Origin of the sequence: Planococcus halocryophilus, assembly GCF_022489025.1 — a bacterium.
Classification (GTDB): domain Bacteria; phylum Bacillota; class Bacilli; order Bacillales_A; family Planococcaceae; genus Planococcus; species Planococcus halocryophilus_A.
In genome coordinates this window covers 115,144-230,486 of sequence record NZ_JAKVTG010000006.1, presented here as the reverse complement: position 1 = coordinate 230,486, position 115,343 = coordinate 115,144, and the positions used below count along the sequence as shown (strand labels likewise).

General features: G+C 40.1%; 118 protein-coding genes, 1 pseudogene and 1 other annotated feature (1 of these 120 running past the window's edge). Of the genes and pseudogenes, 28 read left to right on the top strand and 91 right to left on the bottom strand.

The features are described from left to right. The 14 genes from MLE13_RS09790 to acpS form a co-directional block, all read right to left on the bottom strand. A protein-coding gene (locus MLE13_RS09790; RefSeq protein WP_240749524.1) for a SprT family protein crosses the window boundary here: on the bottom strand, window positions 1-238 show its 5' portion. It extends 215 nt beyond the left edge of the window; 238 of the gene's 453 nt are visible here — the first part of the coding sequence; its start codon is at window positions 236-238; the stop codon falls past the left edge of the window. Window positions 239-260: 22 nt separating this feature from the next. Further along, window positions 261-2,426, bottom strand: coding sequence for a Tex family protein (locus MLE13_RS09785; RefSeq protein WP_276323885.1), 2,166 nt, complete (start codon window positions 2,424-2,426; stop codon window positions 261-263). Window positions 2,427-2,480: 54 nt separating this feature from the next. Continuing rightward, window positions 2,481-3,080: a PP2C family serine/threonine-protein phosphatase gene (locus MLE13_RS09780; protein ID WP_240749523.1), complete on the bottom strand. Its 600-nt coding sequence runs from the start codon at window positions 3,078-3,080 to the stop codon at window positions 2,481-2,483. Beyond that, window positions 3,080-3,862, bottom strand: coding sequence for an RNA polymerase sigma factor SigB (sigB, locus tag MLE13_RS09775; protein ID WP_240749522.1), 783 nt, complete (start codon window positions 3,860-3,862; stop codon window positions 3,080-3,082). The genes MLE13_RS09780 and sigB overlap by 1 nt, the downstream gene beginning before the upstream one ends. After that, complete coding sequence (gene rsbW, locus MLE13_RS09770) at window positions 3,840-4,310, bottom strand: anti-sigma B factor RsbW (protein ID WP_008498830.1); 471 nt, start codon at window positions 4,308-4,310, stop codon at window positions 3,840-3,842. Before rsbW ends, sigB begins: the two co-directional genes overlap by 23 nt. Before the next feature lies 1 nt (window position 4,311). Beyond that, a complete protein-coding gene (locus tag MLE13_RS09765) occupies window positions 4,312-4,641 on the bottom strand; it encodes an anti-sigma factor antagonist (protein WP_065527260.1) in 330 nt (109 codons plus the stop codon). 97 nt (window positions 4,642-4,738) lie between these two features. Beyond that, on the bottom strand, window positions 4,739-5,740 hold the full coding sequence (locus tag MLE13_RS09760; RefSeq protein WP_240749521.1) for a PP2C family protein-serine/threonine phosphatase: 1,002 nt from the start codon (window positions 5,738-5,740) through the stop codon (window positions 4,739-4,741). A gap of 12 nt (window positions 5,741-5,752) precedes the next feature. Next, on the bottom strand, window positions 5,753-6,154 hold the full coding sequence (locus tag MLE13_RS09755; protein ID WP_008432420.1) for an anti-sigma regulatory factor: 402 nt from the start codon (window positions 6,152-6,154) through the stop codon (window positions 5,753-5,755). 2 nt (window positions 6,155-6,156) lie between these two features. Further along, on the bottom strand, window positions 6,157-6,519 hold the full coding sequence (locus MLE13_RS09750) for an STAS domain-containing protein (protein WP_008432419.1): 363 nt from the start codon (window positions 6,517-6,519) through the stop codon (window positions 6,157-6,159). Continuing rightward, entirely contained in the window at window positions 6,519-7,346 is an 828-nt protein-coding gene (locus MLE13_RS09745) for an RsbT co-antagonist protein RsbRA (RefSeq protein ID WP_240749520.1), read from the bottom strand. The genes MLE13_RS09750 and MLE13_RS09745 overlap by 1 nt, the downstream gene beginning before the upstream one ends. A 163-nt stretch (window positions 7,347-7,509) precedes the next feature. Then, window positions 7,510-7,860: a type II toxin-antitoxin system PemK/MazF family toxin gene (locus MLE13_RS09740; RefSeq protein WP_008432415.1), complete on the bottom strand. Its 351-nt coding sequence runs from the start codon at window positions 7,858-7,860 to the stop codon at window positions 7,510-7,512. A gap of 4 nt (window positions 7,861-7,864) precedes the next feature. Next, window positions 7,865-8,149 (bottom strand): hypothetical protein, encoded by a 285-nt coding sequence (locus MLE13_RS09735; protein WP_008432414.1) that lies wholly within the window; start codon window positions 8,147-8,149, stop codon window positions 7,865-7,867. A 43-nt stretch (window positions 8,150-8,192) separates the two neighbouring features. Continuing rightward, window positions 8,193-9,350 carry an alanine racemase gene (gene alr / locus MLE13_RS09730; protein WP_240749519.1) on the bottom strand — a complete coding sequence of 386 codons (1,158 nt, stop codon included), beginning with the start codon at window positions 9,348-9,350 and terminating at the stop codon, window positions 8,193-8,195. 15 nt (window positions 9,351-9,365) lie between these two features. Then, window positions 9,366-9,719 (bottom strand): holo-ACP synthase, encoded by a 354-nt coding sequence (gene acpS / locus MLE13_RS09725; RefSeq protein ID WP_240749518.1) that lies wholly within the window; start codon window positions 9,717-9,719, stop codon window positions 9,366-9,368. Between the two features lie 68 nt (window positions 9,720-9,787). Between acpS and MLE13_RS09720 the strand changes: the two genes are divergently transcribed. Next, the gene (locus tag MLE13_RS09720) at window positions 9,788-10,396 is read left to right on the top strand and encodes a rhomboid family intramembrane serine protease (RefSeq protein ID WP_240749517.1); all 609 of its coding nucleotides are present in this window, start codon (window positions 9,788-9,790) and stop codon (window positions 10,394-10,396) included. A gap of 47 nt (window positions 10,397-10,443) precedes the next feature. Here the strand turns inward: MLE13_RS09720 and MLE13_RS09715 are convergent, their stop codons facing one another. The 9 genes from MLE13_RS09715 to MLE13_RS09675 all read right to left on the bottom strand — a co-directional run bounded on the left by MLE13_RS09715 (window position 10,444) and on the right by MLE13_RS09675 (window position 19,211). Then, entirely contained in the window at window positions 10,444-11,955 is a 1,512-nt protein-coding gene (locus MLE13_RS09715) for a PH domain-containing protein (RefSeq protein ID WP_240749533.1), read from the bottom strand. Next, on the bottom strand, window positions 11,948-12,427 hold the full coding sequence (locus tag MLE13_RS09710; RefSeq protein WP_008498821.1) for a PH domain-containing protein: 480 nt from the start codon (window positions 12,425-12,427) through the stop codon (window positions 11,948-11,950). Before MLE13_RS09710 ends, MLE13_RS09715 begins: the two co-directional genes overlap by 8 nt. Window positions 12,428-12,572: 145 nt before the next feature. Then, a complete protein-coding gene (locus tag MLE13_RS09705; RefSeq protein WP_240749516.1) occupies window positions 12,573-14,099 on the bottom strand; it encodes a DEAD/DEAH box helicase in 1,527 nt (508 codons plus the stop codon). 334 nt (window positions 14,100-14,433) lie between these two features. Continuing rightward, window positions 14,434-15,132, bottom strand: coding sequence for an alpha/beta hydrolase (locus MLE13_RS09700; RefSeq protein WP_240749515.1), 699 nt, complete (start codon window positions 15,130-15,132; stop codon window positions 14,434-14,436). Window positions 15,133-15,173: 41 nt separating this feature from the next. Next, a complete protein-coding gene (locus MLE13_RS09695; RefSeq protein ID WP_240749514.1) occupies window positions 15,174-16,532 on the bottom strand; it encodes a UDP-N-acetylmuramoyl-tripeptide--D-alanyl-D-alanine ligase in 1,359 nt (452 codons plus the stop codon). A gap of 13 nt (window positions 16,533-16,545) precedes the next feature. Beyond that, window positions 16,546-17,616, bottom strand: a complete 1,071-nt coding sequence (locus tag MLE13_RS09690) for a D-alanine--D-alanine ligase (protein WP_240749513.1) — start codon at window positions 17,614-17,616, stop codon at window positions 16,546-16,548. Between the two features lie 73 nt (window positions 17,617-17,689). Further along, the gene (locus MLE13_RS09685) at window positions 17,690-18,007 is read right to left on the bottom strand and encodes a DMT family transporter (RefSeq protein WP_240749532.1); all 318 of its coding nucleotides are present in this window, start codon (window positions 18,005-18,007) and stop codon (window positions 17,690-17,692) included. Beyond that, entirely contained in the window at window positions 18,007-18,354 is a 348-nt protein-coding gene (gene sugE, locus MLE13_RS09680; RefSeq protein ID WP_240749512.1) for a quaternary ammonium compound efflux SMR transporter SugE, read from the bottom strand. The genes MLE13_RS09685 and sugE overlap by 1 nt, the downstream gene beginning before the upstream one ends. An 86-nt stretch (window positions 18,355-18,440) precedes the next feature. Further along, on the bottom strand, window positions 18,441-19,211 hold the full coding sequence (locus MLE13_RS09675) for a hypothetical protein (protein ID WP_240749511.1): 771 nt from the start codon (window positions 19,209-19,211) through the stop codon (window positions 18,441-18,443). Between the two features lie 159 nt (window positions 19,212-19,370). Between MLE13_RS09675 and MLE13_RS09670 the strand changes: the two genes are divergently transcribed. Continuing rightward, window positions 19,371-20,552 carry an FtsW/RodA/SpoVE family cell cycle protein gene (locus MLE13_RS09670; RefSeq protein WP_240749510.1) on the top strand — a complete coding sequence of 394 codons (1,182 nt, stop codon included), beginning with the start codon at window positions 19,371-19,373 and terminating at the stop codon, window positions 20,550-20,552. A gap of 27 nt (window positions 20,553-20,579) precedes the next feature. Here MLE13_RS09670 and MLE13_RS09665 read toward each other — a convergent pair whose 3' ends face one another. Beyond that, complete coding sequence (locus tag MLE13_RS09665) at window positions 20,580-20,720, bottom strand: Lmo0850 family protein (RefSeq protein ID WP_008498815.1); 141 nt, start codon at window positions 20,718-20,720, stop codon at window positions 20,580-20,582. Window positions 20,721-20,952: 232 nt separating this feature from the next. On the opposite strand from MLE13_RS09665, the gene MLE13_RS09660 reads away from it, so the two are divergent. The 4 genes from MLE13_RS09660 (at window position 20,953) to MLE13_RS09645 (ending at window position 25,798) form a co-directional block, all read left to right on the top strand. Then, the gene (locus MLE13_RS09660; RefSeq protein ID WP_240749509.1) at window positions 20,953-21,276 is read left to right on the top strand and encodes a metal-sensitive transcriptional regulator; all 324 of its coding nucleotides are present in this window, start codon (window positions 20,953-20,955) and stop codon (window positions 21,274-21,276) included. 16 nt (window positions 21,277-21,292) lie between these two features. Then, complete coding sequence (copZ, locus tag MLE13_RS09655; protein WP_240749508.1) at window positions 21,293-21,514, top strand: copper chaperone CopZ; 222 nt, start codon at window positions 21,293-21,295, stop codon at window positions 21,512-21,514. 78 nt (window positions 21,515-21,592) lie between these two features. Continuing rightward, window positions 21,593-23,980, top strand: a complete 2,388-nt coding sequence (locus MLE13_RS09650) for a heavy metal translocating P-type ATPase (RefSeq protein ID WP_240749507.1) — start codon at window positions 21,593-21,595, stop codon at window positions 23,978-23,980. 636 nt (window positions 23,981-24,616) lie between these two features. After that, window positions 24,617-25,798, top strand: a complete 1,182-nt coding sequence (locus tag MLE13_RS09645) for an MFS transporter (protein WP_240749506.1) — start codon at window positions 24,617-24,619, stop codon at window positions 25,796-25,798. Window positions 25,799-25,854: 56 nt separating this feature from the next. On the opposite strand, the gene MLE13_RS09640 is transcribed toward MLE13_RS09645, so the two are convergent. Beyond that, on the bottom strand, window positions 25,855-26,184 hold the full coding sequence (locus MLE13_RS09640) for a DUF5658 family protein (protein WP_240749505.1): 330 nt from the start codon (window positions 26,182-26,184) through the stop codon (window positions 25,855-25,857). A gap of 186 nt (window positions 26,185-26,370) precedes the next feature. Continuing rightward, on the bottom strand, window positions 26,371-27,639 hold the full coding sequence (locus MLE13_RS09635; protein WP_240749504.1) for an MFS transporter: 1,269 nt from the start codon (window positions 27,637-27,639) through the stop codon (window positions 26,371-26,373). Window positions 27,640-27,754: 115 nt separating this feature from the next. Here MLE13_RS09635 and MLE13_RS09630 point away from each other — a divergent pair, with 115 nt between their 5' ends. Further along, complete coding sequence (locus MLE13_RS09630; RefSeq protein ID WP_240749503.1) at window positions 27,755-28,978, top strand: helix-turn-helix transcriptional regulator; 1,224 nt, start codon at window positions 27,755-27,757, stop codon at window positions 28,976-28,978. 10 nt (window positions 28,979-28,988) lie between these two features. On the opposite strand, the gene MLE13_RS09625 is transcribed toward MLE13_RS09630, so the two are convergent. Both MLE13_RS09625 and MLE13_RS09620 read right to left on the bottom strand, forming a co-directional pair. Next, window positions 28,989-30,545, bottom strand: a complete 1,557-nt coding sequence (locus tag MLE13_RS09625) for a GNAT family N-acetyltransferase (protein ID WP_240749502.1) — start codon at window positions 30,543-30,545, stop codon at window positions 28,989-28,991. Between the two features lie 17 nt (window positions 30,546-30,562). After that, complete coding sequence (locus MLE13_RS09620; protein ID WP_240749501.1) at window positions 30,563-31,678, bottom strand: NAD(P)/FAD-dependent oxidoreductase; 1,116 nt, start codon at window positions 31,676-31,678, stop codon at window positions 30,563-30,565. Window positions 31,679-31,939: 261 nt separating this feature from the next. Here MLE13_RS09620 and MLE13_RS09615 point away from each other — a divergent pair, with 261 nt between their 5' ends. From MLE13_RS09615 to cls, 4 genes are all read left to right on the top strand, one after another. Continuing rightward, window positions 31,940-33,202, top strand: coding sequence for a glycosyltransferase (locus tag MLE13_RS09615; protein ID WP_240749500.1), 1,263 nt, complete (start codon window positions 31,940-31,942; stop codon window positions 33,200-33,202). Continuing rightward, complete coding sequence (locus MLE13_RS09610; RefSeq protein ID WP_240749499.1) at window positions 33,147-33,866, top strand: HAD-IIB family hydrolase; 720 nt, start codon at window positions 33,147-33,149, stop codon at window positions 33,864-33,866. The genes MLE13_RS09615 and MLE13_RS09610 overlap by 56 nt, the downstream gene beginning before the upstream one ends. A gap of 171 nt (window positions 33,867-34,037) precedes the next feature. Continuing rightward, window positions 34,038-34,868 (top strand): squalene/phytoene synthase family protein, encoded by an 831-nt coding sequence (locus MLE13_RS09605; protein ID WP_240749498.1) that lies wholly within the window; start codon window positions 34,038-34,040, stop codon window positions 34,866-34,868. Window positions 34,869-35,030: 162 nt separating this feature from the next. Next, a complete protein-coding gene (cls, locus tag MLE13_RS09600; RefSeq protein ID WP_240749497.1) occupies window positions 35,031-36,485 on the top strand; it encodes a cardiolipin synthase in 1,455 nt (484 codons plus the stop codon). A gap of 52 nt (window positions 36,486-36,537) precedes the next feature. Here the strand turns inward: cls and MLE13_RS09595 are convergent, their stop codons facing one another. The 5 genes from MLE13_RS09595 to MLE13_RS09575 form a co-directional block, all read right to left on the bottom strand. Next, a complete protein-coding gene (locus tag MLE13_RS09595) occupies window positions 36,538-37,374 on the bottom strand; it encodes a M15 family metallopeptidase (RefSeq protein ID WP_240749531.1) in 837 nt (278 codons plus the stop codon). A gap of 399 nt (window positions 37,375-37,773) precedes the next feature. Further along, a complete protein-coding gene (locus MLE13_RS09590; protein ID WP_240749496.1) occupies window positions 37,774-38,019 on the bottom strand; it encodes a hypothetical protein in 246 nt (81 codons plus the stop codon). Between the two features lie 49 nt (window positions 38,020-38,068). Further along, window positions 38,069-38,851 (bottom strand): membrane protein insertase YidC, encoded by a 783-nt coding sequence (gene yidC / locus MLE13_RS09585; protein WP_240749495.1) that lies wholly within the window; start codon window positions 38,849-38,851, stop codon window positions 38,069-38,071. Between the two features lie 171 nt (window positions 38,852-39,022). Continuing rightward, on the bottom strand, window positions 39,023-39,808 hold the full coding sequence (locus tag MLE13_RS09580) for an AraC family transcriptional regulator (RefSeq protein WP_240749494.1): 786 nt from the start codon (window positions 39,806-39,808) through the stop codon (window positions 39,023-39,025). Window positions 39,809-40,128: 320 nt separating this feature from the next. After that, on the bottom strand, window positions 40,129-41,025 hold the full coding sequence (locus MLE13_RS09575) for a diacylglycerol/lipid kinase family protein (protein WP_240749493.1): 897 nt from the start codon (window positions 41,023-41,025) through the stop codon (window positions 40,129-40,131). A 108-nt stretch (window positions 41,026-41,133) separates the two neighbouring features. Between MLE13_RS09575 and MLE13_RS09570 the strand changes: the two genes are divergently transcribed. Then, window positions 41,134-42,264 (top strand): MFS transporter, encoded by a 1,131-nt coding sequence (locus MLE13_RS09570; RefSeq protein ID WP_240749492.1) that lies wholly within the window; start codon window positions 41,134-41,136, stop codon window positions 42,262-42,264. Window positions 42,265-42,299: 35 nt separating this feature from the next. On the opposite strand, the gene MLE13_RS09565 is transcribed toward MLE13_RS09570, so the two are convergent. Then, window positions 42,300-42,668 carry a hypothetical protein gene (locus tag MLE13_RS09565; RefSeq protein WP_240749491.1) on the bottom strand — a complete coding sequence of 123 codons (369 nt, stop codon included), beginning with the start codon at window positions 42,666-42,668 and terminating at the stop codon, window positions 42,300-42,302. Window positions 42,669-42,794: 126 nt separating this feature from the next. Beyond that, window positions 42,795-43,241, bottom strand: a complete 447-nt coding sequence (locus MLE13_RS09560) for a GNAT family N-acetyltransferase (protein WP_240749490.1) — start codon at window positions 43,239-43,241, stop codon at window positions 42,795-42,797. A 94-nt stretch (window positions 43,242-43,335) separates the two neighbouring features. Here MLE13_RS09560 and MLE13_RS09555 point away from each other — a divergent pair, with 94 nt between their 5' ends. Next, window positions 43,336-43,827, top strand: coding sequence for a GNAT family N-acetyltransferase (locus tag MLE13_RS09555; RefSeq protein WP_240749489.1), 492 nt, complete (start codon window positions 43,336-43,338; stop codon window positions 43,825-43,827). A 301-nt stretch (window positions 43,828-44,128) separates the two neighbouring features. On the opposite strand, the gene MLE13_RS09550 is transcribed toward MLE13_RS09555, so the two are convergent. The 6 genes from MLE13_RS09550 to mntR form a co-directional block, all read right to left on the bottom strand. After that, the gene (locus MLE13_RS09550) at window positions 44,129-44,683 is read right to left on the bottom strand and encodes a DUF4064 domain-containing protein (protein WP_240749488.1); all 555 of its coding nucleotides are present in this window, start codon (window positions 44,681-44,683) and stop codon (window positions 44,129-44,131) included. Between the two features lie 344 nt (window positions 44,684-45,027). Further along, entirely contained in the window at window positions 45,028-45,309 is a 282-nt protein-coding gene (locus tag MLE13_RS09545) for a GNAT family N-acetyltransferase (RefSeq protein WP_240749487.1), read from the bottom strand. Window positions 45,310-45,327: 18 nt separating this feature from the next. Next, complete coding sequence (locus MLE13_RS09540; protein ID WP_240749486.1) at window positions 45,328-46,293, bottom strand: ring-cleaving dioxygenase; 966 nt, start codon at window positions 46,291-46,293, stop codon at window positions 45,328-45,330. Window positions 46,294-46,422: 129 nt separating this feature from the next. Next, entirely contained in the window at window positions 46,423-47,310 is an 888-nt protein-coding gene (locus MLE13_RS09535; protein WP_240749485.1) for a DUF1002 domain-containing protein, read from the bottom strand. Window positions 47,311-47,363: 53 nt separating this feature from the next. Next, entirely contained in the window at window positions 47,364-48,224 is an 861-nt protein-coding gene (locus tag MLE13_RS09530) for a CvfB family protein (RefSeq protein WP_240749484.1), read from the bottom strand. A 21-nt stretch (window positions 48,225-48,245) separates the two neighbouring features. Then, entirely contained in the window at window positions 48,246-48,668 is a 423-nt protein-coding gene (gene mntR / locus MLE13_RS09525) for a transcriptional regulator MntR (protein ID WP_240749483.1), read from the bottom strand. Between the two features lie 176 nt (window positions 48,669-48,844). Here mntR and MLE13_RS09520 point away from each other — a divergent pair, with 176 nt between their 5' ends. Continuing rightward, on the top strand, window positions 48,845-49,000 hold the full coding sequence (locus tag MLE13_RS09520; protein ID WP_008498786.1) for a lmo0937 family membrane protein: 156 nt from the start codon (window positions 48,845-48,847) through the stop codon (window positions 48,998-49,000). Between the two features lie 82 nt (window positions 49,001-49,082). Here MLE13_RS09520 and MLE13_RS09515 read toward each other — a convergent pair whose 3' ends face one another. From MLE13_RS09515 to MLE13_RS09505, 3 genes are read right to left on the bottom strand one after another with little or no spacing between them, the layout of a single operon-like run. Beyond that, window positions 49,083-50,204 carry a GNAT family N-acetyltransferase gene (locus MLE13_RS09515; protein WP_240749482.1) on the bottom strand — a complete coding sequence of 374 codons (1,122 nt, stop codon included), beginning with the start codon at window positions 50,202-50,204 and terminating at the stop codon, window positions 49,083-49,085. 21 nt (window positions 50,205-50,225) lie between these two features. Next, window positions 50,226-52,295, bottom strand: a complete 2,070-nt coding sequence (locus MLE13_RS09510; protein WP_240749481.1) for a heavy metal translocating P-type ATPase — start codon at window positions 52,293-52,295, stop codon at window positions 50,226-50,228. Then, window positions 52,288-52,644: an ArsR/SmtB family transcription factor gene (locus MLE13_RS09505; protein ID WP_240749480.1), complete on the bottom strand. Its 357-nt coding sequence runs from the start codon at window positions 52,642-52,644 to the stop codon at window positions 52,288-52,290. The genes MLE13_RS09510 and MLE13_RS09505 overlap by 8 nt, the downstream gene beginning before the upstream one ends. Window positions 52,645-52,886: 242 nt before the next feature. On the opposite strand from MLE13_RS09505, the gene MLE13_RS09500 reads away from it, so the two are divergent. Beyond that, window positions 52,887-54,353 carry a SulP family inorganic anion transporter gene (locus tag MLE13_RS09500; RefSeq protein WP_240749479.1) on the top strand — a complete coding sequence of 489 codons (1,467 nt, stop codon included), beginning with the start codon at window positions 52,887-52,889 and terminating at the stop codon, window positions 54,351-54,353. Between the two features lie 12 nt (window positions 54,354-54,365). Further along, entirely contained in the window at window positions 54,366-54,785 is a 420-nt protein-coding gene (locus MLE13_RS09495; RefSeq protein WP_008498782.1) for a universal stress protein, read from the top strand. Between the two features lie 176 nt (window positions 54,786-54,961). Here MLE13_RS09495 and MLE13_RS09490 read toward each other — a convergent pair whose 3' ends face one another. From MLE13_RS09490 to murB, 4 genes are all read right to left on the bottom strand, one after another. Then, window positions 54,962-55,294 carry a fluoride efflux transporter FluC gene (locus MLE13_RS09490; RefSeq protein ID WP_240749478.1) on the bottom strand — a complete coding sequence of 111 codons (333 nt, stop codon included), beginning with the start codon at window positions 55,292-55,294 and terminating at the stop codon, window positions 54,962-54,964. After that, window positions 55,291-55,644, bottom strand: a complete 354-nt coding sequence (locus MLE13_RS09485; protein WP_240749477.1) for a fluoride efflux transporter FluC — start codon at window positions 55,642-55,644, stop codon at window positions 55,291-55,293. Before MLE13_RS09485 ends, MLE13_RS09490 begins: the two co-directional genes overlap by 4 nt. Window positions 55,645-55,680: 36 nt before the next feature. Next, the gene (locus tag MLE13_RS09480) at window positions 55,681-58,047 is read right to left on the bottom strand and encodes a penicillin acylase family protein (RefSeq protein WP_240749476.1); all 2,367 of its coding nucleotides are present in this window, start codon (window positions 58,045-58,047) and stop codon (window positions 55,681-55,683) included. Between the two features lie 104 nt (window positions 58,048-58,151). Further along, window positions 58,152-59,063, bottom strand: a complete 912-nt coding sequence (gene murB / locus MLE13_RS09475) for a UDP-N-acetylmuramate dehydrogenase (RefSeq protein ID WP_240749475.1) — start codon at window positions 59,061-59,063, stop codon at window positions 58,152-58,154. Window positions 59,064-59,263: 200 nt separating this feature from the next. Here murB and MLE13_RS09470 point away from each other — a divergent pair, with 200 nt between their 5' ends. After that, a complete protein-coding gene (locus MLE13_RS09470; protein WP_240749474.1) occupies window positions 59,264-59,788 on the top strand; it encodes a YceI family protein in 525 nt (174 codons plus the stop codon). Between the two features lie 45 nt (window positions 59,789-59,833). Here MLE13_RS09470 and MLE13_RS09465 read toward each other — a convergent pair whose 3' ends face one another. From MLE13_RS09465 to MLE13_RS09450, 4 genes are all read right to left on the bottom strand, one after another. Next, window positions 59,834-61,381, bottom strand: a complete 1,548-nt coding sequence (locus tag MLE13_RS09465) for an FAD-dependent oxidoreductase (RefSeq protein WP_240749473.1) — start codon at window positions 61,379-61,381, stop codon at window positions 59,834-59,836. A gap of 421 nt (window positions 61,382-61,802) precedes the next feature. Beyond that, window positions 61,803-62,441, bottom strand: coding sequence for an FMN-dependent NADH-azoreductase (locus tag MLE13_RS09460; RefSeq protein WP_240749472.1), 639 nt, complete (start codon window positions 62,439-62,441; stop codon window positions 61,803-61,805). Window positions 62,442-62,551: 110 nt separating this feature from the next. Further along, window positions 62,552-63,259 carry a DsbA family oxidoreductase gene (locus MLE13_RS09455; RefSeq protein ID WP_240749471.1) on the bottom strand — a complete coding sequence of 236 codons (708 nt, stop codon included), beginning with the start codon at window positions 63,257-63,259 and terminating at the stop codon, window positions 62,552-62,554. 178 nt (window positions 63,260-63,437) lie between these two features. Then, entirely contained in the window at window positions 63,438-64,364 is a 927-nt protein-coding gene (locus MLE13_RS09450; RefSeq protein WP_240749470.1) for a manganese-dependent inorganic pyrophosphatase, read from the bottom strand. A 208-nt stretch (window positions 64,365-64,572) separates the two neighbouring features. Between MLE13_RS09450 and MLE13_RS09445 the strand changes: the two genes are divergently transcribed. Next, window positions 64,573-65,382 carry a GNAT family N-acetyltransferase gene (locus tag MLE13_RS09445; RefSeq protein ID WP_240749469.1) on the top strand — a complete coding sequence of 270 codons (810 nt, stop codon included), beginning with the start codon at window positions 64,573-64,575 and terminating at the stop codon, window positions 65,380-65,382. A 41-nt stretch (window positions 65,383-65,423) separates the two neighbouring features. Here MLE13_RS09445 and MLE13_RS09440 read toward each other — a convergent pair whose 3' ends face one another. The 18 genes and pseudogenes from MLE13_RS09440 to MLE13_RS09355 form a co-directional block, all read right to left on the bottom strand. Further along, window positions 65,424-66,719, bottom strand: a complete 1,296-nt coding sequence (locus MLE13_RS09440; RefSeq protein WP_240749468.1) for an arsenic transporter — start codon at window positions 66,717-66,719, stop codon at window positions 65,424-65,426. A gap of 247 nt (window positions 66,720-66,966) precedes the next feature. Further along, entirely contained in the window at window positions 66,967-67,491 is a 525-nt protein-coding gene (locus tag MLE13_RS09435; RefSeq protein ID WP_346429158.1) for a type 1 glutamine amidotransferase domain-containing protein, read from the bottom strand. 69 nt (window positions 67,492-67,560) lie between these two features. Beyond that, the gene (locus MLE13_RS09430; protein WP_240749467.1) at window positions 67,561-68,151 is read right to left on the bottom strand and encodes a DNA-3-methyladenine glycosylase; all 591 of its coding nucleotides are present in this window, start codon (window positions 68,149-68,151) and stop codon (window positions 67,561-67,563) included. 29 nt (window positions 68,152-68,180) lie between these two features. After that, the gene (gene trpA, locus MLE13_RS09425; protein WP_240749466.1) at window positions 68,181-68,942 is read right to left on the bottom strand and encodes a tryptophan synthase subunit alpha; all 762 of its coding nucleotides are present in this window, start codon (window positions 68,940-68,942) and stop codon (window positions 68,181-68,183) included. Continuing rightward, the gene (gene trpB / locus MLE13_RS09420) at window positions 68,939-70,735 is read right to left on the bottom strand and encodes a tryptophan synthase subunit beta (RefSeq protein WP_240749465.1); all 1,797 of its coding nucleotides are present in this window, start codon (window positions 70,733-70,735) and stop codon (window positions 68,939-68,941) included. Before trpB ends, trpA begins: the two co-directional genes overlap by 4 nt. After that, on the bottom strand, window positions 70,732-71,505 hold the full coding sequence (trpC, locus tag MLE13_RS09415; protein ID WP_240749464.1) for an indole-3-glycerol phosphate synthase TrpC: 774 nt from the start codon (window positions 71,503-71,505) through the stop codon (window positions 70,732-70,734). Before trpC ends, trpB begins: the two co-directional genes overlap by 4 nt. Beyond that, a complete protein-coding gene (trpD, locus tag MLE13_RS09410; RefSeq protein ID WP_346429159.1) occupies window positions 71,502-72,524 on the bottom strand; it encodes an anthranilate phosphoribosyltransferase in 1,023 nt (340 codons plus the stop codon). Before trpD ends, trpC begins: the two co-directional genes overlap by 4 nt. A gap of 34 nt (window positions 72,525-72,558) precedes the next feature. After that, window positions 72,559-72,794 (bottom strand) — a binding site (T-box leader). A gap of 356 nt (window positions 72,795-73,150) precedes the next feature. Continuing rightward, window positions 73,151-74,299, bottom strand: coding sequence for an acyl-CoA dehydrogenase family protein (locus MLE13_RS09405; protein WP_240749529.1), 1,149 nt, complete (start codon window positions 74,297-74,299; stop codon window positions 73,151-73,153). Between the two features lie 14 nt (window positions 74,300-74,313). After that, window positions 74,314-75,084, bottom strand: coding sequence for a 3-hydroxyacyl-CoA dehydrogenase (locus tag MLE13_RS09400; protein ID WP_240749462.1), 771 nt, complete (start codon window positions 75,082-75,084; stop codon window positions 74,314-74,316). A 25-nt stretch (window positions 75,085-75,109) separates the two neighbouring features. Next, window positions 75,110-76,266, bottom strand: a pseudogene (locus tag MLE13_RS09395) (thiolase family protein). A 184-nt stretch (window positions 76,267-76,450) separates the two neighbouring features. Next, window positions 76,451-77,353, bottom strand: coding sequence for a glycine betaine ABC transporter substrate-binding protein (locus MLE13_RS09390; RefSeq protein WP_240749461.1), 903 nt, complete (start codon window positions 77,351-77,353; stop codon window positions 76,451-76,453). A gap of 11 nt (window positions 77,354-77,364) precedes the next feature. Then, window positions 77,365-78,003, bottom strand: coding sequence for an ABC transporter permease (locus MLE13_RS09385; RefSeq protein WP_040851110.1), 639 nt, complete (start codon window positions 78,001-78,003; stop codon window positions 77,365-77,367). Beyond that, window positions 78,000-78,968, bottom strand: coding sequence for an ABC transporter ATP-binding protein (locus MLE13_RS09380; protein WP_240749460.1), 969 nt, complete (start codon window positions 78,966-78,968; stop codon window positions 78,000-78,002). The genes MLE13_RS09385 and MLE13_RS09380 overlap by 4 nt, the downstream gene beginning before the upstream one ends. 87 nt (window positions 78,969-79,055) lie before the next feature. Beyond that, window positions 79,056-79,940 carry a GNAT family N-acetyltransferase gene (locus MLE13_RS09375; RefSeq protein WP_240749459.1) on the bottom strand — a complete coding sequence of 295 codons (885 nt, stop codon included), beginning with the start codon at window positions 79,938-79,940 and terminating at the stop codon, window positions 79,056-79,058. Between the two features lie 97 nt (window positions 79,941-80,037). Further along, entirely contained in the window at window positions 80,038-81,255 is a 1,218-nt protein-coding gene (locus MLE13_RS09370; RefSeq protein WP_240749458.1) for an MFS transporter, read from the bottom strand. A 143-nt stretch (window positions 81,256-81,398) separates the two neighbouring features. After that, window positions 81,399-82,346 carry a DUF4003 family protein gene (locus tag MLE13_RS09365; RefSeq protein ID WP_240749457.1) on the bottom strand — a complete coding sequence of 316 codons (948 nt, stop codon included), beginning with the start codon at window positions 82,344-82,346 and terminating at the stop codon, window positions 81,399-81,401. A gap of 55 nt (window positions 82,347-82,401) precedes the next feature. Beyond that, window positions 82,402-83,211 (bottom strand): zinc transporter ZupT, encoded by an 810-nt coding sequence (gene zupT, locus MLE13_RS09360; RefSeq protein WP_240749456.1) that lies wholly within the window; start codon window positions 83,209-83,211, stop codon window positions 82,402-82,404. 90 nt (window positions 83,212-83,301) lie between these two features. Beyond that, complete coding sequence (locus MLE13_RS09355) at window positions 83,302-83,946, bottom strand: uracil-DNA glycosylase (protein WP_240749455.1); 645 nt, start codon at window positions 83,944-83,946, stop codon at window positions 83,302-83,304. A gap of 120 nt (window positions 83,947-84,066) precedes the next feature. Here MLE13_RS09355 and MLE13_RS09350 point away from each other — a divergent pair, with 120 nt between their 5' ends. Next, a complete protein-coding gene (locus MLE13_RS09350; RefSeq protein ID WP_008432301.1) occupies window positions 84,067-84,408 on the top strand; it encodes a P-II family nitrogen regulator in 342 nt (113 codons plus the stop codon). Between the two features lie 12 nt (window positions 84,409-84,420). Beyond that, window positions 84,421-85,716: an ammonium transporter gene (locus MLE13_RS09345; RefSeq protein ID WP_240749454.1), complete on the top strand. Its 1,296-nt coding sequence runs from the start codon at window positions 84,421-84,423 to the stop codon at window positions 85,714-85,716. A 54-nt stretch (window positions 85,717-85,770) separates the two neighbouring features. Here MLE13_RS09345 and MLE13_RS09340 read toward each other — a convergent pair whose 3' ends face one another. The 5 genes from MLE13_RS09340 to MLE13_RS09320 all read right to left on the bottom strand — a co-directional run bounded on the left by MLE13_RS09340 (window position 85,771) and on the right by MLE13_RS09320 (window position 90,528). Beyond that, a complete protein-coding gene (locus MLE13_RS09340) occupies window positions 85,771-86,721 on the bottom strand; it encodes a siderophore ABC transporter substrate-binding protein (protein ID WP_240749453.1) in 951 nt (316 codons plus the stop codon). A gap of 21 nt (window positions 86,722-86,742) precedes the next feature. Further along, window positions 86,743-87,504, bottom strand: coding sequence for an iron ABC transporter ATP-binding protein (locus tag MLE13_RS09335; protein WP_008498749.1), 762 nt, complete (start codon window positions 87,502-87,504; stop codon window positions 86,743-86,745). Continuing rightward, window positions 87,501-88,451, bottom strand: a complete 951-nt coding sequence (locus tag MLE13_RS09330) for an iron chelate uptake ABC transporter family permease subunit (protein ID WP_240749452.1) — start codon at window positions 88,449-88,451, stop codon at window positions 87,501-87,503. The genes MLE13_RS09335 and MLE13_RS09330 overlap by 4 nt, the downstream gene beginning before the upstream one ends. Then, window positions 88,444-89,394, bottom strand: coding sequence for an ABC transporter permease (locus tag MLE13_RS09325; protein ID WP_240749451.1), 951 nt, complete (start codon window positions 89,392-89,394; stop codon window positions 88,444-88,446). The genes MLE13_RS09330 and MLE13_RS09325 overlap by 8 nt, the downstream gene beginning before the upstream one ends. Before the next feature lie 270 nt (window positions 89,395-89,664). Next, window positions 89,665-90,528, bottom strand: coding sequence for a DUF6612 family protein (locus tag MLE13_RS09320; protein ID WP_240749450.1), 864 nt, complete (start codon window positions 90,526-90,528; stop codon window positions 89,665-89,667). Between the two features lie 169 nt (window positions 90,529-90,697). Between MLE13_RS09320 and MLE13_RS09315 the strand changes: the two genes are divergently transcribed. Beyond that, window positions 90,698-92,416, top strand: a complete 1,719-nt coding sequence (locus MLE13_RS09315; RefSeq protein WP_240749449.1) for an ABC transporter ATP-binding protein — start codon at window positions 90,698-90,700, stop codon at window positions 92,414-92,416. Between the two features lie 44 nt (window positions 92,417-92,460). Here MLE13_RS09315 and hflX read toward each other — a convergent pair whose 3' ends face one another. Then, window positions 92,461-93,732, bottom strand: a complete 1,272-nt coding sequence (gene hflX, locus MLE13_RS09310; RefSeq protein WP_240749448.1) for a GTPase HflX — start codon at window positions 93,730-93,732, stop codon at window positions 92,461-92,463. A gap of 63 nt (window positions 93,733-93,795) precedes the next feature. After that, entirely contained in the window at window positions 93,796-94,524 is a 729-nt protein-coding gene (locus MLE13_RS09305) for a VOC family protein (protein WP_240749447.1), read from the bottom strand. A gap of 305 nt (window positions 94,525-94,829) precedes the next feature. Here MLE13_RS09305 and MLE13_RS09300 point away from each other — a divergent pair, with 305 nt between their 5' ends. Next, window positions 94,830-96,380: a BCCT family transporter gene (locus MLE13_RS09300; RefSeq protein ID WP_240749446.1), complete on the top strand. Its 1,551-nt coding sequence runs from the start codon at window positions 94,830-94,832 to the stop codon at window positions 96,378-96,380. Window positions 96,381-96,440: 60 nt separating this feature from the next. On the opposite strand, the gene putP is transcribed toward MLE13_RS09300, so the two are convergent. Beyond that, on the bottom strand, window positions 96,441-97,961 hold the full coding sequence (gene putP, locus MLE13_RS09295; RefSeq protein WP_240749445.1) for a sodium/proline symporter PutP: 1,521 nt from the start codon (window positions 97,959-97,961) through the stop codon (window positions 96,441-96,443). A gap of 113 nt (window positions 97,962-98,074) precedes the next feature. Between putP and MLE13_RS09290 the strand changes: the two genes are divergently transcribed. After that, entirely contained in the window at window positions 98,075-98,437 is a 363-nt protein-coding gene (locus MLE13_RS09290; RefSeq protein WP_240749444.1) for a DUF2188 domain-containing protein, read from the top strand. 42 nt (window positions 98,438-98,479) lie between these two features. Here the strand turns inward: MLE13_RS09290 and MLE13_RS09285 are convergent, their stop codons facing one another. The 3 genes from MLE13_RS09285 to MLE13_RS09275 form a co-directional block, all read right to left on the bottom strand. Then, on the bottom strand, window positions 98,480-99,079 hold the full coding sequence (locus MLE13_RS09285; RefSeq protein WP_240749443.1) for a response regulator transcription factor: 600 nt from the start codon (window positions 99,077-99,079) through the stop codon (window positions 98,480-98,482). Next, on the bottom strand, window positions 99,076-100,212 hold the full coding sequence (locus tag MLE13_RS09280) for a sensor histidine kinase (protein WP_240749442.1): 1,137 nt from the start codon (window positions 100,210-100,212) through the stop codon (window positions 99,076-99,078). The genes MLE13_RS09285 and MLE13_RS09280 overlap by 4 nt, the downstream gene beginning before the upstream one ends. Window positions 100,213-100,302: 90 nt before the next feature. After that, window positions 100,303-101,322: a fatty acid desaturase gene (locus MLE13_RS09275; RefSeq protein ID WP_240749441.1), complete on the bottom strand. Its 1,020-nt coding sequence runs from the start codon at window positions 101,320-101,322 to the stop codon at window positions 100,303-100,305. 206 nt (window positions 101,323-101,528) lie between these two features. Here MLE13_RS09275 and MLE13_RS09270 point away from each other — a divergent pair, with 206 nt between their 5' ends. After that, window positions 101,529-101,765 (top strand): hypothetical protein, encoded by a 237-nt coding sequence (locus MLE13_RS09270; protein ID WP_240749440.1) that lies wholly within the window; start codon window positions 101,529-101,531, stop codon window positions 101,763-101,765. 305 nt (window positions 101,766-102,070) lie between these two features. Here the strand turns inward: MLE13_RS09270 and cydC are convergent, their stop codons facing one another. The 5 genes from cydC to MLE13_RS09245 form a co-directional block, all read right to left on the bottom strand. Further along, a complete protein-coding gene (cydC, locus tag MLE13_RS09265) occupies window positions 102,071-103,777 on the bottom strand; it encodes a thiol reductant ABC exporter subunit CydC (protein ID WP_240749439.1) in 1,707 nt (568 codons plus the stop codon). Then, window positions 103,774-105,498: a thiol reductant ABC exporter subunit CydD gene (gene cydD / locus MLE13_RS09260; protein ID WP_240749438.1), complete on the bottom strand. Its 1,725-nt coding sequence runs from the start codon at window positions 105,496-105,498 to the stop codon at window positions 103,774-103,776. The genes cydC and cydD overlap by 4 nt, the downstream gene beginning before the upstream one ends. A 177-nt stretch (window positions 105,499-105,675) precedes the next feature. Beyond that, window positions 105,676-105,846, bottom strand: a complete 171-nt coding sequence (locus MLE13_RS09255) for a hypothetical protein (protein WP_240749437.1) — start codon at window positions 105,844-105,846, stop codon at window positions 105,676-105,678. A gap of 109 nt (window positions 105,847-105,955) precedes the next feature. Further along, entirely contained in the window at window positions 105,956-106,687 is a 732-nt protein-coding gene (locus MLE13_RS09250; protein WP_240749436.1) for a hypothetical protein, read from the bottom strand. Window positions 106,688-106,836: 149 nt separating this feature from the next. Then, on the bottom strand, window positions 106,837-108,480 hold the full coding sequence (locus tag MLE13_RS09245; RefSeq protein WP_240749435.1) for an AMP-binding protein: 1,644 nt from the start codon (window positions 108,478-108,480) through the stop codon (window positions 106,837-106,839). Between the two features lie 160 nt (window positions 108,481-108,640). Between MLE13_RS09245 and MLE13_RS09240 the strand changes: the two genes are divergently transcribed. Beyond that, on the top strand, window positions 108,641-109,798 hold the full coding sequence (locus tag MLE13_RS09240; protein ID WP_240749434.1) for a class I SAM-dependent methyltransferase: 1,158 nt from the start codon (window positions 108,641-108,643) through the stop codon (window positions 109,796-109,798). Further along, window positions 109,795-110,049 carry a hypothetical protein gene (locus MLE13_RS09235; RefSeq protein ID WP_008428155.1) on the top strand — a complete coding sequence of 85 codons (255 nt, stop codon included), beginning with the start codon at window positions 109,795-109,797 and terminating at the stop codon, window positions 110,047-110,049. The genes MLE13_RS09240 and MLE13_RS09235 overlap by 4 nt, the downstream gene beginning before the upstream one ends. Before the next feature lie 29 nt (window positions 110,050-110,078). Here MLE13_RS09235 and MLE13_RS09230 read toward each other — a convergent pair whose 3' ends face one another. Genes MLE13_RS09230 through nfsA form a run of 3 tightly spaced genes read right to left on the bottom strand, consistent with a single transcriptional unit; the run spans window position 110,079 to window position 112,208 of the window. Then, on the bottom strand, window positions 110,079-110,801 hold the full coding sequence (locus MLE13_RS09230; RefSeq protein WP_240749433.1) for an alpha/beta hydrolase: 723 nt from the start codon (window positions 110,799-110,801) through the stop codon (window positions 110,079-110,081). Between the two features lie 24 nt (window positions 110,802-110,825). Beyond that, entirely contained in the window at window positions 110,826-111,440 is a 615-nt protein-coding gene (locus tag MLE13_RS09225) for an NAD(P)-dependent oxidoreductase (protein WP_240749432.1), read from the bottom strand. Between the two features lie 36 nt (window positions 111,441-111,476). Beyond that, entirely contained in the window at window positions 111,477-112,208 is a 732-nt protein-coding gene (gene nfsA / locus MLE13_RS09220; RefSeq protein ID WP_240749431.1) for an oxygen-insensitive NADPH nitroreductase, read from the bottom strand. Between the two features lie 106 nt (window positions 112,209-112,314). Between nfsA and MLE13_RS09215 the strand changes: the two genes are divergently transcribed. Both MLE13_RS09215 and MLE13_RS09210 read left to right on the top strand, forming a co-directional pair. Continuing rightward, window positions 112,315-112,869, top strand: coding sequence for a M15 family metallopeptidase (locus MLE13_RS09215; RefSeq protein WP_240749430.1), 555 nt, complete (start codon window positions 112,315-112,317; stop codon window positions 112,867-112,869). A 59-nt stretch (window positions 112,870-112,928) separates the two neighbouring features. Continuing rightward, entirely contained in the window at window positions 112,929-113,489 is a 561-nt protein-coding gene (locus MLE13_RS09210) for a hypothetical protein (protein ID WP_240749429.1), read from the top strand. A gap of 79 nt (window positions 113,490-113,568) precedes the next feature. Here the strand turns inward: MLE13_RS09210 and MLE13_RS09205 are convergent, their stop codons facing one another. Together MLE13_RS09205 and MLE13_RS09200 are read right to left on the bottom strand one after the other, a co-directional pair. Beyond that, window positions 113,569-114,564, bottom strand: a complete 996-nt coding sequence (locus MLE13_RS09205; protein WP_240749428.1) for a GNAT family N-acetyltransferase — start codon at window positions 114,562-114,564, stop codon at window positions 113,569-113,571. A gap of 6 nt (window positions 114,565-114,570) precedes the next feature. Continuing rightward, complete coding sequence (locus MLE13_RS09200; RefSeq protein WP_240749427.1) at window positions 114,571-115,233, bottom strand: diphthine--ammonia ligase; 663 nt, start codon at window positions 115,231-115,233, stop codon at window positions 114,571-114,573. Window positions 115,234-115,343 lie beyond the last annotated feature (110 nt).

Sequence of the window (115,343 nt, the reverse complement as noted above, 5' to 3'; positions counted from 1 at the left end):
CTCTTCCTTCTATATGAAGATGATAATGACATAGCTCGTGTTTAATAATTCCTTCGAGTTCGGCATATCCAAACTTCTCGTAAGACTTTGGATTGATTTCAATATGATGAGAACGCAGCAGGTACCTACCTCCTGTTGTTCTCAGTCTAGAATTGAAAACACCTTCATGCCGAAACGGTTTTGCAAAACTTGCTAGCGAGATTTCTTTTATCAATTCTGTTAGTTCTTCATTCGTCATAGTAATTCCCCTATACTCAACGTTAAAGGGTTTGCTCTTTCGGCTGTAGCATCGTCAAGGCAATGCGCCCTTTATCTTTTTCTACTTTTTCAACCCATGCAGTGACAATGTCTCCAACTGCGACCACTTCTAGTGGATGCTTAACAAAACCTTTTTTCAGTTTCGAGATATGGACTAAGCCATCTTGCTTTACTCCGATGTCAATAAACGCTCCGAAGTCGACCACGTTGCGAACAGTACCTTGCACTTCCATGCCCGGAAGTAAATCTTCCATTTTTAAAATATCATTTTTCAATAACGGTTGCGGAAATTCATCACGCGGATCACGGAACGGCTTTTTCAACGCATCTAAAATATCTTTCAACGTAATTTCTCCGACACCCCACTCTGCACTTAACTCGCTTAGCTCGAGTGCTTCAAGTTTTTCAGAGAGCCCTGCTTTTCCAACAGATTTTTTGTCTTCGCCTACTAGCTTCAGCAGTTTTTCTGCAATGTCATAACTCTCAGGATGAATCCCTGTTGCGTCTAATAGGTTCTTGCCTTCAGGAATCCGTAAAAATCCGATTGCCTGCTCATAAGTCTTGGCTCCTAGACGCGGAATTTTTTTCAACTGCGCACGTGTAGTAAAGCGGCCATTTTCATCACGCACTTTAATCACATTTTCCGCTACAGTTTTACTCAACCCTGCCACATAATGCAACAACGAAGCAGATGCTGAATTGACATTGACCCCAACTTGGTTAACCGCTGTCTCAACAACAAAAGTTAACTGGTCCGCTAATTTCTTTTGAGAAACATCGTGCTGGTATTGTCCAACCCCCACCGCTTTCGGATCAATCTTTACCAATTCCGAGAGTGGATCTTGTAGACGGCGTGCAATCGAAGCCGCACTCCGCTCCTCCACTTTTAAGTCCGGAAACTCTGCTCGCGCAATGTCAGATGCCGAATAAACACTAGCTCCTGCTTCATTAACAATCACGTAAGAGATATCTGCCGACGTTTCCGACAAGAAGTCCGCAACAAATTGTTCTGTCTCTCGTGATGCAGTACCGTTACCAATCGCCATAATTTCAATTGGGTATTTAGCTGTTAAGCGTTCCATAATTTTTTTCGAGCCCGCTTGATCAGATTTTGGTGGATGCGGATAAATAACCGCGACTTCTAACAACTTACCTGTCTCATCGATAACTGCCAGCTTGCAGCCTGTCCGATAAGCTGGATCCACACCGAGGACCATTTTGTTTTTCATCGGCGGTTGCAGTAACAAGTTACGCAAGTTCTCTGAAAAGATATGAATGGCTTGCGTTTCTCCTTTTTCACTCAACTCGGCGCGAATTTCCCGCTCAACAGAGGGTTGGATCAAACGCTTGTAACTGTCTTCAATCGCTACAGCTATCACATCTGTTGTTGAATGTGTTTGCTTTATCCAATTATTTTTCATCAAAGTCACAATACGATCCACAGGCGGATTAATGGAAACTTTTAGAACGTCTTCTTTTTCTCCTCGATTAATCGCTAAAATTCGATGCGGCACAATTTTTTGAATTGCTTCTTCGTATTCGTAATACATTTGAAAGACTTGTTTTTCGTCTTCGTGATTTTTTTTAACTATTGTGGCGATGGTTCCACTTTTTCGAGTCATGTAACGAATTTTCTCTCGAACATCTGGGTCGTCCGCAAATAATTCCGCCAAAATATCTTGTGCGCCTTGAATGGCTTCTTCAGTAGAAGCAACGCCTGCCTCTTCACTTACAAATGCTTGCGCTTTTTCCGTCAGTTTTTCATCGCCAGGCTCTAGCAACCAGTCTGCTAACGGTTGCAATCCTTTTTCTTTTGCGATAATCGCTTTTGTACGACGCTTTTGTTTGTATGGTCGATATAAATCTTCGAGGCGTTGTAAAACAGTTGCACCGTGAATCGCCTTTTCTAATTCCTCTGTTAGTTTTTCTTGTTCCGATATAGAACGAATCACTTCTATTTTCCGTTGTTCTAAACTTTGAATGTATGTATACCGGTCATCAATTGCTTTTATTTGAACTTCATCTAACGAGCCGGTTGCTTCTTTTCGGTAACGTGCGATAAAAGGTACGGTGTTGCCATCTTCGATTAAAGCGATAACTTGCGCGACTTGATTGTTTCGCACGCCCGTTTCTTTTGCGATTAATGTATGAATTTGTTGCATTTCCATCTAGACACTCCCCTTCAATTCTTTCTCATTTTAACACATAAAAAAGAAGCCTTCTCATTTGAGAAGACTTCCTGTTATGAATGTAGCGTCGTCAACCGTTTGGATCGACTCTACTATGTCATTGTATAATTGTTCAGGTACTGTTGCTTTACGCATCATCGATTTCGGATTTCTTAAATCCACTCCATCAGAATGAATCAAAAACAAATCATTTTCCACATACGTGTAAAGCTGAGTACGCAGTTTTTGCGGACGCCCTGACAAATACCCCATTACCGGCAATGGGTAAATAATTTCATCTTTTACTTTCCGGTATAGATAAAATCGGATATTGCCAACACAACTGTATTCAAGTGTTTTGTTATTAAAATCAACTTTAAAAATTGCCACAGCGGCGCCTCGTTTGTGAACCATCAATTTATTAAAGCGCTGCATCAATTGATCCACAGTTTCATGGTGATATTCCCTTAAAATCTGAGGAATCACTTGAGACGATTCACGCGCTATGGGCCCACTTCCTAATCCATCAGCTACGGAGCAAATAAAGTAATCATCTGTCAAAACGGTGTGATAACTGTCGCCAGATTCATAATTCCCTTTTTTTGCTGCGTTGAAAATAAAAGCATTTATAAAATTATGCTGAATTTTCTCCACTAGGACACTCCGCCAGCAGCTAATATTGCTTCTTGAAGTTTCTTAATCGCTTTTCTTTGCAAACGAGAAACGTGCATTTGAGAAATACCGAGTTTATCCCCGGCTTCTTTTTGGCTCAACTGCTCTATGTAGGTGAATTGGATGATCTGCTTTTCTCGTTCAGAAAGCACATTCATCGCTTCAGCTACAAGCATCCGCTGATCCGCTTTCTCGTAACCATCGTCTTCTTGGCCAACTACGTCAAATAAAGTAATTGTACTGCCATCTGAATCCGCCTCTAAAGAATGGTCCATTGAAAGTGCTTGATAGCTCTTGCCCATCTCCATTGCTTCCAATATATCGTCTTCTTCAACATCTAGATATTCAGCGATTTCCCACACTTGCGGTGAACGTTGAAGCTCTGTTGTTAACACTTCAACTGTCGCTTTTATCCGAGGACCCAGTTCTTTTATACGGCGAGGAACATGAATCGCCCATGTTTTATCACGCAAGAATCGTTTAATTTCCCCGATAATTGTGGGAACAGCAAAGGCTTCAAAGCTACGACCAAACGAAGGGTCATAGCGTCTAATAGCTCCTAAAAGCCCCAACATCCCTACTTGCGCAATATCCTCATGATAAGATTTTCCATTCGAATATTTTCGTGCAATGGATTCAACAAGGCGTTTGTAATTTAAAACCAAGTTTGTCTGGGCTTCTTCATCTTCTGTTTTTTGATAAGCTTCAATCCAATCAAGCACCTGCTCTTTAGTAGGCTGATTAGGATGAGACTGTTTCGACATCCTTCTCCACCTGCTCTCCTTCAACATGCTTTGTCATGAAGATCGTTACTCCTTCTTGATGATGAACTTTAACTTCGTCCATTAATGTTTCAATCAAATACAAGCCGAGACCGCCTTCACGGAGAAAAGCACCTTCTTCTTCATCATGATACGGACCAACTTTTGCTTTTGTTTCTTCAAAATCAAAGCTACGACCATGATCAGCTACCATAATCTCGATTTTGTCTTCGTAAAGTGCGCAACCAATAACAACCTCGCCTTGCTCTCCCTCAGTGTACGCATGTTGAACCGCATTTGTTACTGCTTCACTTGACGCAATCTTCAAATCCTCTATATCATCAAACGAAAAACCAATACGACTAGCCAAACCTGAAATCGTAAGTCTTGCAACACCTACGTACTGTGATTTAGCGGGAACTCGCATTTCTACATAATCAAAAGGGCGCATATCAGTTACCCTCCTTCCCGACTGATTCGATGTCCATAATATCGCCTAAACCTGTAATATCGAAAAGTCGTTTCAATCGAACGGAGAGTCCTTTTAGTTTCACATGCCCACCATTTGAATTGACCGATTTATAAAAAGCTACAAAAACACCTAGCCCTGTACTATCCATATAATTAACGTCAGAAAGATCCAACTCTGCTTCTAAACCTTGGTGACTTTGGTAATTTTCTAATTTCCCGCGTAAAACTGGTGCAGTATGTGCATCAATTTCTCCGCCTATATATCCTTCAAGAATATTATTCGATTCAGTTAAATCCACTTGAATATTCATTGTAATTTGACACCCCGTTTTTTTAAATTCAATCTCGCTTTTAAAAAAAGCTATTCTAAGCCTTAATACCACCAACGGCACGTCATTAAACCTACTATTAGACTTTTTTATAAATCACTAATGTAAAGTCATCTTGAAACTGTGCATTTTGCATTCGTTCAAGCTCATCGTAAACATACTGCACAATCACTTGCGCAGGTTTTTCTTTTTTACATTCGATTAATTCATAGATAACTTCGCGCTCGATAAAGCCTTCGTCGTTCCGGCCTTCCGTCACGCCATCTGTCATCATAATGACCAAGTCGCCTTTTTCCAAATCGACTGTGTGTTCTTCATAGACAGCAGCTGGTGATACACCAAGCAACAAGCCTTTTGCATTCAATTCTGTAAATTCGTTGTCTTTTGCACGATATAAAATTGCAGGTTCGTGCCCTGCTGAACCGTATGTCAAACGTGCTTGCTTGGCATCATAATTTCCATAGAACATGGAAACGAACATTGAATCATCTACGCTTTTCTCAACAATCCGGTTAATGATACTTAGCACATCTTTTGGGAGCGCTTGCGAGCTACTTAGACTATCCATACCAAATTTAATCATAGACATGCAAAGAGCTGCAGGAAGGCCTTTACCGATTACATCTGCAACCGCTACCCCTGCATAACCATCATGTTCACTAACAAAATAGATGTAGTCGCCATTCATTTTTCGGGCAGGAATAGAAAGAAGGCCAATATCCAAGCCTTCGAGTGAAGGTAATTTTGTTTTTAGCAGCGTCTCTTGTACATTCGCCGCCAAATCCATTTCCACTTTCAACTCTTCCTGTTGCTTTAAGAGACTTTGTCGCTCTTGAAGCGCCAATCCGTAATTGATCATCATTTCGATCAAGAAGTCGAAAGAATGCCATACCACATCCGGCAACTCATCATAAAGTTCTTGGATTGCGCCTTTGTGCATACTGATCACTTCTTCGGGCGCAATATTTTCTAAGATGAGTTGTCGGCTGAAGTTTTGACCAACATATAAATTTTGTTCGGTTTGTTTTTTCATGTATTCATTTAAAATTTCTTTATACTGATTCTCGATTTCGTGAATCATTGGGTGTTCCCCCTAACGAAGCCACTTCGTAGCTCTTATATCTGTACCTTCGCCCACAATTGTTTCAATCTTAAAATCATCCATTAATCTCTTAACACCTGGAAGCCCTGCTCCCAATCCACCTGAAGTCGTAAATCCATCTTCCATCACTTGACGAATATCTGAAATTCCTGGACCACTGTCTGCTGCAATAATCAGAATCCCTTTAAGACCATTTTCAGTCAATTGCTGAATTTCGATTCTGCCTTTTCCAGCATATAAATATATATTACGAGCAAGCTCGCTTATAGCCGTTGTAATACGGGCCTGATCAACTGTGCCAAAACCAAGTTCTTTCGCGACATTACGTCCGAGTTGTCTTGCGGCAACAATATCCCATTCCGTTAAAATTTCTACCGAGGACTCATCGCTCATGGTTAAGCCTCCAATTCCAATTGAAGTTTATCCAGACCATTTTCTAGATCTAGCGCTGTCATAACATCTTCAAGTCGAATTCCTAACTCGATTAAAGTGATAGCAACTGCTGGCTGAATACCGGTAATAACTACTCTGGCCCCCATCAAGCTTGACATGCTGATGACGTCTCCCAGAACTTTTGCAATAAATGAGTCGATAAAATCGATCGATGTCAAATCAATTACGACACCTCGCGCACTTGTTTCATGAAGTTTTGTCAATAAGTCTTCCTGGAATTGAAGAGCTGTTTGATCGTCAAGTTCCCATTGAATCGAAACAATTAATGTATCTCTTAACTTTAAAATTGGAATTCTAAAATTCATCAGTCTTCAACCTCCACAATTTTTCGATTCGTCCAAGCTAGCGCCTGTTCTACACCTCGCTGCAAAGTACTCGTTGTTGTAAAATCATTCAAGTTTATGCCTAGTGTAACAATTGTTTGAGCAATTTCAGGTCGAATTCCGACAAGCATACATTTTGCTCCTACTAAACGTACAGCATCTGCCGCTTGAATAATGTGATGAGCCACCATAGTATCCACAACAGGAACACCCGTTATATCGAGCAAAACAACTTCTGCACGGTGCTTTACGACACCTTCAAGCAAATTCTCCATAATCAACTTTGCTCGTTCGGTATCAATTGTCCCAACTAAAGGCATCACAGATACTTTTTCAAATACCGGAATCAAAGATGCAGATAGTTCCTGTAGCGCAATTTTTTGCAAATTCACAGTACGTTCCCATGTTTTAGAGTAAGCTTGAATTGTGCTCTCTCGAATAGGCGTAATCCACTTTGAAAATTCTTCTATATAATCAGCAAGATTTCCATCATTAATCATTTCTTCTTTTCTCATATCTTCATAAACGATTTCAGCAAAGTGTCCAATTGCCTTCGTCACAAATGTAATTGACCATCCGAGGCGAACCACTTTTTCAGCAAAATCATTTATACGAATTTCATACGCTTGATGGCTTTCTAGTAAATTAGAAATCATCAGTTCCGCAAATTCATGGCTTGTTTGATTTATTAGCTCTTCAGGCATAATCCGAAAAGAAAGTTCCTCTTTTTCATCTTTCATTTTTTCTTGCCACTGCGAAATAATTTCGGTTAAATTGCCCTGTATATATTGAGCCATCTGTTTATTCATATTGACTAAAAACCCTCCCTGTCGCACTATGTATCCCTTTTTTGTTTACTACTCTTTATTGTAGCGGAAATTCGTTTTTTTCACATCTTTTTTGTCAACATCGCCATCTATAAAAAAACACCTCGAGAAAATTCTCGAGATGTCTTTACGGAAGTATGTATGCTTAAAATTTCACTAGGCCCACGCTGATTTCCAATGCTTCATCCACTTTTTCCATCAATGTGTCGTCAAGTTGAGTAATTTTGTCGGTCAATCTCGACTTATCAATTGTTCGTAATTGTTCAAGCAAAATAACAGAATCACGCTCAAAACCATATTTTTTGGCATTAATCTCGACATGAGTCGGCAATTTAGCTTTTTGAATCTGCGCCGTTATTGCAGCAATAATGACGGTAGGACTAAATCGATTCCCTATATCGTTTTGAATCACCAGAACCGGGCGGGTCCCACCTTGCTCAGACCCGACGACTGGCGATAATTCCGCAAAAAAAACATCTCCGCGTTTTACAATCAAGTTGTCACCCTCCGCTTACGAGTCGCACGGTCGTATGCTCCGCTTCGTACTCAGCGTGAGAACATTCACAAGCAATCGATAGATTGATTTGTGACATCTCCACGTAGCCCTTGATCATCGCTTCCCGAATATGATATGAGTCGTATAGATTTTTCGTCACCCGGTTTGTGGAAACGTAAATATAATCTCCACTTTCCTGAACATGCTCATTTGAATGAGTTGTCAACTCCGAAATAAATTGCTTTGGCATTTTCACAACCACTTCTTTTGTCTTTGACTTACCGTACACAGCCGACACCTCCGAAAATCCCGTTCTTCTGTCTTAGTCTATTCTATCTTAACATCTTATCAGACTGCTGAAAAGGAAAATCGATGAGCTCCGCTCTTTCTACATACACACGCGGCACTCGTTTTGTTAAGATACAAGGGATTTCATAAGGAATTGTTTCAAGCTTATCGGCCCATTCGTCAATTAAAATCCGTTGTTGCCCTTGTTGCCCAATCAACTGAACTTTTTCTCCAATTAGAGATCTCTCAGATAGTCGAATCATGCATTGGTCCATACAAATCCGACCAACAATCGGGACACGTTGCCCTTTCACCAAAACATCTTGACCTTGTAAACCGCGCAACATGCCATCTGCATAACCGATTGGTATTGTCGCAATCCATTCGTCTTGTTCAGCGCGATAGGTAGCTCCGTAACTTAATACTTCTCCAGCTTTTATTTTTTTCACGTGAATCATTTCAGTTTCAAGACTAAGTGCAGGTTGTAATTCAAAATCCATTTCTTCACCTACATAAGAAGAAGGTGCAATTCCGTACAATGAAATTCCAACACGCACCGCATCGCACACTAAGTCCGGATGCATAACAGCAGCTGCACTATTCGATATATGGACCATCACAGAAGAGTCATCTAACTTATCGATAATCGTATTCATCGCGCTTACTTGCTGGGCGAAAAGGGGAGAATCTTTTTCATCTGCAGTCGCAAAATGAGTAAATATGCCTTTAAAGTTAAAGTCATGATCTGCAATAAAACCAAAAGCCTCATCGATTTCATTTACTTGGATACCGATACGCCTCATCCCGGTATCCACTTTCAAATGAATCTTTAATGCATCTAAATTCTGCTCTACGTGCATCGCCGCCATCGATAACCAGTCAAGCGAGATGGCAGTCACAATAATATTGTGTTGTTGCGCGATTGGAATAAACTGCGAAGGAGTGGCTCCTAACACTAACAATTCGGTATTTATGCCATGATTACGGAGAAAAAGAGCTTCATCCGGAGTCGCTACTGCGAGCATACGAACACCATTTTCAATGACCGTTTTTGCAATTTCTAGAACACCGTGTCCGTAAGCATCTGCTTTTACCACTGCAATTACTTCAGCATCACCGACTTTTTCTTGAAAATAAGTTAAATTACTTTTGATTGCTGTTAAATCGATGACCGCTTTAGTCGGCCGATAATTTTCTGTCATCTCGACACCACCCAGTTATGTTGTTTGTAAAAGAACTTGCGCTGCTGCAAATTCTTTTGAATGTGTAATAGATACTAATCCCGTCTCTGTTCCTCGGAAGTAAATAGTGGGTTTACCTTTATCATCTTTTCTAACTTCGATGTCTTGAAAAGAACACTCACTGCCAATTCCAGTGCCTTTTGCTTTGGAGTAAGCTTCTTTTGCTGCAAAACGGCCGGCAAGAAATTCAATTTTTCTTGTTTCTGTTAACTGATCATATTCAGTTTGTTCATAATCAGTTAGTATACGCGCTCGAAATTTTGGTGATTTGATATCTAATCGGCGGATTCGTGACATTTCAACAATATCCAGCCCAATTCCTGTAATCATAAATGTTTCTCCTTTCATTCGCAAACAGGTAACAGGTATAATGAAACGTATGAAATAGAGGTGACAAAATGTTTATTCGAACAGAAAGCTTTAAGCAATACTTGCGTATGTATCCGGTCGTTTCCACTTTGATCGCTCTTAATCTGTTGGTCTATGTACTGACATGGTTACCTTTTCTTGGTCAATGGATTTACTTTTATGGTATAGGTTCTAACTTTTACATTGCAGAAGGCCAATGGTGGCGCTTTTTCACCCCCATGTTCCTGCATAACGGGCTGATGCACGTGCTGTTTAATATGTTTTCCTTATTCCTTTTCGGACCTGAGTTAGAACGATTAACCGGCAAAATTCGTTTTATGACGATTTACTTACTAGCCGGCTTTTTCGCTTCTGTAGCTACTTATTTCTTACAACCACTCGATTATTCCCACGTCGGAGCAAGTGGTGCCATTTTCGGCGTTTTCGGCGCATTTGGTGCATTGGTGTATTACGGGGGACGCGCTTTACCCCAACTTAAACAAATTATACTCCCAATTATCGTCATTAGTATAGTTATGACTTTCTTAACACCAAACATTAACGTGACTGCGCATATCGCCGGAATGATTACCGGGTTCTTAATCGGACTTAGTTATTTCCATCCAAAACGCATTGTTAGCTGGCGAGCTAAAAAATAAAGACAGCCGGATTTTTATATCCGGCCGTCTTTTTTTATACCAAATTTTTAACTCGACTGTTCTTTTGCCCCGAGCGGTTTATACCAAGTTAAAATTCGGCTAGCATCTTCTTTTTCCATATGAGGGGTTGTTGCAGTGGCACCCATCATACCAGATTTAATAGTCGAATGGATTGAAGCAATTCCTTTGCGTCGCTCAAAATAACTTTGTGTTACTTGAACAACTTGAATTCTTTTCTTCAATATAAAATAGCGGTGCTTGCTAAGCCCTCTAAATTGAGCGGTTAATTGCCTGTCACCGAGCGCATACCCTACAGTTCGGTGTTGCCAAATACCAATAACGATAACCACCGGCACAATAAGCAAAGCCAGAAGTCCGTACGGATAAAAGAAATACCCTACAGCTGCAAACATCGGAGAAAGCCAAACTAAATTTAATCGGTAGAAAAAATGAATGCTGCGCTTTGGCGCTCCAACCAATTGGGGCGTCCATTCTAACTCTGGAAACAATTCTTCTAGAATTGGCAACATCCGATCTGTTTTCACTAAAGGAAATAAACGAATTTTCTCGTCCTTATCTCCCACTGACCCACCTGCACTTTCGACTACGACTGTTGCATAACCGAATAGTTCCCGCAAAGGATTTTGACTTATTTTAATTCCTTGAACACGCTTTAACGGTATTGAGACTTTCTTTTTCTCTAATAAGCCTCTAGTTATATATATCCGATCTTCGTCGTACTGAATCGTAAATTGGTAATTCGCTACAATCGTCATTATAACCGAAATGACCCATGCCATTACTAAAACAACAAAGATGGTTAGCGCAACTATTAATGCACCAAAACGTAAAAATAAGATGATTTCTTCATAAACAGCATCGTATGGGATAAACTCAGAAAACTGAGAAAGAAAGATCGCTACGGCTGAAATGACAACACCAATTCCGCTAGAAGTTGTCGCAAGAATTAATAGTTCTTTCATAGACATATGATAAAGCGTTTTGGTCGTTTTTTTAGCAGGAGCTTCAACAAACTCTACAGGTCCGATTATCGGAGTTTTTTCTCGCGACAGTTGATGTTTGGCTTTTTCCATTTCTTTTTCAATACGATCCGCATCTTCTCTTGAAATTGCCGTCAATTCAGCTTCAGCTTGCCCTACTTTTCCTGAACCTGCTGTTTCTACTTTCACTTTTACTAATCCAAGCGGTCGGTGAAAAATGCCTTCTGCATAATTTAAACTTTGAATTCGTTCGAATGGTATGTACCTTTTTTTCTTCACAAACAAACCATATTCAATACGAAGTTCTCCATCTTCAAACCAATAAACAAAACGTTTCCATTTGATAATTCCGGCAACTAGTAGAAATAACAACACAGCTCCCCCGACAATTAATGGAATCATCCCTTGCCAACCTTGGTTAAACATCGAACTGATGCCATCACCTCTGAAAATATTGACACCAAAAATAATAATAAACGGAAGAAGTAATTCTTTCATTCCTTTAATAAAGTTTAAAAATGCCGAAATCGGATGCAGTTTATAACGTCCTTCATACATCATCTTCCGCCACCCTTGCCAATACAGAAATTCTCGCCCTCAATTCATCCGCTTCTGCTGTAACCAACGCCGGGATTGTATGAGTGGTCGCAGCCGTTGAAATGGAAATTTCCGCCAAGTCATACTTTCTTAAAATAGGTCCTTGTTCAGTATCTACGTGTTGGACACGCACCATCGGCACCAAAGTTCGCGTAACAATAAACAAGCCGTGCTGCAGTTCAATTTCATGTTCTCTTACTTCATAACGCCAACGTTGCCACCGGATTTTCGGAAACCAGAAAATCAGCACGACGCCAAATAGCAGAATGACTGCTCCGTAAATCGCATAAAGCCATTGTGGCCAGTCAAAAAAATAAGTGAGAACGCCTGCTCCGATTGCTATTAACGCAATAACCGCTGTTTCCATACTGCCGTATACACGCCAGACCGTTAAGCCTTTTCGTGAGATTTGATTTTTCGGTTGGTTATCCATTGTCTTCTCTCCAATCGTCTACCTACACATTATACGATTTATTCATCCGAACGTTTCACTTCATTGTAACTGATATTCAAACAGCAAAAAAGGACGTACACTAAACAGTTTCCTGTTTTGCGTACGTCCTTTCAATTAATCGGTATTAAGATTCGCTACGACGAGTCGTACGTCCTGGACGTCCGCCACCGCTTCCGCTTCCGCCTTCACGACGTCGGCTTGCGCCTGAGCTTGCTCCACGGCTTGATGATGGACGAGCTGAACCTGATGAACGGTTACCTTTGTAACCGCCGCCTCCGCTACTGCGTCCGCCTCCGCCGCTTTTACCTTTATATCCGCCGCCTCCGCGTGATGGCAAAGGACGTTCTTCGGAAATAGAAACTGGAATATCTTCCGGTTCTTTAGTCATTGTTTTAAGAGCTGCTGCAATCAAGTCAACCGCATCATGCTTATCAAGCATTTGCGTCGCGAAGTCGCGGTAATCGCCAAGATTGTTTTTCTCTGTCATTTCAAGCAATTGTTCCATAGCAACGCGTTTTTGGCCAAGTACAGCTTCGTTCGCAGTTGGAGGAACCAATGCTTCCATTTTTTTCTTAGTTGTACGTTCAACGATAGCTAAGTAGCTCATTTCACGTGGTGTTACAAACGTGACTGCGACTCCTTTTTTACCTGCACGACCAGTACGGCCGATACGGTGAACATAGCTTTCAGGATCTTGTGGAATATCAAAGTTGTATACGTGTGATACGCCTGAGATATCAAGTCCACGAGCTGCTACGTCTGTTGCAACTAAAATATCGATTTTGCCGGCTTTAAATTGTTTTAAAACTGACATACGTTTTGCTTGGCTTAAGTCACCATGAATACCTTCAGCAAGGTAGCCGCGGATATTTAAAGCTTTTGCTAATTCGTCAACACGGCGTTTTGTACGTCCGAAAACGATCGCAAGTTCCGGTTGTTGAACATTCAAAAGACGTGAAAGGAAATCAAATTTCTCGCGCTCTACAGATTTCACGTAGAACTGCTCAATGTTTTCAACAGTCATTTCTTTTGATTTGATTTTAACGATTTCTGGCGTTTTCATGAATTTCTCTGCAATGCGACGGATTGCATCCGGCATAGTTGCTGAGAACAACAATGTTTGACGCGTGTCAGGAACACTTGCCATGATTGTTTGAATATCTTCGATAAAGCCCATGTTCAACATTTCGTCTGCTTCGTCAAGGATCAATGTGTTTACATTATCCAATTTAAGCGTACGGCGGTTGATATGGTCTAATAGACGTCCTGGCGTACCAACGATAATTTGCGGACGATTTTTTAGTGCACGGATTTGTCGGCTAATTTCTTGGCCACCGTATACTGAAAGAATACGTACGTTTTTATCTTGACCCAGTCTGTAAAGTTCTTCTGAAACTTGGATTGCCAATTCGCGTGTTGGAGCGATGATTAATCCTTGAACGTCGCCATTTTTAGTGTCGATTTTTTCAATCAAAGGAATACCGAAAGCTGTAGTTTTACCAGTACCAGTTTGCGCTTGTCCAATGATATCTTTACCTTCCATACCAAGACGAATTGTTCCCTCTTGAATTGGTGTTGCTTCTTCAAACCCCATGCGTTTTACGGATTTTAATGTTGTTTCGCTAATATTTAACTCTGAAAATTTTACCAAATTTTTTCAATCTCCTTTTGTCTTCATCTGATTTACAAATGGTGTACATTTTAGATGAATTAGTGACAAGGTCGAGCCTTTATGAGGAAGTTTCACGTCGAAAATCATACTCTGTAGTTTTAAGTCAGAGGGGATGTGTGAACAGGAAAAGCTCGGGCTTTGCCGAGCGGTCTGATCGGCGGGTGTTTGATGCCCTATCTATAGAACAAACCGTTTTGCTCAAAAAAATACTCTTCACAGGGAAGAGTGTTTCAAAAATGTATCCATTGCTCTCAAAAGAATAACATGTTTTTTTTCCATTTGCAATCAATACGCAAAGGTTCTAATAATCAGTTTACTCTAAGCCTTTATTCATAAACGCAAATACTTCACTAAACCATTCTTCACTATCTTCGCTATAACAGATTAAATGCTTGCCCTTTTCTGAACGAATCAAGTACTTTTCTTCCGATCCGATATGATCGTAAATAAAGTCTGCTGCAGACAATGGCACTATACCGTCTTTTTCTCCTTGTACAATGCAGACAGGTACTTTGATTTTATCGTAATAAGGTTCTACCATTTTCACTACGCGTAAAAATTCAACTGTCGAGCTGATGGGGGTATTGGTTAGCTTGTATTCATAGAGATGAAAAAGCGCATTTTCCGTTATTTTGCCTGATACCGCATCTTTTACAGCTTCTTGAACTTCTTTAAACATTTGCACAGGACTGATGTATTTAGCAGCCGCACTCAATAAAACTAAACGGTCCACTTTATACCGCATCGCTAAATACATGGCGATCAAACCACCCATTGAAAAGCCTACAATGATGATGCGATCCGCCGATTTTTTCAATCTTTTTAAAGCTAACTCAGCTTCCATCATCCAACTTTCAGCAGTAATACTTTTTAAAGCAAGCTTTTCGCCATGTCCTGGAAGTGTCGGTATTTCCACAATCCAATCGGTTTGCTCAAATAAAAAATCGGCAAATGGTTCTACTTCAAATGGACCTCCTGTAAAACCATGAATACATAGCACGCCGGTCTTCAAATCGGTTCCTTCTTTCTGCTAACTAATGCCTCAAAACTTTTTTACTCACTAACAAAAGGCTCGATCACATTTTCCAATGCCATACCACGAGAACCCTTTACTAAAATGACTGAGTCTTTGTTGGTATGTTTTTTCAACAAGTCAATAATCGGACCATAATCCGCTTCACTCCATAACAATTTCCCACCATAACTCGGCTGCAATTTATCGTAAAGCCATTTCATACGCGGTCCATATAAACAAACACCCACTAAGTTATCTGAAATGCATTTGCTCAATGCTTCGTGATAACTTTGTTCGTCGTCTCCAAGTTCAAGCATGTCGCCTAATACAACCCACTTCTTATCTTTCATCGTTGTTTCACGGATAAAATTCAGCGCTGCATTCATCGATGAAGGAGCTGCATTATAAGCATCATTAATAAAAATCGCACCATTGTCTGATTGAATCATCTGCATACGCATATCCGTTAATGCTGCATCTTTTAAAGATTTACGAATTTGCTCTTCTGATAATCCTGCTTCAAGAGCTACTAATATTGCAGCCAGTGTGTTTTTCACTTGGTGTTCACCTAGCACCGGAATCGTAAATGCGGCATCTATAATGCCACTCACCATAAAACTGCTACCACTTTCAGTAGCTTTAATATCTGTTACTGTTAATTCGTTATTGTCGTCGAATCCAAAAGACACACCTTGCGGAAAAGTTTCCATAAACGGCTGTAATAATGGTTCATCGCCATCATAAAAAAGTTTACCGTGTGGTTGAAGGCCTGCAGTAATTTCAAATTTCGCTTCAGCAATCGCTTCGCGCGAACCCAAGTCCTGCAAATGCGCTTCGCCAATGTTCGTAATGATCGCGTAATCTGGACGTGCTAGCTCAGACAAAAATTCAATCTGCCCTTTCCCACTCATGCCCATTTCCAAAACAGCAACTTTCGTGTCTTCTTCCAAAGACAAAATCGTCAAAGGAAGACCTAATTGATTATTGAAGTTACCTGGTGTTTTTTGCACTTTAAAATACGGCTTCAAGACACTTGCCACTAAATCTTTTGTCGAAGTTTTCCCATTAGACCCAGTGATTCCAATAACCATTGCCGATAATTCATCACGATAAGCGCGAGCCATTTCTTGCAAAGCCACTTCGCAATCATCTACAAAAAGTAATGGCAAATCTTCTGGTGCTCCAGGTTCATCGCGCTGCCATAGAGAAGCAGATGCACCTAGCTCAATCGCTGAACGGACGTACTTATGCCCATTTACATTTTCACCACGAAAAGGGATAAACAAATCACCTGGCTTGAGTGTTCTCGTGTTAATTGAGACTCCCGTGATGTCAATGCCTTTTAAATTAGTTTTGATATCCAGCCATTTGGCTACTTGTTCAATCTTTTTTTTCATTTGGCTTCTCCACTCAATCTATTTTAACTTGCAGTAACTGTTTTTCTTCATGTCGTTCGATCGCCAACGTAATAAGTCGTTCAATTAGTTCCGGATATGGCACTCCTGTATGTTCCCACAATAACGGGAACATGCTGAAAGGTGTAAATCCAGGCAATGTATTCACTTCATTAATCAGAATTTCATTGTTTGCCGTCACAAAAAAGTCTGCTCGAACAAGTCCTGAACAATCCAAAATTTTAAATGCTTTTTTCGCATCTACTTCTAATTTCGCATAAACCGCTCTGTCTAGTTCAGCCGGAATAATCATTGCAGTATTGCCATCTTTGTATTTCGCTTGATAATCATAAAAAGCTTTTAATGGTTTGATCTCACCAGCTACTGAGCACGCGGGCTCATCATTTCCGAGAACACCTACTTCGATTTCACGACCAACTACACCTTGTTCAATGACAATTTTACGATCAAATTTTAACGCTTCTTTTACAGCAGCAATCATTTCTTCTCGATTATCTGCCTTACTGATCCCAACACTCGATCCTAGATTGGCAGGTTTAACGAATACCGGCCATACAAGTTCTGCTTCAATTTTATCCAACCAGAAGCCTTGATTGTTATCCCAGTCTCTTCTTATAAAATACACATATGGCGTTTGTTCTAAACCTGCTTGCTCGAACAATTGTTTCATTACCACTTTGTCCATTCCTGCTGAAGATGCTAACACGCCATTTCCAACGTACGGAATGTTCATCACTTCAAGAAGACCTTGTACCGTACCATCTTCTCCGTTCGGTCCATGAAGTAGGGGAATGATGACGTCTAACGCTTCACTCGGTTGTGCAGGAAGAAAGCTAGAAATGTCGTTCGACTTTCCAGTCCCTTCTGTTAGTTGTAGTTGTTCAATTGTTTTTGCTGATTCTTCAAGACGCTGACCTTTTCTCCATTCACCATCTTGTGTGATGTAAATTGGATAAACTTCATATGCATCAAAATCAATTGCCTTTGTAACTGCTAAGGCTGTAGACAGAGAAACTTCATGCTCTGCTGATTTGCCTCCATATAATAAACCAATCTTTTTTTTCATTTAAGAAACCTCATTTCATTATCCATATTGCTTAGTTTATCACGAACCTGCATTGACTAATAATTTTTTAATGTCAGCCACCAAATATTTTCAATCCCGCCACTCCAGCAATAATGCAGGATAGGAAAAATAATTTGGCCAGCTGTCTACTTTCATTAAAGAAAATCATACCGACCAAAACACTACCTGCTGCACCAATGCCCGTCCATACCGCATATCCCGTTCCTAGCGCAATGGTTGTTAACGCCAGCGATAACAAATAAAAACTGAGCGCTCCAGAAACAATTGTCAAAACTGTATAACGTTTTATTTTAAATCCTTGTGATAATTTCATCGTCGTCACAAATGCTACTTCAAATAACCCGGCAACAATTAAAATCAACCACGCCATCATGAGTTCACTTCTTTACGAGAAGTTTCTTTTCCATCCAATGCTTTCAACCCAATAATGCCAACTAGCAATAAACTCAAAAAGAACAATTTTTCTAAACTAGCATTTTCACTAAATAAGAAGATTCCAAGAATCGCCGTCCCCGCTGCACCGATTCCTGTAAATACTGCATAAGCTGTACCAATTGGAATCGTCTTCATCGCCACAGCAAACAACATAAAGCTAATGACGATAAAAATTATTGTTACAAGAGAAGGAACAAAATTCGTAAAGCCATCAGCAAACTTCAAGCCGATCGCCCACACAATTTCTGTCATTCCTGCAATCACAAGAAGAATCCACGCCATATAATCCCTTCCTCCCTACTAAGTTCTCCTTTTGTATTAACTAAATTAAAAGATAGTCCGAAAAAAATGATACCCGCTTATAGGTATCATTTCCATACTTTTTGTTTTTTATCGTAAACTATCTTCCGGGAAATCCCTTGTTTTGTGTACTCTTCAATATCAGACCAGAATTCGTCTAAAAAAGAAATTTCTTCTACTAGACGAATATGTAGTTCAATTGTATTTTTCGTTTTTTCAGGATCAGCCAATGAGATAAGGACACCTTCGCGGTAATTCTTTTTTAACGACTGAAGAATTTCAGCAGGCAGTTCCGGAATTAAGTCTTTAGATTTCCGTCTCCAGAAATTTTGTCCATTACCCTCTCGGCGAATTAAATACGTAAAGTAATTCCCGACTAACTCATTTAAACGATCTAATTTTCGGAAGTAGATTTTCGTCGTCTCTTCTTCTTCGCTAGATAAATAAACAAACTCGTTTTGTAGAGTTGAAAAGAAAGGCGTCTTAACCGGTTCTTTCTTATGACCAATGTATAGCAATTCTGCTTGTTCCTGGGGCGTCAGGGAGTTTAATTGTTTTTCACTTTTGAAATCAACCCAACAAAATTCACTTTTTTTATTTGCACGCGCTTTTCTCAATTGACTAAAATCTTCTTGTGTCGCAAATTCCATATGAGTATGCATGTTAAAAGAAGCTTCTTCATATGGATGCTTTAATAACAACAGGTTTTTAGGTAACTTCATCGCATCCAAAAAATGGGCAAAGGTCAGTCCACTAAATAAAGCAAATTGATCAGACTCGTTTAAATATATATATAAATGCTGTATGTATGCATCTGTGTGCAACGGTTTTCTTTCCATTTCCCCCACTCCATTCCATTTCTTATTATACGACCAAAAAGAAGAAATATGAAACATCCATACTCCAAAAGCGTCATTACTTTTGTCATGCGCATATTACAGATATATACGTTATAATATATTCCGACTCATAATAATAAAAAGTACAGGTGGAATCACATGCAAACTAATAAAAGCTTTACCGACCGAATTGATTGGTCGCTAGCTTTCATCTTATTTCTGTTTTTTATCGTCAGTTTGGTAGCTATTTCTTCTGCTCAAACTTCCGGTCAGTATTTAACGAATTTTGTTCCGAGACAAGCTTTATTTTACATCATTTCTGTCATGATGATTGGTGTTCTTATGTATTTCGATCCTGAACAATATAAAAAGATGGCCTACTATCTATACGGATTCGGTATTCTCTTACTAATTCTATTAATGATCGCACCAGATGGCGTCGGTCAGATAGCTGCGCCCGTCAATGGTGCTAAAGCTTGGTTTCACACACCATTTGTCAATATTCAGCCAGCCGAGTTCATGAAAACCTTCTATATACTAGCATTGGCAAAAATGATTTCTTCGCACCATGAGCATTATTTAATAAAAACACTGAAATCTGATTTTTATTTACTCGGGAAAATTGCTCTTTGTCTCGCGATTCCTCTCGGCTTTATCCTATTACAACCTGACTTAGGAACTGCACTCGTTTTTATCGCCATCACTTTGGCAGTTGTCGTGGTTTCAGGAATCTCTTGGAAGATTATTGCACCTAGTTTCGGTGGGGTTGCTGTAATTGGAGCGACGTTATTATGGATGACCATTAATGCACAAGACTTTCTTTCTCGTGCTTTCGGATTGAAACCTTATATGTTTGAACGTATTTATACATGGCTTGACCCTTATTCCTACGCAGAATCTGGCGGATATAACTTGATTGCGGCGATGAACGCGATTGGTTCTGGGGAAGTTTTTGGTAAAGGCTACCAAGGTCGGCAAGTTTATGTGCCTGAAAATCATACAGACTTTATCTTCACCGTTATTTCGGAAGACTTTGGTTTTATCGGCGCTAGTGCTGTAATCATCTTGTTCTTCATGCTGATTTATCATTTGACCAAAATCACATTGCAGTTTAAAGATACATTTAGCACCTATGTATGCGCAGGTATTATCGCGATGGTTACATTCCACGTGTTTCAAAATATCGGCATGACTATTCAACTTTTGCCAATCACCGGAATTCCGTTGCCTTTCATTAGTTACGGCGGAAGTTCATTAATCGGCAATATGCTCGCACTCGGTATTGTTTTCAGTATGAAATTCCATCACAAAACGTATATGTTTGATAAAAACAAAAAATAAAAGCTCTGGCGCAATTCGCCAGAGCTTTTATTGTTGTGATTGCGCTTGAATTGGTTGTGGTAACGCTAGTGCTTTTATTAATTCGACACGAGATTTTGTGATTTTTGCTTGGATTCCTAGTTTCGATAAATTTGAAACAATGTTGCGAACATCTACGTTTTTCGCCATCCAGATCACCTCTTTATCTTATTCATTACTTATTATAAACGTATTTCATCTTGCTATGTTCCATCTGTAAAGTGCAGATTATTGACTTTTCTATGTCTACGTATATAATACCATCATTTCAGGATTTTAAACTTATCATTTTGATGACAATTTTAAAGATAAGGTAAATCGATTGATTTGCATACCCTATAGAGGTATATTATAGTGAGAAACATGAGGGGAGAATCTTCAGATGAGTGAATTAATCGAAGAAACCTTTGCATTAGACAATAGTTGCCGTAAAAGCCATCATCCTCTCTCTGTAAAAAGGGATTTAACAAATCGACTTAGTCGTGTCGAAGGTCAAATCCGTGGTATAAAAGGTATGGTGGAGAAAGACGTTTATTGTGATGATATTATTACACAACTAGCAGCAACACAGTCAGCATTAAACAGCGTGACAAAAGTTCTTTTAGAAGGTCATTTAAAAGGTTGCGTCAAAGACCGTCTCGAAAATGGCGAAGAAGAAGTGTTAGATGAATTACTCATTACTATTCAAAAAATGATGCGAAAATAATAAGGAGGAATTTCTAATGAAAGAACAAATCAACCTACAAGTAAGCGGCATGTCTTGCCAACATTGTGTGAAGTCTGTCGAAGAAAGCGTTATGGCGTTACCAGGAATTGAAAAAGTAGAAGTATCTTTAGAAAATAATTCTGTCGACGTTGCATACGATGCTTCTGCAGTAGATGTTAACCAAATTGCTGAGGCAATTGAAGATCAAGGATACGATGTTGCGACTTTAAGTGAATAACTGCGGAAACGCGGTTATTTTTTTCACAACTCCATACCCCCTATAGGTATGTAATCTTTAAAAAAGGTGGGAATCACGATGAGCACAAAACAAACGGAAGTAGCAATTACCGGTATGACTTGTGCAGCGTGCGCAAACCGTGTAGAAAAAGGGCTTCAAAAATTGCCCGGCGTCTCAGAAGCAACCGTTAATTTCGCTACAGAAAAAGCCAATGTCGTCTTTGATAGTGATCAAGCATCGATGACAGAAGTACAAAATAAAATCGAACAATTAGGATATGGCGTGCAGCAAGAAGAAATTGATTTTTCCATTCAAGGGATGACTTGTGCCAATTGCTCTGCACGCATCGAGAAAGTATTAAACAAAATGGAAGGTGTTCAACTAGCCAATGTGAATTTGGCGATGGAAACGGGACATGTTTCTTATAATCCTGGAACCGTTACACCTGAAGATTTTGTAAAACGCATTCAATCGCTTGGTTACGACGCAATTCTTGAGCAAGAAAGCGAAGAAGCAACTGATCACAAACAACAGGAAATTAAAAAGAAAACACGCTTGTTCTGGATGTCTGCAGCCCTTTCTTTCCCGCTGCTTTGGACGATGTTTAGTCATTTTTCGTTCACGTCTTGGATGTATGTACCTGAGATTTTGATGAACCCTCTTGTTCAATGGGCATTAGCAACACCGGTTCAATTTATTATTGGTGCGTCTTTCTATAAAGGTGCCTATTTTGCTTTAAAAAATAAATCCGCCAATATGGATGTATTAGTATCACTCGGAACTTCAGCCGCCTATTTCTATAGTGTTTACTTAGTTCTTTCTAATTGGAACACGGGACATACGATGGGCTTGTATTTCGAAACGAGTGCCGTGCTAATTACGTTAATTATTTTAGGGAAAGTTTTTGAAGCACGTGCAAAAGGCCGCTCTTCTGACGCCATTAAAAAGTTAATGAAATTACAACCTCAACATGCACTTGTTGAACGTGGAAATGAATTTGTTAGTTTGCCAATTTCAGAAGTCACAACCGGTGACATCTTGTTGATTAAACCCGGCGCTTCTATTCCCGTTGATGCCGCTGTTTTATCAGGGAATTCAGCAGTCGATGAATCGATGCTAACTGGTGAAAGTTTACCGGTTGATAAAAAGACAGGCGACGCCGTCTTTGCAGCGACCGTCAATTCTAACGGTTCACTTCATGTACGTGCGGATAAAATCGGAAAAGATACCGTGTTATCGAATATCATTCGTGTTGTTGAACAAGCACAAGGCTCTAAAGCACCGATTCAACGACTTGCTGACCAAATTTCCAGTGTCTTTGTTCCAGTCGTTGTCGGGATTGCAGTAGTCACGTTTATCGTCTGGTACTTCTTAGTATCACCTGGAAACTTCCCAGCCGCTCTCGAAAGTACAATTGCAGTTCTCGTAATCGCTTGTCCTTGCGCATTAGGACTAGCGACACCAACGTCTATTATGGCGGGCTCTGGTCGTGCCGCTGAACAAGGCGTATTGTTTAAAACAGCTGAATCGCTTGAAAACACAAAGCATATTGATACGATCGTTTTGGACAAAACAGGCACCATTACAAATGGCCGCCCTGTCGTTACAGATTTCATTCCAGCTGACGGAATCGATTTAACTGTATTAAAAAACTTAGCGGCAAGTGCTGAAAATCAATCTGAACACCCAGTTGCACAAGCCATCTCTGATTATGGCGAAGCAAATTTAGCGGTTAGTCTTTTTGAAGCTGTACCAGGTCACGGTATTCGCGCCACAGTAGACAATCGTCAAGTCGTCATGGGCAACCGTCGTTTGATGGACGGGTTGGCAATCGATGAAGCGCAAGCTACAGCTTTAGAACAAGACGGCAAAACGGTTATGTTCATTGCTGTTGACGGCCGTTATAGCGGGCTCGTTGCTGTTGCCGATACCGTGAAAGAAACGGCTAAACAAGCAATTCAAGAAATGAAAGATATGGGATTACATGTGGTCATGTTAACAGGAGACCAAGAACGCACAGCGATGGCGATCGCAAAACAAGTTGGCATCGACGAAGTATTTGCTGGTGTCTTACCTGCAGAAAAAGCAGATGTTGTTGTTAAACTTCAAGGTCAAGGTAGACATGTCGCTATGGCTGGAGACGGCTTAAACGATGCTCCGGCTTTAGCTAGTGCAGACGTTGGGATGGCTATGGGCACCGGAACAGCTATTGCAATGGAAGCCGCCGACATTACGTTAATGCAAGGCGACTTAATGAGAGTTGTCGACGCGGTTCAAATGAGTCGATTGACCGTTCGAAATATTAAACAAAATTTGTTTTGGGCACTTGCTTATAATACAATCGGTATTCCGATTGCGGCAGTTGGTTTGTTAGCTCCTTGGCTTGCAGGAGCTGCCATGGCATTTAGTTCCGTATCAGTTGTCATGAACGCTTTACGTTTACAACGTGTTAAATTAAATAAATAATTATTTTTTATGAGGACCAGAAATGGTCCTCTTAATTTGCAGAAAAAAGAATGCTTACTCATTTTTTTGTATGTATATGGGATTCTCCACACCTAGTGGACGCTTTCCGCGGACTCCGCGCTGAGCCTCCTCGTCGCAAGCTCCTGCGGGGTCTCACCACTTCGTTTTTCCGCTGGAGTCGCCACTAGGTGCTCCGAATCCTAGAGTGAGTAGAGGAAAAAACTTTTCATAAGTTACTTTTATGATGAAGCGTACTAAAGAATCTTACTTTGTTTGTAGCAAGAAGCCTTCAATTGGGTTGGCCACGAAGCCTCCTGTGGGAGCAGCGAAGCGACGAAAGCTGAAGACCCCGCAGGAATAGCATTGGCCGAAGCCTGCGAGGACAAGCTTTTGCGACGAAGCTAGCGCAGCGATGCAGGAGCATGGGTTTTCAGTGACGAGGAGGCTGAAGCTGAGCCCACGGAAAGCGAAGTGGCCAGCCCAGTTGAAGAATATGCATCACTATTCAGTTTAATAAGACTTTGTCTCCAGTCTAAGAGGACCAGAAATGGTCTTCTTTTTTCTGGTCATTGTTCTACTTAAGAAACAAAGGTAAAATGAGGACATATTCTTTTCAGAAAGTAGGAATTCTTCATTATGAAAAAAACCATCTTACTGCTGATGTCCGTTCAGTTTTTTGTGTACTTAGGATTCGGCATTATTATCCCTATTTTACCTGAAGTCATTGTGCAACAAGGTTACTCGGAGATCCATGTTGGCGGATTAATCACCATCTATGCTTTGTCTTCTTTTTTCACTGCGCCTTTATGGGGGAAACTATCCGATAACACCGGTCGCAAGAAACTAATACTCGTTGGATTAGCTGGCTTTAGTTTAAGCTTTTTCTTATTTTCATTGTTTCTTGATAATTTAATGTTGTTGTATTTTTCACGCATCGTAGGTGGTCTATTTTCCGGTGCACTTTACACCGCTGTAACGGGGTATGTAGCAGATATCACTTCGAATGAAGATCGCAATAAATACATGGGCTTTCTTGGTATGTCGATTGGCTTAGGGTTTATTTTCGGACCTGCTATAGGTGGTTTGCTAGGATCGATTTCCTTGTCGTTGCCATTTACGACTTCTGCAGTACTCGTTTTGTTGTTAATGGGTTATGCGAGTCTTGTGTTAAAAGAACCTGTTCGTAAAGGCGAAGCTGTAAAACGTGCCCTTTTACCACAAGGCTCGAGTACACTTTGGCAGTTCCGCATTCGCTATTTGTTTTTAATGTCCTTTATGGTGACTGTTTTACTAGCAGGATTGGAATCAACTTTTCAGTTGTTCCAAATCAAACAAATTAGCATTACCCCACTTCAACTTGGCTACTTGTTTATCGCGAGTGGGTTTGTCGATGCCACCATTCAAGGCGGAGTTGTTCGCCGCATTAAAGATGGTGCCGAAACAAAGTGGATCATGGGCGCACAACTTGTTACCGCTCTAGGGTTATTCCTCCTCCCTTTTACAAACAGTTTGTTTTTTGCCGGTGTTGCACTCAGCATCTTTACTGCCGGAAACGCTTTGTCTCGCACTGCATTAGTGTCGTTAACTTCAAAAGAATCAGGTGGCAAATATGGGACAGCCGCCGGGTTAACTTATTCTATGGATAATCTTGGACGCATTATTGGTCCTCTAGCCTTTACATGGCTCCTCACTATTCAAGCCGGCAGCATTTATTATTTATCTGCAGCACTGGCAATAGCGAGTATATTGTTAATCGTATTGTTTAAAGCTTCTAATAAAACCTTAGCAACGACAAAAAAAGCCAGCGCTTCTGCCTGATAGACAATAGCAGGAGTTCTAGCATGAGCATCGCTTATAGCGGTGTTTTTTTATATTCAAGAATTCATTGTTACTAAAATGACCAGCCAATACACATGAAGAAGTATCGTGAGTGAATAAAGAACATTTACCATCACAAGCGTAAAACGCCAGATGCGGGATTGAATCTTGATGAAAGGTGTGAAGAGAAAGCTAAAAAGACAAAGGGATAAGAAAAGCTTTGTGGCTAGGAGGGCTAAAGGAGAAAGCGATACTAGCAATGGATTCCCTTCATTTATAGCTCCAGTTGAAAGCCCTATGTACGTTAACAAGCCATCTAGGAAATTTAAGATGACTAAGCTCCAAACATATTTTTTTAATGGCGCTGCGGATTTTTCCGAGCTCATAATCTACACCCCCCATTCACTAAGCATAAGTCCTTAGTAATAGGTTACCCAGAAAACATATAGATTAGACACCAAAAGGGGGTATTTTTACATAAATTATTTTAATTTTCAATAAATAAAGAAAATAAACCACAAAAAAACTGAACAACCTGGGGGAACGGTGTCGTTCAGCACATGAAAAGACAATTATATTTTTTGAAGTATAGGCACGGCTTCTTTCATAACTGATGAACGCATCAAATAGCTCGTTAGCGCAATCAAGCAAAGACTACTTGCACCAACCACATATTCTGCAGGCAGCATGTCATATAGCAAACCAAATAATAAATACCCGAGTGGCATCATAGCCATTGCCATAGATTCCAAAATTCCAAAAACACGACCGCGGTATTCTTCTGCCACGTCCTTTTGCATCATGACACCAATCGGCGTGTTAACAAAGACATTGCTGATACCAAAGATCAACATAAGCATAAGGAAATAACCAACTGTTACATTATAAGACATACCAACAATAAGCGGGATACCCATTCCAGCAAGCAAAATAGACATCACCAATATGCCTCTTTTAGCAACCAAGAGCGGAAATCCTACTTCTTTACTGATTGAAAAATAAACAGAAGCTACTAACATCCCTATCGCAATCATGGCTTCAATCATTCCAAAATGTGTTGCTTTGATTTGCAATTGCTGAACCGCAATAAATGGCAATCCAATCATCATTGAAGAAAAAAAGAAGTTTATACCAACAGCCGTCGTCACAATTACCATGATGACACGATTGGATTTTAAGTAAAAAAACCCTTCTTTCATTTCTTTCACCATGGAATTGTTTGATTTGTCACCTTGGTGCTCGGTTCGATTTGTAAAAAGTCTGAAGTTCATCGTGGACTCTAGCAACACAGCTAAAGCATATGCCACTACTTGAATCATTAGAAAAATATTCATCGAAACAAATCCAAATAGAATTCCCCCGACTACAGGACCCCCAATTGCCGCAATTGAAATGGCAGATTGGTTAAAACCCATGGCTCGTTGAATACGATTCGGATCAATCAAGTTGGCAATCGACGAAGAAAACGTGACACTGGTAAACATTGTACTAACAGACAATAGCGCGGTGGTCGTATAAATAGCTGGTAACGACAAACCATTCAGTAACCCGAAAACAAGTAAACCTAACACTGCGATCATGCTGGCCATTTGAGACAGAATGATGATTGCTTTCTTTGAATACTTGTCTGCAACATACCCAGCAAATGGTGATAATATCGACCTTGGCAAAATACTGCAAATTAAATTAATCGCAAAACTAGCAGCTGAACCAGTCAAAGCCAATACATATAAGCTAATACCAAATGCATAAACAGAGCTTCCAAATGTGGATATTAATTTGCTAACTGTAAACGTATACAGATGGTAGGTTGCTTGTTTGATACGCAAATCCCCACTCATTCTTTTTCCCTCCTAAACTAAAGTTTAATTTAATTAAACAAAATATATCACAACTGAATTGACATGACAAGAAAAAGTTTAATATAATTAAACTGAAGAAAAGGTGGATGATTTGATGACTACTTTAGGTGAACGAATTAAGACTTTACGTAAACGAAAAGGGTTAACCTTACAAGCTTTAGCAGGTGATCAATTGACCAAAGGAATGCTTAGTTTAATCGAAAACAACAAAGCGAATCCTTCCATGGAAAGCTTGTCCTATATTGCAGAACAACTAGATATAGATCGCAATGAACTTCTTGAAAGCATGCCGACGCATGAATTGAGAAGCTTATTGGAAAAAATCGAAAAGCTTTATACAAAAGAATTGTTAAGTGATGAATTAATTGCAAAGTATAAAAACATCGTTCAAATCCTAAAGCCCTATCTCGAACAACTTCCTTTCCGGTATGAATCTGCGAGACTCTTTGAAATTTACGGATATTGCAGTTACCACTCAAAACAACACGGATGGGAAGAAGTGTTGAAAAAGGCAGAAGAAATATACGAAAGCTTGCATATGATCAATCAAAGTGCGGACCTTCACATTTTCAAAGCAATGATGGCTTTTACAGAACATCGCTATAAAGAAGCGTTAACTTCGATTCAAGCCTCAAGAAAGACATTTGAAGAACGGACTGGGGTTTTGGATCCTTTGAAAAAATTGGACTTTGATTATTACGAGTCGATTCTTTATTCCGCTATAGGAGATGGGGAAAACGCTAAGCGCTTAATGGAAGAGGCGATTCAATACTCCAAAGAGCATCAAGTGTTTTATCGAATTGATGCCCTTTATCGTCTCGCAGGTTTTCAAGCCATGTTGGAAGAGGATGTAGTAAGAAAAGATTATTACATTTCGAAACTTCACTTGTTTGCGGATTTTACGGACGACGATGAGGTGAGCGCCTTCGCTGATGCGATTGAAGTGCATTATTTAAATTCTTTTGCTCACGACTACCATGCGGCTCTTGCTTTGATTGATGAAAACTTAGCAAAGTATCCAGAAGACAAGATCTTTATGTTTACTTTAGAAAAAGGAAAAGCTTTATACGGTCTCGGACAATTTGAAGAAGCGTTGGTGTGGCTGCAAAAGCACGAGCTTTGGGAATTCCTACACCACCCTTATGATTTGTCGTTGCATTATGAAAAAGATGCCTATATGGCACTCATTTACTTAGAGCTCGGCGACAAGGTGCTTGCAATAAAACACGCTACGATTGCGAAAGACTTGATCAAATCTATGCCCGACTTCCCTTATAAAACGTTTATATTAGCAGTGCACAAAAAAGTAATGGCATAACAAAAGCCCGTCACATTGAGTGACGAGCTTTTTCTTTTACATGATAACGATAGTAAATTTCATAAAACTCTAAGAAGTGATCCCAATCTTTTTCAAACTCTGGTTGAATGCAAGAGACTTGAAACAATTCCTGCGCTTTTAAATAGCTACTTGCTGAATGTAACTCAAAACCCGAAAGATGGGCATCTTCAACAAGAAAACGAATATCCTCTACTGCCTGAAAAGTTCGAGCGGTTGGATAACCCATCGCTAAGGTTGGCCAGTCTTTTGTATCTTCTTGCAATTTATTGATACGCTGATTTAATAGTTCATAGCGAACTGGATATGCCTTTAATGCATGGTGTAAACTTTCCAGTAAACTCGCAGAAAATGTAAACGGGATGTCTGTCGCATAGAGTCCAAGATCTAAATAGCTAGGCATATTATCGTCTGGCTCAATTTCATGATTAGCAAAAACAATGGCGACACCACTCATAGTGCCGAGCGCCTTGCCACTTGTGGCGGTTGCGAGCCAAACGTCTTCAAGTGAAAATGGCACTGCCCCAAAACTACTGATGCAATCCAAGCAAAGTTTTATGTTTTGCTTCTTGCATATATCAGTGAGTTCGTGAAATTCATTTAATTGCCCAGTAGAAGTTTCCCCATGAACCATGAGTACCCAATGAAAGTCTCCTGTCTCGAGCTGTTCTCCAATTTTTTTAAAATTGAAAGCTTTCCCCCACGATTCTTCCACTACCTCATAATCCAAGTTAACACGCTCCGCCTGTCGAACTAATCGTCTGCCGAATTCACCGTTCACTAAAATCAAACCTTTTGAATTTAGCCGCTTTATTTGCGCGAGCATTGCTTCGTTCGCCAAAGTTCCACTTCCTGCTAATAGATGAGGAGTCATACCTGTCATATCCTCAAGTAAGCGGTCAACTTCCTGCCGTATTTCCCGAAAAGCTGCTGATCGATGAGAAATAGGTGGTTCTTGAAAAGGAGCAGCGAGCTGTTTTGTTAAAGCAACTGGGCCAGGCACAAACAGTCTGCGTTTTGCTTGCAATCTTGCCGCAACAGAATCCATGTATTGGCGACGTGTCGTAACCATTGGGATGAAGATAGCTTCCCCCGTGCCCATTGGTTCTGCAAACGCACGAAATCCAAGCTGGCCATATAGTTTCATTTGACGCGTTGTTCCAGAAATAATAGCTGAATCAAAACCTTGCTCTAAGCAAAAATCAGATAATGCACGAGCTAAAAGGAAAAACACACGTCCGTTACGATGCGCTTTACGTATCGCCAGTAACCGGATTTCGCAAACTTTACCCACATTCGGCAAAAACTCTTCAATCTTCCCGATTTTCAAATCTAATGAAAACGGGCGTTCAGAACGCAACGCAATCATGCCAACCACTTCCATTCCTGACAATACAATTAAATATGTATTTTGTTCATGAAAAGGATCGACACGTGTACCGCTATCATTTGTTTGATGTTGAGGAATTTCTTCCACAAAGGTGTCATAGTTTAAGCGTGCAATTTCAGCATATTCTGCTCTTGTCCGGGCGATTTTGCACCAATACATATTTTCACGCCTCCTTTTCAGCTCCTGAACGCATCTTCTACTTGGTAAAGACTCAAATCGATATCGACAGGTTCCCCAAGTGCTAGTTTTGCCAACTGCGCACCTAAGTACGGACCAGCAGTCAGACCTGAAGCACCCAAACCGTTAGCCGCAAAAAAAGTTGGGTATCCCGGAACTTGACCGATAAACGGCAGTGCACTTGTTGTAGCGGGACGAAAACCAGTTGCAGCCCCTGCCATTTCTGCTTTACCAAGTCCAGGTGCCGCTTCTAAAGTTTTATCAAGAATATGATGAATTCCTGCTGCTGTCAGCTTATCATCAAACCCTACTCCATTTTCATGCGTTGCACCGGCAACAATTTTACCATCCGCAAATGGGACAATATATTGACCATAAGGAACCATAGCAACCGGCCAATCTCCCGTTGCTTGAGATTCAGCACGTAAATGAAGAATTTGGGCTTTTTGTGGCACAATGTCTAAGTCCAATCCCAATGGTTTGAATAACTCTGCTGCCCATGCACCTCCTGTAGAAATAACTCGGTCTGCAATAATTTGTTTACCAGCTACCTTAGCACCAATAACTTGCCCTTCTTCAACCAATAATTCTGCATCTCCCGTTACGCGTTCTGCTCCAAGCTTTACTGCACCCGAAATTAACGCATCTCGAATAGCTCTTCCATCAACCCGAGCCGCTCCACTTACCCAAAGTGCTCCATACTCTTCCGTTGCATAAGGAAAAACTTCTCTTGTTTCTTCTGACGATAACCTTTTAATGTCACCCATTTCAGGCGCATCAACTCTTCGCTCGTATGCTTTTTGTTCCATTTTATCTAATTTACTGTCTTCATGAATGCTAACAATGCCTACTTTTTTATAGCCTGTATCCTCTTCTCCTAAAGCTTCAAGCTCACAAATCAATTCTGGATAATATTTAGCTCCACTTTTGGCTAAATTGTACCAGGCTTTGTTTCTACGTTGAGAGATCCATGGACAGACGATGCCAGCTGCAGCTCCTGTTGCTTGTCCTTTATCGCCACGGTCTATTAAGACGACAGCTGCTCCAGCTTTTGCTGCATGGTATGCAGCAGATGCGCCTAAAATTCCTGAACCAATAATAATTAATGATTTCATGTAAACACCTAGTTTCCAAAAGTCTTGTGACTTCATTCTAATGCAGTGAACCAAGAGACTCAAATTCATTTCTTGAAAAGTGGAATATTGTGGATTATCTTTTAGATTTATGGGGTAAAGCTATATTACTGTTTTTCTCGTTACTAAGAATTTCCACCAGTCGAAAAGAATCAAATCTCTAAATAAATGATTAAAAATTCTAAAATACGGGTAAACATTCATGATGACCTTTTTTAAAAAAGTAAAAAGGAGCTGAGCTTGATGAACAAGAAAGCATTATTTATTTCGGATCATGGCGATCCTTTAGCTAAGCTCGGTGGTAAGCAATCGGGCGGCCAAAACAATTATGTTAAGCAATTAGCACTCGCATTAGAAAATAAAGGTTGGCAAGTTGATGTCGCTACGCATTGGTGTGATTCTTCAGCACCTCAAATAGAAACGTTCGGAGCTAAGTGTCGTGTTATAAGATTAGAAGCTGGACAAAAAGGCTTTGTATCAAAGGATGAAATGTATTCTATGCTTCCAGCATTTTATAAAGAATTGAAAACCACGTTAAATGTAGCGTCTTACGATATTGTTCACACCCATTATTGGTTATCGGGCTTAATCGGAAAAAAATTAAAAAAAGAATTTGGATTGCCTTATGTCCACACAACCCATTCACTTGCTTGGGCAAAAGAACGGGCAACAGGTGTTCATGACCAACGTCGGATAAATGCAGAAAAAGCAATTTTGAAAAACACAGATCACGTAATAGCAACAACTAAAAACGAAAAACAATTAATCGAATCTCATATAAACTCACCTTCTTCTATTCAAGTTATTCCAATTGGAGTAGATGAAGCGTTTAAAGTACGTGGCAATCGAACACATTTACGTAAAAAATTCGGTTACGGTAGCCCCCTCTATGTTTTTGCCGGAAGATTAGAAGTAACAAAAGGCATTTTCACTTTATTAAAAGCTTTCCAATTGTTGGTTGAAAAAAACAAATCTACCGAGACACCTTATTTGGTGCTTGCAGGCGGAGATACTGAAGACTTCGATTCGGAAACAGGATTACCTAAAGACGATAAGCTGCGTAAAGCCATTGAAGGTATCGAAAATCGAGTAAAATTTTTAGGTCCTCAAAGCCAAGAAGAATTGGCTCTATTATTTAATTCGGCTACCGCTACAATTGTGCCAAGTTTCTATGAATCTTTCGGAATGGTAGCTGCAGAAGCACAAGCTTGCGGGAGTCCTGTTATCGCTTCAAATGTGGGCGGATTAAAAAATGTTGTTCAAGATGGCATCTCTGGACTTTTAGTTGAAACGAAAAACGAAATCGATTTAGCTATTGCGATGGATATCTTATCAGCAAACGCATTATTAACAGAGAGATTAAGTCGCCAAGCTGAAAAAATTGCTCGCAAAGACTTTGATTGGGATTCTATTTCTTCTCGCATCAATACATTATATGAGGTGATTATTCATGCACGCAGCAACGCATTTATTAGCAACAGATCTGGACGGGACACTCGTCGGTGATCAAAACAGTTTGCAAACTCTACTGAATTTTTATAACAATCAACCGTACAACGTATCGTTAATTTATATTACTGGCAGGCATTATCAATCTGCTCTATCACTTATCAATGAGGAAAACTTACCGGTTCCTGACGTGCTGATTACAGACGTAGGAACCGCTATTTATATAGGAGAGTCATTAGCACAAGACTTAGTATGGTCACAGCGTTTAAAACAATCATGGATGCCTGAAAAAATAGATGCCATCGCTTGTCAAATTCCTAATTTGGTTTCACAAGAGCTTCCGGTCACAAACCGTTGCTCTTATTATGCGACTGACATTACTGTTGTAGAGGCTTTCCGCGCGGCACTTGATCAAGCAGGAATTTCATACAAATTGATTTACAGCGGTGGACGTGATGTCGATATTCTCCCAGCAGGTAGCGGCAAAGGACAAGCGCTTCAATACATCTTAAATATGTACCAGCTGGATGACGCTAAACTACTAGTAGCTGGCGACTCTGGAAATGATGCAGAGATGCTCACAATGGGCTTTCCTTCTGTTATTGTTGGAAATGCACAACCTGAACTCCTTGAACAACAAAGACATCCTTCTATTTACCGTGCTACAGAAAGTTATGCCGGTGGAATCCATGAAGCTTGGCGTTATTTCTATACGGATTGACCTTGTCCCTTTAAGCATCTCAATTTGTTTAAAGGGGCTTTTTTTGTACAAAGTTCTGGCTTGCGGGGTATTTGTTTGTTTTTTCATCTAGATGGTTTATATTTAGTAGGAAGCCATTTTGTCATACATAAAATTAGGTAATATCAATACACACAACAGGAGGAAATTGAGATGAGCAAAGTTTCGAATTTACAAAAAGAGTCCTTAATCATGTTAAAGGAAACGAGCCGGACCTTTTTCATCCCAATCAGCTTTTTAGATCCTACTTTAAAGAAGACGGTCGGCTCGGCTTATCTTTGTATGCGAGCGATTGATGAAATTGAAGATCATCCAGAAATGGAAGATCAAGCTAAAATCACATTGCTGAGCACGATTCAAACAATGCTGGAAACAAATTTTGATGAAGACGCTTATTTAGAACTCGTTGCACCTTATAAAGAATTTTTACCACCTGTCACGATGCGCTTAGCAGATTGGATTCATGTTTGCCCTGAAGAAATTAGAGGAAAAGTAATGGAATCTACTGCTATTATGGCTGGCGGAATGTCCAAATGGGTTGAAAAAAATTGGGTGATTCAAACAAAAGAAGACTTAGATGAATATACTTACTACGTGGCTGGTCTTGTAGGCACAATGCTTTCAGACATTTGGTACTGGTATGACGGAACGATTACAGACCCAGACCACGCTATTGCCTTTGGTCGCGGACTGCAAGCAGTCAATATGTTGCGTAATTATGATGAAGATTTCGAGCGCGGCGTAACTTTCGTACCCGAAGGTTGGACCCGTGAAGATATGTTCAACTACGCTAAAAACAATTTGGCAAAAGCAGACCTTTATGTAAAGCCGATTAAAAACAAACGGATTTTAATGTTCTGTAAAGTGCCATTGGCATTAGCCCATAGTACGCTCAAAGCATTAAAATCTGGAAAAGAAAAGATGAGTCGCGTAGAAGTTGAAGGCATTGTAGAGCAATTGAAACAAGAAGAACGATTGAGTTAACTGTCTCCAGCCTTATCTTTTAAGAGGCTGGAGTTTTTTGAATCGCTCAATTGTTAAGCATTTCATGCTAATACACTTTCAAATAAACCAGCCGAATTTTCCTTACTAGGTAATGTAGAGAAAAAACTTGTATACCATGAATTTCACGTTAGGAGAATTCCAATGACTGTAACTATTCTCAGCTTTTTAACTGCGTTTATCTTTATTTTGAACGTCCTCCTTGCAGCAGCACTCGTTTTTCTTGAAAGACGCGATGCTTCAAGTACATGGGCTTGGTTATTGGTATTATTCTTTATTCCTATTTTTGGTTTCTTCATTTACTTATTTTTAGGCAGAAGGCTTCGCAAAAAGACACTTTTCAAATGGGAAGGCACAAAACGAGTCGGCATCGAGAGTTTGATTGCTCATCAAATGAATGAACTGCATGATGAGAACTTCGAATTTATAGATCCTGATACAAAAGACTATGCAGATTTGATCTACCTTCACTTGCGTAATAACGGCGCTTTACTGACTGAAGATAATAGCATTCAAATATTCAATGATGGCCGAAAAAAATTCGATGCACTACTTGAGGACATTGAAAAAGCAACTAATCATATTCACGTCCAATATTATATTTTCCGTTTGGATGAACTGGGCACTCGAATTGTGGATGCGTTAACCGCTAAAGCTAAGGAAGGCGTCAGAGTACGTTTGCTTTATGATGATATGGGGTCTCGGAGTTTAAGAAAGCGCCATTTCAAAGAGTTAATCGCTGCAGGAGGAGAAGTTGAAACTTTCTTCCCTTCTATTTTACCTATCATCAACCCACGATTAAATTATCGGAATCACCGTAAAATTGTTGTAATCGATGGACAAATCGGTTATCTCGGTGGCTTTAACGTCGGAAATGAATACATTGGATTAAGCCGCAAATTTGGATATTGGCGGGATACCCATTTGCGTATTGAAGGCAGTGCACTTAATCCTCTGCAGACCCGCTTTATACGCGACTGGAATCAGGCATCTACACGCCATGATATTGCACATGACGAATTTTTCTTTCCCATTAAACCAGCTAAAGGAAACACTTCCATGCAAATTGTTTCTAGTGGTCCTGATGAAGATTGGGAACAGATTAAAGATGGCTATGTAAAACTCATAAACTCTGCAAAAGAATATATTTATGTACAAACTCCTTATTTTATTCCGGATGCCACTTTTTATGATGCCATTCGCATTGCTGCTTTATCTGGAATCGACGTCCGAATTATGATTCCGAATAAACCTGATCATCCGTTTGTTTACTGGGCTACTTACTCATATGTAGGTCAAATGTTAAGAGCTGGAGCACGCATATTCACTTATGAAAATGGCTTTTTGCACACAAAAATGATCGTTACAGACAATAAAGCGTCTACTGTTGGTACCGCTAATATTGATGTGAGAAGCTTCAAATTAAACTTTGAAGTCAATGCATTTATTTACGATCAAAAAGTATCAACAGATCTTGCGGAACTTTTCCACCAAGATATGAAACTTTCAACTGAATTAACCTATGAAATGTACTTACACCGGACCAGTTGGATTAAAACAAAAGAATCTATCGCGCGCTTGTTGGCTCCGATATTATAATTTCCCCCATAGAAAAAGCGTCTTCGTAATTTTTACGAAGACGCTTTTGTGTTTAATTAACCCCTAAATATTCCTCTAGTGTAATACCTTTTTCATAAATTTGCGTAGCTACATCTTTTCCGACATATCGGAAATGCCAAGATTCATACATATACCCCGTAATTTTCTCTTTACCTTCAGGATAACGAAGAATAAATCCATAGTTATGAGCATTAACCGCTAACCACTTGCCACCTTCAGTGTCGCCAAATGAAGCAGAAGCCCAATGCTGTTCTTGCCCAGATTCGCCAATATCAAATGATAATCCGGTTTGATGCTCAGAATATCCAGGTCTCGCACTGTAACGATCCGCCGCTTGTTGGCCATCTTTCGCTACGTAACTTTCGTATAACTGCTTTTGTCGTGCGAAATTACGATACGTACTAAATGCATTTAAGTTAATCCCTACTTTTGCCGCCTCAGCTTTCATTGCTTCAAAAGCTGTGCGCGCTTCTGGCACTTCTCCAGGAGCATACGTGTCGGGAAGCGGATGTTGTTTATTCGCCAACAGCACGCCATTAATGATTGTTGGATCTTTTGGCAATTCCTTATCTTCGCGATATACAGTAGCATCGGTTACTATTTCTTCTGTAAGCTCTTCTGTTACCGGCTTTTCTTCTACTACCTCTTTAGATTCAGGAATTTTTATAACTTGCTCTTTTGGCGCTTCTGTAGCGGGTTCTTCAATTGTCACTGCCTCTATTAATACCTTCATGCTTTGTTGAGCGTCCCAATCATTGATATATAACCAAAGTGCTGCTAGTGCTGCCATAATTGCCGACATACCAATCACCGTCCATTTTATATAAAACTTTTTATTTTTTTGTTTGAATTGATCTAAAAACTTCATCATAAGCCTTCCTTCTATTGATATCTTTCTTATTCTACCATTTCTATGATTGAAATTCTTTGTTAACTCGTGGCATTCCCTTTTAAAATCGGATTAAATTTCAAAATATTTTCAGTGTTAATTTACTGCCTCATCTATATTTTAAAATTAATCTATACACTTACATTAGACCCTAAAAATAAATTTAACTTTCAAAACTAAATACCCCCATAAATTCGATTCTGCTTCGAATAACTGTGTATAAACACCTAAGGAGCTGTCGACAGTGAATCAAATATCAGAAAATGATATTCAAGCATTGATGAGTCAATTGGATACATTACTTGAGGAACGCATGAAAGAAAAATATGAATATACACAAAAAGCACAATCTCTATAAAAGAGATTGTGCTTTTACTTTTAAAAAAGAATAGTTCCTAACACAACAAAGAACAATACGCCAAAAGTGACGGACATCCCGAGCATCCATTTTGCTTCTCTATGCATTCCTTGTGCTTTCATCTGGCGATAGCGGAAGCTATTTGTCATGGCGAAAAGCACAGTCATAAACAGTACAGCCACTTCTAAATAGCCAAATATTAAACAAGTAAGTGAAGTAACACTTAAAAGCGCAATCGTCACTCCTTGCACTAATTTCATATTCATCTAAACATCTCCCATAAAAAGAAAGCCGGCAATAGTTGCCGGCTCCTTATTATTCTTTTTTATCTTCTACTGACTCAAGTGCTTTTTCTGGATGATTCGAATAGAATTTACGACCGATAAAGGTTTGGATAATCAGCAAAATCCCTCCGACTGTCCAGTAAACCGGTAAAGCCGCCATCGATGTAAATGAAATGAACATGATCATAATTGGTGAAATGTAAATAAACAATTTCATCTGTTTTTGTTGTTGTTCTGGCATCGTCCATAATGACACTTTTGCTTGGAAGAAATAAACTGCTCCAGCAATCAAAGTCATGATGATATCTGGTGAACCTAGACTAAACCACAAGAATTCGTGGGCTTGAACATCCGGTGAGTGCAAAATGGCAAAATACAGACCCATAATGATCGGCATTTGGATAACGACAGGCAAACATCCCATGTTCAATGGGTTTACTTCATGCTTTTTGTATAGCCCCATCATTTCCTGTTGCAACTTCATTTGTTCTTCTTTGTCTTTTGTTTCCTTCAGTCGTTTTTGAATACCTTCCATCTCAGGACGCATCGCATCCATTTTGACTTTCATACCTTGCTGACGTTTGTATGTACGCAGCATGAACGGCATTAATACTAAACGAATAATAATGGTAATGACCACAATCGCTAAGCCATAACTTCCTCCAAACAAGTCACCTAAATAATTCAATGACACGTCAAATGGTTTAACAAAAATCGTATAAAACATACCTTCTTTGTTTTCTACAGCAGAACAGCCACTCAACAAAACAACGGCTAATGCCATCATCATTAATAATGTAATTTTCTTTTTCAATTTAGTCACCTTCGCCTTTTTTAACTACTATGAAGTATAACGATAAGCAGAACAAAATTCAATCCATGGAGAGAAGACGAATAAAGTTTTTAATTTTTGTGACAAAATTACGGCATTCCTAAACAGAACAGCGATAAAAAAAGTCGAAAAGAAAAGGAGAATTTCTTCTCCTTACTTAGCGTTTGGCAATGTATAACGGAAATACGGAATGTGCTGACTGTCACGAAATTGCTTTGGTGTGACTTCCGTATACTTTTTAAAGATACGCGTAAAATAACTTTGATTGCAGAAATGAAATTGCTTCGAAATCTCTGAAATGCCTTTATCCGAATGGCGAAGGTAGTATTGTGACTCTTCTACTCGGCGCACATTCAAATATTCAACAAGTGTAATGCCTGCATGCTCTCTAAAGATACGTGACAAATGACTTGTTGAGATATTGAAATGTTTAGCAATTTCTTCGACCGATAAATCGCGCTCTACTTCATCGTTAATGTAAATCACAACTTTATTGACCGTTTGATGACCAAAAGAAGGTTGCTTGCGTTCAGAAATAATCGATACAAAAAACTCAATCAACTCGTCTGCAACAAACATAAATTCTGAATCATTCATATGCTTATCTACTAACTCTACACAAGCAGAGTTAAAAGCAAATGCTTTTTTTGGTGGAACGCGCATTTCATAAAGTTTTCTCGCCATAACAGAAGATAAGATGATGTAATAATTACGAATAGATCGAATGATATCTTTTTCCGAACGAAGGGACAACATATCGATTAACTCTCTTAACGTCTCTTTCGCACGCTCTTTTTCAAGGTGATGAATTTCGTACATTAATTGTGTTTCAACTTCAAAAAATTTATCCAAACCATCAATTTGGTTTAAATTTTCTGTTTCATTCATGAAAATTTTTGAAATGGTTTCTTGAATAGTTGGCGCAGTGATAATATTCATGGTTTCCCCGTCTTTCTTTGTACAAGTTTTTCCGACATTATCTCAACTATATACTGAAATAAGACGAAATAATAGAGTAAAACTGCTATTTTTGTATTTTTTTTGTGTCATTTGCTCTATGCACAAAACTTTATCCATATGCCTTCAGTAATGTTTTAATACAAAATTTATACTATATAAGACGATTTCAATGAAAAAAAGTTTCATTATTACTTCATAAAACTTAATTTTAACAGGAAAACAAAACAAACCCTAGTAAACAGACTGCTGGCTCTACCTTCTTTGCGATTCTTATATGGAGCGTTGAGAAAAGACTATAGTTATTCGTCTTTATCCGGTGGAATGAGTGCACGGATATGACGAGGTAAGATGTCAATAACAAACGGAGTTGTACAACCTTCATCTCCATCAATATTACTGGATAAAGGTTCGTTTGTTTTGATAGATACTTTCGTAGTTTGAACTACTTCGACAGCTGGATCTTCTTCCAGTTTCCCTCTGATGACCGAAGTCGCAATTCGAAGAAATTCAGGTAATGCTGCATTTTTCACGATATAAAGATGGAGCAACCCATCATCTGTTAAAGCTTCTGGCGCTAGCTTTTCAAAACCACCTACTGAATTAGTCAATGCGACTAATATCAATTTCGCTTTACCTGACCATATTCCATGGTCATGTTCGACTTCAAAATACGTTTCAGTATCAGCAGAAATCGCTTTTACACCTTCGATAAAATAAGCTAATGCTCCTAATTTAGTCTTTTTCTCCGGGTCTACGTCATATGTGGATTCGGCTACATCTCCGATTGCCAATATATTCATAAAGTAGTGTTCTCCAACTTTAGCAATATCCACTCTTTTTTCATAACCTGTTTTGAGTGCTTCGATTGCTTCTGGTGGATCTAAAGAAATTCCTAAAGCGCGCGCAAAATCATTTACAGTGCCAAGAGGGATTAATGAAAACAAAGGCTCGTGCGGCTGTTCCGCTATCCCTGATACTGCTTCGTTAATTGTGCCATCGCCTCCCATTGCTACGATAAAATCATATTCTTTTTCACAAGCTTCTGCTGCAAAATTCGTAGCATCTTTCTTTTTTTCTGTCTCTCTTGTATCCACTTCGTATCCCATTGAGGCAAGCGTCTCTTCAACTTGTCCGCGGTACTCAGAAGCTCGTTCTTTTCCCGACGATGGATTTAATATAAACATAGCTTTTTTCATCATAAGACCTCCGATGGTATAATATAAGCAACTATAGCTGTCTTTCCCCCTACATTAGGGTGAACAAACCCGAAAAACTGCAATTTGTTTAAGAAAGTAGGAACTGCCTTGCGTATTTTCATTTACCTTATTATCTTTTTTTCTTTCTTTGACTTGTTTGCTCAACTTCCCATTATCAGTCCCTACGCGGTATCGTTAGGCGCCAGTCCTTTTATCGCCGGATTAGCGGTCGGTATGTATTCGTTATCTAATACATTTGGCAATATCATTTCAGGAATTTTTTCAGATCGTAAAGGTCCATTTGCTATTTTAGTAATTGGCTTATTATCAACAAGTGTTACGCTGTTTACCTATTCGTTAATTGATGGACCCTATAGTTTGTTGGCGGTGAGATTTCTTCATGGTCTAGCAGCTGGATTAACAGTTCCCGCTGCTTTTACATACTTAGCCAACCGAACAAAATCGGACAAGCGTGGTAAAGAATCCGCATTATCTGGTGCATTTATTGGCTTAGCGGCAATTCTTGGACCTGCTTACGGAGCCATTTATACAAGTCGGAATAGCGTTCCAGAAACGATGCTCATAACTGGAGTCTTGATTTTTTCTATTGGCATCGCCGCGTTTTTACTATTGCGCCGAACACTTATAAAAAAACAAAGCACTACTAAAAACTCCGTTTCTTTAACGGATGTCTTGAAAAACACCGGCTTACTTCGTTCATTTTCAGGGGCCTTTTTCTTGATGTTCTCACAAGGGGTTTTAGCTTATATGCTTCCTCTTAAAGTTGAAGCGCTCGGTTTAGACTCTCAACTCAGCGGTTTATTGTTAAGTGCATTCGGAATTTCTGCTATATTGGTATTCTTGCTTCCCATTAATCGAATTTTTGACCTTGTTAAACCGATATACACGTTAATCGCAGGATTTACTGTCATGGGTACTTCTTTGTTTTACTTAAGCGTTGTATCAACTGAAATTTTACTGTATATCGGCATGTCCACCTATGGAATAGGCTTTGCCTTATTGTTTCCTTCAATCAATTCTATTTTGATTGATTCAACTAGTACCACTTCTCGCGGACGTTCTTACGGTTATTTTTACGCATTTTTCTCCGCTGGTGTAGTTGTCGGTTCGGGTATCACCGGCGCTTTAGCATTAAATTCCAATCAAGGATTTATCGTTAGTGGCTCCCTATTGCTTATGGCAGCCTTAACAAATGGGCTAACTTCTAAAAAAAATTAGTAGCAAAAAAGGATGGTCAGGGACCATCCTTTTCCTTATAAATTATCTGTATTTATTTTGTTTTCAGGAGTTGCTGAATCGGTATTTTCAGCCTTTTCTTCGCTGACATCATTTGATGATAGTTTTACATCTTCTGATTCTGTGTCTTTACTTTTTTGTTGTTGCTCGTTGTAATACTGAATAGTTGTTGTTGCTCCACCTTCTGCAACCATGTCCTCTTGAGGATCTTGTAAACTGTCTGATGCTTCATCGGCATTTGAATTTGTATTTCCTGTCTTATCTAGATTTTGTGATTCCATATAAGAATTCACCTTCACTTTCGCATCATTAAAAGCCTTTGTGGCTTTTTCACGGTTTTCAGGGTTTTTGAAATATGCATATGCTCCTGCAGCTAAACCTGCCATTAGGAGACCTCTTCCTCTTGCCATTTTGCAGCACTCCTTTTTCTGTTTTTCATATTTGTTTAATACTCAATGTTTACCCTAATACTTATTCTGTTAATCCTTTTTTATATGTCAAAACCATTACATTTAAACACGAGTCCACTTCATATCTACATGCGGAATTCCGTCTTCATCATAGCTTTCTGAAATCGGCTGGAAACCAAAAGATTGATAGAATTCCTTCAAGTAAACTTGTCCTTGTAGTTTAATCGCTTCGGCATGCCATTCATTTGAAATATAATCAATGCTACGCTCTAATAACTCTTTTGCTAAACCACGCCCTCGGGCGTCTTCATGTACAATTACACGGCCTATAGAAGGTACTTCATATTTAACACCCGCCGGCACCAAACGGGCATAGGCTAACAAATCCCCCTTTTCGCTACACAAAAGGTGAACCGACTGTTGATCTAAACCGTCTAGTTCCGGATAAGGGCAGTTTTGTTCAACTACAAACACATCAACACGCAACTTAAGCACCTCATATAGTTTTCTTGCGCTTAAATCGTCAAACTGATACATCTTCCATTCCATCTTACAGCCCCCTTTTGTTGTTACTTATTCTACATTAGTGGCTATTCACCTCTTTTTTTGGTATGATTGCATAAAGAATTCTAGAGGTGATTGCATGATTCGCAACGGTACATCCGCAGATATCGCATCTGTTCAGGAAATTGCCAAAATTAGTTGGAATGACACCTACGCTGGAATCATTCCCTCAACTGTCCAAGAAAGTTTTCTAGATAAATCATATTCTACTCCAATGATGGAGATGCGTTTAAAGAGAACGATTATATTGCTCGCAGAACACGAAGGAGAGCCTGTTGGTTTCGCCAATTTCACGAAAGTTGACGAAGACGGTGATGCTGAACTAATTGCCATTTATATGAAGCCAGAATTTCAGCGTTCAGGTTACGGCAAGCAATTGTTCACGACTGGCTTAAGCCATTTACTTAACGGCAATCAACTATTTGTTTATGTTGAATGTGAAAATAGAAAAGGCCGTAACTTCTATGAATCAAATGGCTTTAAATTTCTAGAAGAATTCGAAGAATTATTCGAAGGACATCCTTTGCAAACAGCCAAATATGTTTACGATTTAAAAACCGCTACCTTATAGGTAGCGGTTTTTGTAAACTGTCGAGAAAGACCCGAATAACCGTATTTCCCGAAGCTTATCGCTCGCTTTCCGTGGGGCGGACATCGAGCCTCCTCGTTCGCTGACGCTCTCTGCGGGGTCTCTCAAGCCCGCCATTCCCACAGGAGTCGAGCAACCGCTTCTCCAAATACTTAGACAGTGTTTTTATGTTTTAGAAAGTGAAAGTATGGACTTTCCAAGAAATATAATAGGTTATTAACTTGTTCCAAACTCTAAAAAACCGCCACCTTATAGGTAGCGGTTTTTGTAAACTCATGACTTTTTATAGCGGACGATAAGGCGTGTCATCGTCTTTATGCGTTGTAGAATCGTTATTAAACGAATCTTCTTTACGGTGGAATTCATCTTCTTGGTACTTGAAATCGTCATCACGTAAACTTTGCGTGTGCTGTACTCGCGGTTTACGAACAAAGCACATAATGGCGGCAATGTAGAACAAAATAGAAGTTAATGATAATAAGCCTGCAAACAAACCTGCCAAGATGAATAATACACCAGCTGTAGATGCATTTCCTTTTTTACGAAGGTTTACAATAGCAATAATTGCTAATAACGTGCTGAGTGCCAACACTGCAATCATAACCCACCCCATCACACCAAAACCTGAAGACATCATATTCATAATCATTTCCACATCTTCAGGATTTGCCATAGTTGGATCTGCTCTAATTGCATCTTCGATAGACTGTCGGAATTCTGGTGTCCTTGAGTAACTTGCCATCGCAAAACCAATTAATGCCATCGCTAAAATATTAAAGACGATTCCGATAATACCAAGAACTTTTTCTCCTGCTCTATTTACGGTTTCTTGATTCATTCTCCTCACCCCTTCTATTTAGTTTTTTATACTCACATATAAGGAAATACTCCTTTCTTATTCTTTTCCCCTAATTAAATTAATAAAACCTGTTTAGAAAGCTCATAAGCGGGTAGTTTATTAATAACAAAGATTTGAAAGGAGTTCTAAAAAATGGAAAAAAACCTAATTTTTAGTCAAACAGATTTTATGTACGGTGTTGGTGGAGCTTCAATTTTAACAGCTATCGTTTTCTTAATGACAAGCATTTAAAACGGAGGTATCCAATGAAAAACTACATAGTAGAACATTAACAAAAGCAATCCACTCGAGTAGCAGCGGATTGCTTTTTGTGTGTCTATTATTTATATTTTAATATCATCATAGTCGTTGTAACGATCAAAAGCAGATACTGCGTAAGAACAAACAGGTTCTACCTTATAACCATGTTCACGAGCAAAGTTTGCCGTTTGGTCTAAAAGCTTTTTAGCTACCCCTTGATGGCGTAGTGATTCTTCAACAAACGTATGTTCAATGACCATCACATCAGCCAATTGTGTCCAAGCAAGTTCACCTTTCGTTACACCTTCGTCTTCAAAGCGGTAAGCAAATTCATCACTGCCTAATTCAACTAATTTAAAATCCATTTTCTATTTCCCCCTATTCTACTCGGTGTCCAATGGTTGTAAAGATGCTTCGATTTGACTGCGTTTTGTTTCTAAAAATGGCGGTAACGCAAGTCCATTTCCTAAACGGTCAATCGGTTCATCTGTTGCAAACCCTGGCCCATCTGTTGACAATTCAAAGAGAATCCCATTAGGCTCTCTGAAATAAATGGCCTTAAAATAATAACGGTCGATTTCTCCGGAAGTCATCAAACCATTTGAACGCAAATGTTCATTCCATTTGTTATATTCTTCATCCGTTTTGATACGGAACGCAACGTGATGGACACTTCCTCTACCAGGGCGTTCCGGCGGAAGATCCGACCGCTCTTCTAAATGTATTTCGCCAGCAGGACCGCCATCTCCTGTTGAAAAGACTAAAATATCTTTTTGTCCCTCTACAGTTGATGGATATTCCCCAATCTGTTCAAATCCCATAACAGTAGTCAAAATAGCTGCCGTTTTATTACTTTTTCGGACCGTTAATCGTACGGGACCTAATCCAACAATCGCAAAATCTTCAGGAACCCCACCTTTTGTCCACGGGATGCCGTACTCAATTCCACTGCCATCATCAACTACCAACATTAACCTGGAGCCTTCGAAATCTTGAAATGTCAGTGTTGAGCGGTTGAAACCTTGCTCAATTTTCCCATGAGGCACTTTAAATTTATTAAAACGATCGACCCAATATTCCAATGCCTCGCTACTTTTCACACGAAATGCTGTATTACTAATACTTGATACACCGGGATAAGTACGTCCTGCCATAGGGATATCAAAATATGTCATATCAGTACCCGGAGTTCCAACAGCATCGGCGTAAAATAAATGATAAGAAGAAGGATTGTCTTGATTGACCGTTTTTTTAACTAAACGTAATCCAAGAATCCGAGTAAAAAAGTCATGATTGGCAACAGCATTTGCTGTTATCGCCGAAACATGGTGAATACCTTCCAACTTCATCATTAGCCCTCCCCGTTTATCTCCAATTCAAGATATTAACTTTATACTATCACTGACTTTTGTTCTCCTCAAGATATTAAGCTTTAACAAAAAACAGGCAACCCTATTCCAAGGTTTGCCTGTTTTCATTTAATTGAACCAACCACTTACAGTGTCCGCTATATTTTTAAAGAATTTTTTTACACTTGCCCAAAATCCTTCATCATTAACGATCGTGGTGATTTTATCTTCAATTGTTTTACTCAAATCTTCTAGTTGCGTTGACCATTTTGAAAAATCGATATCCAGTTGGCGAATGCGGTCCATCAAATCCACTAATAACTGACGATCTTCTGGGCTCAACTCGATTTGAAGCTTGTCTAATTGCTCTTCAACTATTTGTTCTACCTCTTCACGCGAAGCGGGGTTTTTTTCAGCAATTTGTTTTTTAATCTCTGTTAACAACTCACTAACTTCGTCGTCCCCAACGCCACCGTCTACAAGCTCCGTCGCAACTGTCAATTCATCATTAGCCACGTCAGTGCGCTCTGGATCTAGTGCTTCTCCGTTCACTTCGTAAGCTTTGTAAATTCCAACAAGTGCTGAATGCCCCGTAACGGCTTTTGGTGCCGCTACTTCTACTGTTGCGTTTTCAATACCGGCAGTCAACATCGCATTAGCATACATTTCCGTTGTCACTTGCGTAATGTTTTCAGGCGTCACGATTTCAATGACCAAACCAGCACCTTCATCTTTACGTGTGATTTTGGCCGATGAATACATATTGGCGCGAGAATCGCCGTCTTTAATGTACTTGATCAAATCTTGACCCGTTACTTCAATTTCTTCTACATCTATTTCTCCTGCTACGTCTAAACTTTCAGCTACGGATGCTTTTTCATCTGCTGATAAATTACCTCCGTAAACTACAATTGGCAAACCGAACTTTTCATTAATGCCGACATTTGCCGAACTATATGACGGTAGCACAACAGACAATGCAAACAGTAATGCTATTACAGTAATTATTTTTCTCATTTTAACTTGCCCCTTTCTTCAAATTAATACGAAATTAACTTGAAAAGGTTCCTTTACTTTGTCGACATTGTCCATCCTTCTTCTTGAATGATTTGACGGTTTTTGTACAATTTACCGAGTGCTCGTTTAAAAGCAGCTTTACTCATACCGAAAATTTCTTGGATTTCGTCTGGTGAAGATTTATCCGTAAACGGCATTTTTCCGCCTGACTGTTCTAAATAACGCATAATTTCTTCGGCATCATCTAATAAGCGTTCTTGCTTTCTAGGAAGTAAAGAACCATTCAATGTACCATCATCTTTTACCCCGATAATACGCACTGTTTTTTCTTCACCTAAACGCGGCTCTTCTTTACGCTCTGTTTCGTGAACAAAGATTCGGTGCATTTCTGGCACTGAGAGCATAAACGTCCCAACCGGCAATAAACGATAAGCGCGCGCTTGTAGGTTTTGATTGAAGAGAGTTTCTGGTGCTGGTTCCATCAATTCCAATACTTTTTCTTCTGTAGCTAAACGTCCATATAAATCGCCGTGGCGATCTGTACGAAGCGTCATAAAGATGTGATCGCCTTGTTTTGGCCATAATTCTAAAATTTGCGGAAGATCCGCTGGTAACAAATAAACTTCGCGTGTTGTGCCGATATCGACTACTGCCCCTTCACGCTGTGATACTTTCAAGACTTTCGCCCAGCCATATTCACTTGGCAAAATATGCGGAATCATCGGTGTTGCCGAAACGCCTCCTTGGCGATTGCGGTAAAGGAATACTTCAATTTCTTCTCCGATTTCCTGCCCTTCTTCGATTTCTGATGCATTCATCATTACTTCATCGCCTGAACCATCTGACAAAATCCATTGCGACGTCGAACGATCTTTTACTTGCAGTACTGCTTTTAACCCTGGGTGTAAAGCCATAATTAGTTCCTCCTATTTTCTTTAACTGTCTTTTCCTGCTGCTTTCATTTGTTTAAGTTTTTCCGTAAAATCCGGGCTTTCTTCCAGTAGTTGGACCAAATCAGCAATTCGGTCGATTGAATTCCAGCTCAAATGATGTTCGATACCTTCGACATCTCCATAAATCCGTTCTTCATCTACGCCGATTAACTGTAGAAACTGCTCAAGTAAGCCATGCCGCTCTAAAAGTCGTTTACCTAGCTTTTGACCTTTTGGCGTTAGCACAAGCCCTCTGTAGCGTTCGTATATTAAGTAGCCGTCTTTATCTAACTTCTGTACCATCTTAGTCACAGAAGAAGGTAGCACGGATAAGGCCTCCGCGATATCCGATACTCGCGCATAGCCTTTTTGCTCAATTAAAGAATATATGATTTCAATATGGTCTTCCATACTTGGAGTAGGCAAAATTCTTTCCTCCCTCACTTAGCTATGTTTAGTTTACTATACCGCCATCATTGAAACAACTCGACTGAGTCTAGCTTCAAACAATTCATTTTTTCAGAAAGGTTTAAGTTAATTATCTCCGGGGTACCTATTACTATAATCAAAATAACGATTACAGAAAGGTTAGGTGAAAAAACATGGCACGTATTCTTTGGATTATTCTTGCAGTTGTTATTGTAGTATGGCTTATCGGATTTTTAATGGACGTTGCAGGCGGTCTTATACACATTCTATTAATTATTGCTGCAATCATTTTAGTTATCAATTTGGTTACCGGTCGTAAAGGTTTATAACCATAGCATGATGGACACATAAAGGGTTGTCTCAAAAGTCGTGATAAATGACTTTCGGGACAACCCTTTTTTGTTTAATTGGCTATTCTTCTCGAATTTTAGCATACACACATGTATCCCGTAGTTTGTTTCCAACACGAGAAACGGTATCGTTGCGTAAAATACCTTCCAATTCAAAATTCAGTCGGTTCGCTACTGCACGGCTCCGAACATTGTCCGGGTCACAACGAATTTCGACACGGTTTGCACCTAGCTCCTCAAAAGCAAAACGAGTAATCCGGTCCACTGCTTCCGAGACAAACCCTTTGCCTTCATAACGGCTGTCTACCCAATAGCCAATTTCAAACTTGCGCACTTCCCAATCAATGCGATGAAGTCCTGTAGAGCCAATAAACTGTCCGGTTTCTTTCAAGAAAAAATGTAGGCGTAAATCTTTACGCAATTTAAAGTTTGCTTCCGCTTCAATTAATGTTGCCTCTATTTTTTCAAGCTCCGGCTTTTGCTGCGCAAATTGTAACCACGGTCGAAATGACTCTAGCGAATGCATGACTGCCTCATAATTAGCCTTTGCATCCTCTTTTCTAGGTGCACGAATAAGCAATCGCTCTGATTCAAATTCTTCAGGAAAATCGAGTAAGATCGGATTGAATGGTGGTGCTTTCGTTTCAATTACAGCGTCATCCCAAAGAACGGGCGTTGTAATTCCTGCCTGCCAGTCTTCACGTGTCATGCCATAAATTACCGCATCATAATACCGATTTTCTCGCGGCGAAAACCAAGCTTGCCGTAGATGAGCTTCTTTAACAAAGCCAGTTCGTTCAAACGCTTTACGCATCGCAAAATTATCGTGGCGCGTATTACCTTCTAGCCTAATTTTCTTTTCTGGTAGCGAAAAAACATAATCCGCTACCATTTTCAAAGCTTTAGGACCATAACCTTTGTTTCGGTAAGGATCAGCAATTCTCAGATCAAACAATGGAATGTCATCTTGCAGATCAAATATTTGTACTAAACCTACTTGTTTTTTGTCTTCGTTTTCAATCCAAAATGTCGTAACTTGGTCCGATTTATAACCGCCTTCTTCAATTGTTTTCTCAATTAAAGCCCGGACTGGATGTTCATGACCATGAAAAGGCCAAGAATTTGTTGTCATAAAATGAATTAGCTGTTCCTGCTCTTCCATTGTCCACTCTGTTAATCTCAATACAAAACCTCCAAACGTACCTCACTTCTGAACTTTCACAAGACGCAATGCATTTAAAATTACCAATAGCGTGGCACCCATATCCGCAAAAATTGCGATCCATAAAGTTAACCAACCAGGAATAATTAATAGCAATGCCAATATCTTGAGCCCTAATGCAAAGACGATGTTTTCTTTTATTATACGCAATGTCTTTCGGCTGAGTCGAATCGTATAAGGAAGTTTTTCCAAATCATCAGCCATTAGTGCAATATCTGCTGTTTCGAGCGCCGCATCTGTTCCTGCTCCGCCCATTGCAATACCAATACTTGAAGCAGCTAACGCGGGTGCGTCATTTATGCCATCTCCAACCATAGCGACTCGGCCATATTGTTTTTGAAGATCTTTAATCGCAGCTAATTTATCTTCTGGCATGAGACCTGCTCGAACATCTGTCATACCGATTTCCGAAGCAATGGCAGTTGCCGTTGCCGGATGATCTCCTGTAAGCATGATGGTTTGCTCGATGCCCATCGCTTTTAACTGCTTAATAATGGATGGACTTTCTACGCGAATAGCATCGGCTATTGCGATAATGCCTAGCAGTACTGTTTCTGAAAAGACAGCAGTGACAGATTTTCCACTCTCTTGAAGTTTACGCGCTTTTTCAGGAATGCGTAAGCCCTTTTCTTCTGCCCAAATTAAACTGCCGACGTAAATGCTTTCTTCGTTAACTGTGGCATATGCGCCTTTTCCTGTAACCGAATTAAAGTTTTCAGAAGGATAGGTGCTTGCTGCTGTTTTAGAAATAGCTTTTGCTAAAGGATGCTGAGACATGGTTTCTACCGATGCCGCTAGTTTTAATAACTCTTCTTCTGTAATAGCGTCTTGTGCAATTACGTCTGTCACTTCTGGATAACCTTTTGTTAAAGTTCCGGTTTTATCAAAAGCGACAGCTTTAATCTGTCCTGTTTCTTCTAAGTGAATACCACCTTTAATCAGTACGCCTTGTCGTGCAGCGTTACCAATTGCTGTCACAATCGCTACTGGTGTTGATACAACTAAAGCACATGGACAACCTACAACGAGCACTGCCAAACCTTGATAAACCCACAGTTCCCAGTTGCCCGTTACAAAGCCGGGTACGATGGCTACTAAAAAGGCAATAACGATAATGGCCGGTGTATAGTATTTCGCAAATTGGTCAATAAACTTCTGAGTTGGCGCTTTTTCAGCTTGTGCTTCTTCTACCAAATGAATAATTTTGGCGATTGTCGTATCTTCCACACGTTTTGTGACAGTAACTTCTAATGCGCCTTCTTCGTTCATGGTACCGGCAAATACTTCATCTCCTACAGTTTTAACTGCAGGAATCGATTCTCCTGTTATTGCCGCTTGGTTAACAGCTGACTCTCCGCGTAGAACTGTTCCGTCCATCGCGATTTTCTGTCCCGGTTTGACGATTAAAATGTCACCGATTCGAATTTCTTCTGTATCCAACTCGATCAATTCACCAGCACGTTGAATTAACGCTCGTGCCGGAGCCAAGTCCATCAAACTGCGAATCGATTGACGCGCTTTGTTCATTGAAAATGATTCTAATGCTTCACTGACAGCAAAAAGGAAGACAACAACTGCTCCTTCTCGCCATTCACCAATAATGACCGCACCTATAATAGCGATGGTCATTAATGTTTTCATATCAAACTGGAACTCACCTAAGTTTCTTAAGCCTGTCCAGAACATATGATAACCTCCGATTGCCATGGATCCCGCAAATAACGCAATGGCAAAAGGATTTGTTTCGCTCGTTTGAAACGAAACAATGATTCCGGCTATTAGTAATAATAGTGAAAAAGCTGTTTCCATTGTTTGTCTCCGCTGATAAAACGGAACGACTTTTATTTTCTCTTTTTCTGGATAAATCCGGATATGATCGAATGCCCCTGCTTTTTCAAGCGCTTCAATTGGTACATCTCCGTCAATTGTTAGTTTGGAAGCTCCAAAGTTCAAATCCACGTTTTTGATATCCGGTAATCCTCGAATATTTTTTTCGAATTTAGCTGCACAACTTGTGCAAGACAAATTTTCTAAGCGATATGTTTTAACCAATTTCTACACCTTCTTTCGTATGTTCGTGAGCGATTTTCACCAATTGACGTATATGATTGTCTGATAAGGAATAATAGATTTGCTTTCCTTTTCGTTCAGACTTCGCCAATGCCCGCTCTCTCAAATATCGCAAATGATGAGATGCAGTTGCTGTTGAAGAGCCAATAACCGCCGCAATGTCACACACACACATTTCTTCTTCTATTGTTAAGGCATATGCAATGCTTAATCTTGTTTCGTCTGCCAATGCTTTAAATAGATTTGCTACGTCCCCTAGGTCAGTCATATTTTGTTGTACACGCTCGACAACTTCCGGATGGACTTTTGTTACTTCACACAACTCTTTCATATGGCACCTCTTTCATTCAAATAAGAGTTTGATTGTTCCCTTCAGTATATTCGCTCAAACCTCTACAGTCAAACCTGCGTTTGAATGAATTGTATTTACATCTTAAAAAAAAGGTGATACAGTTTTATAGCCTATAATTGAAAGAACCAGGAATTATACTTTCTAGATATTTTCGATTAGTTGAACAATAGTTTACGGGATATGGTATCAATACAAATTACAATAGAAGGAAGTGGGAATTTTTGAATACTTTATCTTACAAAGAGCAATGGTTCGGTAACATTCGCGGAGACATTTTAGCCGGAATTGTTGTCGCACTTGCTCTTATACCGGAAGCGATTGCTTTCTCCATCATTGCTGGTGTTGACCCAATGGTCGGCTTGTACGCATCGTTTTCCATCTCCGTTATTATCGCCTTTGTCGGCGGTCGACCGGGTATGATTTCTGCAGCCACAGGTGCTATGGCGCTTGCGATGGTATTATTGGTCCGCGATCATGGACTGGATTATTTATTGGCAGCTACTGTATTGACTGGTGTGCTGCAATTGATTTTCGGCCTTTTAAAGGTTGCTCGTTTTATGAAATTTATCCCTAGAGCGGTTATGATTGGTTTCGTAAACTCATTAGCCATTTTAATCTTTATGGCCCAAGTGCCGTTCATTTTCGGTATCAACACGATTACTTATGTTTTTGTCGGCGTGACGTTGGCGATTGTTTATATTTTGCCTCGTTTCTTCACAGCTATTCCGGCTCCACTGATTGCTATCCTCGTATTGACAGGTGTTGTCATCTACACGGGCATCGATATGCAAAACGTCGGTAGCCTCGGTACGATTTCGCAAACTTTGCCGAGCTTCTTCATTCCTAGCGTACCGTTTAACTTTGAAACCTTGCAAATCATTTTCCCGACTGCATTAGCGCTGTCTGTGATTGGTTTACTAGAGTCTTTATTAACAGCATCGATTATTGATGATGCAACAGAAACTGGATCGGATAAAAACCAAGAAGCACGCGGACAAGGTATCGCGAACATCATCACGGGCTTTTTCGGCGGAATGGCAGGTTGTGCGATGATTGGACAATCAGGCATTAACGTTCGTTCAGGCGGTCGTGGACGATTATCGAGTTTTGTGGCAGGTGTTTTCCTGATGTTCCTAATTATCGTTTTGGGCAACTGGGTTATTCAAATTCCGATGCCAGTTCTAGCCGGTATCATGGTAATGGTTTGTATCGGTACTTTTGACTGGGGTTCGTTCAAGTATTTAGCGACGGCTCCAAAAGCTGATGCGATCGTTATGTTGTTAACGGTTGTTGTTGTTGTTTATACACATGATTTATCTAAAGGCGTTTTCGCCGGTGTTATTTTAAGTGCAATGCTATTTGCTGCTAAAATTTCCAAAGTGGAAGTGCGCAAAGAAGGATTGGAAAGCAATGTGTCGAATAGATATACGATACACGGACAATTGTTCTTCGCTTCTTCTCAAGACTTTGTCTCTGAATTCGACAACGTAGAAGTTTCGAAAGAAGTTGTTTTAGACTTTACAGATGCTACCGTTTGGGACGACTCAGGTGTCGGTGCTATCGACCGAGTTATGAACAAACTACAAGCGCAAGGACAAAGCGTCACAATTGTCGGGTTGAACTCTTCAAGCCAAAAACTTGTCGATAAGTTAGCAACCTATAGCAATGCTGGTAAAGGTACATCATAAGGAGGATGCTCTATGTATGAGAAAATTTTAGTTGCAGCAGATGGCTCGGACCATTCAAAACGCGCTGCTCACGAAGCAGTAAGAATGGCTAAAGCCAATCCACAAGCATTCATCACTTTGCTTTATGTGATTGATTATGAAAAAGCTCGTACTGAGATTCTTCATGGCCAAAGCAGTGACGAAGTTCATTTGGAACGTCGCAAGCATTTAGTGCCGCTCGAAGAAATTTTCCGTTCTGCCGATATTAATTTTGAAACTAAAACGCTTCACGGCATTCCAGGACCCACTATCGTCAAGCATGCGAATGAAGTTGGCTATGACGTTGTGCTAATCGGTAGCCGCGGATTAAACTCACTTCAAGAAATGGTGCTTGGCAGCGTTAGCCATAAAGTAGCTAAACGCGTTCAATCGCCTGTTATTATCGTTAAATAACCTATAAAAGAGCCCTTCGCGAAATCGCGAAGGGCTCTTTCTAAGTTATTGAAGAAATATCCATATTTCCATTTCGCTTCAGGCGGACGCGTTCCATGGGCACGGCTTCCGCTTCATTAAAAATATCGAAAATTGAGAAGTACCTGCCTAGCCCCTCATTAGTTACAATGAAATTTTTACTGTATTAACATATAACCTAAGCTGAATAACGCAATTCCCGAAGTTAAAGTGACCGTAGTATAGAACCCAGCTGCCAGCCATTTTTCATCTTCAATATCTTTCACAACATCTAAAGCCATCGTTGAAAATGTTGTAAAAGCTCCTAAAAATCCAGTCATCCAGAAAATCGACAAGCTTCCCTCACCAATTAAGAACCCTAAAACAAATGAACCCAGACTGTTAACAAGCCAAGTCGCAACTTTTGGTTGCCACGCACGGCTTTCAATTAACAAATAAAATAAATAGCGTGTAATCGCTCCTAAAAATCCACCGATTGCGACACTAATCACGGTGACACCTCTTTTCTGCCGACCCATAATCCAGCTCCAGCTGCCACAACGCATGCAATCGTCATGCTCATAGCAAATGCTATGCCTAGCCAAATAGAAGATTCAAGGTAATAGAACCATGCAGATGAGAATGCTGAAAATGTTGTAAAAGAGCCTAGCAGACCCGTCGAAATCAACAAGCGCAGCTCTGCGGACTTATGAGACAATCGAATAGCTGCCACGCCGATTAAAAAACTGCCGATCACATTAACAAGCCAAAGCCCCAGACCATCGGCAGCTACCATGTATATTCCAGAACGTAAAAGTGCACCGATCATGCCGCCAAGTCCTACAGCTAGTATTCTTGTCATTGATTATTCCTCACATCCGTTTTTCACCAGTATAACTTATTCGGCATTTAATATTAATGTCGAACCTTTAACTTCTTCTTCGATCTCTGTTTCATGAAAATCCCCTTGTGCCCAATCGTCTACTTGGTTATGGAAGTAATCCGATTTCATGTGACCGCTCAATCCCGGTCCTACGATATGGTAAGCACTCGACAAATCAGCAAGGTCTGCAACAAACCGCCAAGATGCACCGTGGTCGACTTCGCCATCTGGTGTTGATGCCGCTGCTTGAACAGTGATATTCGAACCTCCGATTGGCACAGGGTCCGGATTTAGAAACTCAGCAAAAATTGGAGACGCCCCCGCTAATGGATGCGGGAAAGTTAATTGGTGATGATCTCCCCAACTCCAGTCAGACAAGTCACTTCCTTGTTCTTCTTCAATTTCAGCGACAACTGTTTCTAATGAATCCACAAGCCATTTTTCTGCTCCGCCGTATTCATTTACCCAAACACCTGCGTTTCCAGCAAAAGCATCACGCATCATTTCATCGGTGATATGGTTTTTCCCATCCAGCATTTTATAGACGTCTTTTGGAAATTCATCAGCTAGTAAAGTTTCCGGTAATTGCTTTATCCATTTATGAAAGACTAATGGTGCACCTTGGTCTTTACTATCCACTTGGTCCCATTTTTCTAGCATCGAAAGAACTTCGTCGTAATCTTTTGTACTATCACGTACCGTAGCAATCATGTCTTCTAAAAATTCTGCTGCATATAAATTCTTTTGATCCATTTGTAATTTCATCATATCTTCTGCCGTAAGATCATCTGATGCTTCTAACACTTCGGCAATTCGTTCATAGCGATACGGCTGTGCCCAAAAATCCGTAATATGGTAAGGATAAGAATCATCAATAACTTCATTGTTCGCTGTTGCAATAAATCCATTTTCTGGATTTACTGATTGCGGCAATTCATCAAAAGGCACATAACCTTCCCATCCATAGTCTGCCGAATTTCCAGGAACCGGCAATTGCCCATCTCCAGACTTCCGAATTGGAATGCGGCCATTCGCTTTATAAGCAATGGTGCCATCCGTAGAAGCAAAAACAAAGTTTTGTGCAGGTGCTTGGAAATCCTCGAGTGCTAGTTCAAACTCTTCCCAATTAGATGCTTTATTGAAATTTAAGACTGCCTGCAGTTCGAGTGTGGGCTCTAGAGCTGTCCATTGCATTGAAAATACTGCGCTTGGTTGTTCTTTGTCATAAAGAATATTCGAAACAACAGGGCCGTGCCTTGTTACTAGTACCTCGAAATCTTCTGTCTCACCATCTTTTATTTTAATCGGTTCTTTTCTTACTTCTGCTTGCTCCCACTCTCCCTCGTACTCAAATTGGGTAGGGTCTTCAGGATTTGGTGTTTCGATGTAAAGATCTTGAACATCGGGCCCAACATTTGTTACACCCCAAGCAATTTCTTCGTTATGTCCCAGAATAATCCCGGGAACACCAGCAAAAATAACGCCACTGACATTTTGTTCAGGAGATTCTAGGTGCATTTGGTACCAAATAGAAGGAGTGCTAAGACCAAGATGCGGGTCGTCTGCAAGTAAGGGCTTGCCACTTGCCGTTTTATCACCCGACACTACCCAGTTATTGCTACCGTTAAATTCTGGCGGAATAACTGATGCATCAAATTCACCAGCGACTTGAACTTGTTGCTGTTTGTTTGCCGCTAAAATTGCCGGTGCGTTTTCAGGGTATTCAATAAATAACTCACGCGCTTTATCTTCTGGAAATTCGTTTAATGCCCAATGACGAACGGCCAGTGTATTCCAATGTCCACCAAGGTCATAGGCCATAAATTTGCCAATCGTCAGCGAGTCAACGGGCGTCCATTCAGTCGGTTCGTATCCAAGAATAGAAAATTCAAAGCTCAAATTATTATTTGCTTTTGCTTCTTCCATATAGGCATTGACACCTTCTGCATACCATTCTAATACTTGTTGAGCTTGCTCATCATAACCACCCCAAGATTTTTCAGCCGCGTCACGCAAACTAAACGTTCTAAAAAACTTATCTGTATCGACTGCATCAACTCCAATGACTTCTGCCAATTGACCACTTGCCTGTCTCCGGGACAGATCCATTTGGAACATGCGATCTTGTGCTTGGACATATCCTTGTGCTCGGTATAAATCGGCATCAGTATCCGCCTTTATATGCGGAACTCCTATATCATCACGGATAACCGTTGCATCATTGTCTAATATTTCTACTGCTACCTCTCCTTCAATCAGCGGTTTAGACTTATTTAGAAAGACATTAATAAAAATAAGAAATGCCACTACTATGATGACAAGCACACCCATCGTACCGAGCAACCATTTTAACCATCTTTTGTTTTTCACTTTCCCCCTCATAAATCTTCCCCCTTTTCCTTAGTGTTTTATTCGACTACCGAAGGATAAATACCTTTTCCATACAAAAAAGATGCCCTATAAAAGGGCATCCACTTTACTCATATTCAGTCTTCTCCGACAATCTTCACTTCAAGCTCTAAATCAACACCGAAATTGTTAAACACTGTCGTTTTAACCATTTCAATCGTTTTAATGTAATCGTTAGCTGTCGCATTGTCTTTATTGACGATAAATCCAGCATGTTTTGTAGAAACTTCTGCACCGCCAAATCCTTTTCCTTGCAAGCCACTATCTTGTATTAACTTTCCTGCGAAATTGCCAGGTGGTCGTTTAAAGACACTGCCGGCAGAAGGAAATTCTAGTGGCTGTTTTGATTCTCGTTGATACGTCAATTCACTCATTTTGGCATCAATGACCAATTGATTGCCAACTTCTAAGTCGAATTCGGCTGATAACACATAAAAGCCTTTTTTCGTAATAACACTTTTCCGGTAACCGAGACCTAAATCTTCCTTAGATAAAACGAGCAAATCTCCTTCTTTCGAAAGAACCGTTGCTTGTTTAATGATGTCTTTAATTTCTCCGCCGTAAGCACCGGCATTCATCGCCATCGCTCCACCAATTGAGCCTGGAATGCCACAAGCAAACTCAAATCCAGTTAATTGTTTTGCTGCAGCGGCTTTAGAAACTTTTTTAATGTTCGCTCCGCCTTGAGCATAAACTTTTGTACCTTCTATACGGATTGTCTGTAACCCTTTCAAGGTCAAGACAATTCCACGAAATCCTCCATCTCGGACGACCATATTCGAGCCGTTCCCAAGAAGTAGTAGAGGTATATTATTTTTATATGCATACTTTACAGTGAAAGCAGTTTCTTCTTCAGTTGTTGGTGCCACAAAAATATCAGCTGGCCCACCCATTTTAGTTAGTGTATGAAGGTATAGCGGTTCATCCACTTTGACGTGATCGTCTGTTAAAAAACTGCGTAAATCCGTCAACCATTGTTGTTTCATCATTTAATGCAAATCCCTTCTTAACTTATTGCTTCTATTAGTATCTAATTTTCATCTTGATTTGACAAGCAATAAAGTAAAGTTCAGTACAAAAGACTAGTTAATTTAATCTCGAATTAAAGAGTTTTTAATTAAAGAGTATTGACTTCAAGATTTAATCTTGTTATATTTATTTTAGAAAATACATTTAGGAGGAATTCAATATGAAAAAATGGACAGTAGACACAGCACACTCAGAAATCGGATTTTCAGTAAAACATATGATGATTTCAAAAGTAAGAGGTACTTTCACATCTTACGAAGCAACAATTGAAGCAAATGAAGAAGATTTACAAGGCGCATTGATCGATTTTAAAATCGATGTAGCAAGCATCAGCACGAAAAACAATGACCGCGACGCCCACTTGCGCTCTGCAGATTTCTTTGATGCTGAGCAATTCCCGCACATTACATTCAAAGCAAACGAAATCGTTAAAAAAGGCGACGAATACACAATGACCGGTGACCTTACGATGAAAGATGTAACTCGCCCAGTAACTTTCGATGTAGAATATAACGGTAAAGGCACAAACCCATGGGGCGTTGAAGTCGTAGCTTACAATGTCGATGGTAAAGTAAACCGCAAAGATTTCGGCCTTACATGGAACCAAGCGCTCGAAACAGGCGGCGTAATGGTTGGCGAAGACATTAAAATTCATCTAGAAGTTCAAGCAAACCCAGCTGAATAAATTCTAATAAAGCAGTGAGGAAAATTTCTTCACTGCTTTTTTCTATTATTCCGTTTCTATTTTTTTGAGGGGTTTTACAGCCGGTCCATTTAGCACATCTCCCGTATACGAAAAACGGGAGCCGTGGCACGGACAATCCCATGAACGTTCTGCATCATTCCACTTAACATCACACCCCATATGGGTACACGCCGTATCCACTAGATGAACTTGACCGTATTCATCACGGTAACCTCCAGCTTTTTTCTTGCCGACTTTGACTAACGAACCTTCGTCTTTCTCCAAATCATCAACTGTCTTGGAGGCTCTTTTTAGTTTTCCTGTAACTAGTGATTTTGCAACTGAGGCATTGTCTTTCGCAAAGCTCACCGCATCTTTAGTTTTCACTTTCGTGCGTGTTGGATTAAACACTGGTGCATACCGATTTTCGTTACCAAGCACTCTATCGCTGAGCAGCATTCCAGCTAATGCGCCGTTTGACATTCCCCACTTGTGAAATCCAGTAGCGACTAAAATATTATCATAACCTGCTGTGATGGTACCGATATAAGGGATTGTATCAAGCGTTGTCATGTCTTGCGATGACCAGCGATACGGAATTTCCTCAATCCCAAAATGCTCGTTACCGAATTTTTCAAGGTTGTAATAATGCTCTATCGTTTCGCTCGAACTTTTACCCGTAGCGTGGCCGTCACCACCAATTAGCAATAATTTTTCGCCATTCTCGCCTGGTGCGTAACGCAAAGACCGAGAAGGCATATCTCCACTAATGTACATATCGTTCGGAACATTGCCCTTCACTTTAGCTGCGATGGCATACGAACGATTGACCGTTAAACGTGAAAAATACATGCCATCAAAATCATTAAAAGGATAATGACTAGCGACAATGACTTTATTGCACGATAAATGCGACAGGTTTTCAGTTTGGATGACCGGATCGTTTTTGCTTAAAATTTTCATAGCTCGCGTTTGTTCGTATATTTTCCCACCCAGTCGTTCAATTTCTTTTATCAAACCTGCTAGAAATTTCACAGGGTGAAACTGCGCTTGATTGCGCATGACAATGGCTTCTTCCACAGAAAACGGCAATTCCACTTCATCTTTTGCCAATTCACCATCAATGCCTAACCTCATATATGCTTCAGCTTCTTTTTCAATTTGCTTAGCTCCAGCGACAGTGTTGGCATAGACAAATGCATTGTGATGAGAAAAATCACAATCAATTGAAAGTTCTTTAGCTGTTTCCTCAATAAATTTTAACCCATCCATATTTGCTTGGTAGTAAAGTTTCGCTTGTTCTTCTCCCGCTATTTGAATTAAGGAGTCATAATACAAGCCATGCTGCGCTGTTATTTTTGCAGTGGTTCGTCCCGTTACGCCGTCGATTAACTTTCCAGCTTCAATTAGCGTTACTTTTTTGCCAGCTTTCGCTAATAAATAAGCACTAATGACGCCAACCATTCCTCCACCAACCACGGCGATATCGGTCGACTCGTTTGCCTGTAACGCAGGGTAGCTTGGAATGTCCTTATATTCTCTCCAATACGATTTCTGTTCCTGTGGAATTTGGCTCTCATGTTCGTTTTGCACCTTGTCATTCCTCCTCGACTGCTTTTATCTCCTATCTACCCCGATTGGAAATTCCTAATCAAAAGCTGATGGTTTTCCCAGTTATTTGGACATACTGTCGAGTTGACGGTGAATACTGTCCAAATTTCTGAAATACTGTCCGATTCGGATGATTTACTGTCCAAACCGACCAAAATACTGTCCAAACGCAAGATTTAGATGTTTTCAGCGGAAAGCGCGACTTCGCGCTTTCCTGGGCTTGGGCATTGAGGGGTGGTTGATTCGAGAGGGAAAAATTGGATATACTGTCCGGTTTGAGTTGAATACTGTCCGATTCTATTCAAATACTGTCCGATTCCGCTCGTTTACTGTCCAAATCACATTAAATACTGTCCAAACGAAAAAAAGGACAACCGATTAAGGTTGTCCTTTCCCGCAAAAATTATGCGTACACTTTAACTAACGAATTTGCTGCTTGTTCTACACGTTTCATGCCATCAGCTTTAATTTCTTCTGCGCGATCAGGGTACATATTATGTCCTTCAATGATGACTTCTTCAATATCTGTAATTCCGAAGAAATCCATGATCAAACGAACATAGTTAACGCTCATTTCAGCCGGAGCCATTTCAGGGGTTGAATAAACTCCGCCACGTGCATTTAAAATAATGACTTTTTTCTCTGACACAAGACCAACTGGTCCTTCTGCTGTGTATTTGAAGGTCACACCTGCACGGTAAACGTAATCAATAAAGGTTTGCAATGGTGCTGGAATGGTTTTATTCCATAATGGGAATGCGAAAACGACGACATCTGCTTCCATGAATGCATCCATTGCTTTGTTTGCTGCAGTCAAGATACGCTGTTCAAGTTCATTTAACGGTTCAGCTTGTGCTGATTTTTGCATAGCGTCAAAAAAATCTTGACCGAAATACGGCATGTCTTCTTTGAATACATCAAACGTATTAATGTTAAGTTCTGTGCCTACACCAATTGTGTCCATGAACACTTCATACATTTTACTTGAAACCCCTTCAGTTGCAGGGCGGTTATTTGCTTTTACTACTAATACATTGGTCATTATTTTAAAACTCCTTCCGTAATTATACTAAAAATATTTATCTCGAATTAAAAGCACTTTCTTATCATAAGAAAAAGCAGAGTAAAAGTCAATTACTCTGCTTTGAATCACTAATTTCCATCACATGAATCGCCTGTGCAAAAACTCGTTTTCTTGCCCATCGGTTTTAGCTTAGGACGAATGCCTTCTTCTTCAGCGATTTGTTCTAATGCTTCAACAAACGCTTCTACCGGTTGCGCACCAGATATTGCGTATTTGCGATTAACCACAAAGAACGGTACACCTTGGACACCAATTTGACCCGCTTCAGCGATATCTAACTGAACTTGCCCCATAAACTGATCAGATTCAAGTACTTTTACCGCTTCATCTTTTGGTAAACCAACCGATTCAGCAATCGACACTAATACTTCATGATTGCCTACGTTTTCTGCTTGGATAAAATATTTATCCATTAACATTTCAGTAAGTTCTCCGTCTTTGCCATGCGTTTCAGCCCATTTTACTAGTCGGTGAGCTGCTAACGTATTCGCTTCTACCATGTTATCAAAATCATATTCCAAACCAACTGAACGAGCGTGCTCTGCCACGCCTTTAGACATTTCTTTTGCTTGTTCAACAGTCTGTCCAAATTTTTTCGCTAAACTTTCATACGTTGGGACAGCCGAATTTACCGGAGTATTTGGATTTAACTGATAAGCCTTGTACGACACTTCTGCCTGGCTATCAAAACCTGCTTGAACTAACGCTTTTTCTAATGTTCGCTTGCCTATATAACAGAATGGGCACACGTAATCTGACCAAACTTCAATTTTCATATAATCCACCTCGCCATTAACTATAGCAACGAAAACAACAGCTCTCAATTTTTTTGCCTATAAAAAGGAACTCGGGTGTAATCTCCCTATGTACACAGGGTTTATAAAATATCAACAAGGGAATATTATAACCTCTGCTCCTATTACACCCACAAAAAAACTGACTCCCAATTGGGAATCAGTTTAATGCTTCTGTAATAACAGGAACGATTTGTTTTTTGCGTGACACCACACCTGGCAATAGAACGCGGTTATCAATAACGCTTGATTTAAAAGCAGCTTCCACAACGTTGGCTTTTTCACCAAGAACGATGGCTACTGAATTGTTATTAAGAATGTCTGTCACAACAAACATAAACAACCCTAACCCTTTAGATGAAATAGCATTAGCCATTAAGACTTCAAGTTCTTTTTGGCGGACCATAACTTCTTCGACGTCAATAGCGTTAACTTGCGCTACTTCGAATCGATGATCTCCTGCTTCGAATTCTTTTGCATCTAATGAAATTAAGTCTTCTAATGTTTTATTGCTTAAATCAGCTCCAGCTTTTAATAGGTCCAACCCATAGCTTTGTGCATCAACATTGGCAATTTTCGCTAGTTCAGCTGCAGCATCAATATCTTGCTGTGTGCATGTTGGTGATTTGAAAAGAAGTGAATCTGAAATAATAGCAGATAACATTAAGCCCGCAATATTTACAGGAACTTCTACCCCGTTTTCTTTGAATAGTTTAAGGAGAATTGTTGTGGTGCAACCCACCGGCTCAGCGCGGAAATATAACGGATCTGTCGTTTCAAAGTTTGCGATGCGGTGATGGTCTACAACTTCAATCACTTGTACTTCATCAATATCGTCAGCACTTTGTTGGCGTTCGTTGTGATCTACTAAGATTACTTGATCCGCTTCTTTAGCAACTTGTGTCACAAGTCTGGGCTGGTCGAATTTAAAAATCCCTAGAGCAAACAAAGTTTCATTGTTAACTTCACCTAAACGAATGGGTTCAGCGACCATTCCCATTTCATTTTTTAAATATGCGTACGAAATAGCCGAACAAATAGAGTCGGTGTCCGGATTTTTATGACCTAATACTAAAACTTTTGACATTAATAATAGCCTCCTGAAAAACTTAGTTTCTGTGCTTATTCTATCATAATATGAGCATTTGAAAAAATTAGACCCTCCAAATTGTTAACAAATATGAAATAGACTTAAGTTTATAGAATTATCTGTATATTTAAAATTTATTGTGTACTTTAGCACATATCAATGGTATAATATGACTAACTAATTCTAAGTTATGTGGAAGGAAGAGATGTCTGTGACTATTTTACTGGAAAAGAAATACATTCCTCTAGCTAATTATTTTTCCGGAGCGACTAATGCCTCAATAAAATTAACATTTTCCGAAATCGAACAAATTATGGGCCAGAACTTGCCCAATGCCGCTTACTTAAACAAAAGCTGGTGGAAAAAGGTAAAAGCACCTGCTAAACATTTTCACGCCTGGGTAGATGCAGGCTATTTTGTCACGAATGTAGAACCTGACCGATTTGTTGTATTCGAAAGAATTGATTCTACTAACGGTACAGGCACAGGCACAGATGAAGAAGATCAAGATATTTTATTGATTCGAACAGCAGAGCACGGAGATGCACGCTCTCTAGCAGCTTTGCAAAAAGCAATAGAGTCTGAATCGGATTATATGCTCTATGCTAAAGACGAGCGTACACAGTCGACACAAAAAGTTCGCAAACAAATTATCGAATGGAAACAAAGTGGTCACTCCACTATCATTCTTGCCATACTTAACGGTCAGCATGTAGGCTTTTTAATGATTATTGGCAATGACGCAAAACGCGCTGCGCACCGAGCTACTATTGAGCTTGGCCTACAAAAAAACGCTCAAGGCAAAGGGATTGCCAAAGCACTTCTGAAAAAAGCTGAAGAATGGTCTAAAGAAAAAGGCATTTCTCGACTCGAAGTAGCGATTGTCGAAGAAAACGAAGCCGCACGTAATTTATATGAAAAAGCTGGCTTCAAATCAGAAGGCATTCGTGAAAATTCGATGATGATTGACAACAAACCTCATAATGAATTATATTTAGCCAAATTTTTGGACTAATTAAAAGGAGCATGCCAATGGCAAGCTCCTTTTTTATGTGTTTACGTTAAAATCGTTAACCATAAATACAGTCCTGTTAGCGTAATAAACAAAGTAGGTACGGTTAAGATAATCCCAATCTTAAAGTAATACCCCCACGAAATTTCTACACCTTTTGTCTTTAACACATGCAACCACAATAATGTCGCTAGTGAACCAATTGGCGTAATTTTCGGCCCTAAATCTGAACCAATTACGTTGGCATAGATTAATGCCTCTCTAACCACACCTGTCGTATTGGTTTCAGCAATTGCTAGCGCATCAATCATGACCGTCGGCATATTGTTCATAACAGAAGAAAGAATGGCCGCGATAAAGCCCATGCCGATAGTCGCCGCATACAAGCCATGACTTGATGTCCACTCAATTGCTGTGGCCAACACCGACGTAAGCCCCACATTTCTCAAACCATACACAACTACATACATACCGATAGAGAAAAAGACAACTGCCCAAGGCGCCCCTTTTAAAACAGTCATTGTTTCTACCGATTTACTGTTTCGAGCAATGGCTAAGAAAATAATCGCTACTGTTCCAGCGATAAAGGATACCGGAATCCCTAACGCTTCACTGCTAAAGTAACCAATTAGTAAGATAACGAGCACTACCCAAGATATACGGAAAATACGGATATCTTTTATAGCAGAAGCAGGGGTTTTTAAAATGCTGTCATCAAAATGTTTCGGAATGTCTTTTCGGAAATACAAATACAGTACAAGCATACTTGCAGCAATACTAAACAAGTTTGGCACAACCATCTTAATGGCATATTCGGTAAAGCCAATGTCAAAAAAATCAGCTGATACGATATTAACCAAATTACTTACCACAAAAGGAAGCGATGCCGTATCCGCAATAAATCCACTAGCCATAATAAACGGCAAAATCATCGCATCTTTAAATTTCAATGCGCGAACCATCGCCAAGACAATGGGCGTTAAAATTAGCGCCGCTCCGTCATTGGCGAATAACGCTGCCACAAATGCCCCTAACATCGTTACAAGGAAAAACATTCGCAAGCCGCTTCCTTTCGCGAAGCGCGCCATATGTAATGCTGCCCATTCGAAAAAGCCAATTTCATCAAGAATTAACGAAATAATAATTAATGCAACAAACGTCAATGTTGCATTCCAAACAATTCCAGTTACGTCCCATACGTCACCAAAATCAACGACTCCAAATAAAAGTGCAACGATGGCACCTGCAATAGCAGACCATCCGATCGACAAACCTTTCGGCTGCCAAATAACAAAAATCAATGTCACAATAAAAATAAAACTTGCTAACCATACATCCACTTGTAAACAACTCCCTATTCTCTCTTCTTATCAACAACTCAGTATATGAGTCTGCACTGATATTGAAAATACTTTTGACGATTTTGTTGAAAATAAATAGCAGACCAAAATTCAGTATTCTGCTGCAACACTTACTCATTATATAAGCAGCCACTTATGTATTCAAGAGAAAATCGAATTCCTTTCACTTTCACCTCTCACAAAAACCCCGAACCAGCAAGGCTGATTCGGGGTTAAATTCAAACGTTTATTTGTTTAACTGTTCAAGAATACGCAGTGACTCTTTGTTGAACGCTGGAATATCATCCGGCTGACGACTCGTCACCAGTTGATCTTGGCATACCACAACTTCTTCATCGAGTACTGTGGCACCTGCATATTCCATATCAACTTGAATCGATTTATAACCTGTGGCTTTACGGCCTTCTAACGCTTTTGCCGTAATCAGTAATTGAGGTCCGTGACAAATGGCAAACACCGGTTTTTTTGCATCCATGAATGTTTTTGCGAATTTCACAAATCGTTCATCTTCACGCAATAAATCTGGTGAAAAGCCACCTGGTAAGAACAATGCATCAAAATCTTCCGGGCTTACATCGTCAATGCTTTTATCGATTGTAACAACAGCTTCACCTTGTTTGCCCGTTACTTCTTTACCTGCTTCTTTTTCGATTGTGAAAACTTCGTGACCTGCCTCATTAAATGCTTTCGAGGGATCTATATATTCCACATCTTCAAACATATCTGTAATTAATGTTGCGATTTTTGCCACTATCTTCCACTCCTTCTGTTTTGTTCACTCTTTTACAGTATTCCACGAAACAGTGAACTTAAACAAAATTTAGCGGAATTTCGAGACAAATGGATTTTCTGTTTCCCAAAAACGATAAGGATAATGTACTGCTTCTAAGGAATCCCCAATGCCCACACGCGGACCAACTGATACATCTTGAACCGGATTTCCTCGCGCAATATACAAGGGTTTTTCCGTAAAATGATGACCGTAATAATCCATTGTAATGGCCATTGCCTTGGTCAGTTTACCCGGCCCACTCGTCCATTGCTTCATCGGCATATGTTTGCCTCGCAGTTCCCCCATCAGGTCAATACCTTCTACTGGCTCAACTGCGCGAATCAAAATCGCTCGCGGAGTATCTTCAGCTTCAGCAACGACATTGATTAATGTATGAGTATGCATTTGATACGTATAGACAAGTCCTGGTTTTCCGAACATAATCTCTGTGCGCTTTGTACGACGGTTACCGAAACTGTGAGCGGCTCGATCTTCTGCGCCCATATAAGCTTCGGTTTCCACAATGCGCCCCGCAACAATTCCTTCTGGTAATTCATGAACAAGAATTTGGCCAAGCAAACTACGAGACAACTCCAAAGTTGAAGCATCAAAGAATTCCTCGGTTACTGGTGTAAACATCAAATCCCCTCCTATCGGTATTATACCGATTAAGCGGTTGTTACTGCACGGATGAGAGGCTCAATTTCTTCGATTTTACCAGCGTTAAAAGCTTCAACAATCGCACTACCTACGATAAATCCATCGACATCATCACGTAGCATATCAACGTGACTACTCTTTGAAATCCCAAATCCTGCATAAACTGGTACCGGACTTTTCTTACGAATTTTTTGCATGAACATTTTAACATCTTGCGATAATTCATCACGTGATCCTGTAATCCCTTTAATGGTTACTGCATAAACAAAACCTTCTGCTTCGCGCAAAATAGCATCTAAACGTATATCCGTTGTCGTTAAAGTCACTAATTGAATCAATTTGATGTTTTCTTTATCCAGTTGTGGCTGAACCAATTGTTTATGTTCATATGGAAGGTCTGGAATAATCACACCAGAGATTCCGGCTTTTCCGCACTCTGTCGCAAAACGTTCTACACCAAACTTCAGCACAGGATTCAAGTAGGTCATCACTAGCAAAGGAATTTTAATATCAAATGTCCAGCTTTTCAGTTCTTCTAGAACTTTTTGCAGAGTAACACCTTGTTTTAAAGCACGATTTCCTGCTGCTTCAATGGTAGGACCATCTGCTACTGGATCCGAAAAAGGAATACCAATTTCAATAGCCGTCACACCTGCTCCTTGCAAGTATTGAACTTGCTCTCTCAAGCGTTCAAGACCTCCATCTCCTGCCATAACATAAGCGACAAATGCTTTATTTCCTGAACTTTTTAGTTGTTCTAATCGATTCATGACAGACCCTCCAGTTTTTCCGCATATGTCGCCATATCTTTATCACCACGTCCGGATACACAAATAACCAAAATCTGATCAGCCGTCATTTGCTTCGCTTGTTTTTGGGCTTCTGCAATGGCATGAGCCGATTCAAGCGCTGGAATAATTCCTTCGAGACGTGACATGCTAATAACTGCAGCTAATGCTTCATCATCTGTAATCGAACGGTATTCCACACGACCCGTATCTGCTAAATGAGCATGCTCCGGACCAATTCCTGGATAATCAAGACCTGCTGAAATTGAATGTGCTTCTTGCACTTGACCTGCGTCATCTTGCAATAATTTCATAAGTGCACCATGAAGAACTCCATCTGTCCCTTTTGTTAAGGTTGCAGCGTGTTTATCTGTATCAACACCTTGACCAGCTGCTTCAACACCAATCAACTCGACTTCTTTATCTTGGATAAACGGATAAAACATACCAATCGCATTACTACCGCCGCCAACACAAGCTAAAATCGTATCAGGTAAACGTCCTTCTTTCTCCAAAATTTGACGCTTCGTTTCTTCACCAATGACACTTTGGAAATCACGAACCATTGTTGGGAACGGATGAGGTCCAAGAGCCGAACCAATTAAATAATGCGTATCTTCTACATTCGCTACCCAGTAACGCAAAGCTTCATTGACCGCATCTTTTAACGTGGCACTGCCTTTTGTGACACTTTCAACGCGTGCTCCTAATAATTTCATACGGAAGACGTTTAGTTGTTGGCGCTTAATGTCTTCTTCACCCATAAAAATAACGCAATCTAAATCGAAAAGTGCACAGATTGTTGCTGTTGCAACGCCGTGTTGTCCAGCTCCCGTTTCTGCTACAATTTTGCGTTTGCCCATACGCATAGCAAGTAGCGCTTGCCCAATGGCATTGTTTACTTTATGAGCGCCTGTATGATTTAAATCTTCTCGTTTCAAATAAATTTTCGGACCACCATATGCCTCTGTCATTCGCTTCGCAAAAGTAAGAGGTTGTTCACGTCCAACATACTCTGATAAATAATGATGATATTCTTTATGAAATTCCGGATCTTCTTTCGCCTCATTATAAGCATCTTCTAATTCTTTAACTGCTTTCATCAAAGTTTCAGGTACAAATTGACCGCCATACTTGCCGAAAAAGCCCACCTTCTCCAATGTCTGTTCCACCGAATCACCCTTTACTTGTTTAATAAACTCTTGTATTTTCACTGTATCTTTACGGTTATCGGTTTCGACACCACTTGAAACGTCTACCATATAAGGAGTTGTCTGTTCAATCGCAGCATGAACATTCCCTGGATTCAAGCCACCCGCTACAATAAGTCGATCAGGATCAATATCTGCCCCGTCAAGCAATGACCAATCGAAGACATTGCCACTACCTCCGCGGTAATCGGTACCTGGTGCATCTACTAAAACATAATCAGCTAATGATCGTTTTAACTTCGCGACATCTTCTTTTGTCCGAATCGAGAAAGCTTGAATAACTGGAACTTGAATTGCCTTTACTAACTCATCAGGTTCGTCTCCGTGAAGCTGAACCATCGTCAGTGGAACACCAGCTACTGTGTCTTCAATTTCTTTTAAAGAGGCATTAACAAATACCCCGATTTTATCGGCATCTACCGGAACATGCTTTGCTAGCTCAGCTGCTTGTTCAATTGTTACTTGGCGCTTGCTCGGAGCAAATACAAACCCAACCGCATCTGCACGACTTGCCGCTTGGACGTGCTGTTTTTCTTTTAAACCACAAATTTTTACTTTAGTCATTTCAATGCCTCCTCACTCGTCGCTTCACGAATCCAATCGCCCGGATTTTCAGATCGCATTAAGGCTTCACCAACCAAAATACCAGAAGCTCCTTTAGCGTAAGCAAATTGCGCATCCTCTTTTGTATGCATACCACTTTCACTGATTAATACCCGATCTTCGTCAAACGGAAATTGTTCAGCTAATCGCGCAGTACGTTCAATCGATACTTCAAAGGTCTTTAAATTACGATTATTAACACCGATTAATTTGGCATCAAGCTCTAATGCTCTATGTAACTCTTCTTCATCGTGAACTTCTACCAAAACTTCAAGTCCTTTAGAGAGAGCATAATCATTTAGGCTTTTTAGTTGTTGCTGTTTTAATGCCGCCACAATCAATAAAATAATCGTTGCTCCCGCTTGCTTAGCACGATCAATTTGAATTTCACTAACCATAAAATCTTTGCAAAGCACAGGAATCGAGACAACTTGCGCAACTTCATGCAAGTCTTGAATCGATCCTTTAAAATACGTTTCATCGGTTAGCACTGAAATTGCTGCAGCCCCTGCTTCTTCGTACTTTTTCGCTTGCGCTACAATATCTACTTCTGTTTGGATATCTCCTTTAGAAGGAGATGCGCGTTTAATTTCTGAGATGACACCATTTCCATCTAATAGACGTTGTAGTAACTTTGATTTTTTTGGAAAATCATGATCTTCAAATGTAAGTGGTTCATAGTTTTTAATTTCTTCATACTTTGTCGCAATGATTTTATCTAATATCGTCATACCAATACCTCCGCCGCTAACCGATGCAAGTCAAAGACACGCGCAGTTTCGCCTGATTGAATTGAAGTTCTCGCTTGTTTCACACCTTCAGCCACTGTTCCGGCTTTACCACTCACGTATAATACAACACCTGCATTTAATGCTACCGTATCTAAATATGGACTATTAGCACCTGACAATACATCCATAAAAATTTCTGCGTTGCGTTTTGGGTCACCCCCGCGAATCGCTTCTACTGGCGCAACTTCTAATCCCACTTCGTGCGGATGAATCGTCATCTCTCGCTTGCCGTGTTCATCAAAGATGATCAACTCATTCGTACCTGCAAGCGACAGTTCATCTAGTCCGCCTGCCCCGTGAACCAAAGCGCCTTTTTTTCGACCCAATCGAATTAAAGCATCTGCCATTGGTTCTAACATATCGCGGCGGTAAACACCGGTCATTTGAACTGTAATTGGTAACGGGTTAGCTAATGGTCCCACTAAGTTAAAAATCGTTGGTGTTCCAATCTCTTTGCGAATTTGGCGCAACCCTCCGAGCGCCGGGTGAATCGCTGGTGCAAAAAGGAGCGCGATGCCGGTTTGATCAAGCATCGTCGGAATTGATGCAATATCCGTTTCAGTGGAAATCCCAAGTGCTTCTAACACGTCCGAACTGCCTGTTTTGCTTGAGACGCTACGGTTGCCGTGCTTCGCGACCGTTAAGCCACATCCTGCTAAAACAAAAGCCGTCAATGTACTGATGTTAAAGCTATTCGAACGATCGCCACCCGTTCCACAAACATCTACAAGTTCTCCTTCCACTTTCGGAAGAGTTACAGCTTTTTCACGCATCGCTTTGACCAATCCGACTAGCTCGTCTGCTGTTTCACCTTTCTCGTGCAAACCCGATAAAAAGCTTTTTACTTGTTGTTCATCTATATCGCCGTTCAATATCGCCATTGATTTTTCATACATCAATTGTTCACTCATATTCTCTGCTCTGCTCATGCTAATCTCTCCTCGTCTCGTTTTTTGTATACAAAAAATCCCCGCAATCAGATAGCTATCTGATTGCGGGGACGGGTTAAAACCGCGGTACCACCACGCATTAATGCAGAATTATTCTACATTCACTTAAACAGGCTCTTCACCTTTCCCTTTAACGCAGGGCTTACGTCTCCCTTACTCGCTTCCGCTTTCAGGTCAGCTCTCCTAAGTCCATTCGCGCAGTTGATCTAATCAGCTCCCACCAGCCGCTGACTCTCTAAATAGATTTCCCTGCCTACTCGTCTCAATCCTCGATTTATACACTCTTCTATTCTCGTCTTTTCTAGGCTCTACTCTCAAACAGACTTGTTTCCGTTCAACAAGTTGTCCCTTATACTAAAAGGTTTTGTATATTCTGTCAAGTATAAAGAAAAACGCAAGCGCCCGTGGAGATTCGACGGGCATAAGACAGACCAGCAGAGTGGCGCTTATTTCACTAATTTCAACATGTCCACACTTATACAACGAGCTAGTGCGCCTCCAGGTCGGGCAACTTTGATGGCTTTTCTATACCTAATTAGCAAGGCGCATGCTTGCATACCTGTATACTTGCATACGAGCCTGACAAATAATAAGTCAATATTTAGCATGCACACACTTTTTAAGGAAACTTCTTTTTAAAGGCCCATCCGTTTGGCAATAATCGTTTTCATTATTTCATTAGACCCAGCGTAAATCGCAGCTACTGGAATATCTCGGTACCGTCGCGCGATTTTGTATTCTTCCATATAGCCGTATCCACCGTGTAGTTGCATGCATTCACCAGAAATCTTTTTAGCTGTATCGGTTAACCAATATTTCGCCATAGATACTTTCGAAACGATGTCTTTTCCGGCCATATGTTCTTCAATTAACGATTCTAAAAACGAGTGACCCAATTCAATTTCTGTTGCCATTTCTACTAATTTGAATTGAGAGTTTTGGAATGAGCCTATTGGTTTTCCAAAAGCTTTTCTTGATTTTACATATTCCAAGGTCATGTCGAGCATATCTTCTGACGCAATCTGCGCTGCGATAGCAACTACTAAACGTTCTTGCTGCAATTTTTCCATTAAATACGTAAACCCTTTGTTTTCTTCACCGATCAAATTTGCCGCCGGTACGACGCAATCCTCAAAGTACAGTTCGGATGTATCTTGTGCATGAAGACCGACTTTATCAAGTTTCCGCCCTTTCTCAAAACCTGGCGTTCCTTCTTCAACCATTAATAACGAAATTCCACGGTGCTTCGGCTCTGCTTTCGGATCTGTTTTCACAACAACTAACACCAATGTCGAATTTATACCATTTGTGATAAATGTCTTTTGACCATTCACAATATAATTGTCACCGTCTCGAACAGCAGTAGTAGAGATATTCGCTAAATCAGACCCTGCTCCCGGTTCTGTCATGGCGATAGCTGTAATCTGGTCACCTGAAACACATCCTGGTAACCAACGTTGTTTTTGTTCCTCGTTTCCGTAAGCTTCAATATAAGGAACTGTGATGTCGTTATGTAGTCCCACACCTGTTAAACTCGCACCGACTCGTTCCATTTCTTCTCCAATCACCACCGCATATCGAAAATCTAGACCAAGCCCACCGTATTGTTCATCTACTTGCGGACACAGAAAGCCCATGTCTCCAAGCTTTTTCCAAAAGGATTTTGGAATGAGGCGATCTTTTTCCCATTGATCGTAGTTCGGAATCGCTTCTTTTTCTAAAAACTTACGCAAAGATTTACGGAACATGACATGTTCTTCTTCTTCAAAACGGTATTTCGCCATCATTTTCATCCTCCTTATTTCGGTTGCATACGGATTGCACCATCTAATCGAATCGTTTCACCATTTAACATGGGATTTGATACAATACTTTCTACTAATTGCGCATATTCATCAGGTTTTCCAAGTCGTTGCGGAAATGGTACTGCTGCGGATAATGATGCAATTGCTGCATCTGGTAATCCTTCAACCATCGGCGTTTCCATTAAGCCAGGCGCTATCGCCATCACACGAATTCCATCTCTTGCTAGTTCTCTAGCAATCGGCAACGTCATTGACACAACGCCACCTTTTGATGCGCTATAAGCAGCTTGTCCAATTTGCCCTTCATATGCTGCGACAGACGCTGTTGAAACAATAACGCCACGTTCTCCATCTTCGTTCGGCTCATTTTTTTGCATCGCTGCCGCTGCCACTCGAATCACGTTAAAGCTGCCGACCAAATTGACTTTAATGACTTTTTCAAATTGATCTAACGCAATTGGTGTGCCTTTAGACAGGACTTTTCCGGGAGTTCCGATACCCGCGCAATTCACAACCAAATTAATACTGCCAAATTGTTCCACTGTTTTACCGATATTTTGTTCGACTTGCGACCCGTTCGTCACATCCGTTTCGATGTAAATGACGGACTCTTCACCTAACTCATCGATAAGCTTTTTGGCACGCTCTGCATTCAAATCAAAAATAGCTGCTTTTCCACCATTTTTCACAATTCGCCGTACTGTTGCTTCACCAAGTCCAGATGCTCCACCTGTAACTACCGCTTTTACTTTTAAAAACTCCATTGTTCATCCCCCTTTGTTTACATGCTCATATTCTTTCTATAATGGTTGCGTTTGCCATACCCATCCCTTCACAAATTGCTAACAATCCATATCGTCCATTTGTTCGCTCTAGTTCGTGAAGCAGTGACACAAGTAATTTTGTGCCAGTTGCACCAAGCGGGTGTCCTAATGCGATAGCACCACCATTCACATTTAACTTTTCAGGTTTTCAGGATCTCCGCCAATATCATGCAACCAAGCAAGGGGAACTGGCGCAAATGCTTCATTTACTTCATAACGATGCATATCACCAATTTCAAGCCCTGCTTTTGCGAGAACTTTTTTCGTTGCAGCAATAGGGCCTGTCAACATCAAAGTTGGATCCGAACCAACCACTGAACGTGCGATAATTCGCGCTTTAGGCTTTAAACCAAGCTCGCTTGCTTTTTCAGCTGACATCAACAAAACAGCAGAAGCACCGTCACTCATTTGACTCGCATTTCCTGCAGTAATGACACCATTTTCATCAAATACCGTTTTCAAACTCCCTAAAACTTCTTGAGTTGTTCCAGGACGTGGACCTTCATCTTCGGACACTACTATCGCTTCACCGTTTGGCCCCTCAGTTTGTATTGGTACAATCTCACGTTTGTAGCGACCTTCTTTAATAGCATGTTGTGCCCGCTCATGACTTTGCACTGAAAAAGCATCAAGTTGCTCACGGGTAAATCCCCATTTTTCGGCAATCCGCTCTGCCGATAATCCTTGATTGATAATCTCGTATTGATCCGTTAATTTCTTACTTGGTTTCGCCCCTTGCATATTGGAAAACATCGGAACACGCGTCATACTTTCTACGCCTCCCGCAATGACAATATCCATATCTCCGGCCAAAATTGCTTGGGCACCAAAATGGACAGCTTGCTGACTTGAACCGCATTGGCGATCAATCGTAATGCCTGGAACATAATCGGGAAACCCCGCTATTAAAGAAGCCGTCCGCGCAATATTGCCACCTTGTTCACCAGCTTGCGAAACGCACCCTAAAATAACGTCTTCTATATCACTCTTCTCCACTCCAGCCCGCGATACCAACTCGTCTAATATGACTGCTGCTAACTCATCGGGTCGCTCGTTAGTAAAACCACCTTTTCTTCTACCTACTGGTGATCGTACACCTTCTATAATCACAACTTCTCTCACTCTATTCACCCCATCGTTTAATTGAAATCGCTTACATTTTGCAAAATTGAATGACTATTCACTCATTTGTACTATTGTACAAGAACCATTTCCTAAATGCTATAAGAAAAGCGTAGAAGTTAAGGCTTGGAATTTGAACGATTTCCACAAAAAAATTCCGCAGCCTAGGCTACGGAATTTACTACTATTCTTCGATTAACCCTTTTTCAATCAAGAACTCACGAGCTACATCGCTAGCTACTTCTTGATCTACGTCTACACGAGAATTCATCGCTAGCATTTCTTCTTCAGAAATTTTCCCAGCTAATCCGTTCAATACTTCTTTAAGCTCCGGGTACTCTTCAAGTGTCTCAAGACGTACTACAGGAGCTGCATCGTATTTCGGGAAAAACGAAAGATCATCTTCAGTCGTTGCTAAATCAAACAACCCAATGCGACTATCTGTAGTGAAAGCCGGAATAACATCTACTTCTCCACTTTTAACAGCCTCATACATGATAGCTGGGTCAAAGCTTTCTGTTGCTGCAAACTCAAATGGATATGTCGTAACTAAATCGTCAAAACCATCACCCTTCCGTTCATAAAAAGGATGTGGCGCTCCAAAGCTCATATCTTCTGATTTCGAAATTTCGGCTAAGTCTGAATAAGTTTCTGCATCATAACCACTATCTTTTGAATAAGCGAGCGTGTAGCCATTTTCAAAGCCAAGCGGTTCTAACCAAGTTGCTCCTAATGTCTCTTCATAACCTGCTCGAACGATTTCCAACACTTCTTCAGAAGTTTGACCTGGAACTGATTCTTCTTTCAACACATCTTTCATTCCGGTACCCGTATATTCAACATACATATCGATGTCGCCTTTCTCCAAAGCAGGCGTTAAAATCGATACTTCCCCTAATCCGTCTTCGTATTCTACAGTGTAATCTGAATTAGCCTCAATATATTCCCCAAGAATATAAGGCAAAATATACTGCTCAGTCCACGGTTTACCACCAATAACAAGCGGGTCTAATTCATCTCCACCTGAGCCACACCCTGCAATAACTGTTGTTGCCGCTAAAAAAATTCCTAATGTTGCTTTTTTCATTTTATTTCCTCCTAAGTTTTCAAGCCTTTTGGTGTTGCTCTTTTTTCAATCCACTTTAAAATTTGGTCAAAACCGATAGCTAACAGCGCAACAGGTAGCGCACCCGCTAATACCAATGAATTGTTATACGATTGCAATCCACGATAGATGATATCACCTAAACCACCTGCTCCAACAAATGTTGCAAGTGTTGCGATTCCTACAGTTAATACCGTGGCCGTGCGTATACCAGCCATGATAAATGGTAACGCCAGCGGTAATTCGATTTGTCGAAGAATTTGTGTGCGAGTCATGCCCATGCCGCGCCCCGCTTCAATGGTGGATCCGTCGACACCTGCAATTCCCGCATAAGTATTCCGTAAAATTGGTAGCAAAGCGTAAATGATAAGTGCGATTAAAGCTGTAGGTGATCCGATTCCAAGTATAGGAACTAAAAATCCAAATAAAGCAAGACTCGGAATCGTCTGAAATACAGCCGTTACTCCGATAATCGATTCAGCATAGCGCCGGTAGCGTGTTATTAGTATCCCTAGCGGCAATGCAATTGCTATACCAACAGCTACTGCCACAAAAGACAAATACATATGTTCAATAAGAGCGCTAATAATCATATCTTGACGACTGACAAGTGTATCAAAGAAGTTTTTCATGTTAATACCCCCGTTTCTTTAGCAAGGGCCGCTTTCAATAAATCATGCTCGTTAGCATAAGCTACAATTTGATCGTTATTAATAATAGCTAAATAATTTTGATCGCTTTCTTCTAATGTCGCAAACGCATTTTCAAACGTAGATTCAGCTGATATTCTCTCAAACTCCCCTGACCAATCCGATGTAAAAATATCCAAAAACTCCACTAATTTTCTTTCGCCAAATGTGCGTTTTTGACTGATGCGCTCGATGCCAATAAAGTTTTGAACAAATTCGTTTGCTGGATTATCAATTAGTTGTTGAGGTGTTCCCGTCTGCTCAACTTTTCCAGCTCGCATGACGATAATAGTATCGGCAATTTTCAATGCCTCATCCATATCATGCGTTACAAATACGATGGTTTTATTGATGGTTTGTTGAAGGTTTCGAAGTTCGTCTTGCAGTTGTTCCCTGCTAATGGGGTCAAGTGCTGAGAAGGGTTCATCCATTAAAACAATATTTGGATCTCCAGCAAGCGCTCGGACTACACCTACACGTTGCTGCTGCCCTCCACTCAATTCGAGGGGGTAACGTTCCATATAAACTTCAGGGTCCAAGCCAACCAATTGGAGCAACTCACGTACTCGTTCTTCCTTTTTTTCTTTAGACCATTCAAGTAATTTTGGTACTAACGCCACATTGTCCGAAATGGTCATATGAGGGAACAACCCAATACGTTGAATAACATAGCCAATTGAACGCCTTAACTGAACTTCATCCATGTCATTAATAGGTTTTTCATCGATATAGATGCTTCCTTCAGTTGGTTTCTCTAATTTATTGATCATTTTCATCAATGTGGTTTTCCCACAGCCACTAGGACCGATGATAGCAGTCAATTGATGTGTTGGTAAAACAAGTGAAATGTCTTTTAATGCTTCTGTACCATCTGGAAAACGCTTTGTGACATTTTCAAAACGGATCATAGCCTTCACTCCCTTCTGCTTCTTTCAGCCTAGCTTTTTTATACCCTATAAAGTACCTTTTTACTCCTAAAATTACTTTAGGGCATTTTATTCCTCTTCAAAAATGAGATGAACTGGATTTGCAATTTGTTCGTAGCCGATTTCTCTATATATTTTATTGGACGTTGGGTTGGCAAGGTCTGTATAAAGCATAACAAAATCATACTCTAGCAACAATTCTTCTGTGACTTCAGCGACTAAGGTCCGTGCATACCCATTAGCTCTATAAGCCTTGGGTGTAAAAACAAAAGAAACAGTTATGCCATTTTTTGAAGGTCGTCCTTTTTTCATACAACAGACAACCGATCCATCCACTTCCCACACATAAACTTCCTTCCTGTCTAAAAACTCCTCAATTCTTTGTGTAGCTTGTTCCTGTGTAGAACGACGGTCGATTCCTGTTTCTTCTCCGAATAATTTATACCACTCTATTAAAAGTTTCGCGTCTTTGTTACTCGCAATTCGCCAAGTGCCTACACTTTTTTGTAGACCTTTATTGACCGCATCAATGCGGTACAGACCTTGGTCCATTAATACTCTCACTTGTTCTTTTGTATCATTGGTCCAAGCTTTAGCGAAGAGACGAGACGTTTCTTGTTCGCCTACAATACCACTGACTTTGACGCCAAGGTTTTGCAAATGATCGGCAATTTCGTTTTCAATTTTAGGCAACTGACGAAATACCACTAATTGCAAGGCATGTGGAGGCGTCATTAAGCATGCCGCGACAATTTCATCGTCTGTTTCTGCGAGCGCTAGAAAATAATCGTCGTATTGATTGGCTTGAATCTGTCCAAGTATACCTAAAAACAAACTATTGCTATCTTCATTCCGATTCAACAAAGGCGATACCCGCTCTCCAAAAACGGATGAATCCGAGTAAATGATCAATTCCATATCTCCACGTCCATTTCTACCATGTTTTATCTCCATATAAAGATATTAGCCATCCTACGAACAATACCCTCTTTTTATTTCGGATAAAAAAACAACGTTCTTCGAGTTTACACTGAAGACGTTGTTTTTTAAGTTATTCTAATTCCATTTGTTTTGTTTCGGTTCCAAGAAAAGCGACAGCCATAGCTCCAATGAGGATAGCACCACAGAAAATCGCGAAAATCACATTAATACCGATTCCAGCTGTTAGTAGAAATCCAACTAGTAGTGGTCCGAAAATACCACCGACACGACCAAATGCTGCAGCCATTCCCGTTCCAGTCCCACGGATAACCGTTGGATACTGCTCCGGAGAATAAGCGTACAGCGCACCCCAAGCCCCTAAATTAAAGAAGGACAAGAAAGCACCTGACACAATCAATAAAGTAATTGTATCAGCATTACCGAAAGCTAAAGCACTGGCCGCTGTTCCGGTTAAATAAGTGACTAGCACAAATTTCCGCCCAATACGCTCGATCAACCAAGCTGCTGTGAAATACCCTGGTAACTGTGCAAGCGTCATGATCAATACATACTGAAAGCTTTTAATAAGCGTGAAGCCTTTCAATACCATTACACTCGGCAACCACAAGAACATTCCGTAGTATGAAAAGACAACTGTAAACCAAACGATCCACAACATTATAGTAGGTCGTCTGTATTTTTTTGACCACACCTCTTTAATATTCGTAGAAATCGAACGTAACACGTCTTTTTTCGCAGAAAACTGTGGTGAGTCCGGCAAATTGATGCGCAAATACAATGCATAAAATGCAGGTAAAGCGGTCAACAAAAGCGCTACGCGCCATCCAAAAGACGGAATGATAAAATACGAAATGATTGCAGCAACTAACCAGCCAGCCGCCCAGAAACTTTCCAGTAACACAATCACGCGACCACGTTCTCTCGCCGGCACACTTTCCGCTACCAATGTAGAAGCTACCGGAAGTTCACCACCCAATCCCATTCCTACGAAAAATCGCAAAATCATAAATGCCGCAAGCGTTGTAGTAAAAGCAGAAATACCGCTTGCAATTGAAAACAGCAAAAGTGTAATAATAAAGATTTTCTTTCGACCTACTCGGTCAGCATAAATTCCGAAAACAAATGCCCCAACAGCCATGCCGATCGAGTTCACACTCCCAATCCACCCCATTTGATTAGAAGTTAATCCCCAATCTGCATGAAGAGCCGCAATTACAAAAGCTAAGATGCCGACATCCATTGCGTCAAAGAGCCACCCTAGACCAGCAATGCCCAACAACTTATTTCGTGATATCGTACCTGGTTTTTTCTCAACTGAAATTGACATCATCATTCCCCTTGTCTTTACAGATGTATATAAGTGTCTTTACACAACTATACGCCGATGAAAGAATAGTGACAAGCTACGAAGTAAAATCTGTTTTTTCAAACAACTAAACTATGAACTTAACACACTTTAGGCACTTCTCATTAAGTAGATGAATTATTAGTTGTTGAGATGATTGCTGCATTAATACTGACCATCATTGCTGCTTGTTGAGCTTGCATTAACGCTTCCAATGATGTTGAAAAAGCCATATCGGCAATATCTTGAACTTCTATATTATCAGCCATCGTCTGTTGAACTGCCGTTGAAAATGCCATATCTTTATACCAACGAAAATTTTTGTTACTTTCGAGTTCACGAGTGTTTGACACAATTTCGTTTAGTGCATTGCCACCTACTCCTGTTACTGTCAAAAAACCGAGGGTAGGATATTGCGCATACTTAATTTTGATTTTTTCATCTTTGAAGAATTGCTGAATCGCTAATACTTTTCCAACCATTCCTGGACTGTAAACAGGGGATTCAAACGTCATAATTTGAGACAACCATTGAAGGTCATTGCCCATAGAAAATCCATGTTCACGCAAGTCTTTGTAATACATATTCATAGTCGCCGCTCGTTCTTCAAGCGCTCCTTCTCTGCCTCCCAATAAAGCTGCGTAAGGAATATCTTCATTCGATGTTAGAAATTTATGATGTTTCTTCATTTCTTCGTATAAAGCTCTTGCACGTTCTGCTTCCTCAGGATTTTTCATCAATAGCGCAGCTAAATACGTATAAGATGTTTTCCAAAATCCTGCATCGTTGAGTGCTTGTTGATTTTGATTAACCAATTTCAAGGAGCTTTCTACACTTTCTTCTTTTAACACCATAAAAGCAGCTGCAACATGGAGTAAATGGGATCGCAATGGAGATGTCCATCCTTCATTTTTTTTAATAACGTTGACGGCTTCCGTATGCAATCTTGCGTCAAATTTTTGTCCACGCCCTAAGTATATATTGGTGACAGCTAATGATATTCGCTTGTCCACTGCCCAGCCAGTAGTTTTTGACACTTCCGAGAAAGTTTGTTCAATGTGCTTACTATCCATCAAAAACGCCTCCCTTTCTCTTTATTACGAGCTAGGGAGGCGTTAGGTTTCACTATTAAACAATCAGCACTAAACTGACAGCCATAACAGCCATACCGGCTACTAGTCCATAAATAGATAGATGCGCTTCATCATAACGTTTTGCAGCAGGTAATAATTCATCAAGCGAGATAAAGACCATAATTCCTGCAACACCTGCAAAAATAACACCAAACAACGTGTCACTTAGGAACGGCATTAAGAATAACCATGCAGCAATTGCTCCAACCGGCTCTGAAATACCAGATAGAAAACTGTATTTTAAAGCTTTTAATCGACTTCCAGTTGCGTAGTAAATTGGTACCGAAACCGCAATCCCTTCAGGAATATTGTGTATTGCTACAGCGATTGCAATCGCAATACCAAGAGCCGGATCTTGTATAGCCGACATAAACGTAGCTATGCCTTCAGGGAAATTATGGATACCGATCGCCAACGCTGTAAAAATACCCATTTTTCGTAATCGGGCATATTCATCATTTGTTGGTCCTTCATCCATGTCCTCCACTTTTTTTACTTCATGCGGGTTTCCCAACTTTGGAAGGATTCGATCGACCATCGCCATGAAGACCATCCCTCCAAAAAAACCTGCAAGGGTTAACCAATACCCAACAACTTCACCTTGCGCATTCGTTAAGGCATCTTTTGCTTTGAAGAAAATTTCAATCATGGAAACATAAATCATAACTCCAGCTGAAAAGCCCAATGAAATCGACAAAAACTTCGTATTCGTACGAGACGCAAAAAATGCGATTAAACTGCCGATTCCTGTAGCGAGTCCAGCAAAAAGAGTCAAACCAAGTGCAAATAAAACAGAACTATCCATAAACGCGCCTCTTTTCTAACTCTAGTGAATACAAATAGTATACGTCAAAAAGATTTTCTTCAAAACTTTTTTAATGCCTAATTTTTATAATCATTCTACTTTCCCTAAAAGTTCTTTTAACCTGCGCCAATCTTCATCTTTCAATTTACGAACAGGTGGATTATAAAAAACGCTAGCTGGATGGAACGTAGGGAAAATATGATAAACCTCATCGGTTTCTTTAAAGCAATTGTTTATATCATCCCAGTATAGTATCGGTGTTTCGATCAACACCCCATGAAGTTCTGTAACTTTAGCCTTCGGTCCAATTAACCTTTGTAAACCAATATTTCCTAACGTCACAATCAACGGTGGATGAATGTCTCGAATTTCCGTATCCAGTATCGGCGCATGAGCAATAATTTCTTTTTTTGTTGGTGCACGGTTGTATTTCCGTTCGATTACTTCACCATTTCGTTTTTTCTTAGTTCCCCATTTATAAGGTCTGCTGCGGACCGCACTTGTAATATAAACATCTTCTCTTGCCAAGCCGACACTTTCCAAAGAAGCCATTAATTCTTTTCCTGCCCGCCCTGTAAAAGGGATCCCTGTTTCGATTTCATTTTCTCCTGGAGCCTCTCCTACTAGCATAATTGCCGGATTTTCCGGACCACTCCCCCACACAAAACCTTCAACCGGATATCCATCAATTCTTTCCTTGCCGAGGGCAGCTAATTCTTTTGAAATTTTATACACAAAATCACTCCCATTATTTAATAATGTTAGAAAACCTAACATTAAATTTTAAAAAACACTTGCTTTGTCAGAAAATATAAACTATTATGTTAACAAACCTAACATGAAGGAGAGAAAACCATGAAAAAGATTGAAACGATTATTCGCCCTTCCGTTTTTGGAGATGTACGCCAAGCTTTGGCACTTGAAGGAATAGACGGATTGAGTGTAACGGAAATTGCAGGAATCGGAAAGCAAGAAGGTCGGGTTGGCTTGTTCCGCGGTAATGCTTATACGATGGAATTTTCTCCGAAGCTTAAGTTAGAAATGGTAGTGGATGACAACAAAGTCGAAGACATCATCCAAGCTTTACTCGACTACGCATCAACTGGCCAAGTCGGGGATGGCAAAATTTTCATTTACCCGGTTGAAGAAGCAATCAGAATTAGAACAAAAGAACGCGGCACAGTCGCGATTGGATAAGGAGGAGATTGGATGGAAGCAGTTCAAAGTTCAGTAGATATGATATGGGTGATGCTCGGGGCTATGTTGGTATTTTTCATGCATGCAGGATTCGCTATGGTGGAGTCAGGATTTACACGTTCTAAAAACACGTTAAATATTTTAATGAAAAACATCATTACCGTTTCACTTGGTTCGATTCTTTATTTCATTGTTGGATATGCTCTTATGTTTGGTCCATCTTCTTTTGGACTAATCGGTACCCAAGGATTTGCATTATCCGGGGTTGAAGACATTGGTTTCTTTGTCTTCCAGGCAGTTTTTGCCGCTACTTGCGCAACTATCATTTCAGGGGCTGTGGCGGAACGGATGAACTTATCCGCATACATCCTGTTGACTATCGCCATGACCGCAATCATTTACCCGGTTGTCGGACATTGGGTGTGGGGTGGCGGCTGGTTGGCACAAATCGGCTTTATTGATTTTGCTGGATCAACGGTTGTCCATTTAACAGGGGGAGTAGCCGCATTTATTGCCGCTTGGAAAATCGGTCCTCGCCTTGGCAAATATAGCGGGAAATCCATCAACACAATTCCAGGTCATAGTTTACCTCTAGGCGCGTTAGGTGTTTTCATCCTTTGGCTAGGATGGTTTGGTTTTAACGGAGGCAGTACGCTTGCAGCTGACCCCACTTTAGTACCAATCGTCATTGCCAACACATTATTGGCAGCTTCTTCCGGTGTTATTGCTACTGCCGGATACACACGACTGCGTTATGGTCGTATTGATGCTTCTTTAACTATGAATGGTGCACTTGCTGGTCTCGTCGGTATTACCGCAGGCGCAGCGAATGTCTCTTTTATCGGAGCAATTGCTATCGGTTTACTGGCAGGCGTTATCATGACGGAAGCAATTCGTTTACTCGATTCAAAAATTCGCATTGATGATCCAGTCGGCGCTATTTCGGTTCACGGTATTGCCGGTATTTGGGGAACACTTGCCATCGGGTTATTTGATACGACTGGTGGATTACTTTACGGAGGCGGCGCTGAAGTTCTTGGCATTCAAGCTGTCGGGGTGTTCGCTGTTATTGCATGGGCTTCTATATCAACTGGATTGGTGCTATTGGCTATTGGCAGCGTCGTTCCTCTTCGAGTTACTGCGGAACATGAAGAAGCTGGATTGGACTTTTCAGAACACGGGTCACAAGCTTACTCAATGCAAGATGTTTTGCACGGTTCACCTGCTGGACATAGCAATTCATTTGCGCACCGATTGAATCAACTCGGCGAAGTACCTACTCCTTCTCCTAAAAAATCAATCTCTTAATACAGCAAAAAAAGAAGTTCCTGAACTAAATCAGGAACTTCTTTTTTGTGATTTTTATTCAAACGCAGATTGGACATCCGTTACCATTTGAGCGACAGACTGCAATCCGCCACCTGATAGGTACCAGTAATCTGGATCTAAGTAGATAATTTTATCGTTTTTATAAGCGTTTGTTTTTTGAACCAATTCATTTTCAAGCGATTCAGCTGCGTTTGTCCCATTGCCTACTACCGCATTGCGGTCAACCACAAACATCATGTCTGGATTCGTTTCCAAAATATATTCATATGAAATGCTTTGTCCGTGAGTAGAGGCTTCAATGCCTTCATCCGCTTGTTTTACACCAAATACATCATGGATCAAACCAAAACGCGAAGCTGCACCGTACGCACTTACTTTCCCTTCATTTGCAAGCGTAATTAATGCTTTTTCATCCGACTCGCTTACCATCGCTTTCAATCCTTCAATTTGTGCATCTATCGTTGCAAGTTCTTCACCCACTTGATCTTCTTCCCCAAAAACCTCACCAAGCGTTGTCATATTTTCTTCAAATGACTCCATGTAATTCTCTGTGTCTACAGCCATATAAATCGTAGGTGCAATTTCAGTAAACTCTTCGTACATATCTGCTTGACGTCCAGAAATAATAATCAAATCTGGGTCCATTGCATGGATTGCTTCAAAATCAGCTTCTTTTAATGTCCCAACATTCTCATATTTTTCCGCATCCTCGTATTTTTCTAAGTAAGCTGGTAAAGATTCTTGAGGCACTCCAGCAACCGCTTCAACGCCTAATTTATCTAGTGAATCAAGAACACCATAATCAAAAACCACTACTTTTTCTGGATTCTTGGTAAAAGTTGTTTCTCCTAGTTCGTGTGTTACTGTCATTTCTTCTCTGTCTGCATTTGCTGTATCGGATTCTTTGGTTTCTTCTGTTGACCCACAAGCAGCTAAAACCGCTATCATCATTAACGTAAATGCGATCAATAACCATTTTTTCATATTGTTTCGAGCTCCTCTTTTTTAAGAATTAAAATACACACAAATCCTACAATTATTCATTTGTTGAATTGGAATATCCATATCATAAATTTCTTTTAATGCAGCACTTTGAATAATCTCTTCGGTTGGTCCGTCTTTTACGACGCGACCATTTTTCAATGCCACGATGCGATCCGAATATACAGAAGCAAAGTTAATATCATGCAAAACAATGACTACTGTTTTGCCAAGGTCATCGACTAAGCGGCGCAAGATTTTCATAATTTGAACAGAATGTTTCATATCCAAATTATTTAACGGTTCATCTAACAAGATATAATCGGTGTCTTGTGCAATCACCATGGCGATAAATGCACGTTGGCGTTGCCCACCCGATAATTCATCAAGATAGGCGTTTTCCATTTCCTTTAAATCCATATAATCAATTGACTGATCGACCATTTTCTCGTCTTCGTCATTTAGGCGACCTTTCGAATAAGGAAAGCGACCAAACGAAACAAGCTCACGAATCGTCAAGCGGACGTTCATGTAGTTAGATTGCTTTAATATCGATACGCGTTTTGAGAACTCATTGGATTTCAACTTTTTGGTATTGGTTGAATCAATAAGCACTTCCCCGGTATCTGCATCTAACAAACGGCTGACCATCGACAGCAATGTAGACTTACCCGCACCGTTTGGTCCGATGAATGACGTAATTTGACCGCGTTGGATATCAACTGAGACATTTTCCACAACTTGTTTTTTTCCATATAGCTTTGTCAATTCACGAACTTGGATCATTTAGATCGACTCTCCTTTAATAGTAGATAGATAAAGTAAATTCCACCGATGAAATTGATGATGACACTCAATGTCGTATTGAAAGTGAAAATCCGCTCTACTACCCATTGGCCGCCAATTAGCGCAACGACACTGATCACAATAGAACCTGTCAGTAAAACCGAATGCTTATATGAACTAAAGAATTGATATGCTAAATTTGCAACGATTAATCCAAAAAAGGTAATGGGTCCAACAAGCGCAGTCGCAATCGCGATTAAAACGGCTGATAACACAAGCATTTGTTTAACTAATGCATCATAATTGACCCCTAGATTAATGGCTGTATCACGACCTAGCGTCAAAACATCTAAAGAGGCATTTTGCTTCCAAGCAAAAGCGATTAATAAGGTGATGATGACGAGCGACGTCCAAACCAAATCGGCGTTGACGTTGTTAAAGCTCGCAAACATTCGGTCTTGAATAATTGAAAATTCGTTCGGATCGATGAGCACTTGCAGGAAAGTCGTAATGCTTCCGAAGAAAGTTCCACAAATGATACCAACCAATAACAGAAAGTAAATCGGACGATCATTCTTTTTAAACAGCAAGCGATAAAATAACAACGCGAAAACAACCATGACGGTAATCGACAACATGAAGTTCACTTGCTTGTTCACAATCGTCACGTGACTTGATCCTAAGAAAAAGACCAACAAAGTTTGAAGCAACATATAAAGTGAATCCAAGCCCATAATACTCGGTGTTAATATCCGGTTATGGGTAATGGTTTGAAAAACCACTGTTGCATACGCAATGGCTACACCCGTTAACACCATCGCAAAAACTTTCACGCCGCGTCTCGGCAGGGCATAATCAAAACTCCCGTTTAAATCTTGAAACAAGTACACTCCACAAGCTGCTAAAGCCAAGCCAATTAGTATGAACATTTTATGTAAATCACGCATATACTTTCCTCCTAAACAACAAGAAGAGGAAAATAAAGCTTCCGATCACGCCCACCATCAAGCTAATGGAGATTTCGTACGGGTAAATTAGTACTCTTCCCAAAATATCGCACACTAATAAGAAAATAGCGCCAACCATTGCCGTATGGGGCAATGTTTTTTGAAGATGATCTCCTTTAAAGATCGAGACGATGTTCGGGATAATCAATCCAAGAAACGGGATAACCCCTACCGTCAAAACAACTGTCGCCGTAATCAAGGCTACGAGTGTCAATCCGATGTTTACAACACTGCGATATTTCATTCCCAAATTCTTTGAGAAATCTTCGCCCATTCCAGCTACCGTAAATCGGTTAGCATAAAGATAGGCGATTACAAATACCGGCACACTGATGTAGAGAAGTTCATAACTTCCTTTCATAACCATGGAAAAGTCACCTTGTAACCAAGCAGACATGTTTTGAATAACATCTGCTCGATAAGCGAAAAATGTTGTAATGGATGACAAGATGTTCCCAAACATCAACCCAACTAAAGGAATAAATATCGCATCTTTAAATTTGATGCGATTAAGAATTTGCATGAAAAGAAATGTTCCAGCAAGTGCAAAAGCAAAAGCTACTGTCATTTTTTCTAGCATCGACGCATTTGCGAACAAAAGCATGGATACGAGAATACCAAGCCGAGTAGCATCTAATGTACCTGCTGTTGTCGGAGACACGAATTTATTGCGACTTAACTGCTGCATAATGAGTCCTGCCATACTCATTCCTGCACCCGCCAGCAAAATCGCAACCAGCCTTGGCAGACGGCTGATTAGGAATATTTGCGTCTCTTCCGATTGGAAGTCAAATAAATCAACTATGCTGATACTGCTCACTCCGACAAACAAGGAAATGATCGACAGTATGATTAATATTGGTATTAAATAGCGTTTTTTCATAGCTGCCCCTCATCTGTCTCCAATAACGACTATTGATTAGTTGATAGTGATAATCATTATCACCGACTTACCTATTTCAGTATAGCATCCACTAAAAGTCCGTCAATCATTAAATGAGAATAATTTTCATTTAGATATAAATTCGTACTAATTCATCAAATTTATAACATTGTTATCACTAGAAAAAAGAGAGCCTACCAAATTGGTAGGCTCTCAAACTTTCTTCGTTCTGTTTTATTTTCAGGTCTACTTTTAAGCATCTAGTCATCTTCAACCATTCATTTCTAGTGCTTCTTCTAGTACTTCATCCGGGATGGTAATGGCATCAATTTCATTGTACTTGCTGTATTCAGCTTGCACATCTGATTTAATGTTCATGACGTCTCCTTCAATATTCATATCCATATCCATTGTCATATTCATTGTATTTGTTAAGAAGGTTTCTTTATCAATATGGATTGTGTAGTTTACCGAATGAATGGTCATATCTTCAAGCGTCATTTGAGCTTCGATTTCCATTTGACCTAAGGTTTTGTCTAGCTGCTGATCCATCAATTTTTGAAATTTCTCTCCAGAAGCATCAAGTGTCAAAATATACTCATCGGCAGTTTGCTCAAAAGTAAAATCATCTTGAAACTCACTTAATTCTTCTAATTGCTGCGCGGGGTCAGCAGTTTGCTGATTAGCCAGCTCTTTTAAACCTGTAATACTTTCATCCGGCATTTTCAACCACATTGCCATTGTGTTTTCATACATATACATGCCTTGATCCGTGAAGTACATTTCCATATTCATCGGGTTAGTGTTATCAATATCCTCTGAGACGATAGTTGCTTCTGCCGTTTGATGGAATGCTAGCGGGTCAGTTACCATATCCATCGCTGAATCCATTTTCATATTCATCACCATGCCATCTGGCTGCATCTCTATTACTTGATCGGTTAGTATATCAGCGTGCAAGCTCGTAATAGCTTCAGATGCTTTTACTGATTTTGTATACAGTTCTTGAACTGTCAAATCACTGTCTTCCCCTTTTTCCGACTCATCACCAGATGCCGGTTCCGCTGTTTCACCACAAGCTGAAAGTCCAATCGTTAAAGTGGCTGCACTCATAAACAGTAACCATTTCTTCATAATAATAATCCTCCTTTTACTCGTATTAAATTTCCTTTTTGAGTTGCTTCTCTATATATACGGACCGCACTAGAAATCGTTTCATATTCTTTGTTTACCCGATTCTAGTCGTTTATTTCAGTAACTTCGATTATACTTTTCATTGCGAGTATAAAACGAGGTGAAAGTTATGAGATTAAAACAGTTTTTCAACTATTATAAGCCGCATAAACGGCTATTTATCATCGACTTTTCCAGTGCTGTTTTTGTAGCTATTCTTGAATTAGCATTTCCAGTTGCTGTTCAATGGTTTATCGACGATTTATTGCCAAGCGGAAATTGGAATACCATTACTACCGTCAGTTTCTTACTGCTCATCATATTTCTTTTAAGTACATTTTTACAGTATATTGTCAGCTATCTTGGTCACAAGTTAGGGATTAATATTGAAACCGATATGAGGGAAGAATTATTTACTCATGTCCAGCGTCAATCTTTCCGCTTTTTTGACAATATCAAAACTGGCCATATTATGAGTCGCGTCACTAATGATTTATTTGATATTGGTGAACTTGCTCATCACGGACCAGAAGATTTCTTTATTGCCATCATGACGTTCTTCGGAGCTTTCGGCATTATGTTTTGGATCAACCCGAAATTAGCACTGGTCACATTAATTGTCATTCCGTTTCTTATTTGGTTGATTACATTTTGTAACATTAAGATGAACCAGGCTTGGAGCAATATGTACGGGAAAATTGCTGACGTTAACAGTCGTGTTGAGGACAGTGTATCCGGAGCACGAGTAGTGCAATCTTTTACAAATGAAGAATTTGAAATCGAACGCTTTAAAAAGGATAACGACCATTTCCGTCTTGCGAAGATGGTCGCCTATAAAGTGATGGCTGCGACACATTCTAGTATTTATATGATGACTCGTCTTTTGACTTTAGTCGTCTTAGTTTATGGCGCATGGCTCAACTTTCAAGGTCAATTATCTTACGGTGAACTTGTCAGTTTTGTTCTTTTTCTAAATGTCTTGATCAAACCAATTGATAAAATCAGTGCATTACTTGAACTTTATCCGAAAGGCATGGCTGGTTTCAGTCGTTTTCGTGATTTAATTGAACTAGCCCCTGATATCAATGATCAGAAAGACGCTGTAACCGTAGAGACATTAAACGGAGATATCAAATTTGATAATGTTTATTTTGGTTACGATGATAGTAAAACGGTGTTATCAGGAATTGATTTAGAATTACGTGCTGGCGAAACCGTCGCATTTGTTGGTCCTTCTGGCGCTGGGAAAACGACCATTTGTTCGTTGATTCCACGTTTCTACGATATCCAACAAGGTACCATCTCGATTGATGGCATGGATATTCGAAATATGACAAAGCATTCATTACGTTCACAAATTGGCATTGTTCAACAAGATGTCTTTTTGTTTACAGGAACTATACGCGAGAATATCGCTTACGGAAAAAGATATGCAAGCGACGAAGAAATTTTAGCAGCTGCGAAAAAGGCACATTTAGAAGATTTTGTTCAGAAACTGCCACAAGGGTACGATACACAAATTGGAGAACGCGGATTAAAACTATCTGGTGGTCAAAAACAACGTTTAGCAATTGCACGGATGTTCTTAAAAAATCCGCCTATTTTAATTTTAGATGAAGCGACATCTGCACTTGATACGCAAACCGAGCGTGTTATTCAAGAAGCTTTAGCGGAATTAGCGGAAAATCGCACAACACTTATTATCGCCCATCGTCTCGCCACTATACGGGATGCTGATCGTGTTGTCGTGGTTACTGAAGACGGCATTGCCGAACAAGGCGGATATGGTGAGTTACTCCAAACGGATGGTGTTTTTGCGAACCTCCACCGCATCCAGTTTGAACAATAGAAAAAAGGTGCATCTCATTTGATGAGATGCACCTTTTTTACATTTTAGCTCCCGACAACAAACTGCTCATAGCGGTCGTAATCTGCACGACTCAGTTCTACTTTAAGCAAAGTGCCGTTTTCTTCGTATTCGGTTTCATGAATGCTCGCATGTTCGTTAAGGTATGCAACAATGTCTCCACGACTAAATGGAACGATCATTCTACACGTCACGTAATCTGAGAAAATTTGCTTTTTGATGACTTCTAATAATTCATCAAGACCTGCACCTTCTTTTGCCGCAATCCATATACCATCACCATTCATCGCTGGATAGCGTACTCCTGCTAAGTCCGATTTATTAAAAACATACAAAGTTGGAACATTTTCTACCCCAACCGCATGCAAGGTAAGATTCGTCACATCCATCATATAACGATGTTCCTCGTTGGAAACGTCAACGACATGAAGGAGTAAATCTGCATTTCGTGCTTCTTCTAAAGTAGAACGGAACGCTTTTACAAGGTGGTGAGGCAATTTACTGACAAAACCTACTGTATCTGTCAGCAAAAAGCTTTTATTGTCTTCTAATCGAATTTGGCGGACAGATGTTTCCAACGTAGCGAACAACATATCTTTTTCAAATACTTGTTTTTCCTCATTTTGCCCTGTCTTAGTTAATAAGCCATTCATCACCGTCGATTTCCCTGCATTCGTATAACCAACTAATGATACGACCGGCATTCCTTTTTTAGTACGTTGTTTGCGCTGTGTGATGCGCTGATCTTTAATGTGTTCTAGTTCTTTATGAAGCTTTGAGATCTGTTCTTCAATTTTACGACGATCTAGCTCCAGCTTCGTCTCACCGGCTCCACGGTTAGCAACACCACCGCTACTACTACCTCCTTGACGTCCAAGCGAAGCTCTTAGTCCGATTAAACGTGGCAACATATATTGAAGCTGCGCCAACTCTACTTGCACTTGTGCTTCACGTGTTTTTGCACGCCGCGAAAAAATATCTAAAATTAGCATGGTGCGGTCTATAACTTTACATTCTAAATCTTCTTCCAAATTCCGAATTTGCGAAGGAGACAACTCATCATTGAAAATCACTAGATTGGCATCGGCTTCTTCATAGAAAGCTTTTATCTCTTCTACTTTCCCGCTCCCGACATAATGCGAAGGGTTAATCCGTTCCAAGTTTTGTGTAACTTCTCCGGCAACCTCCACATTGCATGCCTCTGCTAAATTACGCAATTCTTCCATTCCATAGGAAAAATGAAGATCTTTTTGAAGTTGGACACCCACTATGACTGCTTTTTCTTGTAATTCATCCATTTATCTTGTCCTCCTATTTCAGGAAAAGAAAATTCCCATTCAATCTATCCATTTTAACATAGTTTATCTTCCACCTAATGATAGAGGGGGCAACCAATAAAGACCTTGTTCAAATTCGAGCTTGTTTGTACCATTTGTAAAGTAGACTTCTTCTAGACGTTCTTGTGTCTCAGTTGTTTTTCTGAATTCAATGCGACAATTAGTTAGCTTCAGACTGCCACCTAAAATTTTGCGCCATGTATGTTCAACTTCCTTTGGATTCCAAACACCAAAAACGCAGCGATCGATTGTTAGAGCTTCATTAGTCGCTTGAACAACCCCTTTATCTCTCAGCTTTTTGTAGCGTTGTTCATCCGTTTCCTGCCATTCGATAAAAAATGGTGTCGGCAATTTCATAGATACAGATTCGTTAACAAATAGCATCTTCCACTTGATTAACTCCCCATCTTCTGTGCGACGTTCAGCGTCTAAAACGCCAGTAGTTTCAATCCCACGTTCTTGCAAGTCTCGGTTTAACTCCATGATATTTTGAGTTCTCACACAAATTGTTCCAAATCCTATTTGGTCGTGCAGTAACAAGCGTGTTAACGGATGTTCGGCTTCTGTTGCAATTTCTTGTTTTTCTACCGACAACCACTCGATATAACAATCTTTTAAATACAACAATACATTTTGTGTTCCCCAATTGATATGTTGACCTCCTAGAGACGCAGGTAAACCCTGCGCTTGCCAATCGGTTACAGTTTCCTTTGGATTTTTCTGTACAAAATGAACAATGTGATCTAATTCCATATAGCACCTCACTCGATTTTCGTCTTAAGTTATATCGTTCGCCATCCTGTCCCCAGTCTCCTTTAAGCGTTTAAAAGAAGCTTCTGAGGGAATGGTTATATAACTTATACTACTTGCACTACTATCCCCGAAAACACATTAGTTACACCTTGGCAAAACACCTTTTTTCAGAAAACCACTGATTAAAAATTATCAACTCAGTTCAGTAAGTTTTTTAGTATTCCTTATGTTTTTACACTAAAACGGTGGTTTTCTCCCCTTATTTTCGATAGGCTAAAGTATAGAAAAAAATTGAGGAGGTTACCATGAATAAAGAATTATTGAAAAACCCTGTATTTATAGTATCCGCTGCAGTCATTCTCATTCTTGTTATTTTAGGTGCGGTTACACCGGTGAAATTTGGAGAAGTAGCAGGGCGGTTATTTAGTTTTACTACCTTGAATTTCGGCTGGTTTTACTTACTTGCTGTCTTTATTATTACACTTTTTCTTATAGTAATTGCATTATCCAAATTCGGACGTATTCGACTTGGCACTGATGACGACCGTCCAGAATTTCCTTTCTTTACTTGGATTGGCATGCTGTTTTCAGCTGGATTTGGGGCCGGCCTCGTATTTTGGGGAGTAGCTGAACCAATGAGCCATTTCTTCACTTCCCCTATGGGCAATGAAGCACTAACACCAGAAGCGGCGAGAATTGCTATGGGTTACTCATTTTTCCATTGGGGTGTCAGTCAATGGTCGGTATTCGCGATTGTTGGACTGGTCATCGGTTTTTTGCAATTCCGCAAAAAGAAACCAGGGTTGGTTTCTACAGCTCTTGAGCCAGTATTAGGAAATCGGCCTTTAGTTAAAAACTCCATCGACTCTCTAGCCGTCATTGCTACCGTAATGGGAATTGCTACCTCTCTCGGATTAGGAGTACTGCAAATGAACGGTGGACTCAATGCTGTATTCGGTATTGATAATGCCTTCCCGGTTCAATTAGGCATTATTGCGGTAATGTTTGCGGCTTATACCTTATCGTCTTCTACGGGACTAAAAAAAGGAATTGCCTACTTAAGTAACTTAAATCTTGGACTGGCATTAATTTTAATGGTTTTCGTTTTCATTGCAGGACCGACTGTTTTCATCATGGAAACTTTCACATTAGCACTTGGGGATTACATTACAAACTTTGTGCCTTATAGTTTACGACTAGAACCTTATGCAAATGGACAGTGGGTGCAAGGATGGACAATTTTCTATTGGGCATGGGCAATCGCTTGGTCTCCATTTGTAGGCGCATTTGTAGCCCGTGTATCTAGAGGCCGGACAATCCGTGAGTTTGTTATGGGTGTACTAGTTATTCCGCCTGCTATCGCTTGTCTTTGGATCGCCGTCTTTGGGGGCACATCACTTTGGTATGATTTAAACCAAGGGGCAGGCATTGCAGAAGCCGTTAATAATGATTTAACATCTGCTTTGTTCCAAACTTTCGGCGTTTTACCATTGACGACGATCATGTCGATTCTTGCTATCTTGTTGATTTTCACTTTCTTAGTGACTTCGGCTGACTCAGCAACTTATATTCTGGCATCGATGACGAGCTTTGGTAGCTTGAATCCACCAACAGCCTTTAAGATTGTTTGGGGTGTGTTAATGTCCGCGATTGCCGCAGTTCTCTTGTATGCGGGCGGATTGCAAGCTTTACAAACAGCATCACTCATATCCGCCTTACCATTTACTGTGCTGCTAGTGTTAATGCTTTGGTCTTTCACTAAAATCATTCGTAAAGAATCACCTCCTATTCGGGAGTCTGAATTGCAGCGATTTAAACGCTTGGACCAAGAAATGAAAAAGCAACGCAATAAATAATTTAAAAAGGCGTACAGCACTTCCTCGCGGAAAGAGCTGTACGCCTTTTTGATGGTCTTATTATTTATCTTCGTTGATCAAACGAACTGTTTCATCAAATTCTTTCTCGATCTCTTCATCGCGTTTGTAAGTAACAAGACTCACAAGCCAAGTAACAAGAAGACATAGGAAGAAGCCTGGAATGATTTCATAGACACTGCCCATGAAATTCGTTAGTTCCGTTGCGCCAGGATCCTCTGCAGCTGTGCCCATAGAATCCCAAACGATAACTGTAACAGCACCGACGATCATTCCGGCTAATGCGCCTTTTGAAGTCAGCTTACGCCAGAACAGTGACAATAGAATAATCGGCCCAAATGCAGCACCAAATCCAGCCCATGCATAAGCAACCAAGCCTAAGATGGTGTTATTTTGTTCCCATGCTAAGTAAGCTGCAATAACAGCAATCAATGCTACAGCTACTCGACCAAGTGTTACGTAACCTTTAGCAGATGCTTCTTTTTTGAAGGCAATTTTGTATAAATCCTCAATAAGCGCTGAAGAACTTACTAAAAGCTGAGAAGAAATTGTACTCATTACAGCTGCTAAAACAGCTGCCAGTACAAATCCTGCAACTAATGGATGGAACAAAATTTGACTCAAATCAAGAAACACTGATTCTGGATCCACTAACGTCGCTGAAGGATTTTGCTGGAAATAAGCAATACCGATAAGCGCAGTTGCAGTAGCTCCAATAAGACTGAAAATCATCCAGCTCATCCCAATACGACGAGCAATACGAACTTCTCTCAAGGTTTTAATCGCCATAAAGCGAACAATGATATGAGGTTGGCCAAAGTAACCAAGTCCCCAAGCAGCGGCTGAAATAACGCCGATTGTAGAAGCTCCTGAAATTAAGCTCAACATGTTCGGATCTACTTCTCGAATACTTGCAGCGGTTTCGCCAAATCCACCTGTCGCGAAAATCCCTACGATTGGCACTGCGATTAAAGCGAGTACCATCATAACTCCTTGAACAAAATCCGTATAACTAACGGCTAGGAATCCACCGAACAAAGTATAAGCTACGACAACGATCGAGCCCAAGACAAGTCCTAGATGGTAATCCATGCCGAACGAGCTTTGGAAGAACAATCCAGAAGCCACCATACCGGATGAAACATAAAATGTGAAAAAGATTAAGATGATAATACCCGAAACAATTCTTAATAACCGCGATTTGTCTTTCAAGCGGTTTTCCAAGAAACTCGGGATCGTAATCGAGTCACTAGTAATAAATGAGTAAATTCGTAAACGTGGTGCTACAAAGAACCAGTTTAAAAAGGCACCAATTGTTAATCCGATTGCAATCCATACCTCAACTAATCCTCCAAGGTAAATCGCACCCGGTAAACCTAGTAAGAGCCATCCGGACATATCTGATGCTCCTGCACTTAGTGCGGCTACTGCTGGTCCAAGCCCCCTACCACCAAGCATATAGTCAGATAAGTTGGCTGTTTTGCGATAAGCGTACCAGCCAATATAAAGCATTGCACCTAGGTAAACGGTTAAAGCAATGATTTGATACGTTGTATCTGTCATTTTATCCCCTCCTTACTTAACAGTGTAACATTATTGACATATTTGAAAAGTCCCCTTTTGCGGTTTTAGTATAAATAAAAGTGGGAAGTAAAGCGATAAGGAGGCGATTTTTGATGCCATGGAACCAAAAAGACTACCCAGATTCGTTTAAAAACCTTACCGCTGATGTCCGTAATAAAGCCATTGAGATTGCTAATGCATTGCTTCGCGATGGCTATGAAGAAGGCCGTGCGATCCCGATTGCTTTAGAACAAGCCAAAAAAACTGAAAACAATGATGAGGACCGGCCAGTCTACGAAATAAAAAAACACGATGAAGGATGGCAGTTAAAGAAAAAGGATAGTAAAAAGGCCATTTTAATCGAAGAAACGAAAGAAAGTCTTATGGGAGAAGCCAAGCGTTACGTCAACAAAAACCATGGTGAACTTCACATTTATACGGAAGACGGCTCTTTGTCAGATACACTTTATGAATGAGTAAAAAACAGTAAAATGCCGCTGTCAGTCGACAGCGACATTTTATTTAAACCAGCCTTTTTCTTTAAACCGAGAGATGGCTTCAATTCGATTTCCAACTTCAAGTTTATCCAAAATGGTTGAAATGTAGTTTCTCACTGTACCCGTTGTAATAAATAATTCCTTTGCAATCTCTTTCGTGCTTCGACCTTCGGCAATCAGTTCCATTACTTGCTTTTCTCGATCGGTTAATGGGTTTTCATCAGCATAAGCCAAATCCACCAATTCGGGGGCATAAATCCGGCGACCAGACATAATTGTACGAATCGAAGTAGCCAAATCTTCACTTGGACTATCTTTTAACAAGTACCCACTGACCCCAGCTTTTCTAGCGCGCTCAAAATATCCGGAGCGGGCAAACGTGGTTAAAATAATAATTTGGCACGATTGGTCTTTTAAAATTTCTGCAGCGTCTAATCCACTTTTTAACGGCATTTCGATATCCATGATGCAGATATCCGGCTGTAGATTTTGGACAAGCTCGATTACTTCTTCTCCATTAGCCGCTTTACCTACTACTTCCAAGTCTTCTTCTAAATCGAGTAATGAGCCTAAAGCCCCCAACATCATCCGCTGATCTTCTGCCAATACAATTCGAATCATTTCATATCCCCCTTTGAACTATAGAGAATTACATTCGGAACTCTAATATTTAAGGTAGTACCATCCATTACTTTAATATCTACCGACCCGTTCACAAATTCCAAGCGTTCACGCATTCCTGCCAAGCCATTCCCTTGTAAGGAAGTATTCCCTTCTGGAAATCCCTCACCGTTATCTTGAACTTGAACAAGAAGTTCTTCAGGATTTTGCTTAATCAATATACTGCAGCGTGATGCACCACTGTGTTTCACCACATTTGTTACAGCTTCTTTCAAACACATACTCACAACATTTTCCATTAAGAGCGGCGTATTCGTTAACTGTGTTGAACCGTAAAAAACAAAGTCAATTTCAGCAGCTTTTAAAATTTGTTGCACGCGCAAGAGTTCTTCATCGAGTTTAGTACCACGCATATTTGAAACGAGCTCACGCACTTCTTTTAATGCTGTACGAGCTGTTTGTCTCACATCGTTTATTTCATTTAAAGCAGATTCTGGATTGCGATAAATCAGTTTTCCAGCTAAATCACTTTTCAAACCAATCAATGATAATTTTTGCCCTAAAGTATCATGTAAGTCACGAGCAATTCGCTCACGCTCTTCAATGATTACTAGTTGGGAAATTCGTTTATTAGCATCTTCTAGCTGACCTTCGAGCTTTTCACGCTTATTACGATTATACGTATTGAATGGCAAGAGAATAACGCCCAATACACTCAACACAATAAATGGTAACTGGGAAAGGTACAACTCACTATGATCAAAAAAGCCAAATACCACGGCCGTAATCGTTAATCCAATATGGAGACCATAAATAATGAAAAAGCCTACTTTATTGCGCAAATTCCCTATGAAAAATGCAACGAAAATGGAAAGGTACACATAGCCAAACAGGAAAATCATTCCGATATTTATGGCCATCTCAAAACTCACCCATACATACACAAAGCCAGTTCTAGAATTAAAAGACAATCTATACGCAATAAAGAACATTAATAAGAGCAAAATGCCAAAAATAAAATCCGTCATCGATGAAGAACGAAAGATAAAGAAGAAAGGCAAAATACAAAAGATGACCCAGGCGTACAGACTCAACCATGGATTTTTAGGGAATATTTGATACCAACTTTGCATAAGGTCCTCCTCTTTCTTACTTATTCAATCATAGCAAATAATACACAAAAGAAAAAACCATTCAGTTAAGAATGGTTCCTTCTCACTTCTTTATTGTTCAACCGTTTTTGACTCACTTAGTAAATGTTTGATGTCGCCAAATGTAACGAATGTTTTATTTGGTGCATCATACAATTTATAACGTAACGATTTAAGACTCGATTTGATATCAATTGTAGTTGCTTGTTGAAGAGGTGGTGAAGATACATGTGCTTTTTCCAAATTGTAGTTTGGCACACGCGGGCTCAAGTGATGCACGTGGTGGAAGCCGATGTTTCCAGTTACCCATTGCAATACTTTTGGAAGTTGGTAATATGAACTACCTTCTATTGCCGCTTTTACATAATCCCACTCATTTTCATCTTCAAAATACGAATCTTCGAATGTGTGTTGTACATAGAACAACCAAATTCCGAAAGCTCCAGCTACAAACATCGTCGTACCTTGTACGATCAAGAATGCCTGCCAACCAATCGCCAAAATTAATAGTGAGTAGATAACTACTAAAGAAATATTGATCAAATACGTGTTATTACGTTCTTTTTTGCGTGCATCTTTGCGGTTGAAACGACTTGAAATCAAGACAAGGAATAATGGTCCAACTCCGAACATAACTAGTGGATTGCGGTACATACGGTATTTGAAACGTTCCCATTTTGATGCTTCTACATATTCTTCGATTGTCATAACCCAGATATCGCCAACTCCGCGCTTATCTAAGTTCCCACTTGATGCATGGTGAATCGAGTGTTCACGTTTCCACTTTTCGTAAGCGAAAAGAGTCATGATTCCTGTAATCGTACCAACAATAGCATTCGCTTTTTTATTTTTGAAAAACGAACCATGTGTACAATCGTGGAAAATGATAAACGTACGAATTACGAATGCTGCAGCTACTGTTGACAATGCGATTGTCAGCCAAATTGAAACATCGAGTGCTTGATAAGCTAAAAACCAAGCTAAGATAAAAGGGGGTATTGTATTTACTAATTGTCTGACACTTGCTTTTACATCTGCTTTTTCAAATGGGGCGACAAACTTGCGTAATTGTGCTGTTTTTTCTCTGCTCATATCTTGTCTTCCTCCTTAGACGGACTTTTTCGGTCCGAATAACTTATTAACCTTATCTTAACGGGAAACCTGCAGGCGTATAAGACACAAACGTCTATATTTCTATATGACAGTTGTCATGTATTTCTAATTATCTACATCTTTAAAATTACAAGCGATACGTGTATAATGTAAATAGACAGAAAAATCAGAATGGAGTGAGACGTATGACTGGTATGGTTGCCATCATCATGGTCCTTTCAATTCCACTAGCTGCCATCATCACTACCCATCTCCAAAAGCAAACAAAAATTAAGGGACAAATGATAACTGATGAATTAGAGTTGGAAAAATTAAAGCATGAGAATTTTGTTATAGAAACACAAAAAATGCGCCTAGAGCTTGAGCAAATGAAGTTAGAAGATGCTAAAGAAAATGAAAACCTGCTATTAAAAAAAGGGTAGTGGAGACTAATAAGGTATTAAAAAGCCCTGGCACGCAATTCTGCGCCGGGGCTTTTCTGCTTTTTTGTCTAGACTCCAACAGCCAAATTCTCTGGACATAAGCCATTCCAACTACGTGGCCAAAAACGCCACTCTGTTGGCCTGTCTTATGCCTGTCGAATCTAAACGGCTGTTTCCGCTTTTCTGTCTAGACTCCAACAGCCAAATCCTTGGGACATAAGCCATTCCAACTACGTGGCCAAAAACGCCACTCTGTTGGCCTGTCTTATGCCTGTCGAATCTAAACGGCTGTTTCCGCTTTTCGGTTAGGTAAATACACTATTCTCAATTTCTTTTAGTTGATAGAAGTAAGCTTTTTTCTCCATCAACTCATCATACGAGCCACTTTCTACGATACGCCCTTTTTCCATAACGACAATCTGATCCATATTTTCAAGTCCCGTTAAATCATGACTAATAATGACAAACAAATCATTGTTGTTTTGTTGGAACATCTGTTGATAAATGACTTGCGCTGTCAAACTATCTACAGAAGATACCGGTTCATCTAGCAGCCACAGTGATTTCCCTCTTAACATGGCACGCGCAATTGCTAGCCGTTGTTTTTGGCCACCAGATAAATTTTGACCTTTTTCTTCTACCGTCATAGTCAAAGGAAGTATGTCTAGCTCAACTTTAGCTAATACTTGAATCATTTGCTCATCTGTTACCGCTGGATTCGCAATCAATAAATTGCTATGAATTGTTCCATAAAAGAAATGATTTTCTTGTAAAACAATATTCATTTCTTGCCAAATTTCTTCTTGTTTGAGAGTCTCGACAGGTTTTCCACCGATTGATAATTGTCCTTGGTTGAGCGGAAAAACATTTAGCAGCAATTGCATTAATGTCGATTTTCCAGACCCACTTGGTCCGACTATTGCCGTTTTTGTACCTGGTTTTAAGCGAAGAGATACGTGATCGACTGCCAAGCTGTTTTCACCTGGATATTGAAAAGATGCATCTTCTAGCCTTATATCAAGCGGTCCATTTGGCATCTGGCCAGCTCCTTGCGACAAGGTAGGTTCAGCTATAATTTCTTCTAAACGAACAGCCGCTTTCCGACTTTCTTCAAAGTAAGTTGGAAAAGCCGCCATTGGTGCCACGTTTTCAAAAGCCGCAATGGAAATCATCACGAGCATTGCCAAATACAAGCCATTTAGCTCACCAGCTGCGACAAAATACGCACCAACACCTAAAACAAAAAAGGATACGAGCAAAGCAACAAAAGCATTAATGGACTGTGCCAAGTTTTCTTCTAGCCCTTCTTTTCGTTGTCCTTCGTTGTATTGAGCTGCATCAATTTTCAATTGCTGTTCTTTTGCGTCAAGTTGTTGATGGATTTTCAAGTCACGGAAGCCATAAAGAAACTCAGTCGCTTCAATCGCCAAATTTCCTCGCTGTGCTCTCACTTGTCCATCTGCACGACGTTTTCTACTAGCGAAAAGTGCTGGAACCACTACAATGGTCAACAACATTCCGATAAAAATCACTATCGCAATACCTAATGAGAAGAACGAAGTAAAGAAAACCGCACTTAAAAATACGATGCCGAGAACCACTGGCGGGTAAAATACGCGCAGTAAAAAGTTTTGTAAACTTTCAACATCCCCAACAATTCGCGACAATAAATCCCCGCTTCGATACTTACTAAATATTCCTGGTGCAAGTGGTGACAAACGCTCAAAAAACGATACTCTTAAATGACTCAACATGGTAAATGTTGCTCGGTGAGAATACAAACGCTCTCCGTAACGACTTAAAGCCGATGCGAAACCAAATAACTTCAAACAAGCTGCCATAACTACAAGCGTCGTCATTTGAGAAGTTAAGGCTGCCTTTGAAATCAAATAACCACTAGATCCCATTAACGCGACACTTGCAATACCTGCTAGAAAGCCAAAAAAGATAGCTATTAACACATCTTTTTTTTCAAGAAGCGTCAATTTTAAAATATCTTTTAAATCACTCATTGCAAGCCACCTCCTTGCTGTGCTGCAAGCATTTCTTCGTACGGCACATGAGTTTCCAATAGTTCTTCATGATTTCCGGTCGCATCTAGTTTGCCATCATCTAAAAATAAAATGATATCAGCGTCTTTAATTGTGTGTAGACGATGGGCAACCGTAATAACGGTTGAAGTTTTTTGCAACTCACGAAGTGAATCTTGCAAAATTTTCTCGGTTCGCAAATCTAGCCCGGTTGTTGGCTCATCAAATAGAATAAGCGACGGTTTCTTCAAGAAAGCCCGTGCAAGTGCAATTCGCTGCTTTTCTCCACCAGACAAGCCGCGGCCTGCTTCACCAATTGGCGTTTCAAATCCTTTTTCAAGCGTCGATACCATTTCAGCAATGCCTGCTTTTTTAGCTGCTGTTAGCACTTCCTCATCACTTACGTCACCTGCGACACCCATTTTTATATTTTCTCGAATGGTGCCGGCAAAAAGGTATGGATGTTGGGAGATGTAACTTAATTGATCAAACCAAGATGTTTCACTAATAGTTTCTCGAGCGACGCCATTGACATAGAAACGACCTGCACTTTGCGGAAGAAGTCCTGCTACTAGGTGCATCAAAGTCGTTTTTCCTGAACCACTCTTCCCAACAATCGCCACTTGACTATAAGGCGGAATTTCCACATTGAGCGAAGCTAATGAAAACCCTTCTCCGTATTGAAAAGATAGGTGTTCTAGTGATAAGTGAGGGGGCTCTTGCGCCATCGTTTCTTTTCCCCACGTCAAATCCACATTCGCTTTCTCTAGTTCAGCAGTTAATTGTTTTGCGGCTGATACACTCCCGCGTGCCGTATGAAAAGCACTGCCGAAATCTTTTAATAAGTTAAAGAAATCCGGTACTAAAATCAATATGAAAAACGCTGTAAAAAAACTAATACTATCAAATACAACGAGTCGTAGTCCTATTTCTAATGCTACAATGCCAATGCTTAACATGGAAATATACTCAAGCATCAAAGAAGAAAGAAATGCAGATTTTAATACCTCCATCGTCGAGTCTCGGAAACTCAAACTACTTTTCTTAATAGCTTGCTGCTGCTTTTCAGCTTGTCCGAACAGCTTCAGTGTTGAAAGTCCTTGTAAAACGTCTAAAAAAGTACCCGAAAAGCGGTTGAGTTGCTCCATTTTTTCATCGGCTTTTTTCTTTGTTCCTTTTCCGACCAATGCCATGAAAACCGGAATAAATGGTGCCGTAATTAAAATAATGACCCCACTTGTCCAGTTTTGTGAAAAAATTACACCTAGCAAGATTACAGGTATACTATACGTTTGAATCATCTGAGGAATATATTTACTAAAGAAACCGTCTATTTCATCTACAGAATCCATTAACAAACTGACTTTCTGACCCGACTGACCTTGTGTTGCAGCGAGCAATGGATTTCTGGCGAATGATTGGATTAACGTATTTCTAAATTCATTTTTTACATCGGCAGCTAAATTGACTCCGGCTTTACCTAAAGCATATCCCGATCCTGCTCGCAGCAAAATCGATATCAACAACCCACCGAATAATGGGATTAAACTTTCAAAAGTAGCGCTCTGAAGAAAAACACGATCTGCAATCATCACGAAAAACAGGGCTTGACCAATTGTGGCAAGTCCTTTAAAAATTGACATTACGACTAAAAATGTCATTGTGTTTTTCCGTTGAAATGCTAACTGCTTTAAATCGTTCATGCCATTCGCTCCTCTGCTATATCTCCTTCTATTATAAAGCATCCCTTAGGGAAACCCCCGTCGATTGCCCACGTTCAAAGGATTTCCAGCGCGCTTTGTTACAGCTCTGTTCACAAATTTATATTTTTTGTCCGCAAAAAAATCTGCTAGCAATAATACGCCGCAGATTTAAAATGACTAATTTTCGATTGTGCGTTCATAAGAACCTGTTGTAAAAATGACCGTCTTTAACCAAGCCATATCTTCTTGTATTTTCTTTTTTAAAGACTGATCCATGCATTTTCGGTATTCTTCCATGAGCTTTGTTAGCTCATACTCGAAAATGGCTAATTCTTCTTCAGTAATCATTGTAAACACCCTTTAAGGTAAGCCGTTTTAACGCATGCTTTATTACCTATTATAGTGAGTATATTATACCAAAAGATTCTCTTATTTGTCATTAAAATATTTTTTCGTTTTATAATAGCAATAATAAAATTGAATAAGAAATTAACCCCACACAAAAGGCCAGTAAGCTGCTTTCTCTTTCTTCCGGCAACTCTTCTTTTAAGACATTTAATATCACGCCTCCAGCTAAGAAAGCAGTAAGCACAGAAATAATCCATTCATGAACTTCAGCAAAAGCTCCGATTCCCCATCCAATCAGAATAGCAGCAGCTAATAGCCACCTGCCGTATCGATCGTAATCTTCTTGGTGAGTCGCACGCAACCCTTTGTCATTCGTTATAAAGTGCACACCCATGGCAATAAAAAACAATGTCATGCCCCAAGGATTTCCGTACTCCTCCCTAACTAATAGATAGCCAATGATGCCATTATAAAGAGTAAAAGAGGCAATATGAAGCCAAAAAATCCCTATCGCCGCTTTCGGCGTTTCTGCATGCTTGTTTTTCTTTTTTGAAACAGTAACCGAATTTTCCAACGCATAAAAAACCACTAAACCAATCATAGCAATCAAATAGATATGATTCTCTATAAAAAGTAGTCCGCTATTTCTAAGTTCCCCTTGCAAATCCTTCTGAAAGATACTCAATTCTGGCAATAGATGCAAGAAAACATAAGCGACCGATATTCCACCTACTACCGAGAGGAAACGACTTCGCGGCAAAACTTTCATCAGTTTTAAGCTTTTTGAAAATAGATGAATTGAGACAAATCCAAGAGCAAAAATAAAACTCAGCCAAGTCATCTGCAAACTCCTTCCTGCGCACCTTACATCTATTTCAGCGTAGTCTTTATTTTAATAATGTCCCCGTAGACAAAGACACCTAAACTAATGGCTGCTAAATTGAACAAAGGAAAGCGTCATCTAGGACGCTTTCCTTTGTTCAATCTCTTTTAAACTTGTGCTTTCTCGCTATGTTCGATGGATAATTCACGCAGCTTAAATTTTTGTATTTTCCCAGAAGCTGTCATTGGATATTCTTTCGTGAATTCAATATAGCGTGGAATTTTATGGCGAGAAATCTTCCCTTTGCAGTAAGCTCTCAACTCTTCCCCATTGAGTTGCTCATCTTCTTTTAAAATAATCCATGCCATCAATTCTTCTCCATATTTGGGATCGGGTACACCGATTACCTGAACGTCTAACACTGACGGATGCTGATACAGAAACTCCTCAATTTCACGCGGATAAATATTCTCTCCTCCACGAATTACCATATCTTTTATCCGACCTGTAATATCAATATAGCCTTCTCCATCTTCAACTGCGATGTCACCGGTATGAAGCCACCCTTTCGCATCGATGGCCGCTTTTGTGGCATCCTCATTTTTATAGTAACCTGACATCACATGGTAGCCTCTAGTGCAAAGCTCTCCCGGCATGCCTATTTCTACCGTTTCTCCAGTTGCTGAGTCAATGATTTTCACTTCTACTCCAGTATGCGGCTTACCAACTGTCGACACTCTTTTTTCAATATTATCATCGGCTCTTGTTTGAGTAATTACAGGAGATGATTCAGTTTGTCCGTATGCAATGGTAATCTCTGACGCACCCATATCATTAATGACTTTTTTCATCACTTCAATCGGACATGACGAGCCTGCCATTATTCCCGTCCTCAATGTCGAAGTATCAAACGACGAGAATTCCGGATGGTTTAACTCCGCGATAAACATCGTCGGTACTCCATGAAGACCTGTACATTTCTCGTCCTGGACCATTTGCAAAATACGTTTTGGTTCAAATTGCTCCGCAATAACCATTGTCGTGGAATGCGTGACTGCCGCCATTGTTCCGAGTACACAACCAAAGCAATGGAAAAACGGCACAGGAATACACAAGCGATCTTTTTCCGTTAACGCCATCGTATCCCCAACTAGTTTGCCATTATTGACGACATTCAAATGAGTCAGCATAACGCCTTTTGGAAATCCTGTTGTGCCGGATGTATATTGAATATTGATGACATCCTCAGGTTTCATCGAATCGAAGCGTTCTTCAAACTCAGCATCGCTAACGTTTTTAGCAAAATCCTCAAACTCTTGCCATGTATAAATTCCAGGATAATTGTTATTGCTCATGACAATTACCCGTTTAAAATGAGGCAGCTTAGCACTGTGGATTTGTCCTTTTTCAGCGGTCGCCAATTCTGGGCATACCGTTTTTAAAATATCTATATAACTCGTTCCTTTAAACTCTTCTCCTAGTATTAAAGTCGTCGCGTCGGACTGATTCAATAAATATTCAAGCTCGCTCGATTGATAACTAGTATTGACGGTTACCAATACTCCCCCCATTTTACCAGTGGCAAACTGACTCAACAGCCATTCTCGTTTATTGTCTGACCAAATGGCGATATGTTCTCCTTTTTCAATCCCAATGCCCATAAATGCTTTTGCTAAACGATCTGTTTCTTCGTCAAATTCTTTATACGTTTTTCGAATGTCATGTTCCGGGTAAACGTATGCCTCAGTTTCTGGATTCTTTGCAGCTTGCTCTTTTACGATTTGACCAACTGTCTTATGTAAAATACTCACCATGCATCCTCCTAATTGAAAACGTTTTCACTCTACTTTATATTATCACAAAATTCCAAATTAATGGAACTTAATCGATATCAAAAAAGACGGACAACTCGCTCTTTACGTATGCTGCATGATAAACTAAAACCATTACACAGAACGGAAGGGATCGACCATGGACTTACAAACAATGCACGATCAACTAGCAGAAAGACTTTCAAAAAAACAACTCGTTTCAGCCACCATTAGCCAACCACGATTAAAATCAAGCGACATTAAACGAATCAAGTTAAAACCCGTTGAAATAAAAAAGGATTATTTCATCCAATTTGAATACCAGCATGAACATGTATTAAAACATGAAAATTTGTCGTTAGAAGAAGCTGCAGCAAAATTAGCTTCCTTATTCACGGATTACCGCCAAGCTCTTATTCAATTTACAGAAGAAAAAGTGCAAATTCAGCTATCCAAAAAATCAAAAGTTAGCTGGAAAACAGAGCAAACAGGCACTCAAAAAGTTGAACTTTCTCATAACCGCAAAAAGCAGTATTTATTAGAAGACGGTATTCCATATCCATTCCTTGTACGCCTTGGTGTCCAAAGTCCAGATGGCAAAGTCAAAAAGCAAAAATACGATAAATTCCGCCAAATCAACCGCTTTATCGAATTTATCGATGACACGCTCGCTTATTTGCCTCAAGACCGTACCGTCCGTATACTCGATTTCGGTTCTGGAAAATCGTATTTAACTTTTGCACTATATCATTATTTACGCATCGAAAAAGGCTTGGACCTCCGAGTTACCGGACTCGATTTGAAAAAAGAAGTAATCGAAGAATGTCAGCAAATTGCACAAGACTTGCGCTATGAGCAACTTGAATTTCTAGTTGGCGACATTAACGATTATAATGATGAATCTGCAGTCGACATGGTTGTCACATTACACGCTTGCGACGTAGCAACCGATATGGCGTTATCACGCGCCGTTAAATGGGATGCGAAAGTCATCTTGAGCGTTCCTTGCTGTCAACATGAATTGAATAGCCAAATCATTGCACCAGAACTCGGCATTATGCTTCAGCATGGTCTAATAAAAGAACGTTTCAGCGCACTGGCTACCGACTCGATTCGCGCAGAACTGCTATCGCTTGTAGGCTATGAAACGCAGTTAATGGAATTTATCGATATGGAACACACCCCTAAAAACATTTTGATTCGCGCTTATAAAACTGGTAAAAAACCGAGTGCCGGACAATTTGAACGTTATCAGCAATTCACTTCTTTGCTGTCAGCTAAACCCTTTTTAGAAAACGAATTAAAGGAGTACCTATGAAACGAAAAAATTTAGTTAATGGCATTATTTTAGCTTTTTCCGTCGTGTTGATCCGCTTTATCGACGTGCGCATTTACGATATGAACTTGGTTGTAACCCTACTGATTTTAGCTGCACTTATTTACGGAGCCATGCGAGTGGTCGAACGATTTCCATCACTTGATCAGCCTGTTAGCAAACGTTCTTCGTATATCGTGAACACATTAGTCATTATCTCTATCTTTCTAGCATTCTTTATATTTAAGCTATAAAAAACAAAAACTGACTCGGGATCTCCGAGTCAGTTTTTGTTTATCCACTTTGTTAATGCTTCTACCACTTGGTCTTGTTGCTCAATTGGCGTGATGTCGGCTGAATTATCGCCTTTTTGGTCACCGTATAAACCAAATTGTGCGTGATTGCCACCTTCTATTTCTACAAAAGAACGATCTTCAGCAAACAGTTGTTTACTATCTTCAATGTCTTGAACTTTCGATAAGCCATCCAATTCTCCATAAATCGACAGCATCGCTAAATCGCTTTGTGAAAAATCACTCGCAGGATACGAACCTAAAAAATACAGTCCCTTAAGTTTTTGGGATGGGTCTTCTGCATAAAAAGAAGCGGCGACTCCTCCTAAAGAATGACCTCCAACAAACCACTCTTCTACTTCTGTATGTTCGTCAATGACGTCATCTGCCGTTCTAGCACCGAGAATTCCAAAATTCAATGGCAATTGAGGAATCGATACGACAAAGCCTTGTTCACTCAAAGATTGACCCAAATAAGCATAAGCTTCCTTTTCAACTTTAGCCCCTTGATAAAGGATTATTCCTTTACCGTTTGGCGATTCCGGTTGAAAAAACAGTCCTTCTTCATCTTTTTCAATTGCAGTCAAATCTACATTTTTTGTTAACAAAGAACTCGGTCCATAATCAAACTGAGCATAAATGATAAAACCAACAACGACGGTCACTATTAGCACTAAAATACTCATAACAATACGGAACAGCCATTTTTTCATCGAATCACCTGCTTGCTATGCATATTAATAAGCCAAACCGACACGGCTTTGAACAAATTCTTTCGATTCCAGTTGATGATAAGCGAACTCAGCGGTATCACCCACTGTGATTTCTTTTCCTTCTATAGGCAGAAAATCTTTCTCTGTCCGGTAGTTACCACGCGCTTCACCATCAGGCAAATATGTAGGACAAACAACCGTCCAGTCAAGAGATGCTTTTTCAAACAAGCGGTATACTGCTTCATGCTCTTCCGCAGCAAACGTCATTTTGCGTTTTGAGTCGCCACCTTCATAGCGGAGAAGACCAGGACTCAGACGGCTATTTAAAATTCCAGCAGTTCCAATGGAAATGATTCGTTGAATATTATTTTTCTCCATTGACTTAACGATTAAAGGAGCAGCCTCTGACAAAGTCGTGGTACGGTCTGTGCCAATCGCACTGAAAACCGCTGTCGTGCCAGCGATTGTTTTTTCAATGTCTTCCGCATTTCGCACATCTCCAATGACAACTTCCAAATTGGGGTGCGCTTCTAGTTTTTCTGAACGAACCAATGCCTTTACATCATGACCATCTGCTAATGCTCGTTTTAGAATTTCTTCTCCAACGCGGCCTGTCGCTCCAAATATCGCCAGTTTCATTACTTTCCCTCCCCCTATTTCTGCTAAAAGCTCGACTTATTTAAAGTGAAAGCCTTTTTTCGCCAATACTTCTTTTAAATCTTTACGATGAGGCTTGCTAAGGAAACTCGTCATTTGCTGTGTCCACGTAGCTGACTTTTGATTGGAGCCACGGCTCTCATAATAAGATTGAATGGTCTGGTCATATTCTGGCAATATTGTTTCATATTTAGCTTCATCATATTCATTCTCATGCAAAATGGCTTCAACCGGCAAACGCGGTTTCACTCCATTAGCTTCATTAGGCACACCGATTGTTAACCCGTAAACAGGAAAGACGCCTTCAGGTAGACCTACTAGCTCGCTAATTGCTGCCATATCATTCCGAACACCACCGATATAACAAATGCCGTAGCCTTTAGATTCTGCCGCAAGCACCAAGTTTTGCGCTAACAGTCCAACATCTGTCACGGCAACTAGTAGATTTTCTGCTTGGTCAAAGATAATGTCTTGTCCGTGCAGTTTTCCTGCGTGCTGAAGTCGATTATAATCTGCACATAATAGGAATACCGCTCCCGCTCCTTCCATTTGTTTCGCATTTTTAGATAGTTCACCTAATTTTTTGCGTTTCTCTGGATCTGTTACCCAAACGATTGAATACGCTTGGACAAAATGTGATGTGGCAGCGTGTTGTGCTGCTTCTATTAGTTCACTAACTTCCTCTCGCGTTAATTGTTTTTCTTTATAATCTCGGACAGAAGCGTGTGCTTTCATTAACTCAATAACCATTCATGTGTATCTCCTCTCTGCTTGTTTCTTCTATCCTACCAAATTCTTCACCACGATACTCTTTTCGTGATTTTTGCTACAATAGAACCAATAGAGGTGAATGATTTTGAAAAACATAAAAACCGCTTTTTCCATTGTCTTCCTACTGGTTATTGGCGTTTTTTTATTTATATGGATAGAAAATGAACTGGCGTTTCGTGAAGATTTGGCGAATCGCCCTTTGCCTTCTGGACTGCATCCCATTGTAGAAGAAAAGCGTGATTTACTTGTCAACGAAGCCGCTGAATTGGGCATTAATATTTTAATAACGGATGGCTATCGTTCACCCGAAGAACAACAAGGATTGCACAATCAAGGGCGCAACATGCCTGGTGCTATCGTCACTTATGCAGAAGCTGGAGAATCTTATCACAATTATGGTTTAGCCATTGACTACGCGTTGCGACTAGATGATGGCTCTGTAGTTTGGGATATAGAGCGAGACGACAATGGTAACGGTAAAAGTGATTGGTTTGAAGTAGCAGCTATTGGCAAAAAACTAGGATTTGACTGGGGAGGAGATTGGCAACGCTTTAAAGACTATCCTCACCTTGAAATGACTTTTGGCTTGTCGATTCGTGATTTACAGCAAGGATGGCGTCCTGAAGATAAGATCGAGTAAACCTTTTGTAACGGATATGTCCTTTGTTTCGTCTGATGTGTAAAGGAGGCACAACCGTCATGAAAATCTTGACGACTGCAGGAGTTATTGGTGTGGTTTTATTGCAATCCGCTTGCGGAATCACTCCTACTCCACAAGACAATTTAACCGACTTTCATGTAACGAGTCCAAACGCCGAAACAACAAAAGCCGACTTTACTTATCGTTTAGTAACAGAAAAACAACAGTATACGGAAGGAGACAACGTAGCAGTTTATGCTGAGTTGGAATATACCGGCGATTTGGAAAGCATTGAAATTTCCCACGCCGCTTCCCCTTTTTATTTCCCTATTTACGAAGAAACAAGAAATTATTCGGTAGAATATGCTATGAATGAACCATTACTGATTACCGTATTAACTAAAGGAGAACCCTTAAAAGAATACTATTCAGGCAGTGGTGGCTACAGTAGTGAAGATGATGACGCTTATATCGAGTTTGTGCAAGATGTCTCAGCCAATAATTTTCCTTACGGTTATTATAAAGTGTCCGGATATGCAGATTTTTTCATTGAAACCACGGATGGTTCTAAAGTTTTCTACAATCTCAATGCGCTTATTGATTTTAAAGTAACGCATTAAAAGAAGCCGACAAATTCTCTAGATGGAGAATTTGTCGGCTTTTGCTATTGGTTATATTTGTTTTTTTATAAGCTCTTCTTTACTCTTCTCCATGTGCCCAGGCAATACGTGGGTCAACTTGTCTTGTCATTCGGACCATAATTGGTTGAAAGCCCATTTTCGGCCAGAAATAAGAGGCCAATTGATTTGCCGTACGCCAGTCTGCATAAATATAGCCAAAGCCTTGATTTTTCATTTCTCCAAAACAATGGTTTGCTAATGCACGCCCAACGCCTCTCCCACGAAGCTCTGGATTTGTCGAAGCTGCTGGAAGTTCTACACATTTCTCCGGAATCACTAAACTTAAACGCTCTTCTTTTTGGAAATACACATGGAATCCAGCAATTCGATTGCCTTGGTCGGCTAACCATAAATAAGCAGCTTGATCTTCCGCCAACGCTTCATAGCTTTCTTTCACGTTTTCCAGCGTTTCTCGTGTGATTGGTAGCCAAGACGGCGCTGTTGACTGATGAATGCTATTCCACATAGCCATTTTCTTTAATAGAGGAGAATCTTCTTTACTGCCTTTACGAAACTCCAACTTCGGAACAGTGCCGTTTTTAGGCTCAAAATCATTCAGTGAAAGAATTCCATATTTTTGGTCAAACGCAAATGACTGATCTAGCCATTGGTCAATGACTTTTTCGTCGCCGAGAGGTGCCATCAACATGTGTTGGAAATAGCCATGCTTAATCCATTCAGCGCCCGCATTTGCATATAGCAGTCTTAATAGTCGCGGATGTTCGTGCTCACTAATGGCGATTGATTCATAGTCCATCCAAACATAACGCCCGTGTCTGGCGTCTTCCTTGAATTCATACAGCAAATAACCAATAACATCAATTTCTCTAACCGCTACAATGCCATTAATATAAGGACGTTTTAATACATTTCGCAATACTTCTTCTGCGTCATCAATTTCTTCAAATCTTTCAGGTAGAAAGTTAAAGATTTTCCGTTCGCGTTCGTGCCTCTTTGCTAGCAATACAGCCATTTGCCGAATATGCTTTTCTTCCATCCCCATAATTCGAATCATCCACAATCACTCCTCTGAATGAAGTTTCACTTCCAATATCGCGTAATTTCCAACGTAGTTTTTTTCACCAAATTGAACAGGAACTGGTTCTACAAAGATAGGACCGTCGACGATGATCGTATGGAATTCCCCTTTTTCACCACATGCGTCAACACCTGCCGCTTCCAGCTCATCGATTAACTCATGTGTAAACTCACGCCCTAAAAAGTGCTCGTCTAGTCGGCTTGTATCCACAACCGTAATAACCGACTTAAATCCTTCTTCGATTAACTCTTTTAATAATGATTTGCGTGGTTCTTGCCAAAGCGGATGAAGGACGCCGATCCCTGCTTCAGCGCTAACCTTTTCGACCCAGTCTAAATGATCTTGCAAATCGATATCCCCATACACACCCATATCGATTCCTTGCGCTTTAAATTTTTTTAGCTGCTCGATAAATTCTTTTTCATACCCCGACCAACTAGCTTTTCCAATGATTAAAGGCAAGCCCATCCGTTCAGCTTGCGCTTCCATCACTTCGATGGGCAAACCATGTGATCGTGATTTCGTACCGTCTTCTTCAAACATTGTAAATAACGTTAGTGGCACATGGCCTTCTACTACTGCTCGGTAATAAGCGAGTGCTGAATCTTTTCCGCCACTCCATGACATAACAAATGATTTTTGCATCATACACCTCTTTATTTTGCTGTTAATGTAACTAGTTCGCCATTACTGGATCAAAACCCTTTTACACGGCGTCATTTTGAAGTATTCAAGGTGTTCAACATGCTGCTTTA

Coding starts and splice junctions, on each gene's coding strand:
- MLE13_RS09565 (WP_240749491.1), bottom strand. CDS start 42,668: ATGGCAGGTTTAGCTGCAGGAGCATATGCATATTTCAAAAACCCTGAA.
- MLE13_RS09560 (WP_240749490.1), bottom strand. CDS start 43,241: ATGGAATGGAAGATGTATCAGTTTGACGATTTAAGCGCAAGAAAACTA.
- MLE13_RS09755 (WP_008432420.1), bottom strand. CDS start 6,154: ATGAGCGATGAGTCCTCGGTAGAAATTTTAACGGAATGGGATATTGTT.
- MLE13_RS09390 (WP_240749461.1), bottom strand. CDS start 77,353: ATGAAAAAAGCAACATTAGGAATTTTTTTAGCGGCAACAACAGTTATT.
- MLE13_RS09640 (WP_240749505.1), bottom strand. CDS start 26,184: ATGAGCTCGGAAAAATCCGCAGCGCCATTAAAAAAATATGTTTGGAGC.
- rsbW (WP_008498830.1), bottom strand. CDS start 4,310: ATGCGCCCTTTTGATTATGTAGAAATGCGAGTTCCCGCTAAATCACAG.
- MLE13_RS09715 (WP_240749533.1), bottom strand. CDS start 11,955: ATGTATGAAGGACGTTATAAACTGCATCCGATTTCGGCATTTTTAAAC.
- MLE13_RS09255 (WP_240749437.1), bottom strand. CDS start 105,846: ATGATTACTGAAGAAGAATTAGCCATTTTCGAGTATGAGCTAACAAAG.
- MLE13_RS09650 (WP_240749507.1), top strand. CDS start 21,593: ATGAGCACAAAACAAACGGAAGTAGCAATTACCGGTATGACTTGTGCA.
- MLE13_RS09305 (WP_240749447.1), bottom strand. CDS start 94,524: ATGGAATTAGATCACATTGTTCATTTTGTACAGAAAAATCCAAAGGAA.
- MLE13_RS09225 (WP_240749432.1), bottom strand. CDS start 111,440: ATGAAACTGGCGATATTTGGAGCGACAGGCCGCGTTGGAGAAGAAATT.
- MLE13_RS09535 (WP_240749485.1), bottom strand. CDS start 47,310: ATGAGAAAAATAATTACTGTAATAGCATTACTGTTTGCATTGTCTGTT.
- MLE13_RS09555 (WP_240749489.1), top strand. CDS start 43,336: ATGATTCGCAACGGTACATCCGCAGATATCGCATCTGTTCAGGAAATT.
- cls (WP_240749497.1), top strand. CDS start 35,031: ATGACTGTAACTATTCTCAGCTTTTTAACTGCGTTTATCTTTATTTTG.
- MLE13_RS09270 (WP_240749440.1), top strand. CDS start 101,529: ATGACTGGTATGGTTGCCATCATCATGGTCCTTTCAATTCCACTAGCT.
- MLE13_RS09330 (WP_240749452.1), bottom strand. CDS start 88,451: ATGCGTGATTTACATAAAATGTTCATACTAATTGGCTTGGCTTTAGCA.
- MLE13_RS09685 (WP_240749532.1), bottom strand. CDS start 18,007: ATGGCGTGGTTGATTTTAATTGTTGCCGGGTTATTTGAAGTAGCATTT.
- MLE13_RS09455 (WP_240749471.1), bottom strand. CDS start 63,259: ATGAAAATTGAAGTTTGGTCAGATTACGTGTGCCCATTCTGTTATATA.
- MLE13_RS09200 (WP_240749427.1), bottom strand. CDS start 115,233: ATGCAAAAATCATTTGTTATGTCATGGAGTGGCGGAAAAGATTCAGCA.
- nfsA (WP_240749431.1), bottom strand. CDS start 112,208: ATGGTTATTGAGTTAATGAAAGCACACGCTTCTGTCCGAGATTATAAA.
- MLE13_RS09450 (WP_240749470.1), bottom strand. CDS start 64,364: ATGTCAAAAGTTTTAGTATTAGGTCATAAAAATCCGGACACCGACTCT.
- MLE13_RS09240 (WP_240749434.1), top strand. CDS start 108,641: ATGGACTTACAAACAATGCACGATCAACTAGCAGAAAGACTTTCAAAA.
- MLE13_RS09695 (WP_240749514.1), bottom strand. CDS start 16,532: ATGAAAAAAAAGATTGAACAAGTAGCCAAATGGCTGGATATCAAAACT.
- MLE13_RS09205 (WP_240749428.1), bottom strand. CDS start 114,564: ATGATTCGAATTATGGGGATGGAAGAAAAGCATATTCGGCAAATGGCT.
- copZ (WP_240749508.1), top strand. CDS start 21,293: ATGAAAGAACAAATCAACCTACAAGTAAGCGGCATGTCTTGCCAACAT.
- MLE13_RS09485 (WP_240749477.1), bottom strand. CDS start 55,644: ATGACAAGAATACTAGCTGTAGGACTTGGCGGCATGATCGGTGCACTT.
- MLE13_RS09380 (WP_240749460.1), bottom strand. CDS start 78,968: ATGATCCGTTTTGAAAATGTCACAAAGCGTTTTCCAGATGGTACAGAA.
- MLE13_RS09710 (WP_008498821.1), bottom strand. CDS start 12,427: ATGGATAACCAACCGAAAAATCAAATCTCACGAAAAGGCTTAACGGTC.
- murB (WP_240749475.1), bottom strand. CDS start 59,063: ATGATGAAACAACAATGGTTGACGGATTTACGCAGTTTTTTAACAGAC.
- MLE13_RS09620 (WP_240749501.1), bottom strand. CDS start 31,678: ATGAAATCATTAATTATTATTGGTTCAGGAATTTTAGGCGCATCTGCT.
- MLE13_RS09275 (WP_240749441.1), bottom strand. CDS start 101,322: ATGAGCAGAGAAAAAACAGCACAATTACGCAAGTTTGTCGCCCCATTT.
- hflX (WP_240749448.1), bottom strand. CDS start 93,732: ATGGATGAATTACAAGAAAAAGCAGTCATAGTGGGTGTCCAACTTCAA.
- MLE13_RS09610 (WP_240749499.1), top strand. CDS start 33,147: ATGCACGCAGCAACGCATTTATTAGCAACAGATCTGGACGGGACACTC.
- MLE13_RS09480 (WP_240749476.1), bottom strand. CDS start 58,047: ATGAGGGGGAAAGTGAAAAACAAAAGATGGTTAAAATGGTTGCTCGGT.
- MLE13_RS09350 (WP_008432301.1), top strand. CDS start 84,067: ATGAAAAAGATTGAAACGATTATTCGCCCTTCCGTTTTTGGAGATGTA.
- trpA (WP_240749466.1), bottom strand. CDS start 68,942: ATGAATCGATTAGAACAACTAAAAAGTTCAGGAAATAAAGCATTTGTC.
- MLE13_RS09745 (WP_240749520.1), bottom strand. CDS start 7,346: ATGAATAAACAGATGGCTCAATATATACAGGGCAATTTAACCGAAATT.
- MLE13_RS09675 (WP_240749511.1), bottom strand. CDS start 19,211: ATGGAAAGAAAACCGTTGCACACAGATGCATACATACAGCATTTATAT.
- trpB (WP_240749465.1), bottom strand. CDS start 70,735: ATGACTAAAGTAAAAATTTGTGGTTTAAAAGAAAAACAGCACGTCCAA.
- MLE13_RS09520 (WP_008498786.1), top strand. CDS start 48,845: ATGGCACGTATTCTTTGGATTATTCTTGCAGTTGTTATTGTAGTATGG.
- cydC (WP_240749439.1), bottom strand. CDS start 103,777: ATGAGTGATTTAAAAGATATTTTAAAATTGACGCTTCTTGAAAAAAAA.
- putP (WP_240749445.1), bottom strand. CDS start 97,961: ATGACAGATACAACGTATCAAATCATTGCTTTAACCGTTTACCTAGGT.
- MLE13_RS09315 (WP_240749449.1), top strand. CDS start 90,698: ATGAGATTAAAACAGTTTTTCAACTATTATAAGCCGCATAAACGGCTA.
- MLE13_RS09325 (WP_240749451.1), bottom strand. CDS start 89,394: ATGAAAAAACGCTATTTAATACCAATATTAATCATACTGTCGATCATT.
- MLE13_RS09785 (WP_276323885.1), bottom strand. CDS start 2,426: ATGGAAATGCAACAAATTCATACATTAATCGCAAAAGAAACGGGCGTG.
- MLE13_RS09210 (WP_240749429.1), top strand. CDS start 112,929: ATGAAAATCTTGACGACTGCAGGAGTTATTGGTGTGGTTTTATTGCAA.
- MLE13_RS09300 (WP_240749446.1), top strand. CDS start 94,830: ATGAATAAAGAATTATTGAAAAACCCTGTATTTATAGTATCCGCTGCA.
- sugE (WP_240749512.1), bottom strand. CDS start 18,354: ATGGCGTGGATTCTTCTTGTGATTGCAGGAATGACAGAAATTGTGTGG.
- MLE13_RS09370 (WP_240749458.1), bottom strand. CDS start 81,255: ATGTCAATTTCAGTTGAGAAAAAACCAGGTACGATATCACGAAATAAG.
- MLE13_RS09495 (WP_008498782.1), top strand. CDS start 54,366: ATGTATGAGAAAATTTTAGTTGCAGCAGATGGCTCGGACCATTCAAAA.
- MLE13_RS09460 (WP_240749472.1), bottom strand. CDS start 62,441: ATGACCAATGTATTAGTAGTAAAAGCAAATAACCGCCCTGCAACTGAA.
- MLE13_RS09235 (WP_008428155.1), top strand. CDS start 109,795: ATGAAACGAAAAAATTTAGTTAATGGCATTATTTTAGCTTTTTCCGTC.
- MLE13_RS09400 (WP_240749462.1), bottom strand. CDS start 75,084: ATGGAGTTTTTAAAAGTAAAAGCGGTAGTTACAGGTGGAGCATCTGGA.
- MLE13_RS09280 (WP_240749442.1), bottom strand. CDS start 100,212: ATGCAAAGTTGGTATCAAATATTCCCTAAAAATCCATGGTTGAGTCTG.
- MLE13_RS09615 (WP_240749500.1), top strand. CDS start 31,940: ATGAACAAGAAAGCATTATTTATTTCGGATCATGGCGATCCTTTAGCT.
- MLE13_RS09690 (WP_240749513.1), bottom strand. CDS start 17,616: ATGAAAAAAAAGATTGGTTTATTATATGGAGGCAAATCAGCAGAGCAT.
- MLE13_RS09575 (WP_240749493.1), bottom strand. CDS start 41,025: ATGAAAAAAGCTATGTTTATATTAAATCCATCGTCGGGAAAAGAACGA.
- MLE13_RS09505 (WP_240749480.1), bottom strand. CDS start 52,644: ATGAAAGAGTTGTGTGAAGTAACAAAAGTCCATCCGGAAGTTGTCGAG.
- MLE13_RS09670 (WP_240749510.1), top strand. CDS start 19,371: ATGCAAACTAATAAAAGCTTTACCGACCGAATTGATTGGTCGCTAGCT.
- MLE13_RS09405 (WP_240749529.1), bottom strand. CDS start 74,299: ATGGCGAAATACCGTTTTGAAGAAGAAGAACATGTCATGTTCCGTAAA.
- zupT (WP_240749456.1), bottom strand. CDS start 83,211: ATGGATAGTTCTGTTTTATTTGCACTTGGTTTGACTCTTTTTGCTGGA.
- MLE13_RS09335 (WP_008498749.1), bottom strand. CDS start 87,504: ATGATCCAAGTTCGTGAATTGACAAAGCTATATGGAAAAAAACAAGTT.
- alr (WP_240749519.1), bottom strand. CDS start 9,350: ATGACAGAAAATTATCGGCCGACTAAAGCGGTCATCGATTTAACAGCA.
- MLE13_RS09750 (WP_008432419.1), bottom strand. CDS start 6,519: ATGAATTTTAGAATTCCAATTTTAAAGTTAAGAGATACATTAATTGTT.
- MLE13_RS09250 (WP_240749436.1), bottom strand. CDS start 106,687: ATGACTTGGCTGAGTTTTATTTTTGCTCTTGGATTTGTCTCAATTCAT.
- MLE13_RS09765 (WP_065527260.1), bottom strand. CDS start 4,641: ATGAATATTCAAGTGGATTTAACTGAATCGAATAATATTCTTGAAGGA.
- MLE13_RS09430 (WP_240749467.1), bottom strand. CDS start 68,151: ATGTTTACACCAGTAACCGAGGAATTCTTTGATGCTTCAACTTTGGAG.
- MLE13_RS09635 (WP_240749504.1), bottom strand. CDS start 27,639: ATGAGTGGGGATTTGCGTATCAAACAAGCAACCTACCATCTGTATACG.
- MLE13_RS09605 (WP_240749498.1), top strand. CDS start 34,038: ATGAGCAAAGTTTCGAATTTACAAAAAGAGTCCTTAATCATGTTAAAG.
- MLE13_RS09660 (WP_240749509.1), top strand. CDS start 20,953: ATGAGTGAATTAATCGAAGAAACCTTTGCATTAGACAATAGTTGCCGT.
- sigB (WP_240749522.1), bottom strand. CDS start 3,862: ATGTCGAAACAGTCTCATCCTAATCAGCCTACTAAAGAGCAGGTGCTT.
- MLE13_RS09665 (WP_008498815.1), bottom strand. CDS start 20,720: ATGGCGAAAAACGTAGATGTTCGCAACATTGTTTCAAATTTATCGAAA.
- MLE13_RS09550 (WP_240749488.1), bottom strand. CDS start 44,683: ATGAATCAAGAAACCGTAAATAGAGCAGGAGAAAAAGTTCTTGGTATT.
- MLE13_RS09345 (WP_240749454.1), top strand. CDS start 84,421: ATGGAAGCAGTTCAAAGTTCAGTAGATATGATATGGGTGATGCTCGGG.
- MLE13_RS09760 (WP_240749521.1), bottom strand. CDS start 5,740: ATGATTCACGAAATCGAGAATCAGTATAAAGAAATTTTAAATGAATAC.
- MLE13_RS09470 (WP_240749474.1), top strand. CDS start 59,264: ATGAAAAAATGGACAGTAGACACAGCACACTCAGAAATCGGATTTTCA.
- MLE13_RS09230 (WP_240749433.1), bottom strand. CDS start 110,801: ATGAAAAAATGGCTGTTCCGTATTGTTATGAGTATTTTAGTGCTAATA.
- MLE13_RS09445 (WP_240749469.1), top strand. CDS start 64,573: ATGTCTGTGACTATTTTACTGGAAAAGAAATACATTCCTCTAGCTAAT.
- cydD (WP_240749438.1), bottom strand. CDS start 105,498: ATGAACGATTTAAAGCAGTTAGCATTTCAACGGAAAAACACAATGACA.
- MLE13_RS09595 (WP_240749531.1), bottom strand. CDS start 37,374: ATGAAGTTTTTAGATCAATTCAAACAAAAAAATAAAAAGTTTTATATA.
- MLE13_RS09375 (WP_240749459.1), bottom strand. CDS start 79,940: ATGGAGATAAAACATGGTAGAAATGGACGTGGAGATATGGAATTGATC.
- MLE13_RS09645 (WP_240749506.1), top strand. CDS start 24,617: ATGAAAAAAACCATCTTACTGCTGATGTCCGTTCAGTTTTTTGTGTAC.
- MLE13_RS09580 (WP_240749494.1), bottom strand. CDS start 39,808: ATGAATATTATCACTGCGCCAACTATTCAAGAAACCATTTCAAAAATT.
- MLE13_RS09340 (WP_240749453.1), bottom strand. CDS start 86,721: ATGAAAAAATGGTTATTGATCGCATTTACGTTAATGATGATAGCGGTT.
- MLE13_RS09625 (WP_240749502.1), bottom strand. CDS start 30,545: ATGTATTGGTGCAAAATCGCCCGGACAAGAGCAGAATATGCTGAAATT.
- MLE13_RS09365 (WP_240749457.1), bottom strand. CDS start 82,346: ATGGATAGTAAGCACATTGAACAAACTTTCTCGGAAGTGTCAAAAACT.
- MLE13_RS09530 (WP_240749484.1), bottom strand. CDS start 48,224: ATGGCTTTACACCCAGGGTTAAAAGCAGTACTGCAAGTAAAAGATCGT.
- acpS (WP_240749518.1), bottom strand. CDS start 9,719: ATGATTACAGGAATTGGGCTGGATATTGTTGAAATGTCACGAATCCGC.
- MLE13_RS09290 (WP_240749444.1), top strand. CDS start 98,075: ATGCCATGGAACCAAAAAGACTACCCAGATTCGTTTAAAAACCTTACC.
- MLE13_RS09385 (WP_040851110.1), bottom strand. CDS start 78,003: ATGAAAAACTTCTTTGATACACTTGTCAGTCGTCAAGATATGATTATT.
- MLE13_RS09540 (WP_240749486.1), bottom strand. CDS start 46,293: ATGAAGTTGGAAGGTATTCACCATGTTTCGGCGATAACAGCAAATGCT.
- MLE13_RS09630 (WP_240749503.1), top strand. CDS start 27,755: ATGACTACTTTAGGTGAACGAATTAAGACTTTACGTAAACGAAAAGGG.
- trpC (WP_240749464.1), bottom strand. CDS start 71,505: ATGACGATATTAGATAAAATCATTGCGACAAAGTATGAAGAAATTAAA.
- MLE13_RS09545 (WP_240749487.1), bottom strand. CDS start 45,309: ATGGATTTTAAATTAGTTGAATTAGGCAGTGATGAATTTGCTTACCGC.
- MLE13_RS09320 (WP_240749450.1), bottom strand. CDS start 90,528: ATGAAGAAATGGTTACTGTTTATGAGTGCAGCCACTTTAACGATTGGA.
- MLE13_RS09590 (WP_240749496.1), bottom strand. CDS start 38,019: ATGAATATGAAATTAGTGCAAGGAGTGACGATTGCGCTTTTAAGTGTT.
- MLE13_RS09285 (WP_240749443.1), bottom strand. CDS start 99,079: ATGATTCGAATTGTATTGGCAGAAGATCAGCGGATGATGTTGGGGGCT.
- MLE13_RS09720 (WP_240749517.1), top strand. CDS start 9,788: ATGTTTATTCGAACAGAAAGCTTTAAGCAATACTTGCGTATGTATCCG.